The organism is Saccharothrix stipae (assembly GCF_054781895.1).
In genome coordinates, this window is sequence record NZ_BAAGTN010000006.1 from 1 (window position 1) to 114733 (window position 114733).

The 114733-nt window shown below is 71.8% G+C and carries 111 protein-coding genes and 1 rRNA gene (1 of these 112 cut by a window edge); 50 read left to right on the forward strand and 62 right to left on the reverse strand.

The features are described 5' to 3' along the window. Positions 1-138 precede the first annotated feature (138 nt). Positions 139-255, forward strand: a 5S ribosomal RNA gene (gene rrf, locus ACYVLT_RS11780). Between the two features lie 188 nt (positions 256-443). Continuing rightward, the gene (locus tag ACYVLT_RS11785; RefSeq protein ID WP_461120175.1) at positions 444-626 is read left to right on the forward strand and encodes a hypothetical protein; all 183 of its coding nucleotides are present in this window, start codon (positions 444-446) and stop codon (positions 624-626) included. 16 nt (positions 627-642) lie between these two features. Here the strand turns inward: ACYVLT_RS11785 and ACYVLT_RS11790 are convergent, their stop codons facing one another. After that, positions 643-999, reverse strand: a complete 357-nt coding sequence (locus ACYVLT_RS11790) for a nucleotide pyrophosphohydrolase (RefSeq protein ID WP_461120176.1) — start codon at positions 997-999, stop codon at positions 643-645. Beyond that, on the reverse strand, positions 996-1925 hold the full coding sequence (locus ACYVLT_RS11795) for an AraC family transcriptional regulator (RefSeq protein ID WP_461120177.1): 930 nt from the start codon (positions 1923-1925) through the stop codon (positions 996-998). The genes ACYVLT_RS11790 and ACYVLT_RS11795 overlap by 4 nt, the downstream gene beginning before the upstream one ends. 71 nt (positions 1926-1996) lie before the next feature. Between ACYVLT_RS11795 and ACYVLT_RS11800 the strand changes: the two genes are divergently transcribed. Continuing rightward, positions 1997-2797: an NAD(P)H-binding protein gene (locus tag ACYVLT_RS11800; RefSeq protein WP_461120178.1), complete on the forward strand. Its 801-nt coding sequence runs from the start codon at positions 1997-1999 to the stop codon at positions 2795-2797. Positions 2798-2808: 11 nt separating this feature from the next. On the opposite strand, the gene ACYVLT_RS11805 is transcribed toward ACYVLT_RS11800, so the two are convergent. The 3 genes from ACYVLT_RS11805 to ACYVLT_RS11815 are packed head-to-tail and all read right to left on the reverse strand — an operon-like array spanning position 2809 to position 5238. After that, positions 2809-3897, reverse strand: coding sequence for an XRE family transcriptional regulator (locus tag ACYVLT_RS11805; protein WP_461120179.1), 1089 nt, complete (start codon positions 3895-3897; stop codon positions 2809-2811). Positions 3898-3920: 23 nt separating this feature from the next. Continuing rightward, positions 3921-4565 carry a hypothetical protein gene (locus ACYVLT_RS11810; protein WP_461120180.1) on the reverse strand — a complete coding sequence of 215 codons (645 nt, stop codon included), beginning with the start codon at positions 4563-4565 and terminating at the stop codon, positions 3921-3923. A gap of 40 nt (positions 4566-4605) precedes the next feature. Continuing rightward, entirely contained in the window at positions 4606-5238 is a 633-nt protein-coding gene (locus tag ACYVLT_RS11815) for a DUF3558 domain-containing protein (protein ID WP_461120181.1), read from the reverse strand. A gap of 105 nt (positions 5239-5343) precedes the next feature. Between ACYVLT_RS11815 and ACYVLT_RS11820 the strand changes: the two genes are divergently transcribed. Together ACYVLT_RS11820 and ACYVLT_RS11825 are read left to right on the forward strand one after the other, a co-directional pair. Continuing rightward, a complete protein-coding gene (locus tag ACYVLT_RS11820) occupies positions 5344-6147 on the forward strand; it encodes an alpha/beta fold hydrolase (RefSeq protein ID WP_461120182.1) in 804 nt (267 codons plus the stop codon). Continuing rightward, entirely contained in the window at positions 6147-7346 is a 1200-nt protein-coding gene (locus ACYVLT_RS11825; RefSeq protein WP_461120372.1) for a PP2C family protein-serine/threonine phosphatase, read from the forward strand. Before ACYVLT_RS11820 ends, ACYVLT_RS11825 begins: the two co-directional genes overlap by 1 nt. 29 nt (positions 7347-7375) lie before the next feature. Here the strand turns inward: ACYVLT_RS11825 and ACYVLT_RS11830 are convergent, their stop codons facing one another. The 3 genes from ACYVLT_RS11830 to ACYVLT_RS11840 all read right to left on the reverse strand — a co-directional run bounded on the left by ACYVLT_RS11830 (position 7376) and on the right by ACYVLT_RS11840 (position 9346). Continuing rightward, positions 7376-7921, reverse strand: a complete 546-nt coding sequence (locus ACYVLT_RS11830) for a hypothetical protein (RefSeq protein ID WP_461120183.1) — start codon at positions 7919-7921, stop codon at positions 7376-7378. Between the two features lie 143 nt (positions 7922-8064). Then, entirely contained in the window at positions 8065-8430 is a 366-nt protein-coding gene (locus tag ACYVLT_RS11835; protein WP_461120184.1) for a peptidase inhibitor family I36 protein, read from the reverse strand. A 67-nt stretch (positions 8431-8497) separates the two neighbouring features. Then, the gene (locus ACYVLT_RS11840) at positions 8498-9346 is read right to left on the reverse strand and encodes a DUF72 domain-containing protein (protein WP_461120185.1); all 849 of its coding nucleotides are present in this window, start codon (positions 9344-9346) and stop codon (positions 8498-8500) included. Positions 9347-9457: 111 nt separating this feature from the next. On the opposite strand from ACYVLT_RS11840, the gene ACYVLT_RS11845 reads away from it, so the two are divergent. Then, positions 9458-10195 carry an arylamine N-acetyltransferase family protein gene (locus ACYVLT_RS11845; protein ID WP_461120186.1) on the forward strand — a complete coding sequence of 246 codons (738 nt, stop codon included), beginning with the start codon at positions 9458-9460 and terminating at the stop codon, positions 10193-10195. On the opposite strand, the gene ACYVLT_RS11850 is transcribed toward ACYVLT_RS11845, so the two are convergent. Next, positions 10188-10925, reverse strand: a complete 738-nt coding sequence (locus ACYVLT_RS11850) for a DUF72 domain-containing protein (protein WP_461120373.1) — start codon at positions 10923-10925, stop codon at positions 10188-10190. The genes ACYVLT_RS11845 and ACYVLT_RS11850 overlap by 8 nt on opposite strands. Before the next feature lie 125 nt (positions 10926-11050). Between ACYVLT_RS11850 and ACYVLT_RS11855 the strand changes: the two genes are divergently transcribed. Genes ACYVLT_RS11855 through ACYVLT_RS11870 form a run of 4 tightly spaced genes read left to right on the forward strand, consistent with a single transcriptional unit; the run spans position 11051 to position 13330 of the window. Continuing rightward, positions 11051-11509 (forward strand): YbaB/EbfC family nucleoid-associated protein, encoded by a 459-nt coding sequence (locus ACYVLT_RS11855; protein ID WP_461120187.1) that lies wholly within the window; start codon positions 11051-11053, stop codon positions 11507-11509. Positions 11510-11519: 10 nt separating this feature from the next. Beyond that, positions 11520-11822 carry a type VII secretion target gene (locus tag ACYVLT_RS11860; protein WP_461120188.1) on the forward strand — a complete coding sequence of 101 codons (303 nt, stop codon included), beginning with the start codon at positions 11520-11522 and terminating at the stop codon, positions 11820-11822. Beyond that, on the forward strand, positions 11819-13096 hold the full coding sequence (locus tag ACYVLT_RS11865; protein ID WP_461120189.1) for a hypothetical protein: 1278 nt from the start codon (positions 11819-11821) through the stop codon (positions 13094-13096). Before ACYVLT_RS11860 ends, ACYVLT_RS11865 begins: the two co-directional genes overlap by 4 nt. Positions 13097-13105: 9 nt before the next feature. After that, positions 13106-13330, forward strand: coding sequence for a hypothetical protein (locus ACYVLT_RS11870; RefSeq protein ID WP_360464625.1), 225 nt, complete (start codon positions 13106-13108; stop codon positions 13328-13330). Here the strand turns inward: ACYVLT_RS11870 and ACYVLT_RS11875 are convergent. The 11 genes from ACYVLT_RS11875 to ACYVLT_RS11925 form a co-directional block, all read right to left on the reverse strand. Continuing rightward, positions 13327-13779 (reverse strand): hypothetical protein, encoded by a 453-nt coding sequence (locus tag ACYVLT_RS11875; RefSeq protein WP_461120190.1) that lies wholly within the window; start codon positions 13777-13779, stop codon positions 13327-13329. The genes ACYVLT_RS11870 and ACYVLT_RS11875 overlap by 4 nt on opposite strands. Before the next feature lie 166 nt (positions 13780-13945). Continuing rightward, positions 13946-14371, reverse strand: coding sequence for a hypothetical protein (locus ACYVLT_RS11880; RefSeq protein ID WP_461120191.1), 426 nt, complete (start codon positions 14369-14371; stop codon positions 13946-13948). A gap of 74 nt (positions 14372-14445) precedes the next feature. After that, on the reverse strand, positions 14446-15210 hold the full coding sequence (locus ACYVLT_RS11885) for a hypothetical protein (RefSeq protein ID WP_461120192.1): 765 nt from the start codon (positions 15208-15210) through the stop codon (positions 14446-14448). Continuing rightward, on the reverse strand, positions 15207-15533 hold the full coding sequence (locus ACYVLT_RS11890) for a hypothetical protein (protein ID WP_461120193.1): 327 nt from the start codon (positions 15531-15533) through the stop codon (positions 15207-15209). The genes ACYVLT_RS11885 and ACYVLT_RS11890 overlap by 4 nt, the downstream gene beginning before the upstream one ends. After that, complete coding sequence (locus ACYVLT_RS11895; RefSeq protein WP_461120194.1) at positions 15530-16216, reverse strand: hypothetical protein; 687 nt, start codon at positions 16214-16216, stop codon at positions 15530-15532. Before ACYVLT_RS11895 ends, ACYVLT_RS11890 begins: the two co-directional genes overlap by 4 nt. A 230-nt stretch (positions 16217-16446) precedes the next feature. Continuing rightward, complete coding sequence (locus tag ACYVLT_RS11900) at positions 16447-16734, reverse strand: DUF642 domain-containing protein (RefSeq protein WP_461120195.1); 288 nt, start codon at positions 16732-16734, stop codon at positions 16447-16449. Between the two features lie 132 nt (positions 16735-16866). Further along, positions 16867-17892 (reverse strand): hypothetical protein, encoded by a 1026-nt coding sequence (locus ACYVLT_RS11905; RefSeq protein ID WP_461120196.1) that lies wholly within the window; start codon positions 17890-17892, stop codon positions 16867-16869. A 125-nt stretch (positions 17893-18017) separates the two neighbouring features. After that, on the reverse strand, positions 18018-20129 hold the full coding sequence (locus tag ACYVLT_RS11910; RefSeq protein ID WP_461120197.1) for a 3-hydroxyacyl-CoA dehydrogenase NAD-binding domain-containing protein: 2112 nt from the start codon (positions 20127-20129) through the stop codon (positions 18018-18020). Beyond that, positions 20126-21361, reverse strand: coding sequence for a thiolase family protein (locus tag ACYVLT_RS11915; RefSeq protein ID WP_461120198.1), 1236 nt, complete (start codon positions 21359-21361; stop codon positions 20126-20128). Before ACYVLT_RS11915 ends, ACYVLT_RS11910 begins: the two co-directional genes overlap by 4 nt. An 84-nt stretch (positions 21362-21445) precedes the next feature. Further along, positions 21446-21895, reverse strand: a complete 450-nt coding sequence (locus ACYVLT_RS11920) for an ABA4-like family protein (protein WP_461120199.1) — start codon at positions 21893-21895, stop codon at positions 21446-21448. Continuing rightward, the gene (locus tag ACYVLT_RS11925) at positions 21892-22788 is read right to left on the reverse strand and encodes a hypothetical protein (protein WP_461120200.1); all 897 of its coding nucleotides are present in this window, start codon (positions 22786-22788) and stop codon (positions 21892-21894) included. Before ACYVLT_RS11925 ends, ACYVLT_RS11920 begins: the two co-directional genes overlap by 4 nt. Positions 22789-22876: 88 nt before the next feature. On the opposite strand from ACYVLT_RS11925, the gene ACYVLT_RS11930 reads away from it, so the two are divergent. Then, on the forward strand, positions 22877-23521 hold the full coding sequence (locus ACYVLT_RS11930; protein WP_461120201.1) for a MerR family transcriptional regulator: 645 nt from the start codon (positions 22877-22879) through the stop codon (positions 23519-23521). A gap of 191 nt (positions 23522-23712) precedes the next feature. On the opposite strand, the gene ACYVLT_RS11935 is transcribed toward ACYVLT_RS11930, so the two are convergent. Then, positions 23713-24957 (reverse strand): HRDC domain-containing protein, encoded by a 1245-nt coding sequence (locus ACYVLT_RS11935; RefSeq protein ID WP_461120202.1) that lies wholly within the window; start codon positions 24955-24957, stop codon positions 23713-23715. A 67-nt stretch (positions 24958-25024) separates the two neighbouring features. Continuing rightward, positions 25025-25741: a response regulator gene (locus ACYVLT_RS11940; protein WP_053718177.1), complete on the reverse strand. Its 717-nt coding sequence runs from the start codon at positions 25739-25741 to the stop codon at positions 25025-25027. Between the two features lie 254 nt (positions 25742-25995). Between ACYVLT_RS11940 and ACYVLT_RS11945 the strand changes: the two genes are divergently transcribed. Further along, on the forward strand, positions 25996-27159 hold the full coding sequence (locus ACYVLT_RS11945; RefSeq protein ID WP_461120203.1) for a dipeptidase: 1164 nt from the start codon (positions 25996-25998) through the stop codon (positions 27157-27159). Positions 27160-27197: 38 nt separating this feature from the next. On the opposite strand, the gene ACYVLT_RS11950 is transcribed toward ACYVLT_RS11945, so the two are convergent. Further along, a complete protein-coding gene (locus ACYVLT_RS11950) occupies positions 27198-27734 on the reverse strand; it encodes a DUF3000 domain-containing protein (protein WP_461120204.1) in 537 nt (178 codons plus the stop codon). 97 nt (positions 27735-27831) lie between these two features. On the opposite strand from ACYVLT_RS11950, the gene hemE reads away from it, so the two are divergent. From hemE to hemQ, 3 genes are read left to right on the forward strand one after another with little or no spacing between them, the layout of a single operon-like run. Beyond that, a complete protein-coding gene (gene hemE / locus ACYVLT_RS11955) occupies positions 27832-28884 on the forward strand; it encodes a uroporphyrinogen decarboxylase (RefSeq protein WP_461120205.1) in 1053 nt (350 codons plus the stop codon). After that, positions 28881-30320, forward strand: coding sequence for a protoporphyrinogen oxidase (gene hemG / locus ACYVLT_RS11960; RefSeq protein WP_461120206.1), 1440 nt, complete (start codon positions 28881-28883; stop codon positions 30318-30320). Before hemE ends, hemG begins: the two co-directional genes overlap by 4 nt. 30 nt (positions 30321-30350) lie before the next feature. Then, positions 30351-31043, forward strand: a complete 693-nt coding sequence (gene hemQ / locus ACYVLT_RS11965; RefSeq protein WP_360456796.1) for a hydrogen peroxide-dependent heme synthase — start codon at positions 30351-30353, stop codon at positions 31041-31043. Here hemQ and ACYVLT_RS11970 read toward each other — a convergent pair. The 3 genes from ACYVLT_RS11970 to ACYVLT_RS11980 are packed head-to-tail and all read right to left on the reverse strand — an operon-like array spanning position 31027 to position 32797. Beyond that, positions 31027-31626 carry a hypothetical protein gene (locus tag ACYVLT_RS11970; protein ID WP_461120207.1) on the reverse strand — a complete coding sequence of 200 codons (600 nt, stop codon included), beginning with the start codon at positions 31624-31626 and terminating at the stop codon, positions 31027-31029. The two genes, hemQ and ACYVLT_RS11970, sit on opposite strands and share 17 nt — an antisense overlap. Beyond that, a complete protein-coding gene (locus ACYVLT_RS11975; RefSeq protein WP_461120208.1) occupies positions 31626-32450 on the reverse strand; it encodes a WXG100 family type VII secretion target in 825 nt (274 codons plus the stop codon). The genes ACYVLT_RS11970 and ACYVLT_RS11975 overlap by 1 nt, the downstream gene beginning before the upstream one ends. Continuing rightward, a complete protein-coding gene (locus ACYVLT_RS11980) occupies positions 32447-32797 on the reverse strand; it encodes a hypothetical protein (protein WP_461120209.1) in 351 nt (116 codons plus the stop codon). The genes ACYVLT_RS11975 and ACYVLT_RS11980 overlap by 4 nt, the downstream gene beginning before the upstream one ends. Positions 32798-32938: 141 nt before the next feature. Between ACYVLT_RS11980 and ACYVLT_RS11985 the strand changes: the two genes are divergently transcribed. Then, positions 32939-33550 (forward strand): YbaB/EbfC family nucleoid-associated protein, encoded by a 612-nt coding sequence (locus tag ACYVLT_RS11985; protein ID WP_461120210.1) that lies wholly within the window; start codon positions 32939-32941, stop codon positions 33548-33550. Between the two features lie 51 nt (positions 33551-33601). Here the strand turns inward: ACYVLT_RS11985 and ACYVLT_RS11990 are convergent, their stop codons facing one another. The 13 genes from ACYVLT_RS11990 to ACYVLT_RS12050 form a co-directional block, all read right to left on the reverse strand. Further along, entirely contained in the window at positions 33602-36829 is a 3228-nt protein-coding gene (locus ACYVLT_RS11990) for a S8 family serine peptidase (protein ID WP_461120211.1), read from the reverse strand. A 283-nt stretch (positions 36830-37112) separates the two neighbouring features. Further along, positions 37113-40343: a S8 family serine peptidase gene (locus tag ACYVLT_RS11995; RefSeq protein ID WP_461120212.1), complete on the reverse strand. Its 3231-nt coding sequence runs from the start codon at positions 40341-40343 to the stop codon at positions 37113-37115. A gap of 160 nt (positions 40344-40503) precedes the next feature. After that, positions 40504-43707: a S8 family serine peptidase gene (locus tag ACYVLT_RS12000; protein WP_461120213.1), complete on the reverse strand. Its 3204-nt coding sequence runs from the start codon at positions 43705-43707 to the stop codon at positions 40504-40506. Positions 43708-43965: 258 nt separating this feature from the next. Beyond that, positions 43966-47193, reverse strand: coding sequence for a S8 family serine peptidase (locus ACYVLT_RS12005; RefSeq protein WP_461120214.1), 3228 nt, complete (start codon positions 47191-47193; stop codon positions 43966-43968). A 191-nt stretch (positions 47194-47384) separates the two neighbouring features. Then, positions 47385-47849: a hypothetical protein gene (locus tag ACYVLT_RS12010; RefSeq protein ID WP_461120215.1), complete on the reverse strand. Its 465-nt coding sequence runs from the start codon at positions 47847-47849 to the stop codon at positions 47385-47387. A 53-nt stretch (positions 47850-47902) separates the two neighbouring features. Further along, positions 47903-48247 carry a hypothetical protein gene (locus ACYVLT_RS12015; RefSeq protein ID WP_461120216.1) on the reverse strand — a complete coding sequence of 115 codons (345 nt, stop codon included), beginning with the start codon at positions 48245-48247 and terminating at the stop codon, positions 47903-47905. After that, positions 48244-49041 (reverse strand): MbnB/TglH/ChrH family RiPP precursor modification enzyme, encoded by a 798-nt coding sequence (locus ACYVLT_RS12020; protein ID WP_461120217.1) that lies wholly within the window; start codon positions 49039-49041, stop codon positions 48244-48246. The genes ACYVLT_RS12015 and ACYVLT_RS12020 overlap by 4 nt, the downstream gene beginning before the upstream one ends. Positions 49042-49076: 35 nt before the next feature. Further along, positions 49077-49889, reverse strand: a complete 813-nt coding sequence (locus ACYVLT_RS12025; protein ID WP_461120218.1) for a TIGR04222 domain-containing membrane protein — start codon at positions 49887-49889, stop codon at positions 49077-49079. Then, entirely contained in the window at positions 49837-50760 is a 924-nt protein-coding gene (locus ACYVLT_RS12030) for a TIGR04222 domain-containing membrane protein (RefSeq protein ID WP_461120219.1), read from the reverse strand. The genes ACYVLT_RS12025 and ACYVLT_RS12030 overlap by 53 nt, the downstream gene beginning before the upstream one ends. 63 nt (positions 50761-50823) lie before the next feature. Beyond that, the gene (locus ACYVLT_RS12035) at positions 50824-51747 is read right to left on the reverse strand and encodes a TIGR04222 domain-containing membrane protein (protein ID WP_461120220.1); all 924 of its coding nucleotides are present in this window, start codon (positions 51745-51747) and stop codon (positions 50824-50826) included. 242 nt (positions 51748-51989) lie between these two features. Continuing rightward, on the reverse strand, positions 51990-52427 hold the full coding sequence (msrB, locus tag ACYVLT_RS12040; protein WP_461120221.1) for a peptide-methionine (R)-S-oxide reductase MsrB: 438 nt from the start codon (positions 52425-52427) through the stop codon (positions 51990-51992). A 44-nt stretch (positions 52428-52471) separates the two neighbouring features. Beyond that, positions 52472-52786 (reverse strand): hypothetical protein, encoded by a 315-nt coding sequence (locus tag ACYVLT_RS12045; protein WP_461120222.1) that lies wholly within the window; start codon positions 52784-52786, stop codon positions 52472-52474. A 39-nt stretch (positions 52787-52825) separates the two neighbouring features. Continuing rightward, positions 52826-53770: an asparaginase gene (locus ACYVLT_RS12050; protein ID WP_461120223.1), complete on the reverse strand. Its 945-nt coding sequence runs from the start codon at positions 53768-53770 to the stop codon at positions 52826-52828. A gap of 72 nt (positions 53771-53842) precedes the next feature. Here ACYVLT_RS12050 and ACYVLT_RS12055 point away from each other — a divergent pair, with 72 nt between their 5' ends. Beyond that, entirely contained in the window at positions 53843-54487 is a 645-nt protein-coding gene (locus tag ACYVLT_RS12055; protein WP_461120224.1) for a GntR family transcriptional regulator, read from the forward strand. Between the two features lies 1 nt (position 54488). On the opposite strand, the gene ACYVLT_RS12060 is transcribed toward ACYVLT_RS12055, so the two are convergent. The 3 genes from ACYVLT_RS12060 to ACYVLT_RS12070 all read right to left on the reverse strand — a co-directional run bounded on the left by ACYVLT_RS12060 (position 54489) and on the right by ACYVLT_RS12070 (position 57762). Beyond that, positions 54489-55352 (reverse strand): alpha/beta fold hydrolase, encoded by an 864-nt coding sequence (locus ACYVLT_RS12060; protein ID WP_461120225.1) that lies wholly within the window; start codon positions 55350-55352, stop codon positions 54489-54491. Between the two features lie 76 nt (positions 55353-55428). Continuing rightward, entirely contained in the window at positions 55429-56598 is a 1170-nt protein-coding gene (locus ACYVLT_RS12065) for an acyl-CoA dehydrogenase family protein (RefSeq protein WP_461120226.1), read from the reverse strand. Between the two features lie 12 nt (positions 56599-56610). Next, a complete protein-coding gene (locus ACYVLT_RS12070) occupies positions 56611-57762 on the reverse strand; it encodes an acyl-CoA dehydrogenase family protein (protein WP_461120227.1) in 1152 nt (383 codons plus the stop codon). Between the two features lie 77 nt (positions 57763-57839). On the opposite strand from ACYVLT_RS12070, the gene ACYVLT_RS12075 reads away from it, so the two are divergent. Next, positions 57840-58454: a TetR/AcrR family transcriptional regulator gene (locus ACYVLT_RS12075; protein ID WP_461120228.1), complete on the forward strand. Its 615-nt coding sequence runs from the start codon at positions 57840-57842 to the stop codon at positions 58452-58454. Between the two features lie 10 nt (positions 58455-58464). On the opposite strand, the gene ACYVLT_RS12080 is transcribed toward ACYVLT_RS12075, so the two are convergent. After that, entirely contained in the window at positions 58465-59019 is a 555-nt protein-coding gene (locus ACYVLT_RS12080) for a DUF3558 domain-containing protein (RefSeq protein WP_461120229.1), read from the reverse strand. 122 nt (positions 59020-59141) lie between these two features. Between ACYVLT_RS12080 and ligD the strand changes: the two genes are divergently transcribed. The 7 genes from ligD (at position 59142) to ACYVLT_RS12115 (ending at position 66388) form a co-directional block, all read left to right on the forward strand. Then, positions 59142-60134, forward strand: coding sequence for a non-homologous end-joining DNA ligase (gene ligD, locus ACYVLT_RS12085; RefSeq protein WP_461120230.1), 993 nt, complete (start codon positions 59142-59144; stop codon positions 60132-60134). Positions 60135-60445: 311 nt separating this feature from the next. Continuing rightward, positions 60446-60628, forward strand: coding sequence for a hypothetical protein (locus tag ACYVLT_RS12090; RefSeq protein WP_461120231.1), 183 nt, complete (start codon positions 60446-60448; stop codon positions 60626-60628). Between the two features lie 251 nt (positions 60629-60879). Further along, positions 60880-61077, forward strand: a complete 198-nt coding sequence (locus ACYVLT_RS12095) for a hypothetical protein (protein WP_461120232.1) — start codon at positions 60880-60882, stop codon at positions 61075-61077. 128 nt (positions 61078-61205) lie between these two features. After that, positions 61206-63971, forward strand: coding sequence for a glycosyl hydrolase (locus tag ACYVLT_RS12100; RefSeq protein WP_461120233.1), 2766 nt, complete (start codon positions 61206-61208; stop codon positions 63969-63971). Between the two features lie 38 nt (positions 63972-64009). Then, entirely contained in the window at positions 64010-64951 is a 942-nt protein-coding gene (locus ACYVLT_RS12105; protein ID WP_461120234.1) for a DUF1996 domain-containing protein, read from the forward strand. Between the two features lie 97 nt (positions 64952-65048). Continuing rightward, positions 65049-65654: a DUF2238 domain-containing protein gene (locus ACYVLT_RS12110; RefSeq protein ID WP_461120235.1), complete on the forward strand. Its 606-nt coding sequence runs from the start codon at positions 65049-65051 to the stop codon at positions 65652-65654. Between the two features lie 50 nt (positions 65655-65704). Beyond that, a complete protein-coding gene (locus ACYVLT_RS12115; RefSeq protein WP_461120236.1) occupies positions 65705-66388 on the forward strand; it encodes a DUF6319 family protein in 684 nt (227 codons plus the stop codon). A gap of 812 nt (positions 66389-67200) precedes the next feature. Here the strand turns inward: ACYVLT_RS12115 and ACYVLT_RS12120 are convergent. Continuing rightward, entirely contained in the window at positions 67201-68718 is a 1518-nt protein-coding gene (locus ACYVLT_RS12120; protein WP_461120237.1) for an alpha/beta fold hydrolase, read from the reverse strand. A gap of 160 nt (positions 68719-68878) precedes the next feature. Between ACYVLT_RS12120 and ACYVLT_RS12125 the strand changes: the two genes are divergently transcribed. Both ACYVLT_RS12125 and ACYVLT_RS12130 read left to right on the forward strand, forming a co-directional pair. Then, positions 68879-69766, forward strand: a complete 888-nt coding sequence (locus ACYVLT_RS12125) for an EamA family transporter (protein ID WP_461120374.1) — start codon at positions 68879-68881, stop codon at positions 69764-69766. Positions 69767-69769: 3 nt separating this feature from the next. Next, a complete protein-coding gene (locus ACYVLT_RS12130) occupies positions 69770-70207 on the forward strand; it encodes a DUF1801 domain-containing protein (protein WP_461120238.1) in 438 nt (145 codons plus the stop codon). Here ACYVLT_RS12130 and ACYVLT_RS12135 read toward each other — a convergent pair. From ACYVLT_RS12135 to ACYVLT_RS12175, 9 genes are all read right to left on the reverse strand, one after another. Then, positions 70204-70659 (reverse strand): hypothetical protein, encoded by a 456-nt coding sequence (locus ACYVLT_RS12135; RefSeq protein ID WP_461120239.1) that lies wholly within the window; start codon positions 70657-70659, stop codon positions 70204-70206. The genes ACYVLT_RS12130 and ACYVLT_RS12135 overlap by 4 nt on opposite strands. Before the next feature lie 27 nt (positions 70660-70686). Further along, positions 70687-71760, reverse strand: a complete 1074-nt coding sequence (locus tag ACYVLT_RS12140; protein ID WP_461120240.1) for an ATP-dependent DNA ligase — start codon at positions 71758-71760, stop codon at positions 70687-70689. Next, positions 71745-72323, reverse strand: coding sequence for an alkaline shock response membrane anchor protein AmaP (locus ACYVLT_RS12145; protein WP_461120241.1), 579 nt, complete (start codon positions 72321-72323; stop codon positions 71745-71747). Before ACYVLT_RS12145 ends, ACYVLT_RS12140 begins: the two co-directional genes overlap by 16 nt. Further along, positions 72320-72811, reverse strand: a complete 492-nt coding sequence (locus ACYVLT_RS12150; protein ID WP_461120242.1) for a DUF6286 domain-containing protein — start codon at positions 72809-72811, stop codon at positions 72320-72322. Before ACYVLT_RS12150 ends, ACYVLT_RS12145 begins: the two co-directional genes overlap by 4 nt. Then, positions 72812-73237 (reverse strand): Asp23/Gls24 family envelope stress response protein, encoded by a 426-nt coding sequence (locus ACYVLT_RS12155; protein ID WP_461120243.1) that lies wholly within the window; start codon positions 73235-73237, stop codon positions 72812-72814. It abuts the gene before it with no gap. Further along, positions 73234-73410 carry a hypothetical protein gene (locus ACYVLT_RS12160; RefSeq protein ID WP_360456685.1) on the reverse strand — a complete coding sequence of 59 codons (177 nt, stop codon included), beginning with the start codon at positions 73408-73410 and terminating at the stop codon, positions 73234-73236. The genes ACYVLT_RS12155 and ACYVLT_RS12160 overlap by 4 nt, the downstream gene beginning before the upstream one ends. Further along, positions 73407-73661, reverse strand: coding sequence for a hypothetical protein (locus ACYVLT_RS12165; RefSeq protein WP_461120244.1), 255 nt, complete (start codon positions 73659-73661; stop codon positions 73407-73409). Before ACYVLT_RS12165 ends, ACYVLT_RS12160 begins: the two co-directional genes overlap by 4 nt. Positions 73662-73666: 5 nt before the next feature. Continuing rightward, on the reverse strand, positions 73667-74116 hold the full coding sequence (locus ACYVLT_RS12170; RefSeq protein ID WP_461120245.1) for an Asp23/Gls24 family envelope stress response protein: 450 nt from the start codon (positions 74114-74116) through the stop codon (positions 73667-73669). 84 nt (positions 74117-74200) lie between these two features. Beyond that, on the reverse strand, positions 74201-74944 hold the full coding sequence (locus tag ACYVLT_RS12175) for a pyrimidine reductase family protein (protein WP_461120375.1): 744 nt from the start codon (positions 74942-74944) through the stop codon (positions 74201-74203). A gap of 39 nt (positions 74945-74983) precedes the next feature. Here ACYVLT_RS12175 and zapE point away from each other — a divergent pair, with 39 nt between their 5' ends. The 5 genes from zapE (at position 74984) to ACYVLT_RS12200 (ending at position 79190) form a co-directional block, all read left to right on the forward strand. After that, positions 74984-75994 (forward strand): cell division protein ZapE, encoded by a 1011-nt coding sequence (gene zapE, locus ACYVLT_RS12180; protein WP_461120246.1) that lies wholly within the window; start codon positions 74984-74986, stop codon positions 75992-75994. A 68-nt stretch (positions 75995-76062) separates the two neighbouring features. Then, on the forward strand, positions 76063-76305 hold the full coding sequence (locus ACYVLT_RS12185; protein ID WP_461120376.1) for a DUF3040 domain-containing protein: 243 nt from the start codon (positions 76063-76065) through the stop codon (positions 76303-76305). Between the two features lie 162 nt (positions 76306-76467). Next, positions 76468-78105 carry an ABC-F family ATP-binding cassette domain-containing protein gene (locus tag ACYVLT_RS12190; RefSeq protein ID WP_461120247.1) on the forward strand — a complete coding sequence of 546 codons (1638 nt, stop codon included), beginning with the start codon at positions 76468-76470 and terminating at the stop codon, positions 78103-78105. 28 nt (positions 78106-78133) lie between these two features. After that, complete coding sequence (locus ACYVLT_RS12195) at positions 78134-78982, forward strand: COX15/CtaA family protein (RefSeq protein ID WP_461120248.1); 849 nt, start codon at positions 78134-78136, stop codon at positions 78980-78982. A 61-nt stretch (positions 78983-79043) separates the two neighbouring features. Continuing rightward, entirely contained in the window at positions 79044-79190 is a 147-nt protein-coding gene (locus ACYVLT_RS12200) for a hypothetical protein (RefSeq protein ID WP_461120249.1), read from the forward strand. 28 nt (positions 79191-79218) lie between these two features. On the opposite strand, the gene ACYVLT_RS12205 is transcribed toward ACYVLT_RS12200, so the two are convergent. Further along, positions 79219-79968, reverse strand: coding sequence for a histidine phosphatase family protein (locus ACYVLT_RS12205; protein ID WP_461120250.1), 750 nt, complete (start codon positions 79966-79968; stop codon positions 79219-79221). Between the two features lie 74 nt (positions 79969-80042). On the opposite strand from ACYVLT_RS12205, the gene ACYVLT_RS12210 reads away from it, so the two are divergent. Then, complete coding sequence (locus tag ACYVLT_RS12210) at positions 80043-80678, forward strand: hypothetical protein (RefSeq protein WP_461120251.1); 636 nt, start codon at positions 80043-80045, stop codon at positions 80676-80678. Here ACYVLT_RS12210 and ACYVLT_RS12215 read toward each other — a convergent pair. Continuing rightward, on the reverse strand, positions 80644-82035 hold the full coding sequence (locus ACYVLT_RS12215) for a DUF2252 domain-containing protein (protein WP_461120252.1): 1392 nt from the start codon (positions 82033-82035) through the stop codon (positions 80644-80646). The genes ACYVLT_RS12210 and ACYVLT_RS12215 overlap by 35 nt on opposite strands. 62 nt (positions 82036-82097) lie before the next feature. After that, positions 82098-83324, reverse strand: coding sequence for an ornithine--oxo-acid transaminase (rocD, locus tag ACYVLT_RS12220; protein ID WP_461120253.1), 1227 nt, complete (start codon positions 83322-83324; stop codon positions 82098-82100). Between the two features lie 141 nt (positions 83325-83465). Here rocD and ACYVLT_RS12225 point away from each other — a divergent pair, with 141 nt between their 5' ends. The 6 genes from ACYVLT_RS12225 (at position 83466) to ACYVLT_RS12250 (ending at position 88853) form a co-directional block, all read left to right on the forward strand. Continuing rightward, entirely contained in the window at positions 83466-84335 is an 870-nt protein-coding gene (locus ACYVLT_RS12225) for a PPK2 family polyphosphate kinase (protein ID WP_461120254.1), read from the forward strand. 74 nt (positions 84336-84409) lie between these two features. Further along, the gene (locus ACYVLT_RS12230; RefSeq protein ID WP_461120255.1) at positions 84410-85489 is read left to right on the forward strand and encodes a lactonase family protein; all 1080 of its coding nucleotides are present in this window, start codon (positions 84410-84412) and stop codon (positions 85487-85489) included. A gap of 55 nt (positions 85490-85544) precedes the next feature. Next, positions 85545-86306 (forward strand): SGNH/GDSL hydrolase family protein, encoded by a 762-nt coding sequence (locus ACYVLT_RS12235; RefSeq protein WP_461120256.1) that lies wholly within the window; start codon positions 85545-85547, stop codon positions 86304-86306. Between the two features lie 87 nt (positions 86307-86393). After that, on the forward strand, positions 86394-87188 hold the full coding sequence (locus ACYVLT_RS12240) for a HipA family kinase (RefSeq protein ID WP_461120257.1): 795 nt from the start codon (positions 86394-86396) through the stop codon (positions 87186-87188). Next, positions 87172-87561 (forward strand): DUF3037 domain-containing protein, encoded by a 390-nt coding sequence (locus tag ACYVLT_RS12245; protein ID WP_461120258.1) that lies wholly within the window; start codon positions 87172-87174, stop codon positions 87559-87561. Before ACYVLT_RS12240 ends, ACYVLT_RS12245 begins: the two co-directional genes overlap by 17 nt. A 71-nt stretch (positions 87562-87632) precedes the next feature. Continuing rightward, positions 87633-88853: an LCP family protein gene (locus ACYVLT_RS12250; RefSeq protein WP_461120259.1), complete on the forward strand. Its 1221-nt coding sequence runs from the start codon at positions 87633-87635 to the stop codon at positions 88851-88853. A gap of 94 nt (positions 88854-88947) precedes the next feature. Here the strand turns inward: ACYVLT_RS12250 and ACYVLT_RS12255 are convergent, their stop codons facing one another. Beyond that, the gene (locus ACYVLT_RS12255; protein WP_461120260.1) at positions 88948-90117 is read right to left on the reverse strand and encodes an MFS transporter; all 1170 of its coding nucleotides are present in this window, start codon (positions 90115-90117) and stop codon (positions 88948-88950) included. A gap of 69 nt (positions 90118-90186) precedes the next feature. Between ACYVLT_RS12255 and ACYVLT_RS12260 the strand changes: the two genes are divergently transcribed. Next, positions 90187-90915: a TetR/AcrR family transcriptional regulator gene (locus ACYVLT_RS12260; RefSeq protein ID WP_461120261.1), complete on the forward strand. Its 729-nt coding sequence runs from the start codon at positions 90187-90189 to the stop codon at positions 90913-90915. 9 nt (positions 90916-90924) lie between these two features. Here ACYVLT_RS12260 and ACYVLT_RS12265 read toward each other — a convergent pair whose 3' ends face one another. Then, a complete protein-coding gene (locus ACYVLT_RS12265; RefSeq protein WP_461120262.1) occupies positions 90925-91068 on the reverse strand; it encodes a hypothetical protein in 144 nt (47 codons plus the stop codon). Positions 91069-91262: 194 nt separating this feature from the next. Between ACYVLT_RS12265 and ACYVLT_RS12270 the strand changes: the two genes are divergently transcribed. The 3 genes from ACYVLT_RS12270 to ACYVLT_RS12280 are packed head-to-tail and all read left to right on the forward strand — an operon-like array spanning position 91263 to position 95262. Further along, positions 91263-92030 (forward strand): 3-hydroxybutyrate dehydrogenase, encoded by a 768-nt coding sequence (locus ACYVLT_RS12270; protein WP_461120263.1) that lies wholly within the window; start codon positions 91263-91265, stop codon positions 92028-92030. A gap of 39 nt (positions 92031-92069) precedes the next feature. Then, positions 92070-93407 (forward strand): MFS transporter, encoded by a 1338-nt coding sequence (locus tag ACYVLT_RS12275; RefSeq protein WP_461120264.1) that lies wholly within the window; start codon positions 92070-92072, stop codon positions 93405-93407. Between the two features lie 4 nt (positions 93408-93411). After that, positions 93412-95262 (forward strand): helix-turn-helix domain-containing protein, encoded by a 1851-nt coding sequence (locus ACYVLT_RS12280; RefSeq protein WP_461120265.1) that lies wholly within the window; start codon positions 93412-93414, stop codon positions 95260-95262. Positions 95263-95334: 72 nt separating this feature from the next. Here ACYVLT_RS12280 and ACYVLT_RS12285 read toward each other — a convergent pair whose 3' ends face one another. Beyond that, positions 95335-96633, reverse strand: coding sequence for a tannase/feruloyl esterase family alpha/beta hydrolase (locus tag ACYVLT_RS12285; protein WP_461120266.1), 1299 nt, complete (start codon positions 96631-96633; stop codon positions 95335-95337). 405 nt (positions 96634-97038) lie between these two features. Here ACYVLT_RS12285 and ACYVLT_RS12290 point away from each other — a divergent pair, with 405 nt between their 5' ends. Continuing rightward, positions 97039-97305, forward strand: a complete 267-nt coding sequence (locus ACYVLT_RS12290) for a hypothetical protein (protein WP_461120267.1) — start codon at positions 97039-97041, stop codon at positions 97303-97305. A 48-nt stretch (positions 97306-97353) separates the two neighbouring features. Here the strand turns inward: ACYVLT_RS12290 and secA2 are convergent, their stop codons facing one another. Further along, entirely contained in the window at positions 97354-99672 is a 2319-nt protein-coding gene (gene secA2 / locus ACYVLT_RS12295) for an accessory Sec system translocase SecA2 (RefSeq protein ID WP_461120268.1), read from the reverse strand. 211 nt (positions 99673-99883) lie between these two features. On the opposite strand from secA2, the gene ACYVLT_RS12300 reads away from it, so the two are divergent. Beyond that, positions 99884-100771: a hypothetical protein gene (locus ACYVLT_RS12300; protein WP_461120269.1), complete on the forward strand. Its 888-nt coding sequence runs from the start codon at positions 99884-99886 to the stop codon at positions 100769-100771. Between the two features lie 143 nt (positions 100772-100914). Here the strand turns inward: ACYVLT_RS12300 and ACYVLT_RS12305 are convergent, their stop codons facing one another. Both ACYVLT_RS12305 and ACYVLT_RS12310 read right to left on the reverse strand, forming a co-directional pair. Continuing rightward, on the reverse strand, positions 100915-102225 hold the full coding sequence (locus ACYVLT_RS12305; RefSeq protein ID WP_461120270.1) for an MFS transporter: 1311 nt from the start codon (positions 102223-102225) through the stop codon (positions 100915-100917). Next, the gene (locus tag ACYVLT_RS12310) at positions 102222-105209 is read right to left on the reverse strand and encodes an acetyl-CoA carboxylase family protein (RefSeq protein WP_461120271.1); all 2988 of its coding nucleotides are present in this window, start codon (positions 105207-105209) and stop codon (positions 102222-102224) included. Before ACYVLT_RS12310 ends, ACYVLT_RS12305 begins: the two co-directional genes overlap by 4 nt. Positions 105210-105368: 159 nt before the next feature. Between ACYVLT_RS12310 and ACYVLT_RS12315 the strand changes: the two genes are divergently transcribed. The 5 genes from ACYVLT_RS12315 to ACYVLT_RS12335 all read left to right on the forward strand — a co-directional run. Beyond that, entirely contained in the window at positions 105369-106166 is a 798-nt protein-coding gene (locus ACYVLT_RS12315; RefSeq protein WP_360456606.1) for a sporulation protein, read from the forward strand. 152 nt (positions 106167-106318) lie between these two features. Beyond that, positions 106319-106591: a GlsB/YeaQ/YmgE family stress response membrane protein gene (locus ACYVLT_RS12320; RefSeq protein ID WP_461120272.1), complete on the forward strand. Its 273-nt coding sequence runs from the start codon at positions 106319-106321 to the stop codon at positions 106589-106591. 157 nt (positions 106592-106748) lie between these two features. Next, positions 106749-107576 carry an alpha/beta fold hydrolase gene (locus tag ACYVLT_RS12325; protein ID WP_461120273.1) on the forward strand — a complete coding sequence of 276 codons (828 nt, stop codon included), beginning with the start codon at positions 106749-106751 and terminating at the stop codon, positions 107574-107576. After that, complete coding sequence (locus ACYVLT_RS12330) at positions 107563-110676, forward strand: hypothetical protein (RefSeq protein ID WP_461120274.1); 3114 nt, start codon at positions 107563-107565, stop codon at positions 110674-110676. Before ACYVLT_RS12325 ends, ACYVLT_RS12330 begins: the two co-directional genes overlap by 14 nt. Then, positions 110666-114733, forward strand: partial view of an ATP-binding protein gene (locus ACYVLT_RS12335; protein WP_461120275.1) — the 5' portion only. The gene runs 765 nt beyond the window's last position; 4068 of the gene's 4833 nt are visible here — the first part of the coding sequence; its start codon is at positions 110666-110668; its stop codon lies off the right edge, out of view. Before ACYVLT_RS12330 ends, ACYVLT_RS12335 begins: the two co-directional genes overlap by 11 nt.

The following is a 114733-nucleotide window of genomic DNA, read 5'->3' on the forward strand; positions in this document are numbered from 1 at the left end:
TACTAATAGGCCGAGGACTTGCTACGAAAATGCTACGCATCCACTGTGCGGTTCTGAGAGAGCCGAACCGGACCATCCTGGTCCACCCGAGTAAGTGGGGTGGGGTGGGGTGCCTACGGGTTGGTAATTTCATAGTGTTTCGGTGGTCATAGCGGTTGGGGAACACCCGGTCCCATTCCGAACCCGGTAGTTAAGCCTTCCAGCGCCGATGGTACTGCACTCGTGAGGGTGTGGGAGAGTAGGACGCCGCCGAACAATTTTTCAGCCTTCAGGGGCACTCGACTGGTTCGAGTGCCCCTGAAGGCGTTTTGCGTTCAGTGCAGATTTCCACCTGACGGCGAACCGTCACTTTCCGGTGGCCTCCACCGCTATTCGGGCGACGCACCTCGCGCGACTGGGTGACGCGCCGATCGCTGCCTTTGATCGTCCATACCGTAGCCGGCATGAGCAGCGGAGAGTGGACAGGGGAGGCGCCGGTGCCGTGGCGCGCGCACAGACGAATCAACCGAAGGGGCAGGCACTCCCGTGCCCGCCTGCCGTCCTCCGAGACACCGGTGTGGGCCTCGGTCGTCCTGGGCCTGGTCGTCCTCGTCTGCCTGATCCTGCTCCTGCTGACCTACCTGTAGCGCCTGTAGCGGCGCCTCACTCGACATCCACGGGCTTGAGGTCCACCGGCTTGAGGCCATCACCGGTCGGGAAGCGCCGTTCGTTGCGCTCGATCTTGGCGAACGCCGCCTCCACGAGGTCCACGTCGAGCTTGTCGGCCAACCGCACCAGGTAGTGCACGACGTCCGCCAGCTCGTCCCGCACGTGCCAAGCCAACTCGGGGTCGTCCATGGCCCGCGCGGCCTGCTCCGGCGTGAGCCACTGGAACAGGTCGGTCAGCTCTCCGACCTCCCCGGACAACGCCATCACGAGGTTCTTCGGGGTGTGGTACTGGTCCCAGTCACGCGCGGCGGCGAAGCGGCGCAGGGCGTCCCGCAGGTCTTCCAAGTTCATGCCCGCAGAGCTACCACACGGTGGTCGCCAGGCCGACGGTGGTCGCTCGGCCGCACGCCGCGCACCCGTTTGAACGCCGTGCTGAACGTGAATCCGTCCGCGTAGCCGACGGCACGTGCCACCGACCTCACCGTCGCATCCGGCCTGCGCAGCAGGTCCGCGGCCACGTCCATGCGCCACTCGGTCAGGTAGGTCAGCGGCGGCACGCCGACCAGCGTGGTGAACCGGCGCGCCAACGCCGTCCGCGACACCCCAGCGCGCGCCGCGAGTTCCGCGACGGTCCAAGCACGCTCCGGCGAGTCGTGCATGGCGTGCAGCGCGGGGCCGACGATCTCGTCGCTCAACGCCCGGTACCACGCCGGCGTGTTCGCCTCGGATCCGTCGAACCACTCACGCAGCGTGTACGCCAGCAGCAGGTCCAGCAACCGTTCGAGGATGATGTCCTGCCCGGCCTGCTCCTTGGAGATCTCCGCGGACAGCACGTCCAACGTCGGGCAGTGCTCGTCCTCGCACGACACCACGAACGCCGCCGGCAGGGCGTTGAGGAGCCGGCGGGCCATGCGGCTCTCGACGTCGTAGGCGGCGGTGATCACCACCGTGTCGCCCTTGTCGGCGAATCCGTACGTCCGGGGGCCCACGCGCCACTGCTCGCAGTCCGCGGCGGTGATCTCCAGCTGCGGAGACGTCGACGGGTCGTCGGCCAGCACGAACCGCAGCGGTCCGCGGACCAGGCCGACGTCACCGGGGCGCATGAGGATGCTGGTGCCGTCCTCGACCAGCAGCCAGGTGTCGCCGCGCACGGCCGTGATGAGGGTGAACGGGGCCGTCGCCGGGAAAGCCAGGGACCACGGTGGTGAGGCGAACGAGCGGCACACGTCGGCGTGCTGCGCGTGCACCCCGCGCAGGAGATCGGTGAGAGGGTCCACGTAGACGATTGAACATGCATCCGGGACGGTGAGCCATGTTCCGTCCAGCACGATCTTGATTGTCTGGTGGCATGACAATCCTGGTTATCGGAGCCACCGGCAAGACCGGCCGTCGCGTCACCTCCGCCCTCGACGCCCTCGGTGTCGCCAACCGCCCCGTGTCCCGCAGCACGGACATCCGCTTCGACTGGACGGACCAGTCCACCTGGGCGCCCGCCCTCGACGGCGCCACCGCCGTCTACCTGGTGCCGCTCGCGCTCAACCTGGACGACACCGAGGTGGCGGCGTTCGTGCCGCAGGCGGTGGAGGCCGGTGTGCGGCGGATCGTGCTGCTGTCGGCGCGTGGGCTCTCGTCGGACGACGGCCGTGAGCGCGCCGTGCGGGAGTCCGGGGTGGACTGGACGGTCGTGCGGCCGACGTGGTTCTCGCAGAACTTCAGCGAGGACTACTTCCTGCCGGAGGTGTTGGCGGGCGAGGTCGTGCTGCCCGAGGGCGGTGACGGCGCGCACCCGTTCATCGACGCGCAGGACATCGCCGACGTGGCCGTGGCGGCGTTGACGCAGGACGGGCACTCGGGTGTGGAGTACGAGGTGTCGGGGCCGGAGGCGTTGACGTTCGGCGAGGCGTTGGCGCGGATCGGCGAGGTGTCGGGGCGTTCGATCCGCGTGGTGGACGTGCCCGCGGCCGACTACACCCGCAGGTTGGTGCAGGGCGGCATCGACGAGGCGTACGCGGAGGTGTTGACGATGTCGTTGACCGCGATCCGCGACGGTCACGACGCCGCGCTGTCCGACGGTGTGCCGTCCGTCCTGGGCCACGACGGGCGGCTGTTCGGCGACTACGTCAAGGCCGCGGCCGGCTCCTGGGCCTGAGACCGGGACGGTTACCTCGGGACGACGGTGAGGGTCGGTCGGGTCGGTCGGGTGGGGCGGCCGGTGTCGCCCTGACCCGGCAGAGCGGCCGGCAGGGCGGTGAGCACCAGGCCGAACACGAGCCCGTTCAGCTCTTCCACGTCCAGCAGCAGCTCACGGGCGATGCCGTGCGGCGTCGTACCCCTGGCCCGCAGGGCGCGAAAGACCTTGGTGAGCAGCTGCGACGTCTCACGCCGGTCCATGCCCGCGGTGCGACCAGCCGTCCCGGCCGAGGAGCGCCGGGCCAGCTGGGCACACACAGTCGCGTGCTGGGTCCGGGTGAGCAGGCCGAGGGCGTGCAGGCGGTGCGCCAGGGTCAGCGGCGACACGTGCCAGGTGGCGCTGTGCGCGACGACGTGTTCAGTCAGCTGGCCGTGCGGCACGGCGGCCAGCACACCGGCCCGGGGCAGCAGGAACGCGGTGGCGAACGCGGTCGCGAACGCGTGCGCGTCGACGTTCCCGGCAACGAGGTGGCCGAGCTCGCGGGCGGTGTCGAAGCGGGCCTGGTCGGGCGCCGCGGTCGGGTCCAGGAAGACGTACGGGGTGCCGTCGTGTCGGCAGGAGAACGGTCCTGCGGCGGCGCAGTCCGGCGGCAGGGAGAAGACGCGGACGCCGTGTGCTTCCAGCAGGTGGACCATGTTGGGCGCCGGGCGGTGGGGGATGCCCCAGCGGGCGCGCACCACCTCGGCCGCGGTCTCCGGGTCGGGGTGCTCCCACGTCGGCACGTCCGGCTCCGGGAAGGTGAAGGCGCGGCTCAGCCAGCCGTCGAAGCCGATGGCCAGGCGTGCGGCGCCGACGGCGGCGTCCCGTTGCCGCTGGGACACCCGCGCTCGCGGACCGTCGAACGCCACCTCGATCTCCGGCACGTCGTCGGCTTCGAGGAAGCCCGGCGGGAAGCCGAGGGCCTCGGTGAGCCTCGCGGCCGTGTCGGGCCGCGGTTGGCGGCGGCCGTGCTCGTAGTCGCCGATGCTCGCCGGGCTGGTGCCCGCCTTGCGCGCCAGTTCCACCGCGGTCAGACCGCGACGGGTCCGGGCCAGGACGAGGCGGGAGGGCGTGAGCATGATCGCGCCATTCTCGCACCCGCCTACTGGCGTGGCGTGACGGTCACGTCGACGTCCTCGGGACCGTGGTGGCCGTGCGGGTCGCGTGGTGCGGGCAGCGGGCCGAACACCAAGGGCGGCAACGTGATCCGGCGTGCCCACCGGTCCACGACCTGGCCCTGCGGCGTGGGTTCCGGCTGCGCCACCTCGCGCAGCACGACCAGCCGTTCACCTTCCTGGTGGGGGTAGGTGACCAGGAACCACAGCTTCCACTCGTGCGCGTGCAGCGAGTCGAAGAGCGTGAACTGGTCGCGGTCGTTGCCGCGCATCATGGCCGCGATGGCCGGACCCTTGGCGTAGTCGCTGCGCAGCGGGGCGCCGGGGGTGCCGGTGTGGCGGTTGCCCTGGAGGGTGCCGAGCACGACCGGTTTGGTGGGGTGCTGGACGAGGCCCGCGTTCCACTTGTCGACCCGCGTCCAGCCCTCGGCGACGAGGACCTCGCGGAGCCTGCCGACCCGGTGGATCCAGTCCAGCAGCCCGGCGCCGTTGGTCGGGCCGAGCGGAGGCGCGGAGGCCCGGGCGTCGACCCCGGCCCAGATCGCCTCGTCCAGGTGGTCCGTGCGCAGCCCGAGCTCGGCCAGCTGGGCGTGGTGCTCGGCGGTCAGCTCGGTGGCGTTCGACATCCTCATACCAGGCACGCTAACCCCGACCACCGACAATCCGGCCGCCTCACCCCACCAGGTTGCGCATGGCGGCCTCCGCCAGTCGCCGCGCGCCGTCGCACGGTTCGAGGCCGCCATCCCCGCGTTCCGCGCCGGTGAACGACGCGACGAGGTACTGCCCTTCCGCCGTGTCGACCATGACGTCGCAGGAGGCGGTGTCGGAGGAAATCGTGACCGTGATGGCCGGGAAGCCGAGGACCGGTCCGGTCTCGTTCGCCTCGGCGGTTCGCTCGCCGCTGGTCCAGGCCTCGATGCCTTCGGTGGCCACCGGGATCAGGCGGTAACCCGCACCGGTCGCGGTCCACGAGCAACCGGTGGTCTCGTACACCTTGACGGGTATCGGTTTGCCCTCGCCGTCGATCTCGAACTCGGCGAGTTGCTCGGCGGTCAGGAGCGCGCACGGATCCTCGCCGTCGAGCTTCACCTCACGCGGTCGCGTCGGCGGCGACCCGGCGGTCGACCCGGCGGTCGACCCGGCCGTAGTCCCACCCGTCGACCCGGCCGAGGTTCCCGCCGTCGACCCGGCGGCCGTCTCGGGGGTGGGCGTTCCGGGTGTCGAACCGCATGCCGTCGCCGTCATCAGCGCCAGCGCCAGTGCCGGCACCAACACCGCCGGCCCACCGGGTGGAAGTCGCCGCATGGTGTCCCTGTTCTGCCGCGGGGGCTTGCCGTAGCGGTGAGACGTCGGTGTCCGGCGCCCGGTTCCCGAGCGGTATGGGCCTGGTCGAGGTGACAGGATGAGCCGGTGGACGTGCGCAGCAGGAACAACGTGACGGTGACCGGCAACGCCGACGGCCCCGTGGTCATGCTCGCGCACGGGTTCGGTTGCGATCAGACCATGTGGCGGCTGGTCGTGCCCGCGCTGGCCGAGACGTGCCGCGTCGTGCTGTTCGACCACGTGGGCGCCGGGAATTCCGACCTCTACGCGTGGAGCGAGCGGCGTTACTCGACGCTCGACGGGTACACCCGGGACGTGCTGGACATCTGTCACGAGTTGGACCTGCGCGACGTGGTGTTCGTCGGGCACTCGGTGTCGGCGATGGTCGGGGTGCTGGCCGCGGTCGCGGAACCGGCGACGTTCGCCAAGCTGGTGCTCGTCACGCCGTCGCCGCGCTACATCGACGACGACGACTACCGGGGCGGGTTCAGCGCCGCCGACATCGACGAGCTGCTCGACTCGCTGGAGAGCAACTACCTGGGCTGGTCGGCCGTGATGGCGCCGGCCATCATGGGCAACCCCGACCGGCCGGAGCTGGGCGACGAGCTGACCAACAGCTTCTGCCGCACCGACCCGGAGGTGGCCCGGGTGTTCGCCCGCACGACGTTCCTGTCGGACAACCGGGCGGACCTGGACCGGGTGACCGTGCCGACGTTGGTGCTGGAGTGCCGGCACGACGTGATCGCGCCGCCCGAGGTCGGTGCGTTCGTGCACGCGCGGATCCCCGGCAGCACGCTCGTCACGCTCGACGCCACCGGCCACTGCCCCCAGCTCAGCGCCCCGGAGGCCACCGCGGCGGCGATCACGAGCTTCGTGGCGGACCTGCGGTGATGTGCGGGAGCGAGCCGGATCACGACCGCGAGCTGTTCTCCGCGCTGTTGGAGGACAGCGCGGAGGACCTGTACGAGAACGCGCCGTGCGGCTACCTGTCCACCATGCTGGACGGGCACATCGCGAAGGTGAACGGGACGCTGCTGCGCTGGTTGGGGTACGAGCGGGAGCAGCTGGTGGGTCGGCGGCGGTTCGCCGACCTGCTCAGCGTGGGCGGCAAGCTGTACCACGAGACCCACTTCGCGCCGTTGCTGAGGATGCAGGGCCAGGTCGGCGGGGTGGCGTTGGAGATGGTCGCGGCCGACGGCACCCGGTTGCCGGTGCTGGTGCACTCCACGGTGAAGACGGGCGGTGACGGCCAGCCGTTGCTGATCCGCACCACGGTGTTCGACGCGAGCGACCGCCGTGCGTACGAACGGGAGTTGCTGCGCGCCCGGCAGGAGGCCGAGCGGGAACGTGACGAGATCCGGCGGCTCGCCACGACCCTCCAGCGCACCCTGCTGCCGCCGGTGCTGCCCGCCGTGCCGGGCGTGGAGACGGCCACGCACTACCACCACGCCTCGCCGTTCGAGGTCGGCGGCGACTTCTACGACCTGTTCCCGCTGGCGGACGGCCGGTGGGGGTTGTTCTTGGGCGACGTGTGCGGCAAGGGCGCCAACGCGGCGGCGGTGACGTCGCTGACCCGGTACACGCTGCGTTCGGCGGCCGTCTACGACCCGGACCCGGCCACCGTGCTGACCAACCTCAACACCGTGCTCAACCAGGAGCAGGACGGTGGGCACTCGCGGTTCTGCACGGTGACGTTCGGCGTGCTCGCCGTCGAACCGGACGGCTGCACCCTCTCCCTCGCCGCCGGCGGCCACCCACCCGGCCTGCTGCTGAGGGCCGACGGCACCGCCGAGTACGTGGAGATGCCGGGCGGTCAGCTGATCGGCATCCTGCCCGACGCCCGCATCGTCACCACGACCGTCCACCTCTCGCCCGGGGACACGTTCGTGCTGTACACCGACGGCCTGACCGAAGCCCGGACCGGTCGCGACACCCGGTACAGCGAGGAAGAACTGCTGGAGTTCGCGGCCAGCCTGCCCCCGGCGTCCGCGGCCGCCGCGGTCGACGCCCTCGTCGGCCTGCTCGACCGACTGGGCAAGGGCGTCGAAGACGACACCGCCGTGCTGGCGATCGGCGTGCCGACCCGCTAGGGGTCCCAGCGGTGCACCATGCGGACCGCTCATCGCGGCCGTCCGACCGGCAGGCCGAGCAGCCGTCGGCCCGTGACCAGGGCGATGGTGGTGAGCACCAAGGGCATGGCCAGCAGGAGCATGAGCGTCCACACGGCGGGCCAGGAGGTGGTGTGGCCGTCCGAGCCGAGCGGTGCCGACGTGATCCTGAGCGACATCCCGAGCGCCAGGCCGACGAAGGCGAACATGGTCATGAAGAGCGACGACGTCCACGCCACGACGATCCCCGAGCGCAGCTCACCGACCTTCCGGAGGTCGAGGTGCTCGGTCGACACGTGGCGGCGGGCGGTGAGCAGGAAGGCACCCGCCAGGACCACCATGACCACGCTGCCGCCGACGAGCGACCAGCTGAAGACGCCGAGCGCCGGGTACACGGGAGGCAGTCGACCGCCGAACAGCGCGAGGAGCGGGATCAGCGCAACGCAGGCGGCGATCAGCAGCAGGGCGACCCTTCGGCACGTCGTGCGGATCCGGTGCGCGTGCGGTGCCGGAAGCCACAGGTACCGCGGTGGTGCGGGTGGTGGCGGGTAGCTCACGGTGCTGCCAATCCGGCCGGGACGACCTCTCGTCGTGGTGAGCCGGTTCGAGCACCGGGTCGCCCACGCTATTGCGGTGCGTAGTCAACCAGGTTCGGAAGGTAGTCGACATCCGGGTCGGCTCAAGCTCCCAGAACCGGGGCTCAGGGCTCCCAGACCTGAATGGCCCTCACGACGAAGGGGGCGTCCGGCACGTACGTGCCCTTGCCCGGGTAGGTGGTGAACTCGGCTTCGGTCGAGCACGTCACCCGCTGGTAGACCGAGGTGTCCCTGGTCAGGTTGTTGACGAACGAGCGGGCCACGAAGCCGTCGGGCAGCGGGATGCACTCGCGCGGGTTCGCGGACTCCAGGTCGAGGCGGTGGGCGTCGCCGGTGTACTTGGTGCCCGACCACACGCAGAACTCGCCGCGGTCGCAGGTCGGGTCCGGCTGCTGCGCCACCGCCGTGCCGCTGGACGCCAGGGCGCCGGCGGTGAGGGCGAGGGCTGTCACGAGGCCGCGGGTGGTCATTCGGGTCACCTCCACGCGCTCCAGAGTGCTGCGGCCGGCGTCGGCGCGGGGTCGGGTCGGTCGTCGTTCACCTGATTGTGTGGGCCGGTCCCGGTGTCGGCAGCGCGAGGCGTTCGGCGAGTCGGAGGGCGTCGTGCGGTGCGACCGCGTCGGTGTCGTTGTCGAAGTAGACGTAGACGTCGTGGTCGGTGGCCCAGCCGCGGATCTTGGCCGACCAGGCGTCGAGCTCGTCGTCGGAGTAGCTGCCGACGTACAGGGCCTGGTTGCCGTGCAGCCGCACGTAGGCGAAGTCCGCCGTGACGTCTTCGAGGTAGGGGAACCGGCCGGCGGAGTGGGACACGACCAGCGCGATGTCGTGCGCGCGGAGGAGGTCGTGGACCTCGGGGTCCAGGAACGTCGGGTGCCGGACCTCCAGCGCGTGCCGCAGGGGCCGGTCGGCGTCGGTGGTGGTCCAGGCGCGTTCGCCGGGTAGTCGGGCGTCGTGGCGTTCGGCGAGGTCGGCCGCCGCCGCGGTGGTGCGGGGGAGGAGGTCGAAGAAGGTGGCCAGGCGGTCCGGGTCGAACGGCAGGGTGGGCGGCAGCTGCCACAGCAGCGGTCCGAGCTTGGCGCCGAGTGCGAGCACGCCGGAGGCGAAGAAGTTGGCCAGCGGGGTCTCCACGTCGCGCAACTGCTTCAGGTGCGTGATGAACCGGCCGCCCTTCACCGCGAACAGGAAGCCCTCCGGCGTCTGCTCTGCCCACGTCCGGTAGCTCGACGGGCGTTGCAGCGAGTAGAACGAGCCGTTCAGCTCCACCGACCTCATGAGCCGGGAAATGTGCTCCAACTCCCGCCGCTGCACCAAGCCCCGCGGGTAGAACGCACCACGCCACGTCGGGTACACCCAACCCGACGTCCCGATCCGAACATCACCCGTCACCGCCGAGGGGTACCCGGATGATCTCCGGCGTACCACGCGAGCCGGTGGGGTTGACCTCCCGCGCACACGGGGGTTGACCTCCAGCGCGCTCGAAGGTGCAAGTTTGGTGCCATGGACGACCGGACGCTTGACGCCTACCTGGCCCGGATCGGCGCGACGCGCGCCAGCACCCTCGTTGAGCTGCACGAACGGCACGTTGGCGCGGTGCCCTTCGAGAACCTCGCCATCCACCTCGGCGAGGAGGTCGTGCTCGACGAGGACCTGCTCGTGGACAAGATCGTCAACCGGCGGCGCGGTGGGTTCTGCTACGAACTGAACGGGGCGTTCGCGGCGCTGTTGCGGGCGTTGGGGCACGACGTGCGGGTCTTGTCGGCCAAGGTGTACGTCGACGGCGTGTACGGGCCGCCGTTCGACCACATGGCGTTGCGCGTGGGCGATCTGCTCGTGGACGTCGGTTTCGGGCGGTTCAGCCTGCGGCCGTTGGACCTCGTCGGTCGGGACGACCAGCGCGACCCCGCCGGTGTGTTCCGGATGGTCGACACGCCCGAGGGCGACGTGGACGTGCTGTTCGACGGCGTCCCCCAGTACCGGCTCGAATTGCGCCCGCGCGCGCTGGAGGAGTTCCGCGCCACGTGCTGGTACCAGCAGACGTGGCCGGGGTCGCCGTTCCGGCGCCGTGCGACGTGCACACTGCCCACGGCGGACGGGCGGGTCACCATCGCCGGCCACAGGCTGATCACCACGACCGGCGACGAGAAGGTGATCGAGCGGTTGGACGACGACGCGCTGCTCGACGCCTACGCCAAGCACTTCGGCATCGTGCTGGACCGCGTGCCCCGGCTCAGCTGATCCGCTCGGCCAGGGCGAGGGCGTCGAACGGCGCGGCGCCGCGCATGGTGTTGTCGAAGTAGACGTAGACGTCCCGCCGGGCCGACCACTCGCGGACCCGGGAGGCCCAGTGGTCGAGGGCGTCGTCGGAGTACGCGCTGACGTACAGCTCCTCGTCGCCGTGCAGCCGGACGTAGACGAAGTCGGCGGTCAGCTCGTGGAGCTCGGGGAACCGTCCGGCGGACTCGGCGACGACGAGCGAGACGTTGTGCCGTGCCAACAACTCCGCCAGTTCGGGCGTGTCCCAGCTCGGGTGCCGCACTTCGAGCGCGTGCCGGACCGGCGGGCCCGGTAGCAGTTCCAGGAACGCGGCGAGTCGTTCCGGCCGCCACGGCAGCATCGGCGGCAGTTGCCACAGGATCGGCCCGAGCTTCGGTCCGAGGTCGAGGACACCGGAGTCGAAGAACGCCTCCACGTCCTTCCCGACGTCCCGTAATCGCTTGTCGTGGGTGATCTCGCGGTGCGCCTTCACGGCGAACACGAAGTCCTCGGGTGTGCGCTCGAACCACGACTTGAAGTCCGTCGGCTTGCGCAGCCCGTAGAACGAGCCGTTGATCTCGACCGTGTCGAGTCGCCGTGACAGGAACTGCAATTCCAACCGCTGTTGCAACCCGCGCGGGTAGAAGTTGCCGCGCCACTCGGCATAACGCCAGCCGGATGTACCGATTCGGATTTCACCCACGGTGACGATGTTGCCCATGTGGGTGATCGCTGAAACGTGACGACGGGTGGAGTGCACCGGATCGTCGTAGTGATCGTCGTCCACTCGGTCCAACATCGACCGGCCGGCGGTCACGGTGCGCTATAACGGTGTGCATGTCGGAGCCACGGTGGGACGGTCTGCTCAGCGGTGACCCGGGCCAGGCCGAGCGCAGCGTCGACGACTGGGTCGAGGGCATGCGGCAGCGGGCCGACAAGCTGCAGGCGCTGCGCGCCGAGGTGGAACGGATCCAGGTCACCGAGACCAGCGCGAACGGCGCCGTGGTCGTCACCGTCGACTCCAGCGGCTCACCGGTCGACATCCGGTTCACCGACCGGGCGGGCGCGGTGCGGCCGGAGGACCTGGGACCGCTGGTGATGGGCTGTCTGCGCGCCGCGCGCGCCCGCATCACCGCGCAGGTCCGAGACGCGACCGAGGCGAACATCGGCGCCGACCTGCCCGACACCCGCCGGATGCTGGTGGACAGCTATCGCGAGCGGTTCGGTGAAGCGGCGCCGCCGCCGACCCGGACCAGGCACGACGACGACTTCGGCGACGATTCGTACCTGGCTTGAGGGGGCGACCATGACCGGCTACGACGTCCTGCCGACCGAGCTGCGCGCGCACGCGGGCAAGCTCGACGCGCTGGCCGAACGGCTCGGCGAGGCCGTGCACGCGGCCCGCGCGGTGAGCATGGCCGACGGCGCGTACGGGCAGCTCTGCCAGTTCCTGCCGGCCGTGATGCGCGGTATCGAGGAGCAGGCGGGCGCCGCGCTGACCGCGGGCGCGAAGGGCATGGCGGACATCTCGACCGACGTCCGCTACACCGCCGACGAGTACGAACAGCGCGAGGACGACGCCGCCGTGACGTTCGGCGGCCTGCGATGACCGGCGGCAACCCGCTCATCGCACCGGTGCAGGACAGCACCCGCTGGTACTCCGGGATCGGCGTCGCCGAGTCCGCCGCCGACGTCAAGTCCGGCATCGAGAGCGGCAGTTGGGTCGACATCGGGCTGGGTGTCGCCGGGGTCGGCCTGGAGGCGCTGAGCTTCGTCGTCGACCCGTTGGGCTCGCTGTTCTCGGCCGGGGTGTCGTGGCTGATCGAGCACGTCAAGCCGTTGTCGGACGCGCTGGACTGGCTCGCGGGCAACGCCGACCTGGTCGCCTCGCACGCCCAGACGTGGAAGAACGTCGCCAAGGCCGTCGGCGAGGTGCGCGACGACTACACGCGTGACGTCGCCGCCGACACGGCGGGCTGGCAGGGGTCGGCCGGTGACGCCTACCGGGCCGCCGCCGCGCGCACCGCCGACGTGCTGGGCGGCGGGTCCACCGCGGCCGACGGCTTCGGCTCGGCCGTGGAGATGGCGGGTGTGGTGGTCGCCGTGGTCCGCGAGGTCGTCCGCGACCTGATCGCCGACCTCGTCGGCCGGCTCATCTCGTGGGCGTTGGAGGTGGCCTTCACGCTCGGCCTGGCCACGCCGGTGGTGGCGGCGCAAGCGGCGGCGGCGGTCGCCCGGTGGGGCGCGAAGATCGGCGACATCCTCAAGAAGCTGGTCCGCACGATCGGCAAGCTGATCCCGCTGCTGCGCAAGCTCGGCGACGTGTTCGACAAGGTCCGCAAGGTGCTGGACGACCTGAAGTCGCCCGCCCGGCAGGCCGACGAGGCGCCCAGGCCGGGGCAGACCGGCGGCGCCCGCCCGGTGGACGACGGGTCGCTGCGCGCGTACGACCGGATGGAGCGCTGGTCGGAGAACGCCTACCAGTCGATCCGCGGCTCCGACGACGTCGACGACGTCGCCGGGCACGTGGGCGGTGTCCAGCGGGCCGACGGCAGCACCGGGTTCACCCGGGCGGAGATCGAGCAGATCAAGAACCACGTCTTCGAGGACCTGCACCCGTTGGATGGCCAGAACGGCGGTACCGTGATGGCGCGGTTCGACCCGAGCCCGGACATGGCCGAGGCGTGGCTGCGGCTGAGGTCGGGCCGGGCGCTGCCGGAGGACGTGGCGCTGCTCGAACACGAACTGGCCGAAGCCCGGTACTGGCAGCAGAACCCGAACGCCTCGTACAAGGACGCGCACGCCGCGGCGAACGCGGTGTCGCGGTGGGAGACTCGGATCCCGCCGGCGTCCAACGAGGACTACAGCAAGCCCTGGAGGTAGGCCGTGGCCATGCTCGTGTACTTGCACAAGGAAGAAGAAACCGCGGCCAGCGTGCGCTACCGGTTCCACACCGACGGCGGCACGGAGCGGTTCCTGGTGCTGGACAAGGCGTCCGAGACCATCCAGCCGGACGACGGCAACCGCGACGGCGTGTTCCGCGCGGCGGCGGGCAAGCTCGCCAAGGCGTGGTTGAGCACCCACGAGGCCCCGGAACGGCTGGTGCACCAGAGCTAGAACCCGGCGCCGTCCAACGCCCCGCTCACCACCCGGTCGACCCTGACCTGCTGCGGATCACGGGCCAACGCCTCCGTGCAGGGGCACCCGGCCAGGTCGCTGCCGCACAGGTACACGCCGAGCACCCGCAAGCTGCGCGCCGTCTGCCGCAACCGCGCCGCACCGCGCAACCGCACCTGCCCGTACACCGCCTTGGCCAACTGGTACGGCACACCGGGGCCGAGGTCCACGCACGCCTGGCTGTCCAACTCCTCCGCCACGTGCGCGATGGGCCGACACCCGTACGTCCGGGCCGACCGCACGAGCCTCTGGTCCAACCGGGCCACCAGCCGCTTCGCCACCTCGTCCCGCCACACCCGGTCGGCGCGGAGGTAGGCGACCAACTCCTCCACGCGGACGGGATCGGGCCGGGGACGGCGGGCGCGCGCTCTTCGTCGTCGTGACGTCATGCCACTCAACATCCGGTGTCGCAAACCGTTGTGAGCACCCCTCACCCACCTGCGTCACGAAAGCACCCGTGAGCACTAGCGACTCCGCACCCAGAGACACCGTTGACCCCGCCCCGCGGACGGGGTCAAGCGCTTGCGTCGGCATGCTCGGCTCAGCCGCCTGGTGTCAGCGGGGTGTCGGAAAAAGGGCGCGTCCGAGGAAGAAGAGAACGCCTGCCGCTGCGGAAGGCAAGACCAACAGGAACAGGTAAGCCCACACGCCGCCGGTGAACCCGACCTGCCGACTGCCGCTCGTCACCGTCATGATCAACAGCAACCAGGCGATGACGGCGACGATCACCGCGCCCGTCCAACCACCCGCCAGCGCTCGCCTCGCCGTTCTCGCGCCGTTCACGTCGAGGTGCTCGCCCCGGACGTAGGACCGTGCCGCGAGCAGGCTCACGGAGGACAGGAGCACCGCGAACACCGAACCGCACCCCGCGATCCAGACCAACGCGTTGATGGGGTGGTAGGCCGTCGGCAACGCCCGGCCGAACCCCACGATCGCCCACACGAGCGCCAGGCAGGCGACGAGGCCCGCCGCGCCGAGCACACCGCACAGACCTCGGATCCTCCGGGCCTGGGCAGCCGGGATCCAGACGTACCGCGGAGGCGGTCCCGGGTGCGTCACGAGCCGGGTCGCCAGTCCGAGCCGTCGCCGTCGGTGACGCTCGCGTCCCCCATGTCAGCGGTGTTCGGCATGGCCCACGTCGAACCGAGGTCGTGGATCTTCTGGCGGAGCGCGGACTGCTCGGTCTCGATCGTGTTGACGTGCGACTCCAGCGCCATGACCGTCGCGGCGATGACGCCGATCGTCGCGGCCACCCCTCCGACGATCAACGTGATCGCCGCGGGGATGCCCACGAGCGTGCACGCGGCGACCACCGCGCCGACGATGGTGACGACCAGGCCGGCCAGCGCGAACCCCATCGCCATCCAGAACATGTCGATCGAGTTGGCCAGGCTGTTGAGGGACGAGCGCAGCTGTCCGGCGACGTCCTTCACCGAGTTCAGCCCGGCCGCCTGCGGCGGCACCGTCGCCTGGTAGGCGCGGGCGGCGCGACCTTCCCACTCGATCGTGGTGCGGAGCTTGTCCAGCCCGATCGTCTCCGCGATGTCGCCGAGTGCGTTGCCGACCTGCGACACCCATTGCTCGCCGACTTCCTTGAGCCGGTCCGAGTCACCGGGCTGCTCCCACAGCAGCTTGATCCGGTCCCACAGTTCCTGCAGCTTCTCGTTGAGCAGCTGCATGCCGCGGACGATGGGGTCGACGAGGTATTCGAGCGGCGAGGGGACCCAGCTCAACACGCTGTTGACCTGGTCGAAGAACTCCTTGACGTTCTCCTCGATCTCCTGCGACTTGCGGTTCGCCTCCTGTACGAGCGGGTTCATCGGCCACCGCCCTCGGTGTGGATGCTGTTCATGGCGTGCATGTTCGCTTCCTCTTCGGCCTCGTAGGTGTTCGCCGCCGAGTTGAGGGTCTCGCTGAGGCTGCGGAACGCCTCGGTCGCCTGGCGGAGCATGTCCTCCAGGGCCAGGCGAGCGTCGTTGTACGTGCGGTCCAGGCCGCGGTCGACCGCCCACAGCGACACGTCGGCGCCGGTCAGGACCAGGCCGCCGATCGTGGCGCACGGGCCGTCGAGGTTGTCGGCGGCGGTCGCCCACGCGGTCGCGTCGGACCGCATCGCTTCGAGGGCAACGCGAACATCGGTCATGGCAGCAACCCCACTCGGCGCAGCAGCGCGTTCGGATCACTCACCAGTGCGGTGAGCTCGGTGATGGCGGGGCTCTGCGGGCCCTGCGCCAGGTCGGCGGGAACGCTCTGGGCGCGCAGGTTCCGCAGCACCTCCAGGAACTCCTGCTGCATCTCCGTCACGCGTGCCGAATGCGTCCAGGCGGGATCGACCTCCAGGTTGAGGAGGTGTCCACGGTGGATCGTGCCGCGGACGTGCCCACCCCTGCTCTCCAGCGTCAGCGGACGGTCCACGACCTCGGTCATCCGCCGCGTGAACCTGCCCAGGTCGGCGCTGACGGCGTCCATCAACCGCAACGCCTGCTCGGGCGTGATGCGTTCGTCGGACTGGGATGGCGGCGCCGCCGGCCGTGGCGCGGGATCCGCCGGTCGCCCGATCTGCTGCACCAGTGCCGCCATGGTGGCGGCGTTGGCGGCTTCGGTCACCGCCGAGCCCAGGGCCCGAGGGTCGACCGACTGCCGCCACTGCGCGGCGATGGTGACCGACTGGACCTCCGCCGCGTCGTCGACCGCCACGGTGACGACACCGTCGGCGTCACGTCCTACCAGGGCGTCCTGCGGGGCTTCGGGCTCCTTGGGCGCAGGTCGGGGACGTTGGTCCTCTTCATCGCCGTCCTCGAAGCCGAACCTGTATACGCCGCTCACATGTCCCCTTGCGTTCGGTGATGAGCTGATCTCCGACCGTAGCGGACGGTGTCGGACGAGCGCAGGCGGTTGACGCCATCCGCCGGGTCTTGACTCGCGTGGAGCGTCGTTCGCGCCGGATTCACCCGTCAGCGCAAGCAGCGGAGTTGTCTCGCCAGGTAGGGGCAGCGCGGCGTTGCCGGCCCCCGGCCCCCGGCTGCCGCGCGACGGCCGGGGCAGGAGTGGACGCGTCAGAGGCAGAGCAGGGGCAGGCAGTTGTCGACGCCCACCTTGTCGATCACCGGTCCCCAGCCCGAGCCCGTGGTGCTGGCGAACGTGATCGTGGTGGTGAAGCCGGTGGCGACGAAGACGGCCTGCCGACCGACGTACCCCATGTTCGTCTTCGACTTGCCGGTGATGTCGAACGAGAAGTCCTGGAGCACGTTGCCGTCGACCAGGATCCGGCCGGTCTTGATGGTCGGTGGGGCACCGGTGTTGCCGGCCAGCCGGTAGCTGATGCGGTAGGCGAACAGCGGCACGGTCCGAGGGTGTCGGCCTCGAAGGTGACCGATCCCTCGAACCGTAGGCCGGAAAAGCACCCATGAGTCCGCACATCTGCGTAGTCCATGGGCCCCGTCGTGCCCTCGAACGTCACACCGCCCGCGCTGTGGTCAACGGCCGCGCCAGACCGGGTACATGTATCGGCGGCGCTGGTCGGGTGCGTCCTCGGTGACGAAGTGGTCGTTGGTGCTCCGGTAGACGCAGTCGATGCCGAGCCGGTGCAGGAGCGTGAGGCCGTCGGCGGCGGGACGTTCGGGGAAGAGCGCCATCAGCCGGGTGACCGGGTCCGGGCTGTCCGCCGCGTAGTCGAGCAGTTGGGCAACCGCCTCGCGCACCTTGCCATGGGTGGCCAGGCTCTTCGCCTCGATGACCGCGACCTCGGCGCCATCGCGGTAGTACAGGTCGGCCCGCTTGCCCCCCGGCGTCACGAAGCTGGTCATCTCGACGTCGGAGCGGAACGTCCGGTAGTAGGCGACCAGTCGCGCCTCGATCCGGTCGTGCGCGGTTTGCCGTTCGGCGATCCTGTGCCACACGGTGTCGACGTGCGTGCGTTCCACCGGCACGATCCGGCTGCCCAGCCCCACCAGGTCGGCGGTGGCGTTCAGCCGGGCGTCGGCCTCCGCTTCCACCGTGCTCGGGCTGATGCCGAACGCGCTGATCAAGCGAGACGACCGCGGTTCGTCGACGATGCGTTGCCCGTACACGTAGTCGCCGGTGGTGAAGCCCTCGATGCTCCAGAGGTCGGTGATCGGGTGGTCGGTCAGCCGGACGTTCAGCACGCTGTACACGTTGGTGAAGCTGGAGCTGTTGGCGTGCTGGTTCCAGAGCAGGTCGGCCAAGGCGTTGTTGCGGAACAAGTGGCCCACCTCGCCGACGGCCTTGATCTTCTTCTCGCCGACGAACAGCACGACCCCGCCTGATCGGAGCCGCTCCATGGGCTTGTCGTGCAGGGGGATCGCGCCCCAGAAGTGCGCTTCACCCGACGGGTGCAACTCCTCCAGTCTCGCCAGATCCGCATCGGCCAGCAGCGAGCGGTAGGGCTCCCGGTTGAACGGGATCGCCCCCGCGATCGTCTCGTGGAAGCGCTTCCTCGTGTCGGGGTTGCCGTAGCACGGTGCGAGCAGTGCGAGGGTCATGGATGGGTCCCACCGGTTGTCACCTGATAGTGCAGGTGTCGACCATAGGTCCCGACGTGCGCCGTGTCTGGGGAACAGCACCGCGCCCCGGCTGCCAGAGCAGCCGGGGCGCGGGGGACTTGAGGTCAGGCAGGCACGGAGGCGACGCCGGGGGCGAGGAAGCGCTTGCCCGTCACCTTCTCCGAGATGCCCGAACGGTCCAGGTACGGGGTGATGCCGCCCAGCCAGAACGGCCAGCCGGCGCCCAGCAGCATGCACAGGTCGATGTCCTGCGCCTCCGCCACCACGCCCTCGTCGAGCATGATCCGGATCTCCTCGGCCAACGCCTCCAGCGCACGCGCGAAGACCTCGTCACCGGTCAGCGGCTGGTCGCCGAACGACCACAGGGCCTGCACCTCGGGGTCGACGGAGGCCTTGCCCGTCGAATCCCACTGGTAGACCGCAGTCTTGCCGGCGGCGACGAACGCCTTCATGTTCTCCGACACGCCGAACCGGTCGGGGAACGCCCCGTGCATCGTGCCGGCCACGTGCAGCGCGACGGCGGGGCCGACGAGCTGGAGCAGCACCAGCGGCGACATCGGCAGGCCCAGCGGCTCGGTGGCCTTGTCCGCCACCTCGAACGGGGTGCCCTCGTCGATCGACTTCACGACCTCGCCCATGAACCGCGTCAGCAGCCGGTTCACCACGAACGCCGGTGCGTCCTTCACCAGCACCGACGACTTCTTCAGCTGCTTGCCCACCGCGAACGCGGTCGCGAGCGTCGCGTCGTCGGTCTGCCCGGCCCGCACGATCTCCAGCAGCGGCATGATCGCGACCGGGTTGAAGAAGTGGAAGCCGACGACCCGCTCGGGGTGCTTGAGGCCCGCCGCCATCTCGGTGATCGACAGCGACGACGTGTTGGTCGCCAGCACGGCCTCGGCCGAGACGAACTCCTCGACCTCGGCGAACACCTTCTGCTTCACGCCCAGGTCCTCGAACACGGCCTCGATGACGAAGTCCGCGTCCGAGAACGCCGCCTTGTCCAACGAACCGCTCACCAGCGCCTTGAGCCGGTTCGCCTTGTCCGCCGACACGCGCTTCTTCGCCAGCAGCTTGTCGACCTCGGCGTGCACGTACCCGACGCCCTTGTCCACGCGCGCCTGGTCGATGTCGGTGAGCACCACCGGCACCTCCAACCGCCGCGCGAACAGCAGCGCCATCTGCGAGGCCATCAGGCCCGCGCCGACGATGCCGACCTTGGTCACCTTGCGCGCCAACGACTTGTCCGGCGCGCCGGCCGGCCGCTTGGCCCGCTTCTGCACCAGGTTGAACGAGTACAGCCCGGCCCGCAGCTCGTCGCTCATCACGACGTCCGCCAGCGCCTCGGTCTCGGCCGCGTACCCGGCGTCCAAGTCGTTGGCACGGGCCAGTTCCAGGAGTTCGAGAGCCTTCAAAGCACCCGGCGCCGCGCCCTTGGTCTTGCCCTCGACGATGGCCCGCGCCCGCGCCACGGCGGCGTCCCAGCCCTCACCGCGGTCGATCTCACGGCGAGCGGGCACGACGTCGCCGCGCACCACGGAGGCCAGCCACAGCAGCGACTGCTCCAGGTAGTCCGCGGAGTCGAACAGCACGTCCGCGATGCCCAGGTCGAGCGCCTGCCTCGGGTTGAGCATCTTGTTCTGGTTCAACGCGTTCTCGAAGATCACGGTGACCGCGTCGTTCGCGCCGATCAGGTTCGGCAGCAGCTGTGTGCCACCCCAGCCCGGGAACAGGCCGAGGAACACCTCGGGCAGCGCGATGGCCGCCGCGTTGGACGCCAGCGTCCGGTAGTGGCACGACAGCGCCAGCTCCAGGCCGCCGCCCATCACCGCGCCGTTGACGAACGCGAAGGTCGGCACGGACGACTCGGTGAACTTGCGGAACACGTCGTGGCCGAGCTGACCGATCGTCACGGCCTGCGAGCGCTCGGAGGCGCCCTCGACGGCGGTGAGGTCCGCGCCGACGGCGAAGACGAACGGCTTGCCGGTGACCGCGATCGCGGCCGGGGACGCCGCCGCGGCCTCGTCGAACGCCGCGCTCAGGCTGACCAACGACTGCGGGCCGAACGTGGACGGCCGGGTGTGGTCGTGGCCGTTGTCGATGGTGATGAGGGCGACCTGGCCGGCCAACCCGGGCACGGAGACCAGCCGGGTGCGGGCGTGGGTCACGACCTCGTCGGGGAACAGGGCCTTGGCCTCGTCGGCGGTCAACGCGGTCACTTCGACTCTCCGTTCCGCAGCGTTCCATCCCATTGGGGGTTCTCCCAGATCACGGTGCCGCCCATGCCGATGCCGATGCACATGGTGGTGATGCCGTAGCGCACGTCGGGGCGCTCGGCGAACTGCCGCGACAGCTGGGTCATCAGGCGCACGCCGGAGGACGCCAGCGGGTGGCCGACGGCGATCGCGCCGCCCCACTGGTTGACTCGCGGGTCGTCGTCGGCGATGCCGAAGTGGTCGAGGAAGGCGAGCACCTGCACGGCGAACGCCTCGTTGATCTCGAACAGGCCGATGTCCTCGATGGTCAGGCCCGCGCGCTTGAGGGCCTTCTCCGTGGCCGGCACCGGGCCGATGCCCATGACGTCCGGTTCGACGCCCAGGAACGAGTAGCCCACCATGCGCATGCCGACCGGCAGGCCCAGCTCGCGGGCGGTCTCCTCGTCGGCCAGGATGCAGCCGGTCGCGCCGTCGTTCAGGCCGGCCGCGTTGCCCGCGGTGACCCGGCCGTGCGGGCGGAACGGCGTCTTCAGCTTCGCCAGGTCCTCGACCGTCGTGCCGGGGCGCGGCGGCTCGTCGGCGGTGGCCAGGCCCCAGCCGTTGTCCGCCGAACGGGTCGCGACCGGCACGAGCTCCGGGCCGATCTTGCCGTTCTTCACCGCGTCGGCGTACTTGGCCTGCGAGGCCGCCGCGTACGCGTCCGTGCGGTCCTTGGTGATGTGGGGGAACCGGTCGTGCAGGTTCTCCGCCGTCGAGCCCATGACGAGCGCGGACGGGTCCACGATCTTGTCGGACAGGAACCGCGGGTTGGGGTCGACGCCCTCGCCCATCGGGTGGCGGCCCATGTGCTCGACGCCGCCCGCGATCACCACGTCGTACGCGCCGAACGCGATGCCGCTGGCCGACGTCGTCACGGCCGTCATCGCGCCCGCGCACATGCGGTCGACGGCGTAGCCGGGCACCGACTTCGGTAGGCCCGCGAGCAGCGCCGCCGTGCGGCCGATGGTCAGACCCTGGTCGCCGATCTGCGTGGTGGCCGCGATGGCCACCTCGTCGACCCGCTCCGGGGGCAGCTCGGGGTGGCGCCGCAGCAGCTCGCGGATCACCTTGACGACCAGGTCGTCGGCACGGGTCTCCGCGAAGATTCCCTTGGGGCCGGCCTTGCCGACCGGCGTGCGCACGCCGTCGACGAAGACCACGTTTCGAACGCGTGCCGGCGCTACTGGTGCGGCCACGGCGTCTCCTCCACTTGTGGTGACGATTCGCCCGAGCGGTCGGGGCGCGACTCCTACCGATCGGTAACACAACTCTAGCCCCTGTTACTGGTCGGTAACCACCTCGGTCGCCCTGTCGGGTCGGTCACAGAACGCGCGGATCGCCAGGAACAGCCCGAACCCGAGCGGGGACAGGATGATCGTGAACACCAGCAGCGGGCCCATGAGCAGCGGGTGCAGCGCCAGGCGGCGGCCCTCCCGGTACATCCACGCGCCGATCAGCAGGTCCCACGCGATCACCTGCGCCCAGACCGCCGAGGCGCCCCAGGAGGTGGCCAGGAACTCCCGCAGCGTGTCCAGGTCCGGACTGCTCATGGTCGCCCACAACCGCGGCAGGTGCGCGGCGACCAGGACCACGTAGACGACCAGCGGCGGCACCGCGATCAACGGCGACGACACGACCCGGGCGGTCACCGGCGACTTCGGCGCGAAGACCATCAGGCCCCAGAACGGGACGGTGAGCCAGAACGTGATCTGGAACAGGAACCCGGTCATGCCGGCACCGCCTCCTTGGGGCTGTCGGTCGTGCGGAGGGTCCTCGCGATCACGGCGGCGGTCCACGTCGCCACGGCCAGCGCGCCCAGGGCGGTGAGCAGGTCCGGGCGCAGCAGCGGCTGCCCGCGTAGCGCCTGCCACGTGACCAGGGCCATCAGACCCGCGTAACCGATCGCCAGACCCCAGGCGAGCTTCGGTGTCGCGCGCCGGCGGAACAGGAGCACGGCCAGCGGGATGACCTGGAGCGCGTGGATGCCGACGAAGTGCGGGACGCGCAGGTCGCCACCGGTCGTGCTCCAGCCCGTCAACGCCATGTACGGGCCGCCGTCGGGCACGCCGACGCTGTGCGCGCCCACGATGCCGGCGGTGGCGTCCTCCTCGTTCCGCTGCCTCGTCATCAGGATGCCGAGGGCGAGGCCGACCAGGGAGAGGACCAGGCCGAGCCTGATCGCGAGGCCCGCGGGACGATCCGCGAACCGGGTGAAGACCAGCGCGACCGCGATCACCGCGTGCATGATCCAGAGCGTGAGGATGCTGTAGGTCATGACGTCCCACAGCAGGTCGTCGAACGGTGTGGCGACGTTGAAGTGGCTGCGCCTGCCGCGCACGACCTGCCCCACGACGACGACCATCTCGACGGTGCCGGCGACCGCGATGACCGTGCCGGCCCACCAGCCGACGCGGCGCAGGCGGGTGGTGAGGGTGAGCATCCAGGCGAGCGTGACGCCGTAGAGGGCGAGCGAGATGGCGAACTTGAACGGCTTGAACCAGATCGGCGACCCGACCAGAATCCGGTCGTCGACGATCAAGCCGGCCAGGGCGACCACCGTGAGGGCGGCCATGAGCAGGGAGAACAGCATCAGCGGCGGATGCCACCGGAGGAAGCGGGTCATGGACGACTCCTAGTATGGATAGCAGCACTTTCTACTATCGGATAGTTACAGTATCCATACTGAGAACCGTCTCAGGAAGGGGCCTGCCGTGCGCATCGCCGAGTTGAGCCGTCGCAGCGGTGTGCCGGTGCCGACGATCAAGTACTACCTGCGGGAAGGTCTGCTCCCGGCCGGTGAGCTGACCAGCCGTAACCAGGCCAGGTACGCCGAGGACCACGTGCACCGGCTGCGGCTCGTGCGGGCGATGGTCGAGCTCGGCGGGCTGTCGATCGCGGCCGTGCGGGAGGTGCTCGGGGCGTTGGACGACCCGGAGAAGTCACTGCACAAGGCGATGGGCACGATCTCGGCCGCGGTGGCGCCGCCGGACCTCGGCAGCGATGACGAGGCGGCGAACGAGCAGGCCAGGGCGTTCGTGGAGCGGCAGGGTTGGGTGTACCGGCCCCAGTCGTACGCGCACCAGGCGCTGGTCGGCGTGCTGGCGACGGCGCGGGAGGTGGGGCACGAGCGGTTCGCGGACATGCTCGACGGGTTCGCCGACGCCGCCCGGCCGTTGGCCGAGGCCGACCTGGCTTACGTGCTCGGCGGTGGGTCCAAGGACGAGGCGCTGGAGGGCGTGGTCGTGGGGACCGTGCTGGGTGACGCGGCGATGGCGGCCGTGCGCGCGTTGGCCCGGCGCGAGCTGTCGGGCGTGCGCCAGGCCGAGGAGACGCCCTCCCAGCCCTGCGACCCCTGAACCCGCGCGAGTCGAACCCTCAGGTCCCGCGTGTCCTACGTTCGCGTCACGCGTGTCCTACGTTCAGAACACCCGAGTTCAACGTTCAGAACAAGATCGACTGTTCTGAGCGTTGAACTCGGGGTACGCGAACGTAGGACACGCGCGTTCTGAACGTAGGACACGCGCGGGTTGGAGGTAGGACTCGCGGGTTAGGTGGGAGGGGCGGTCAGGGCGGCGGACAGGATGTCGGCGGTCAGGGTGATCTGCCAGTTGCGGGCGCCGCCCTCGCGCAGGGCCGCGGCCACGCCCGCGGGGGAGACGTCCTCCGGCGGCTGCCAGCACGTGCGCCGCACGAGGTCGGGCAGGAGCAGGTTCTCCACCGGCAGGGTGTTCGCCTCGGCCACCGCCGTCAAAGCGGTCCTGGCGGCCGCCAGGCGGGTCGCGGCGGCCGGGTCCTTGTCCGCCCACCGGTTGGCCGGCGGCGGGCCGTCGTGTTGCTGTGAGGGCTCCGGAAGCTCGGCTCGGGGCAGGGCGGCGGCGCGTTGCAGCGCCCCCAGCCACACGCCGACCATGCGTCGTTGCGCCCGACCGCGGAACACGGGCAGCGCCGACAGCGCCGCCTCGTCGGCCGGAGCGCGCACGGCGGCCTCGACCAGAGCGGAGTCCGGCAGCACGCGGCCCGGCGCGATGTCGCGTTCACGGGCCAGCGCGTCCCGCGCCTCCCACAGCGCCCGTACCGCGGCCAGCTGCCGGGGACTGCGGATCCGGTGGATCCCGGACGTGCGGCGCCACGGTTCCGCGCGCGGACGCGGCAGGGGGGCCGTGCGGGCGGCCTCGAACTCCTCGAGCGCCCACTCCAGCTTCCCCTGCCGCTTGAGCTCCTGTTCGAGCACGTCACGCAGCTCGACCAGCAGTTCGACGTCGAGTGCGGCGTAGTTCAGCCAATCGGCGGGAAGGGGGCGGCGCGACCAGTCGGCCGCACCGTGCCCCTTCTCCAACCGGTAGCCCAACAGCCGCTCGACGAGCGTGCCCAGCGCCACCCGCTCGAACCCGGCCAGCCTGCCCGCCAGCTCGGTGTCGAACAACGTGCTCGGACGCAACCCGAGTTCGGCGAGGCACGGCAGGTCTTGCGACGCCGCGTGCAACACCCACTCGGTCCCGTCCAGCGCCTCGACCAGCGGGTCGATTCGACCGCCGAGGGCGATCGGGTCGACCAGCACGGTCCCGGCGCCTTCCCGGCGCAGTTGCACCAGGTAAGCGCGTTGCGAGTAGCGGTATCCCGAGGCTCGCTCGGTGTCCACCGCAACCGGACCCGTCGCTCCGGCGAGCGCATCAGCGGCACGCCGGAGCGACGGTGCGTCGGCGACGACAGGCGGAACGCCGTCAGCGGGTTCCACCAGCGGCACCGGATCAGCACCGGTTGGTTCGGTTGGCTCGTCGGAGGGTACGTCCACGGCGGAAGACCCTACGACGAACGCACCACTCGCGGGTGTGTTCGGCCGGTTCAGTGTGCCGACCTGGCTAGCGGATCACGCCGGCACGCATGGCCAGCGCGACCATCTGAGCCCGATCCCCGGTGCCCAGCTTGCGCCCGATCCGCGACAGGTGAGACTTCACCGTCAACGCGGACAGGCTGAGCGCTTCGCCGATCTCCTTGTTGCTCTGGCCATCGGCGACCAGCTGGAGGACCTCGACCTCACGCGCGGAGAGTTCCCGCGGCGTGTTGTCGGTGCCCGGCACCCTCGTGCCCGCGGCAAGCACGGGCGCGACGCTCGGGTCCGCGTAGACGCCGCCGTCGAGGACCCTGCGCACCCCGTCGGTGACCACCATCGGCGAGGCGGACTTCAGCAGGTACGCCTGAGCGCCTGCCTGGAAGGCCGACCTGACCGCGTAGGGGTCGTCGGAGGACGCGAGGACCACGATGCGGGGCCAGCCCTGGGCACGGAGTTCCGTGACCAGGTCGATGCCGGTGCCATCCGGCAGACCCAGATCGAGGATCGCGAGGTCGCACGGTCCGGTGGCGAGTGCCCGCGCCCGAGCCTCCGCGACCGAAGCCGCCTCATGCACTGTCCCGGCTCCCATCTGGGTGAGCCGAGCCGATATCGCCTCCCTCAGCAGTGGGTGGTCGTCGACCACCAGCACTGAAAAAAGCTCCTCCCGCGGGTGCGGGACCATGTTCGCCGGCAACGTGCCGGCTGGCGTGGTACGAACGGCCTGACCTAAGCCGACGGCAGCCACGTCACTACCTCCCTGGAGTCGGTCGTGCCCCCCGACCGGCACCGGGACTTTCGTCCAATCAGCCGCGCCACTGATCGACCGAAAGTGGTGTCGTCTGGGGCAGCGTAGCCGCCCAAGCGGGTCTACGGGACGATCAATCGGGTATCTATCCCGAATGAGTTGTCACTGATGGCCCCCGTTGTCACACGATCGGCTGACAACTCGATCGGGCACGTAACGCGAGCGGTTCTCACGACGACATCAAGGAGTTGCGGGTGGCGAGCACCACAGGTCGAGGCCGGGCCGAGGAACTGCTGGCCCGGGTGCCACTGGTCGACGGGCACAACGACCTGCCGTGGGCGCTGCGCGACCTCGCCGCCTCCGGGCAAATCGGTGAAAAGTCAACGGCCGGTGACGCGACCTCGTGCGCCTCGATCGTCGACCTGACCGTCCGCCAGCCCGCGTTGCAGACCGACCTGGTCCGGGCGCGCGACGGCCGGTTGGGCATGCAGTTCTGGTCCGTCTGGGTCCCCTGCCGACTGGCGGGCGACGCAGCCGTGACCGCCGTGCTGGAGCAAGTGGAGTTGGTGCACGGGCTCGCCGCGCGCTACCCCGACCACCTCCGCATCGCGACCACGGCCGACGAGGCCGAACGGGCCTTCCGGGACGGGCGGATAGCCTCGCTGATCGGCGCGGAGGGCGGACACAGCATCAACGGCTCGTTGGGCGTGCTGCGCGCGCTGAGGCGGCTCGGCGTGCGCTACATGACGCTCACCCACAACGAGAACACCGAGTGGGCCGACTCGGCCACCGACGAGCCGGTGCACGGCGGGTTGACCGACTTCGGGCGCGACGTGGTGCGGGAGATGAACCGCGTCGGGATGCTGGTCGACCTGTCGCACGTGGCGCCATCCACCATGTGGGACGCCCTGGAGGTGTCGACGCGGCCGGTCCTGTTCAGCCACTCGTCGTGCCGCGCGGTCGCCGACCACCCGCGCAACGTGCCCGACGACGTGCTGGCGCGGCTCCGGGACAACGACGGCGTGTGCATGGTGACGTTCGTGCCGCACTTCCTGTCGCAGGCACACGTCGACTGGGACACCCGCCTCAAGGCCGCGATGGAGGCGGCGGGGGAGAACCACAACGACCTCGACGCGCGCCACCGCTTCGTCGACTCGTGGACCGACGGCGGCCCGACCCCTCGCGTGACGATGGACGACGTGGTCGCACACCTGGAGCACGCCCGCGAGGTGGCCGGCATCGACCACATCGGCCTCGGCGGCGACTACGACGGGACGCGCAGCCTGCCGGAGGGCATGGAGGACGTCTCGTGCTACCCGGACCTGGTCGGCACCCTGCTGGACCGGGGGTGGAGCGAGGACGACTGCGCCAAGCTGGTCGGCCTCAACGCGCTGCGCGTGCTGCGGGCCAACGACTGAGCCGCGGGCGTCGGCGCAGGGTCGTCAGCGCAAAATCGTCAGCGCAGGGTCGACACGCCCACCGGGGGCAGGCCCACGGCGGTGGCCATGACGTCGAAGAACGCGGTGCCGTGGGCGGCCAGCTCGGGGGTCCGGGCGGTCCAGGAGGCGCGCAGTTCCAGGTCGTCGGTGCGGGCCGGGCCCGCGATGTCGCCGAACCTCGCCGACGAGGTCTGGGTGACGGTGCCGCCCAGCGCCAGGAACTCCGCCCCGGACACCTCCAGCGCCTCCACCAGCCACGACCAGCCGACCTCGGGCAGCAGCGGGTCGGCGGCCAGTTCCGCGTCCAGCTCCACCCGCACGTACGCGACCAGCCGGAACACGCCCGACCAGGCCTCGACCCCGTCCGGGTCGTGCAGCAGCACGAGCCGTCCCGTGGACAGCTCGTCGGCGGGCCCGGTCACCTCCGCGGTCAACGCGAAGGACCAAGGCGCAAGCCGCTGCGGCGGGCGCACCTCGGTCAACTCCAGTTCGGGTCGGGTTCGCACCGACCGGAGCGTCGCCACCGCCCGCTGGAACAGTTCGGGCTCCGTCACACCACGGACTGTAGGCCCCTAAACCTCGGAACGTGAGCGCGGCACGCCGGGTCCGGAGCCGCCGCCCGAAGACGCCCGCCGCCCAGCCCATGGGACGATGGACGGCGAGATGAACGACATCACCGAAGCCCCGTTGCTCGTCGCCGCGCGCGGCGGCCGGCCGTCACGCACCCCGGTCTGGTTCATGCGCCAGGCGGGCCGTTCCCTGCCGGAGTACCGCAAGCTGCGCGAAGGCACCGCGATGCTGGACGCCTGCATGGACCCGGAGATGGTCTGCGAGATCACCTTGCAGCCGGTGCGCCGGCACGACGTGGACGGCGCGATCCTGTTCTCCGACATCGTCGTGCCGCTCAAGGCCGCGGGCGTCGACCTGGACATCGTGCCGGGCACGGGGCCGGTGGTGGCCAAGCCGATCGCGACCGAGTCCGACGTCAAGGCCATCCCCGAGCTGCACGAGGAGCAGGTGCGGCCGGTGGTCGACGCGATCGGGCTGCTCAACGCCCGGCTCGGCGACGTGCCGCTGATCGGGTTCGCGGGCGCGCCGTTCACCCTGGCCTCGTACCTGGTCGAGGGCGGCCCGAGCAAGCACCACGAGCGCACCAAGGCGCTCATGCACGGCGACCCGCACCTGTGGCACGCGCTGCTGGACCGGCTCGCGGGCATCACCGCCGAGTTCCTGCGGGTGCAGGTCGCCGCGGGCGTCAAGGCGGTCCAGCTGTTCGACTCGTGGGCGGGCGCGCTGTCCGAGCGCGACTACCGCGAGTTCGTCCTGCCGCACTCGACCAGGGTGCTGAGCAGCGTCAGCGGCGTACCGCGCATCCACTTCGGCGTGGGCACGGGCGAGCTGCTGCCCGCGATGCGCGAGGCGGGCGCGGACGTGGTGGGCGTCGACTGGCGCACGCCGCTGGACGTGGCCGTGCGGCGGCTCGAACAAGCGGCTCCGCACCTGCCGAAACCGGTGGTCCAGGGCAACCTCGACCCGGCGCTGCTGTTCGCGGGCCTGCCCGCGCTGGAACGCGAGGTCGAGCGGATCAAGCGCGAGGGCCGGGCCGCCGCCGGGCACATCTTCAACCTCGGTCACGGCGTGCTGCCCGACACCGATCCGGACGTCATCACCCGGGCCGTCGAGCTGGTGCACCGGGTCGGATGAGCACGCGGCGAGTGGCGGTGGTCGGCGGCGGGATCTCCGGCCTCGCCGCCGCGCACCGGCTGCGCCGCCTGCTCGGACCGCACGCCGAGATCACCGTGGTCGAGCAGTCCGGCGTGCTCGGCGGCAAGCTGCGCACCGCCGAGGTCGGCGGGCGCGCCTACGACGTGGGCGCGGAGGCGTTCCTGCACCGCCGCCCCGAGGCCACCGGGCTGATCGCCGAACTGGGCCTGGCCGACCGGCTGGTCCACCCGACGAAGGCCGCGGCGAGCATCCACGCCGCCGGCGACACCCGACCCATCCCCGCGCACACCCTCATGGGCGTCCCTGCATCGGTCGACGCCGTGCGTCAGGTGTTGTCGCACGAGGGCCTGCGCCGGGTCGCCGCCGAACCGACCCTGCCGCCGATCCGGCTGGACGGCGCGGACGTGTCCGTGGGCGCCCTGCTGCGCGAGCGGTTCGGCCCCGAGGTGGGCGACCGGCTGGTCGGGCCGCTGCTCGGCGGCGTCTACGCGGGCCGCACCGACGTGCTCGGCCTGCGCGCGACCATGCCGCAACTGGCCACCGCGCTGGACTCCGGAGCAGGCTCGCTGCTGGCCGCCGCCGCGACCACCATGCCCGCGCCACCCCGACCGGGGGTCCCTCGACCGCCGGTCTTCGGCACGCTGCGCGACGGCCTGTCGACGTTGGTGGCACGGCTGGCCGAGGCGGCCGCGGCCGAGGTCAGGCTCGGCCTGCCGGTGCGTGCCCTGATCCGCCGCGAGCACGGTTGGCGGCTGGAGATCGGCTCCGCCGCCCAGCCGCGGCACCTGGACGTGGACGGCGTGGTGCTCGCCGTGCCCGCGCCCGCCGCGCGCAGGCTGCTGGCCGACGTCGCGCCCGCCGCGTCCCGCCGCTACGCCGAGGTCGAGCTCGCGTCGATGGCGGTGGTGGCGCTGGCCCTGCCTCCCGGCACCGAGCTGCCCGAACGGTCCGGCGTGCTGCTGGCCGAGGGCGAGCGCGCCGCCGACGGCGGGCCGTTCACCGCCAAGGCGTTCACCTTCTCCAGCCGCAAGTGGGCGCACCTGGCCGGCGAGCCGGTGCTCGTGCGCGGCAGCGTCGGCAGGCACGGCGAGGCGCACCTGTTGCAGCGCGACGACGACGAGCTGGTCGCGGCGGTCCGGCACGACCTGCGCCGGCTGACCGGCGTCACGGCCGAGCCCATCGACACCGCGGTCACCCGCTGGGGCGGCGGCCTGCCGCAGTACGGCGTCGGCCACCTGGACGTCGTGCGCGGCATCGAGGACGCGGTCGCCGAGGTGCCCGGCCTGGCGGTGGCGGGCGCGACGCTGCACGGCGTCGGCATCCCCGCGTGCATCGCGACGGCGGACGCCGCGGCCGCCCGGGTCGCCGCCCACGTGCTCGGCCGGGGAGGTTCGACACGGCGTCCGCCGGGCTAGTCGGGCGAGCGCAGTGAGAGAATCGGAGCCATGGCCCGCCTGAACTACAACGAACTCAACGACACCATCCGCTACACCATGTGGTCGGTCTTCCGGGTGGAACCCGGTCGCCTGCCCGACGACCGCGGTCCGGCCGCGTCCGAGGCCCAGGAGTACCTGGACGGCCTGGAGGCCAAGGGCGTCGTGGTGCGCGGCGTGTACGACGTCGCGGGCCTGCGCGCGGACGCCGACTACATGATCTGGTGGCACGCCGAGGAGATCGAGCAGGTCCAGCAGGCCTACACCGGGTTCCGCCGCACCGCCGTGGGCCGCGTGTCCACCCCGGTGTGGAGCCAGGTCGCGCTGCACCGGCCCGCGGAGTTCAACCGCAGCCACATCCCGGCGTTCCTGGCGGGCGAGGAAGCCCGGAAGTTCGTGTGCGTGTACCCGTTCGTGCGGTCCTACGAGTGGTACCTGCTGCCGGAGGAGGACCGCCGCCGCATGCTCGCCGACCACGGCAAGGAAGCGCGGGACTACCCGGACGTGCGGGCGAACACGGTCGCGTCGTTCGCGCTGGGCGACTACGAGTGGATGCTCGCCTTCGAGGCCGACGAGCTGCACCGCATCGTGGACCTGATGCGCCACCTGCGCGGCACCGAGGCCCGCCGCCACGTGCGCGAGGAGATCCCGTTCTACACCGGCACCCGGGTCCCGGCCGCCGAGCTGGTCACGAACCTGCCGTGAGGGCGGCGACGACCCGCTTGGCGTGATGGCTGCCGACGTGCGCGCCGAACGTGCCGAGCACGATCCACGAGCCGTCTCGGAAGACCAGGCCGAACCGTCCCCGCGCGAGCAGCCGGGGACGGCGCTCGGCGGCCACCACGAGGTTGCGCGGCATCGACCACGTCACGGCCATCCGGTCGTCGCGGTTGACCAGGGCGACGAGCCGCCGCGGCGTCACGGCGAGGAAGCTGTGCCCGGTGAGGACCGCTTCGAGCTGCCTGGCCGGCGAGCCGGCCGGGCCGAAGCAGGTGCGCCCGCCGATCCAGCTCTCCGGGAAGTCGGCGGGCAGGTCCACCGACGGCGACGCGAACGCCACCCCGCCGACGCCCGCCAGCGCCTTGCCGACCCAGCCCTTCGGCTCCGGCACGGCCCGGGCGACCCGGTCGACGGCACGTCCCGCGGGCGTGGTCCAGAAGTCGGGCTCGGCGCCGCCGCGCGCGCCGTAGGCCACGGCGGCGGACGTGAGCGCGAGCAGCGCCTCACCGGGGTCCAACGCGCGCCGCGCGTCGTCACCCCACGACTTCAGGTCGTCGACCAGCGGCATCAGTCGTCGTCGGTGGCGTAGTTGTAGACGTCCTTGCCCATGTTGAACAGGCCGCCCGCCGGTCCGCCCGGCACCGATTCGCCCAGCACCTGGCCCAGCGGGATGCGCACCGGCGCGGTGTAGATCGACTTCGCCACGCCGAGCGCGATGCCTTCCTTGCTGAACGTGCCCGCGGCCTTCTTCAGCGCCTTGATCGCCTTCAGGCCCTGCTTGTAGGCCTTGGCCGCCTCGGCGAGCTTGCGCAGCATGTTCGACAGCTTCATCAGCAGGTCGGCGAGCTTCTTGACGATCTTGAAGACCTTGCCCAGGGTGGCGGCGGCCTTGGCGGCGGCCGCGGCGGCGCCGGCGGCCAGCGACGCGCCGAAGCTGATCACCGACGCGGCCAGGCTCACCAGCAGGTCGGTCACCAGCATCATGATCAGGTCGATGACGAGGTCGATGATCAGGTTCGCCGAGTCGACGCAGCCCTTGGCGGCCTCCACCAGCATCCCGGACGTGTCCTGCACGTTCTGGGCGAGCTGCTCGACCTGCTCCTCGATCTCGGTCAACCGGCCGTTGAACTTGTCCGCGGCCGGGCCCTGCCACACCCCGGAGACGGTCTGCCGGGCGCTCGCCTCGTCCGACACGATCGAGCGAATGTCGGTGGCGGCCTTCTCCCACGCGTCGGCCGCGCGGATCAGGTCGTCCGGGTCGCCCGCGACCCAGTCGATGGCCTCCAGGAACGGCGTCAGCAACGGCCGGATGATGCCCTGGATCGGGCCGGGGCAGCCGTTCAGGAAAGTCTCGATCTTGTTGTTGACCTCGACGGTCGTGCTGGGACTCATCCGCCCACCTTCGGAATCGTCAGCCCTTCGAGGCCCTGGACGATATCGGTGAGGAGTTCTCCGATTCCGGTGTCCACGCCCTCGTAGTCCTCGGCCGTGTCGCGCACCGATTCGGCGATGTCCCGCATCGCCTCGGCGCATTCCTTCAGATCGTTCATGGTCGAGGTCACGCGTTCCTCGTAGGACGCGTGGATGTCGCCGCTGGACGGCATCTTGCCGAACGCCTCACGGCCGACCTTCGCGGCCTCCAGTTCGGCCATGACCTGGTCGAACCGGTCGCCGCGGCGGACCGACGACCCCGCGAACTCCAGGATGCCGTCGAGCCTGACGTCGAACTTCGCCGTCATCGCGCCACCTCCCAATACCGATCACTCCGACGGTCGCGAACCCCCCGCGGTTCCGCCGGATCGCGAATTGCGCCGACGTTCGGTGCACTAGCCTGCGGCGGACACCTGCGGCAGACAGTAGTACAGCGGATCGAGGGCGCGATGCGAGAAGATCTCGAACAGAAGCTGGCGCGGATCACCCAACTCGCCGAGCAGAAGCAGCAGCAGGCCGACGAACTCCAGGGCCGGCTGGCGGGGTTGCGGGTGACCAGGAAGTCCGGTGACGGGTTGCTGACCGCGACCGTGACGGCGACCGGTCAGCTGGTCGACCTGCGCATCGAGGACCGGGCGCTGCGCAACGGCCGTGAGCTGGCGGCGAACCTGCTCACCCTGGTCTTCCAGGCCTCGGCCGCCGCGTCCGAGCAGGTGCGGGAGCTCGCGGCGCCGCTGCTGGAGGACAGCTCGATCGACCCGAGCTCGCTGAGCCCGGGTCCGACGCCGCCCGTGCTGCCGGGCGGGCCGGTGATGCCGGGCGCGCCGGGTGGCCAGCCCGCGCCGCCGCAGCACCAGCAGCCGCAGCAGTACGAGCAGCCGCCGCAGACGTTCCAGCAGCCGGTGCGGAACTACCCGCCCCAGCCGCCCCAGTCCCCACCGCCGCAGCCCCCTCAGCCGGGCCGGCCCCAGCCGCCACCGCCTCCGCCGCCCGCGCGCCGTCCGCCCGTGGACGACGACCCGGAGGAGGGCGGCTCCATCTTCCGCAAGGACTCGTGGTGACGCGGGAGGAGGGGCGCCCGGGTGCGGACGCCCCTCCTCCGTCGACTGTCGTTACTTGGTGAGCCGGTAGGCCCGGATCACGGTGTGCTCGAACGTGTTGCCCTTGCTGTCGGAGCCCTTGGCGCGCAGCGAGGCGTAGCCGGCTTGGTCGGCGTTGCGGACGTATGCGGCGTTGCCGATGATCGGGGCCTTCGACCAGGTCTTGCCGTCGTCGAACGAGACGTCGACCTCGACCTTGCGGACGCGGCCGTTGTCCGCGCCCTGCTGCTGTTCGACGGTGAGCGGGATGCGCAGCAGTCGGCCTGCGGGCGTGCCGCCGTCGGCGTCGAGGCGCGGCGTGAACCGCACCACCGAGACCGGCAGCTTGCGGATCTCGCCGTCCGGCGCGGTGTCCGAGCGGAACGTCCACGAGCCGGTGGCCCGGGTCGTCAGGTCGGAGATGCCCGGCGCGCGGACGAAGTCGATCTCGGCCTTGTACCCGGCGTCACCCGCGGGCACGGTGAACACGCCGCCCGGTTCCGTGAGCTCGCCGATCTTCTGCCCGTTGCGGTACAACGCGGTGCGCCCGGACTCGTAGGCCGAGCCGCCCAGGTTGTTCGAGGAGTCGTTGAGCAGCGGCACCTCCACGATGATCTGGTTGCCGAACCGGGCCAGGTACTCGAACCGGGACGCGGGCACGCCGGGGCCGAACACCGGGAAGTTGAACCGCTCGGTGCCGCGCCCGCCGGGGCGGTAGGCGCGGTCGGGCGAGGAGTAGTTCGCGACGATGTCGAAGTCGCCGCGGACCTGGATGAGCCGCCAGCCCCACTTGATGTCGGCGGTGTTGACGTAGTCGACCGACGCGCCGCCCGCCTTCACCGGGAACAGCACCGCCCAGCCGCCGGAGCCGTTGGGGCCGATGGCGTTGCCGCCGTAGGCGAACTCGTCGGTGGCCGGGCCGGGGCCGAACGCCGTCCGCACCTCGGCCAGCTCGCGCTTCGCGGGCGCGCGGACGAAGCCGGTGGGCGCCTTGCCGTGCTCGATCCACGCGAACCGGAAGTTCACCGGCGTGTCGCCGACCGGCGTGCCCTGGTACTGGGCGCCGATCGTGACTTCGAGCTCGTCGTCGGGCAGCGCCGGGCCGACGTGGCCGAGCGTCACGTTGTCGGTGAACCCTTCGAGGAACGCCACCCCGAACCCGACGGACCTGCCCTCGACGACGCGGTCGAAGCCGACGTCGCCGATCGCCGCCACCGCGCCGGGATCGGGCGCGGTGATGTCGACCGGCTTGGCGGTGCGGGCGTCGAACGTGAGCGCGGCGTTCCCGGTGACCGTCAGCGTGGGCCGCGGCAGCACGGCGATCCGGCCCTCGGCCTCGTCGCCGCTCACCACGCTCGCGTAGACCATGTACTCGCCCTTGGGCAGGCGGGTGGTCACGGTGTTGTCGGTGTCCTCCAGGAACGTGAACGTGTCGTTGTCCACGCCCATCACGACGCCCGTGTAGAACGTGGGCGCCCCGCCCTGGTCGTCGAGGAACGTGGCGGTGATGTCGTAGCTCTCGACCTCGCGGTCCACGCTCACCGGGGTGCGCAGGACGTCACCGGCCACCACGGCGCCGGAGAACGCGCCGTCCGCCGTGCCGACCTTGGTGTCGGCGGTGACGGTCACCTTCGCCTCGCCGCCCGCCGGCACGGTGAGGGTGGCCGGGGTGACGGTGAACATGCCCGCGGGCGCGGGCTTGCCGTCGGGGCCCTTGGCGTCGACCGACACCGGGAACGTGACCGGCTCGGCCCCGCTGTTGCGGTAGGTCAGTTCCTTGGTGACCGGGGTGTCGTCGGTGTGCGGCCACAGCTGGCGGCCCATGGCCAGGCTGGCGGGCTCGGACGTGACCGAGGTGGTGATGGCCTCGCCCAGGTCGACGCGACCCGCACCCTGGTCGAACGCGGTGAGCGCCGGGTTGCTCTTGGCCGACGCCATGAGCGCGGCCTTGATCTGCGCGCCCGTCCAGTCGGGGTGTTGCTGGGCGATCAAGGCGGCCGCGCCCGCGACGTGCGGGGTGGCCATGGACGTCCCGGACAGGGCCACGTGGTGCTCGCCCACGGGCGTGCCGATGCTGCCGGTGGCGGCCTTCGCGGCGACGATGTCCACGCCGGGCGCGGTCACGTCGGGCTTGACCGCGCTGTCGCCGACGCGCGGGCCGCGGCTGGAGAAGTACGCGATGCTGTCGTCGCGCTCGACCGCGCCGACGGTCAGCGCGGCGTCCGCGCTGCCGGGCGAGCCGATCGTGCCGGGGCGGCCGGAGTTGCCCGCCGCGATCACGAACAGCGTGCCGCTCTGCGCGGACAGCGTGTTCACCGCCTCTTCCAGCGGGTCGAGCTCGGGCCGGTCGTTGCCGCCGAGGCTCAGGTTGACCACGTCGGCGCCCTGGTCGACGGCCCACTGCATGCCGCCGAGGATCCAGGACTCCGCGCAGCCGTAGAGGACGCACACCTTGCCGTCGAGGATCTGCGCGTCCGGCGCGACGCCCTTGTACTTGGCGCCGTTGCTGGCGACGGTCGCGGCGACGTGCGTGCCGTGGCCGTCGACGTCGGTGGCGTCGGGGTCGTCGGTGAAGTTCTGCTCGGCGACCTCCTTGCCCGCCAGGTCGGCGTGCGCGCCGTCGACGCCGCCGTCGAGGACGGCGACCTTCACGCCCTTGCCGGTGTACCCGGCCTGCCAGGCGGTGGGCGCGCCGATCTGCGCGGTGGAGCGGTCCAGCGACGGTTGGCGCAGGCCGTCCAGCCAGACCTTCTCCACGCCCGGGTCGGCCACCAAGGCCTGGAACGCCGTGCCCGCCTCGGACTTGGCGGTCCGCGCGGCCACCGCGCCGACGGTCGGCAGCTCACGGGTGACGTGCGTGCCGGCGGCCCGCACCCGGGCCTCGCCCCGCTGCTTGACGATCAGCGGCACGGTGTCGCGCTTGGCGTCGTCGTAACCGGCCTCGACCAGCCCGGTCACGTCGAACAGGCGCAGGTCGAGCTTGTCCTCGGCGACCGCGCCGAGCGCGTCGCGCGGGACGACGTGCAGGTTGCCGTCCCGGTGGAACGTGTGGAAGCCGACCCGTTCGCGGCCGGGACCGGCCTGGAACGAGCCGAACGTGGCGCCGTTGAGCACGACCCGGTCACCCGTGATCAGGGTGACGGTCGCGCCGCGGCCGGCGTGCCCACCGGCCCGGCCCTGCTGGTCCGGCGCCGCGCCGGCAACCCCCGTTGCCGTGCCTGCCGCTAGTCCGGTCGCCAGGACGGCGGCTGCCCACCGCACCCCGCGCCTTCGTGATCTGGACGTCAACACAGATACCTCCCGAATCTGGTTGTCGCGCGGAAAAGCGCGCAGTCGGAAGGCGCCGCTGACCCCCGGTGGCGGCGAAGAACCGGAACAGTGAAGCCCCCCAACGACATCGACGCTATCCACCCGTCAGGGTGAGGTCAGCGTCTCTTAGTGGGGAATTGACCACCCGAACAGGCCAGTGCGTGATTACTCACCGTTGTATTGCGGGAGAGGGGGCATACGTTCGAGCTAATGCCCCCTCTCCTCAGGTGACCGGTCAGTCGATCTTGCCTGCGCCGATCTTGTAGGCGCGGATCACGGCGTGTTCGAACGTGTTGCCCAAGCTGTCGGAGCCCTTGGCGCGCAGTGAGGCGTAGCCGGCTTGGTCGGCGTTGCGGACGTATGCGGCGTTGCCGATGATCGGGGCCTTCGACCAGGTCTTGCCGTCGTCGAACGAGACGTCGACCTCGACCTTGCGGACGCGGCCGTTGTCCGCGCCCTGCTGTTGGTCCACGGTGAGCGGGATGCGCAGCAGTCGACCGGCGGGCGTGCCGCCCTCGGCGTCCAGACGCGGCGTGAACCGCACCACCGACAGCGGCAGCCTGCGGGGCTGCTCACCGGACACGGTGTCGGAGCGGAACGTCCACGAGCCGGTGACCCGGGACGTCAGCTCGGAGACGCCGGGCGCGCGGACGTAGTCCACCTCGACCCGGTACCCGGCCTCACCCGCGGGCACGGTGAACACGCCGCCCGGTTGTGCGACCTCGCCGATCTTGCGCCCGTCCCGGTGGAGCGCGGTGCGCGAGGACTCGGCCGCGGCACCGCCCAGGTGGTTCTCGGCATCGTTGAGCAGCGGCACCTGCACCAGGAGCTGGTCGCCGAGCCGGGCCAGGTAGTCGTACCGCGACGCGGGCAGGCCGGGGCCGAACACCGGGAAGCCGAACCGCTCGTGGTGCGTGCGGCCGTTGCGGTAAGCGCTGTCCTCGATCGAGTAGTCGGCCACGGACCTGCCCGCGGCGTCGTGCTGCGAGGCCAACCAGTGCCAGCTGAAGTCGTCCCCGGTGAGGTAGTCGACCGCGTCGCCGCCCTCCGGCACGTCGAACAGCGCGCCCAGCGGGCTGGAGCCGTCGGGCGCGGTGGGTCCGGCGCCGTGGCTGTACCGGTGGCCCGCCGGTGCGGGGCCGAACTTCGTCCGCACCTCGGCGAGCTGACCCTTGGTGGGCGCGCGGACGAAGCCGGTGGGCACGCGACCGCGTTCGAGCCACGCGAACCGGTAATGGACCGCGGTCGTGCCGACGGGCGTGCCGATCGTCTGGGTCGCGACGATGACGCTGAGTTGGTCGTCGGGCAGCGCCGGGCCGAGGCCGCCGATCGTGACGCCGTCGGTGAACCCGCCGATGAACAGCGAGCCCGCCCCGGCCCGCGCGTCCCGGTAGGTGCGGGTGACCCGCACCTCGGCCAGCACCGGCGTCGGGTCCGGGTCGGGCGTGGTGACCTTGAGCGGCTTGGTGGCGCGGGCGTCGAACGGCAGCGCCGTCGAGCCGGTCACGCGGAGACCGGGCTGCGAGAGGATGGCGACCCGGCCGTCCTGCGGGTCGCCGGTGGTGACCTCGCCGTAGGCGATGTACTCGCCCTTGGGCAGGCGGGTGGTGACGGTGTTGTCCGCGTCGGTCAGGAACGTGAACGTGTCGTTGTCCAGGCCGATCACGATCCCGCTGTACCGCGTGGGCGCTTGGCCGTTCGCGTCGAGGAACGTGGCGGTGACGTCGTAGCTCTCGACCTCGCGGTCGACGCTCACCGGCGTGCGCAGCACGTCGCCGGCGACCACGGTGCCGGCGAACATGCCGTCGACCGCGCCGACCTTCGTGTCGGCGGTGACGGTCACCTTCGCCTCGCCGCCCGCCGGCACGGTGACGGTCGCGGGGGTGGCGGTGAACATGCCCGCAGCCGCGGGGTTGCCGTCCGGGCCCTTGGCGTCGACCGACACGTCGAACGTCACCGCGTCCGTGCCGCTGTTGCGGTAGGTGATGTCCTTGCTGGTCGGGGTGTCGTCGTCGTGCGGCCACTGGTGCAGTCCGAGTGCGAGTGACGGCGGGTCGGCGGTGATGGTGGTGGTGATGGCCTTGGTGAGGTCGACGCGGCCGGTGCCCTGGTCGAACGCGGTCAGCGCGGGGTTGTGCTTGGCCGATGCCATGAGCGCGGCCTTGATCTGGGCGCCCGTCCAGTCGGGGTGTTGTTGGGCGATCAAGGCGGCCGCGCCCGCGACGTGCGGGGTGGCCATGGAGGTGCCGGACACCGCGACGTGGCCGTCACCGACCGGCATGCCGATCTGGCCGTGGGCGGCCTTCGCGGCGACGATCTCCACGCCCGGTGCGGTGACGTCGGGCTTGACGGCCCCGTCGCCCAGGCGTGGGCCGCGGCTGGAGAAGGGGGCGATGCTGTCGTCCCGGTCGACCGCGCCCACGGTGAGCGCGGCGTCCGCGCTGCCCGGCGAGCCGACACTGGCGGATCGGCCGGAGTTGCCGGCGGCGATCACGAACAGCGTGCCGCTCTGGGCGGACAGCGTGTTCACGGCCTCTTCGAGCGGGTCGAGACCCGGCGTGTCGGTGCCGCCGAGGCTGACGTTGACCACGTCGGCGCCCTGGTCGACGGCCCACTGCATGCCGGTGAGGATCCAGGACTCCGAGCAGTTGAAGGAGCAGACCTTGCCGTCGAGGATCCGCGCGTCGGGTGCGACCCCCTTGTACTTGGTGCCGTTGCTCGCGATGGTCGCGGCGACGTGCGTGCCGTGACCGATTTGGTCGGTGGCATCGGGGTCGTCGGTGAAGTTGTGCTCCGCGACCTCCTGGCCGACGAGGTCGGGGTGGGCCTGGTCGACGCCGCTGTCCAGCACGGCGACCTTGACGCCCGTGCCCGTGTACCCGGCCTGCCACGCGGTGGGCGCCCCGACCTGGGCGACCGAGCGGTCCAGGGTCGGCTTGCGGACGCCGTCCAGCCAGACCTTCTCCACGCCCGGGTCGGCCAGCAGCGCGTGGAACGTCGCGGCGGCATCGGACTTCGGGGCCTGCGCGGCCACGGCGCCGACGGCGGGTAACTCGCGGGTGACCCGAACGCCGGCGTGCTGCCCGCCACCGGTGATGATCAGCGGCACGGTGTCGCGCCCGGCGTCGTCGTAGCCCGCCTCCACCAGCGCGGTCACGTCGAACAGGCGCAGGTCCAGCTTGCCGTTCGCCAAGGCCTGGGCGGCGTCGCGCGGCACGACGTGCAACCGGCCGTCGCGGTGGAACGTGTGGAAGCCGATCCGGTCGCGGCCGGGACCGGCCTCGACCGACACGACCGCCGTGCCGTCGAGCACGACCCGGTCACCCGTGATCAGGGTGAGGGTCGATCCGACGGCGTGGTGGCGCGCCGGGTCCGGCGTAGCGCCGGCCACCCCCGTGGCCGTGGTGGCGACGAGCCCGGCCGCGACCAGGGCGGCCGAGGCGGTTCGTCGTGCTCTCGCGGTCAACGCAGATACCTCCCGAATCCGGTTGTGCGCGGTGGAGAAGCGCGGTCGGAAGGCACCGCCGACTCGCGGCCGCGGCGGTGTGCCGGAATTGTCGAAGCCCCCCAACGACTTCGAAGCTATCCGAAAGGGGGCGTTCGCGGGTGCGAACGCCCCCTCGCGGCTAGCGGATCTTGTACGCGCGGATCACGGTCTGCTCGAACGTGTTGCCGTTGCGGTCGGAACCCTTGACGCGCAACGAGGCGTGCCCGGCGGCGCCGGGGTTGCGCACGAACGCGGTGCGCCCCACCAACGGCGTCGTCGACCACGTCTTGCCGTCGTCGAAGGACACCTCGACCCGGATCCGGTCGACCCGGCCGTTGGCCGCGCCCTCCTGCTGCTCGACCACGAGCGGCACCCGCAGCAGCCGGCCCGCGGGCGCGGCGCCGTTCGCGTCGAGCGCCGGGGCGAACCGGACCACGGTCAACGGCAGCGGCGCCACCCGGTCACCCGGCACGGTGTCCGAGCGGAACGTCCACGCGCCGCTGAGAGCGGTGGAGAATTCCGAGACGCCCGGCGCCCGCACGGCCTCGGTCTCGACGCGGAAGTCCGCCGCACCCGGCGGCACGGCGAACCGGCCACCACCCGGCGAGGCCTCCTCACCGACCACGGTTCCGTTGCGCAGCAACGTGGTCCGGGCCGACGAGGTGATCGACCGGCCGAAGTTGCCGTCCCGGTCGCCGAACAGGGGCACGAAGAAGTCGACCAGGTCACCGGTCCTGCTCAGGTACGGGTACTCGCTCGCGGGCAGCCCCGGGCCGAACACCGGGCGGTTGAACCGCTCCCGGTACGTGCGTCCCGGCTCGTGCGCGCGCATCGGCGTGTCGAGCTGGGCCTCGATCGCGTCACCCTGGAACTGCCCGAGCGACCACGCCCACCGCACGTCGGGCGCGGCGGTGCTGTAGTCGAGCGACCGACCCGGCGCGGTGACCGCGGTGTCCAGGGCGAAACCGCCCAGGCCCCCGCCGGACGGGAAGGCCAGCATCGGGTAGCCGGCGAAGACGTACCGCTTGCCGTCAGGGCCGGGGGCGAACTCCGACCGCACCTCGGCGAGCTCGCGCTTGGCGGGCGCGCGGACGAAGCCGGTGGGCACCTTGCCGTGTGCCGCCCACGCCAACCGGTAGGTCACCGGGGTCGTGCCGACCGGTGTGCCGGCGGCGTGCGCGTTCACCATCATGGAGAAGTCCTCGGCGGGCAGCTCGGGGCCGAGGTGGCCGATGGAGACGTTGCCGAAGCCGCCCGCGTACAGCCCGCCGATGCCGGCCACGAGCGCGCCGTTGTGGCTGCGGCCGAGCAGCAGGTCGCCGATCGGGCGTTCCGCCTTCGGGTCGGGGAAGGTGATGGAGATCGGTTTCGCCTTCCGGGCGTCCGCGACGACCGGGGCGTTGTCACGGTCGACGCGCAGGCTCGGCATCGGCAGCACGGCGCTCTTCGTCCCGTCGGTCAGCACCTCGGTCACGACGATGTACTCGCCGACGGGCAGCCGGGCGGTGGCCTTGCCGACGTCACCGCTGAGGAACACGGCCCGGCCGTTGTCCAGACCGATGGCGAGCGCGAAGTAGTCGACCGCGGGCCGGCCCGCCGCGTCGACGAACTCGAACGTGACGTCGTAGCTCTCGACCTCGCGGTTCAGGCCCACCGGCACGCGCAGCCGCACGTCGCCGCCGGACGCGACGACCGTGCCGCTGTACGCGCCGTCCGCGGTCGCGGCCGCGGGATCGGCCGTGACGGTGGCCTTGGCCTCACCACCCGCGGGCACGGTGACCGCGGCGGGGCTGACGGTGAACACGCCGGCCGGCACGGGCGTGCCTCCCGGACCCTTGGCCTCGACCGTGAGGTCGAGCGTGACCGGCTGGGTTCCGGTGTTGCGGACGGCGAACTCCTTGCTGGTCGGGGTGTCGTCGTCGTGCGGCCACTGGTGCAGTCCGAGTGCGAGTGACGGCGGGTCGGCGGTGACCGTGGTGGTGATGGCCTTGGTCAGGTCGACGCGGCCGGTGCCCTGGTCGAACGCGGTCAGCGCGGGGTTGTGCTTGGCCGACGCCATGAGCGCGGCCTTGATCTGCGCGCCCGTCCAGTCGGGGTGTTGCTGGGCGATCAAGGCGGCCGCGCCCGCGACGTGCGGGGTGGCCATGGACGTCCCGGACAGCGCCACGTACTTGTCGCCCACCGGGGTGCCGATCCGGCCGGTGCCGGACTTCGCGGCGACGATGTCCACGCCGGGCGCGGTGATGTCCGGCCTGGGTGCGCCGTCGCCGACGCGCGGGCCGCGGCTGGAGAAGTCCGCGATGTCGTCGTTCCGCTCGACCGCGCCGACGGCGAGCGCCGCGTTCGCGCTGGCGGGCGAGCTCAGCGTCTCGGGCGCGCCGGAGTTGCCCGCCGCGACCACGAACAGCGTGCCGGTCCGCGCCGACAACGTCTCGACGGCCTGCTCCAGCGGGTCGACGTCCGGGGTGTCCGTGCCGCCCAGGCTCATGTTGATCACGTCCGCGCCCTGGTCGGCGGCCCACTGCATGCCGTCGACGATCCAGGACTCGGCGCAGTCCAACGAGCAGACCTTGCCGTCGAGGATCTGCGCGTCGGGCGCGACACCGCGGTACTTCTCGCCCGCGCTGGCGACCGTGGCGGCGACGTGCGTGCCGTGGCCGACCAGGTCGCTGTTGTCGGGGTCCTCGGTGAAGTTGCGCTCGATGACCTCCCGGCCCGCCAGGTCGGGGTGCGTCTGGTCGACGCCGCTGTCCAGCACGGCGACCTTCACGCCCTTGCCGGTGTACCCGGCCTGCCACGCCGCGGGCGCGCCGACCTGCGCCACGGACCGGTCGAGGCTCGGCTTGCGGATGCCGTCCAGCCAGATCTTCTCGACGCCCGGGTCGGCCACCAGGGCCTGGTAGGTGCCCGCCGTCTCGGACTTCGCGGTCCGCGCGGCCACCGAGCCGATGGCGGGCAGCGCCCGGGTGATTTGGACGCCACCGGTCCGCGGCTGGTCACCGGTGATGATCAGCGGCACCGTGTCGCGCTTCGCGTCGTCGTAGCCCGCGTCCACGAGCCCGGTGACGTCGAACAAGCGCGGGTCCAGCTTGCCGTCGGCGAGCGGGCGGGCCGCGTCGCGCGGGATGACGTGCAGCCGACCGTCGCGCACGAACCGGTAGAACGTGATGCCGTCGCGGTCGCGACCCGGCGTGACCGAGACGAGCCGGTCGCCGGCGACGACGACCCGGTCACCGGTGACCAGGGTGACGGTGTGCCGCTCGGCGTCGGCGCGACCCGGTGGTGCCGGTGCGGGTGCCGCGGTCGCCGTCGCGGTGCCGGCGACCAGCCCGACCGCGAGCAACGCGGTCCCCCAAGCGACACCGCGCCTTCGTGATCTCGGATTCAACGCAGATACCTCCCGAATCTGGTTGAGCGGGAGGCGAAACGAAATGCGGTGTGCACCGAATGGTGAATATCGCCCCCCGACACCTCGACGCTAACCAGTCGGGGGAGTGGATTCAGCGGCCCAACGTGGTGCATGCGGTCGGCCGGGCAGCCCAACCGGCGTTGCTCGCCGAAAGGGGCGCCCGCCGGTCGCGGACGCCCCCTCCCGATCGGGTCAGGCGATCTTGTAGGCGCGGATCACGGTGTGCTCCAAGGCGTTGCCGCTGCTGTCGGTCGCCCGCACCCGCAGCGACCCGTACCCGGCCGCGTTCGGGTTGGCGATGGCGGCCACGCCCGCGGCCACCGGCACCGCGGTCCACGACGTGCCGTCGTTGAACGACACCTCGACGTCGACCCGGTCGACCCGCCCGTTGGCCGCGCCCTCCTGCTGCTGCACGGTCAACGGCACCCGCAGGGACCGGCCCCTCGGCGCGGCGCCGCCGGCGTCCAGCTCCGGCGTGAACCGCACCACCGACAACGGCAGCGGCACGTACTGGTCGCCGGCCGCGGTGTCGGAGCGGAACGTCCACGCGGCGCTCACCCTGGTGGCGAACTCCGACGTGCCGGTCGCCCGCACCGCGTCGGTCTCCACCCGGTAGGCCGACGCGCCCGCGGGCACCTCGAACAGCCCGTTGGCCGCGTACGTCGTCTCGCCGACCTTCACCCCGTCGCGCAGCAACGTGGTCCGGGCCGACGAGACCGCCGCGTTGCCGCCGTTGCCCGCCCGGTCGGTGAACAGCGGCAGCGCGAAGCTGATCTCGTCGCCGCTGCGCGCCAGGTACGGCGAGCGCGACTCGGGCAGCGCGGGGGAGAAGACCGGGTCGTTGAACCGCTCCTCGTGCGACCCGCCCCGTTGGTACGTGCGCTCCGGCGAGATCAAGGTGGCCTCGACCGCGCCGTCCGCGCCGAACTGGAGGAAGCCCCAGGACCACGCCAGATCCGTGGTGACCCGGTCGATCGCCTCACCCGGCGAGGCCACGTCCGGCAGCCACGCCCAGCCACCGACACCGCCCGCCGTGATCGGGTTGCCGCCGTGGCCGAACTCGCGACCCGCCGGACCGGGGCCGAACGTCGTGCGCACCTCGGCCAGGTCGGCCGCGGCCGGCGCGCGCACGAACCCGACCGGCATCCGGCCCTGCTGCGACCAGGCGAACCGGTAGGTCACCGGCTTGTCGCCGTCCGGCGTGCCGCGCAACTGCGCGCCGAGCAACGCGGTCACCTCGTTCGCGGCCAGTTCGGGGCCGACGTGCGCGATGGACACGTCCGGGCCGAAGCCGCCGAGGAACGCGGTGCTCACGCTGGCCTGCCGGTCACCGTGGTGGCGGACCATCGTCACGTCGCCCAGCGCCTCCTCGGCCGCCGGGTCCGGCGCGGTGATCCGCACCGGCTTGGCCGTGCGTGCGTCGAGCACCACCGCGGTGTCCGCGGTGACGCTCAGGCTCGGCCGCGGCAGCAGCGCGAGTCGCGTGTCGTCGGTCTCCACGTCGGAGTTGGTGAAGTACTCGCCCTTGGGCAACCGCAGGGTGAACGAGCCGTCGGCGTCGTAGGGGAAGGCGAACGTGTCGTTGCTCAGCCCGATGATCGACGTGTAGTAGTCGGCCGCGGGCGCGCCCGAGTCGTCCAGGAAGCTGAACGCCACGTCGTAGCTCTCCACCTCCCGGTTGACGCTGAGCGCGGTGCGCAGCGGCGTCGAACCGCCGGTGGCCACCACCGAGCCGACGTACAGGCCGTCCAGCTCGCCGAGCCGGGTGTCGGCGGTGACGGTGGCCGTCGCCTCGCCGCCCGCCGGGACGGTCACCTTCGCCGGGGACGCGCCGACCAGGCCGGCCGGCCCCGCACCGCCGTCGGGCCCCTTGACCTCGGTGGTCAGCGTCAGCGTGACCGGCGCCGAACCGCTGTTGCGGTACGTGACGGCCTTCGTGACCGGGGTGTCGTCGGTGTGCGGCCACCGCTGCAAGCCCAGGGCCAGGCCGGCCGGCTCGGCGGTGACCGCGGTGGTGATCGCCCCGGCCAGGTCCACCCGGCCCGAGCCCTGGTCGAACGCGGTCAGCGCCGGGTTGCTCCTCGCCGACGCCACCAACGCCGCCTTGATCTGCGCGCCGGACCAGTCCGGGTGCTGCTGCGCGAGCACGGCCGCCGCGCCCGCCACGTGCGGGGTGGCCATCGACGTGCCCGACATCGCCACGTAGCCGTCGCCGACCGGCGTGCCGATCGTGCCGCTGCTCGACCTCGCGGCCACGATGTCCACGCCCGGTGCGGTGATGTCCGGCTTCACCGCGCCGTCGCCGACGCGCGGCCCGCGGCTGGAGAACGGCGCGATGCCGTCCTGCCGGTCCACCGCGCCCACGGTCAGCGCCGCGTCGGCGCTGCCGGGCGAGCTGATCGTCTCGGGGCGGGAGTTGTTGCCCGCCGCGACCACGAACAGCACGCCGGTCCGCGCGGACAGCGTGTTCACCGCTTCCTCCAGCGGGTCGAGCTCGGTCGTGTCACCGCCGCCCAGGCTGATGTTCACGATGTCCGCGCCCTGCTCGGCGGCCCACTGCATGCCCGCCACGATCGCCGACTCCTGGCAGCCCGAGACGACGCACACCTTGCCGTCCAACAGGTCCGCGTCCGGCGCGACGCCCTTGTACCGCGCGCCGGAACTCGCGATCGTCGCGGCGACGTGCGTGCCGTGGCCGACGCCGTCGGTGGCGTCCGGGTCGTCGGTGAAGTTGCGCTCCGCGACCTCGTGACCCGCCAGGTCCGGGTGGTCCTGGTCCACGCCGGTGTCCAGCACGGCCACCTTCACGCCCTTGCCGGTGTGCCCGGCCCGCCACGCGGTCGGCGCGCCGATCTGCGCGGTGGAGCGGTCCAGGCTCGGTTGGCGCAACCCGTCCAACCACACCTTGCGCACGCTCGCCCTCGACACGAGCGTGCGCCAGGTGTCCGCTGCCTCGGACTTGACCACCCGCGCGGCGTACGAGCCGACCGCGGGCAGCGGGTGACCGACGCGCAGACCGGCCGCGGCCGGCTCCTGCTCCCCGGTCACGATCAGCGGCAGGGTGTCGCGCCGCCGATCGTCGTAGCCGGCCTCGACCAGTCCCGTGACGTCGAACAGCCTCGAGTCGAGCTTGCCCTGCGAGACGGCCTGCGCCGCGTCGCGCGGCACGACGTGCAGGTGCCCGTCGCGCCGGTAGCTGTGGAACACCGTGCGTTCCCGTCCCGGTGCGGCGACCAGGGCGCTCACCTCGTCGCCGAGGAGCACGACCTTGTCGCCGGTGATCAGGGTGACCTCGTGGTGCTCGCCGCCGGTGGCGGGCGGGACGTCCTGCGCCCCCGACACACCCGGTCCGCTCGCCGTGAGGCCGGCCGCGACGAGCACGGCCCCCCAGGTCGCGCCACGCCAGCGTTTGCGCTTCAACTCTCGAACCTCCCGGTGAGGTGCCGCGCACGGCGGGACGCGGCCGAAAGGGCTACTTACCCGCGGTGACGGCGGAAGTACCGGGAGCGACGTCGCCCATGGACCTCACCGACGCTAAAGGCTGCGAGGAGGGCGGACAGCCGCTGATTGGTCGGTATGTTCTTGACCAATTCAGCCGAGTAAGCGGTTACCTACCGTTCGGTGACTGAGCCGTCGGCACCAACTGAGATACCTGCCTGTGGTCCACCCGCTGGGCAGTGCGGACCGTTGGGATAGGCCATTTCGGGGGTCAGCGTGATTTCCCGGTCCACCAGGGGAGAACCGGATTGGTCCAGCAGTCGCAGGGTCGCCGTGACCGGTTTCGCGGGCAGCTGGGGGAGGTCGGCGAACCCGTGCTTGCCTCCCGTCGGCTCGGAGCGCGTGCTGCACGAGTCTTCGGGCGACGTGCCGGTGCAGGTCGTCTCGCCGGGCCGGCTCGACGGGTACAGCTCCAACGCGGGGGTTGCACAGGAGCCGTCCCAGCAAACCTCGATCGACCCGGAAACCACGTCGGGGTGCTCGACGTTCACGGTGACGCCGACGGGCGTGCCGATCAGCGTGCACCCCATCTCGGCGCCCGCGTCGACCAATCCGCACGCGGTGGCCAGGAACAACACGCCCAGGGGCCATGTCCGTCTCCACATGCCCCTGGGACGGAACGCGTGGGTGGTCAGGTTGCTCGTTGCCACCAACGCTTCTTCCTCGGCGGCGCCAGCTCGCCCCGGGCCGCGGCCCACTCGGCGAACCGGGCGGCGTCCTCGCGGAAGCGCGTGCCGACCTCCTTGGGGTGTGCCCCGGCGTAGGCGTCGAACAAGGGGCGGAACCGCTCGCCCAGCTCGGCGGCCACGTCGGGCCGGAGCATCTCCACGATCCCGCGGCGCTTGCTCAGCAGCGCGCGCTTCTCGACGCGCACCCGTTCCGCGTCGAACCCCTCGGGCACGGCGCCGTCGGCCAGCAGCGCGCGCAGCAGTTCGGCCTGGGCGGCGGCCAACCGCTCGCGCTGGGGCCGGGTCACCCCAGCACCGCCCGGATCGCGGCCAGTTCGGCGGCCAGTTCGGCGTTGGCGGGGTAGTCGTCGTCGCGTTCGAGCAGGACGCCGGGCGGGTCGACGCGGGCGCGCAACTGGGCGAGGACGTCCAGCACCTCCGGGAGCACGGCGTGGGCGTGTGTGTCGTGGTAGACGCCTTGGTGCTCCTCACCGCCCGCGACGTGCACGTAGGCGAGGCGTTCGAGCGGGATCTCGTCGAGGAAGCGGGCCACGTCGGTGCCGAGGTTGCGGGCGTTGGCGTAGAGGTTGGCGACGTCGATGAGGAGGTGGCAGTCGGTGCGGTCGACCAGTTCGGCGAGGAACTGGCCCTCGGTGAGCTCGCCGTCCGGCCATTCCAGGAGGGCGGCGACGTTCTCCAGGGCGAGCGGCACGGGCAGGTCCTGCTGGGCCGCTTTGACGTTGGCGACCAGGACGTCCAGCGCGTCACGGGTGCGGGGCAGGGGCATGAGGTGCCCGGAGTCCAGGCCGCCCGCGCGGACGAAGCAGACGTGGTCGCTGACCAGCGGTGCGTCGAGCGCCTCGGCCAGCGCACCCAGGTGCGCGACCCGTTGCGCGTCCACGGGTTCCGCGCCACCGAGCGAGAGGGACACCGCGTGCGGCAGCACGGGGACACCCCGTTCACGCAGGAGGCGGACCGACTCGGGCAGGTGCCCGACGTGCAGGTTCTCCGCGACGACCTCGACGAAGTCGACGCCGGGCAGGCGTTCGACGGTGAGGTCGATCTCCGGCCGCCACCCGATGCCGACACCGAGCTTCTCCACGAGCCACCTGCCTTTCGTCGCCCACGGCCGGGCGATCAGTCGCCACCGCCACCGCCGCCACAACTGCTACCACCACTGCACGACGAGCCACCGCTGTCGGAACTGCCGCTGCTGCTGCTGCAACTGCTGCTGGAGCAACTGCCGCACCCACCGCCGCCCGCCGCGCTGTCCCCGCTGTTGCGCCTTCGCCGCCGGAGCGTCGCCACCGCGGCCTGCTCGATGCCCAACACCTGCCACACGTGGACGTTGCGCACGACCCGGCCCAGCAACCCGTTGTACGCGACCAGCGCGAGCCGGTTCGGCGACACGGCGACCCTCGCCAGCCGCTTCACCACGCGCCGTCCCGCACCGGTCAGCGGACGGCCCATCCGCTTGAGCACCACCGACCCCACCAGCGCGACCACGATCGCGAGGAAGGGCAACTCGAACCGCAGGTCCAGCACGATCGACGCGATCACCGCGCCCACCGCCGCGGCGATCAGCAGGTGACGCGTCCGCCGTGCCACCTTCCGCCGCAGGGGCGGCGTGACCAGGCCCCGGTCGACCAGGTGCTGCCACAGCGACTGCGCCTCGGCGCTGTTCGCGGTCGCGCTGATCACGTCACCCAGCGGCAGCGGCAACCGGCGCAGCAAGTGCGCTTGCAGCGGGCTCCAGCCGTGACCCGGCCCTCCCACTCTGCTGACCAGGCCCTCGCGCGAGATCCGCACCGCGCCGGCCTCGACCAGCGACACCACCGCGACCTCGGCCGCCCGGCCCGGACCGCCGGCCAGGAAGGCCTGCTCCTCCAGCCCGGGCTCAGGCGTCGAACCCGCCGAACCCGCCGAAGTCGGCGTCCACTGAGTCGCCACCGTCATCACCCTCCAACCACTGCGCGGCCAACCACCCACCCGCGAACCACCCGCCCGCCACCAGCCACCCGTTGCGGCGCTGCCAGCGTTGCGGTTCGACCACCACGGCACGCCTGCGCCGCGGTAGCGGTGCCTGGGACGTTTCCGCAGGTGCGATCGGTTCCGCCCGCTCGCCGTCGAACACCGCCGTCTCCGCCCGTGCCGACCCCCTGCGCGGCACGGGCGGGACGGACGGGGCGGCGGTGCGGACCAAGCCGTACCGCGCGGTCACCTCGGCCGGGTCGACCGGGGCGAGGCCCGCCGTGGCCTCCTCGTACGCCCGCGCGCCCCTCCTGGTCAGGACGGGCGGCGGACCCAACAGCAGCAGGACCGCGAGCGCGCCGGTGACCGACAGCGCGGTCGCCGTCACCCACCCGCCCGGACCCGTGAACACCGCGACCACCGCGAGCGCCGCCAGCGGCACGACCGCCAGCAACGCCCGCACCAGCCGCCGTCGCGGCGACACCAGCAGACCACCCGCGACCAGGCGTTGCCCGATCTGCCGAGCCGGTCCGCTGGTGGCCGCGCCGACCACCAGCTCGTCCAGGTCACACGGCCGCGTGAGCCGGGCGAGCACGACCGCCTGCAACGGGGTCGCCGGCTGCTCCTCGCCGGGCACCGCCGCGGCCACCGGACCGGACACCCTCGCCCGGTTCTCGGCCACCAACCCCGCCAACGCCACCTCGACCGCCCGCACCGGGCCACCGCCGAGGTAACCGATCTCCTCGAACGACAGCGGCCGATCGGGCACGGCGCCGGCGACCCGCTTCACCCGCAGGCCCACCACCACCGCCGCGACCAACGCCGGGCCGTACCACCACAGGAACGTCATGGCCGCCACCCTAGGAGCCGTCGGGCCGAACCCGGCCCCTGTCACGGAAGCGTAAGGAGCCCGTCAGCCCCCGCCGCCGCCGCCGCAACCCCCGCCGCCGCCACCGCCACAGCTGCTGCCACTGCTGCCGGAGCAACTGCTGCCCCCGCTGCCGCACCCGACGCTGCCCGTCGTGCCGTACGCGGTGGCCGCGTAGGTCCCGCTCGCCCCGGTCCGGGAACGAGCGCGTGGACGCACCGCGGCGCGCAACGTGATGTTCGGGTGGCTGTTGAAACCGTCGAGGGCGACCATCACGACGGCGTCCGCCGCGCTGGTCACCGTCACTCCCCACCGCGAGGTGGACCGGCTCGCGCGAACCTTCGCCACCGCGTCCTTCCCCTTCGCGGTGGGCGTCACCTGAGCCGCCTGCACCAGCCCCCAGATCAGGATGCCGGTCAGCAGGAGCTGCAACGTCAGCCACCCCACGGGCGCGCTGATCAGCAGGCCGTTGACCCAGCGCACGACACCGACGGCGAACAGCGCCGCCATCGGCAGCACACCCGTCCGCAACCGCCGCTTCACCACGTCCCGCTCGACCAGGTAGCCCTGTGCGGCCAACCGACGACCGACCTCGTGCGTCACGTCGAGCTCCGACACCGCCGTGATCAGCAGCGTCAGGGTCCGGTAGCGGTAGCGCTTCGCGTCCGCGAGCACCGCCCGGTCGACCGGGTGGTCGGCGACGGGTGTGCCGACGACGCGCACGGCGCCGTTGCGGGCGGGCACCAGGGCGCCCGAGTCGATGAGACCGGCGACGGACGTCTCGACCACCCGTCGAGGCCCGCCGGTCAGGTAAGCGATGTCCAGCAACCCGAGCGCACCCGCGGGGGCGCCGTCCCGCGTCCCCCGCAGGCGCACTCGGACGAAGATCGAGAAGGCCACCGACACGGCCAGCGCGATCCAGTACAGCTCAAGGAATTCAGGGCCTGAAAGCCCCCACGGTCGCTCCACGGTCCACCCCCTGTGGGCCTCGGTGGAACCAGGTCCACCAGCTAGGAGGCAATCGTGTGCGCCAGGCCACACCCCAGCAAGAGTGCTTTAGCAAGCCTTGAGGTTGCGACCGGGTGCCGTGCGCGCGTTCCTCAGGAGGAGGACGCGCCGTCCACGCCGCCGGAGCCTTCGCCGTCAGTGCCCTTGAAGATGCGCATGAGTCCTCCAGGTGTGGATGCGGTCGTCAATTCGGCGTAACGCCTTCAGTCTGCTCGACCCGGGGTGTCCTCGACCAGACGCAAGCTCACCGAGTTGATGCAGTAGCGCTGGTCCGTCGGGGTGTCGTAGCCCTCACCCTCGAAGACGTGCCCGAGGTGGCTGTGGCACGCGGCGCACAGCACCTCGGTGCGGACCATGCCGAGGGTGCGGTCCTCGCGGAGGATCACCGCGTCACCGGCCAGCGGTGAGAAGAACGACGGCCAGCCGCAGTGCGAGTCGAACTTCGTCGCGCTGCGGAACAGCTCGGCGCCGCACGCGCGGCACTCGTAGACGCCCTCGGTCTTCGTGTCGGTGTACTCGCCGACCCACGCGGGCTCGGTGCCCGCGCCGCGCAGCACCGCGTACTCCGCTGGGGTCAGCATCTCCCGCCACTCCGACTCGGAGTGGACCACCTTCGGGGTGGCGCCGACGACAGGTTCCATACCTCCACGTTAGTCGAATCGGTGGAGGCGGGACCGGCGGCGGATCAGTCGAAGAACACCCAGACGAGGGTGCCGAGGTAGTACCAGACGCTGATGAGCACGCCCAGCAGGATGAGGCTCACCACGGCGACCGCGGTGAGCCGGCGCAGGCCGCCCGCGCGGTTGGCCGAGTCCGCGAACTGGCCGACGCCCGCGACCGTGCCCTCGATGGTGAAGCTCGGCGGCTGCTGCTGCATCCGGCCGAGGTGCTCGGCGAATGCCCTGGTCTCGGGGTCGTCGGGGTCGAGGCCGATCAGCTCGTCGTCGATGCTGCCCTGCGGGCGCTCGTCCGGTGCGTCTGCGGCTCTGGCGCTGGCCATGGAGTCCAGCGTATCGGGCGTTTCAATCCGCCGGGCGGTTCAGCTCACCAGGGCGGGTGACGGCCGGACCGCGCCGACCGGCCGGCCGTGGCCGAGCACGGGGTACGTGGCCAACTCGTCCGGCGCGACCACGCCGAGCCGGCGCAACGCGGCCACCACGACCACGGCCCTGGCGCGGCTGGAGCCGTCGGCGATCTTGCACGCCACGGCCTCGCCGGTCGGCAGGCCGATCGCGTAGACGCCTTCCGCGCCGTCCTTGGCCACCGCGCCGGGGATCGCCCGCATCAGCTTGGTGACGTCGCGGTTCGTGCCGCCGACCCACTCCGGGTGCCGGCTCATCGCCCGGGCGATCCGCCGCCGCGGGCCGTCCTCCGCGCCGGCCAGCGAGCTGAACGCCCTGGCCAGGCCCGTCAGGCTGATGCCGAACAACGGCGCGCCGCAGCCGTCCACGCCCTCGGCGCCGATGCGCTCGCCGGCCAGCTCCTCCAGGGTGTCGCGGATGGCGCGCTGGAGGGGGTGGGCCGGGTCGAGGTAGTCGTGGGTCGACCAGCCGTTGACGACGCAGGTCGCGAGCATGGCGGCGTGCTTGCCCGAGCAGTTCATGTACTTCGCGGCCTTGGGCCTGCCCGCCCGCAGGTGCGCCTTGAGGGCGTCCTCGCCGATCGGCAGGTCCGGGGTGCATTGCAGGGCCGTCTCGTCGAGGCCGTGCGCGTGGAGGATGCGCTGGACGCCGTCGATGTGGAAGTCCTCGCCGGAGTGGCTGGCGCAGGCCAGGGCGAGCAGCTCGCCGTCCAGGTCGAGGCCGTGGCGGAGCATGGCCAGCGCCTGGACCGGCTTGTTGGACGAACGCGGGTACGTGGTGTCGTGCGGCCGGCCGACGGCGAGCACCTCCCGGCCCGTGCGGTCGAGGGCGATCACCGAGCCGTGGTGCACGGATTCCAGGAACTCGCCACGCCAGACCTCGGCGACCAGTTCGTGCGCCATGCGTCCTCCAGCCGTGCTCTGCCAACTGTCGACAGTTAACATCGTGGCATCGCCACGCGCTAGGAGACGTTCGTGACACCGCCGCTGCACTTGAGCTTGGCCGGTCAGGCCGTGGACGTGCTCCGCGAACTGGTGCTGACGGGCGAGATCGCGCCCGGCACGCGGGTGAACGAGGTGGAGCTGGCCCAGCGGCTGGGCATCTCGCGCGGACCGCTGCGCGAGGCGATCCGGCACCTGGCGTCGGAAGGGCTGCTGGTGCTCGCGCCGCACCGGGGCGCGTCCGTGCCGACCGCCGACGCCGCCGACGTGCACGCCCTGTTCGAATTGCGCACGGCGCTGGAGTGCGCGGCGACCGAGCTGGCCGCGTCCCGGCGGAGCGACGCGGACGTGGTGCGGCTGCGCGCGGTGTGCGAGGAGTCGCGGCGGGCGTACTCGGCGGGCGAGCGCTTCCCGTACCGGCTGGACCTCGCGTTCCACCAGGCGTTGCTGGACGCGGCGCGCAGCCCGCGGATCGCCGAGCAGGTGCGGCTGGTGCAACAGCGGGTGGTGCTGCTGCGCAGCGGGCTGCGGGACGACCCGCCGCACCAGCACGCGTCGCTGGACGACCACGACGCCCTGGTCGCGGCCGTCGCCGCGGGCGACCCGTCCCGCGCGTCGGACGTGATGCGCAAGCACCTGGCCCGGGTCTGCGCCCAGATGCTCACCAGCCTCGGCTGAGTCAGTACGCGGCGAGGTGGTCGAGCAGGTGCAGCGTGGTCTGCTCCGCCGCCTCCTCCGGCACGAAGTGGCCGACGTCCGGCATCACCTCGAACCAGTACGGACCGGTGGTCCACTGCGCTGTGCTCTGCGCGGTGTCCGGCGACACGACCTTGTCGTCCTCGCCCCACAGGTAGCGGGTGGGCACCGACACCGGGCGGTAGGTGTCGGTGAACTCGTTCGCCCGGTACCAGTTCAACGCCGCGGTCAACGCGCCCGGCTCGGTCAGCTTCCGCACGTACTGCGCCACCCGCTCCGGCGGGATCACGGCCGGCCAGCCGTCGCGCAACCGGGCGCCGTTGTCGGCCAGCAGCGCGCGTTCGGCGACGCCCGGCTCGCGCAGGTGGTCCAGGTGCGACCACCTGCGCCGCTGGTCGGGGTCGGTGCGCAAGGCCTGGGCCAGGGCGCCGGGGTGCGGCGCCGACACGGCGGTCAGCGTGCGCACCCGCAGCGGGTACCTCGACGCCGCGATCCACGCCGCGATCGCGCCCCAGTCGTGCCCGACCAGGTCGAACCTCGTCCACCCCAGCGCGTCGGCGATGTCGACCACGTCCTGCACCACGTGGTCCAGCCCGTACGCGTCCACCTGCCGCGGGCGCACACCCGGCGAGTAGCCGCGCAGGTCCGGCGCGACCGCCCGGTACCCGTGCGCCGCCAGCGCCCGCAGCTGGTGGCGCCACTCGATCCCGCACTCCGGCACCCCGTGCAGGAGCAGCACCTTGCGACCGGTCGTGGGACCGGTCGCGATGGCGTCGAACGTGCCGGCGGGGGTCGTGATGCGCTGACGCGTCAGATCGGATTCGAAGAGCACGGGTCGTGATCGCATGCACTCATCGTGCTGGCGTGATCGCGGTCAGTCCCTGGTGTGCGCTGCCCGAAGGCTGGTGGGGTCAGCCCTACCCTCAGCCGAGTGTCCCCGTCACCTTCGCGTGACCCTTGAGCAGGTTGCGGGCGATCGTGCGGCGCTGGATCTCGTCGGTGCCCTCGTAGATCCGCAGCAGCCGCAGTTCGCGGTACCAGCGCTCGATGGGCAGCTCGCGCGTGTAGCCCATGCCGCCGTGGATCTGCAGGACCCGGTCGACGATCTCGTTGGCCTTGATGCCGCCGTAGAGCTTCGCCATGCTCTGCGCCTGCCGCGAGTCGGCGCCCTGGTCGACCAGCCACGCCGCGTGCAGCACGAGCCAGCGCAGCGCTTCGATCTCCATCGCCGAGTCCGCGATCATCCACTGGATGGCCTGGTACTCGGCGATCGGCTGACCGAACGTGACCCGGGTCTTGGCCTGCTCGATGGCCATCTCCACCAGCCGCTCGCACGAGCCCAGCGCCCGTGCGGGCAGCAGGTAGCGGCCCTGGCCGATCCACTGCATGGCCAGGGTGAAGCCGCGACCGACCTCGCCGAGCACGTTCTCCTCGGGCACGCGGACGTTGTCGAACACCAGCGCGGCCGGACCCCACTGGCCCATGGTCGGGATCGGCTCGGACTTCCAGCCCATGTCCCGGTCGACCAGGAAGCACGTGACGCCGCCGTCCGCGCCCTTGTCCTTGTCCGTCACCGCGAACACCATCACGAAGTCCGCTTCGTTGCCCTGCGTGATGAACGTCTTCTCGCCGTTGATCACCCACTCGCCGCCCTCCTTGCGGGCGGACGTGCGGATGGCCTTGGCGTCGGAACCCGCACCGGGCTCGGTGATCGCGAAGCACGACACGCGCTCACCGGAGATCGTGGGCAGCAGGTAGCGCTGCTTCTGCTCCTCGTTGCCGTGGAACAGGATGTTGTCCGCGTAGCCGCCGAACCGGAACGGCACGAACGTGCGCCCGAGCTCGGCCTCCAGCAGCGCCGTCATCAGCGCGCCGAGGCCCATGCCGCCGTACTCCTGCGGCGTGAGCACGCCGAAGAAGCCCGCCGCCTTGGCCTTGTCCTGGAGTTCCGTCAGCTCGTCACGGGTCAGGCCGGGCTGCCCCAGGCGTTCGCGGCGCAGCACCTCCGGCTCCAGCGGCGCCACCTCCTTGCGCACGAAGGTCCGCACCCAGTCGCGGATCTCCTTCTGCTCCTCGTCAAGCGTGAAGTCCATGCCGTCCTCCCTCTACGCGAACGCGTTGACGCCGGTCAGCGCCCGGCCGATGAGCAATTTCTGGATCTGGCTGGTGCCCTCGTAGAGGGTCGTCACGCGGGTGTCCCGCAAGTACTTGCCGACCGGGTACTCGTCGACGTAGCCGTACCCGCCGAAGACCTGGATGGCGTTGTTGGCCGCGCGCACGGCGGCCTCGCTGGCGTACAGCTTCGCCATGGACGCCTCCGTGCCGAACGGCTCGCCGCGGTCGGCGAGGTCCGCGCACCGCCACGTGAGCAGGCGGGCCGCGTCGGTCTCCACGGCCATGTCGGCCAGCAGTTCCTGCACGAGCTGGAAACCGGCGATGGGCTTGCCGAACTGCTCGCGCTGCTTGGCGTACGCGACGCCGGCCTCCAGCGCGCCGCGGGCCGCGCCGACGCACCCGGCGGCGACGGACATCCGGCCCCGGTCGAGCGCGGCCATGGCCAGCCTGAAGCCCGTGCCCTCGTCGCCGAGGCGGGCGGCGTCGGGCACCCTGACCCGCTCCAGGGCGAGTTCGGCGGTGGCCTGGCCGCGCATGCCCAGCTTGCCGCGGATCTCGGTGGCGGTGAAGCCGGGCGAGTCGGTCGGCACCAGGAACGCGGTGATGCCCTTCGGGCCGGGACCACCCGTCCGGGCGAAGATCAACGCCACGTCGGCCCACGTCCCGTTGGTGATGAACACCTTGCGGCCGGTGATCAGCCAGTCGTCGCCGTCGCGGACCGCCCTGGTGGCCAGCGACGCGGCGTCGGAGCCGGTGCCCGGCTCGGTCAGGCCGAAGCAGCCCAGCTCGCGACCGGCGCACAGGCCCGGCAACCACCGCTGCCTCTGCTGCTCGGTGCCGTGCTTGGCGATGGTCTTGCCGACCAGGCCGAGGGAGACGGAGATGATGCCGCGCACGGCCGAGTCGCCCCGGGCGATCTCCTCCAGCACCAGGCAGTAGGCCAGGTTGTCGCCGCCCGAGCCGCCGAGCTCCTCGTCGATGCCCAGGCCGAGGAAGCCGACGTCGCCCAGGGCGGGCACGAGGTCGCGGTCGATGGCCTCGTCCCGGTCCCAGCGCGCCGCGTGGGGCACGATGCGCTCCTCGGTGAACCGGTGTGCCAGCTCCTTGAGCTGCCGGTGTTCGTCGGAGATGCGCAGATCCACCGGGGTGACCTCCTAACCGAACGGTGTTAGGTTATCTAACCTAGGCGTGGAATCCACCACAGGCAAGGGGAGCGGACATGCCGAGGAGCCCGATCCTGAGTGCCTCGCGCATCCGGACCGCCGCACTGCACATCATCGACCGGGACGGCCTGGACGGCTTGTCAATGCGCAAACTGGCCGCTGAGCTGGGCGTTCAGGCGGCATCGCTGTACGGGCACGTGAGCACGAAGGACGACCTGCTGCACGAGGTCGCGGCGCAGATCCTCGAACAGGTCGACGTCTCCGGGTTCGAGGGCGGCGACTGGCGGCACGGCCTGCTCAGCTGTGCCCGTTCGTACCGGGCGGCCCTGGCCGCGCACCCCAACATCGTGCCGTTCCTGGCCTACGGGCCGGCGCACCGCGAGGCGTCGCTGCGCCGGTTGGACGTGGTGCACGGCGGCTTGGTCGCGGCGGGCTGGTCGCGCCGCGAGGCCACGATGATCGCCGCGTCGTTGCTGTACCTGGTGTTCGGCGCGGCGCTGAGCTCGTTCTCCAGCGGGTTCTCCGAGGACCAGACGTTCTACCGGGACCGGTACCCGAACCTGGACAAGGCCCACCTGCTGCCGTCCGTGGCGCGCGAGCTCGACCACGACAGCTTCGAGCTGGCGCTGGAGGCGTTCGTGACCGGGCTGGCGGCGCGGGTGCGCAGGTGAGCCCCTCGGGTCAGCCGATCCGGGGTGCGATCAGCTCGGCGATCCGCGTGGCGCGCTCGCACGCCGCCGGCGTGTCGTCGGACGAGCGGTCCAGCGCCGCTCGGACCACGACCGCGGACGAGTCGGTGACGCCGATCGCGACCAGGCACATGTAGGGAGTGTTGGACGGTGCCTCCTGCCGCACCGCGTCGTATTCGCCGATCTTGGTCTCGAAGCTCCTCTTCGGGTTCATGTTGCGGTCCTTGAGGCCGCTGTCCTGGGAGCTGATCTCGATCAGGCCGTCGCCCGGGACCGTCCACGTGCAGAGCTCCGCCTCGCCGACCGCGCCGGGTTCACCGGGGTAGGTGAAGCCGATGTTCTTCGCGTCGCTCTCCGTGAGCAGGGTGCACGGGTCGAGCTCGGCCGACGCCTTCTTTTCCGTCGTCTCCGTCTGGCTCGTCTGGTTCGTCTGGTTCGTCTGCGACGCGGGGGTCGTGATCGGCGCGGGCTGGTCACCCGAGCACGCGGTGGTCGACGCGAGGAGCAGCAGGGCCAGCGCGGCGCCGGCGACCGACGTGCGGCTCATGGTTCGGCCTCGTTCCGTTCGTGGCGGCCGTTCGGGTGGTCGGTGACTGTAGCCGCGGGCGGCCGGTCGTCACCGGTGTTTCGGCCACGCTTGGGCCTGCCGGGCGCGTTAGGCTCACCCGCGTGGCCCAGGCTGTGGAACTGACCGTCGGCGAGCGCGTGGTGCGGGTGTCCAACCCGGGCAAGGTCTACTTCCCCGAGCGCGGCATCACCAAGATCCAGGTGGTCGAGTACTACCTGGCCGTCGCCGAGCCGCTGCTGCGCGTGCTGCGGGACCGGCCGACCACGTTGAAGCGGTACGTCGACGGGGTGACCGGGGAGGCGTTCTACCAGAAGCGGCTGCCCAAGGGCGCGCCCGAGTGGGTCGAGACGGCGCGCATCAAGTTCCCGTCCGGGCGGCCCGCGGACGAGGTGTGCCCCACGGAGCCCGCGGTGCTGGCGTGGGCGGCGAACCTGGGCACGTTCGACTTCCACCCGTGGCCCGTGCGGCGGTCGGACACCGATCGGCCGGACGAGCTGCGCGTCGACCTCGACCCGCAGCCGGGCACGGACTTCCGGGACGCGGTCGAGGTGGCGATGGTGCTGCGGGAGGTGCTGGACGAGCTGGGGCTCACCGGGTACCCCAAGACCTCCGGCGGCCGCGGCATCCACGTGGCCGTGCGGATCCGGCCGGAGTGGGACTTCGTGGACGTGCGGCACGCCGTGATCGCACTGGCCCGCGAGGTGGAGCGCCGCGCACCGGACCGGGCGACCACGTCGTGGTGGAAGGAGGAGCGCGGGGAACGCGTGTTCCTGGACTTCAACCAAGCCGCCCGGGACCGCACCATCGCCTCCGCCTGGTCCGTCCGGGGAACCCCGCGCGCCACCGTCTCGACCCCGGTCACCTGGGACCACCTGTCCACTGTGGACCCTGACGACTTCGACGTGCTCACCGTGCCGAAGTACCTGGCCGACAACGGCGACCCGCACGCGTCCCTGGACGACCAGGCGTTCGGCATCGAAACCCTGCTGGACTGGTACGAGTCCGACGACCGGGGCGAGATGCCATACCCACCGGACTACCCGAAGATGCCCGGCGAACCACCGCGCGTCCAGCCGTCGCGCAAGCGGAACTAGTCGCCGTTGCCCCACCGGCTCAGCCGGTCGAGCAGTACCAGGGCACACGGCAGCCGCGCACGACCACGCCCCGCAGGCGGTTTCCGACACGGCGATGACGGACGAACGCCGAGTTCCGATCACCCGTCGGAGTGGTGTCGGTCGGTGTGTGGCAGGCCCAGGGGGCGAACGCGAGGGTGTGGTGTCATCGCAAACCTGCAGTTCCCGCTCCCCGACGGCGGTGTCCTCACCACCTCCTGGTGGGGCCGGCGGTCCCCGCGTTCCCGGACGGGGTATCGCGTGGCCCGGGGCGCCGGAGCATGGTGGGGCGCATGAAATCCCGACGCCTCGAAGTGCTGTTGCCCGCCGATGTGTCCGCCCACGACTACGCGGCCGTCTCCCATGCCATCTGGGCGGTGCTCAACGCCGCCGGGTTGGACGAGGACGGTGCGCTGCGGGCCGACAAGGAGCTCAACGAAGACGACGCTGACCTGTGGCCCCAGGACGACCGATGAGCGCTCGCCGAACCATCGCTCGGCCAACACCGGGGCACGGCGTCAGGTCGTCGTATTCCGGCGGGACCGCGCTGGAAGATGCCCCTCGTCCCGGTCGGGGTGAGGTCCGCGCGGACGCCGGACGAGCCGACCGGCCACCGCACCGGCGGTCGAGCCTTGCGCCGACCGGCTGTTTCCCAGAGCGGTTCAGCCGCGATCCGACTGGTCCTCTCGTACCATGGGTGTAACGCCGGAGAGAGGGAGGCAAGCCGATGACGCAGGCGTACGTGGTGCGGTTCGTCGGTGGTCCGCTCGACGGCCGGGTCGACTCGCACGCCAAGCCGCCCGAGGCCCCGAAGCAGACCGTCACCCACGTCCACCTGCACGGCGGCCCCAAGATCGTGCACCACTACGACCTCCAGTACGCGGTCGAGTACGGGTGCGAGTACCGGCTCCGCGTCGAGGAGTAGGCGCCTGCCCGCCGGTTCTTGACAGGGTCAGAACCGGCCGGCCGTAGACACGCGCGTCACCAGCGGTTTACCGTTTGGACTGCGTGAGAGCGCTCTCACAGAGTTGTGAGTCCCTGCTGGAGGTCCCTGTGCGTTCAATCCGCCCCCACCTGGTGGCCCTGGTGGTCGCCGTGGCCGCGGCTGCCGCGATCCCCCTCGCCCTACCCGCGACGGCCGACGCCGTGACGGTCGGCGCGGGCAGCTACGCCACCACCCGACCGGCGGGTGCGGTCGGCCCGTCCGACGCCAACGGCGCACCCCTGACGCCGAAGGTCACCGCCCGGATGGCCGGTCGCCCGGTCCCGACCAACGACTGGTGGTCCTCCCTGGCCTTCCAGCGCTACCCGGGCAACCCGTACTCCGAGAACATGTACGCCCACCCGCTGACCTTCCACGCGGCGGCGCAAGGGCTGGGCGTCGGCTACCCGACCAGCCCGAACATCACCCCCGACGGCCGGTTCTACGAGTTCATGCACACCGACGACCTGTTCGTCGGCGTGAGCGGCCTCAACGCGCCGCGCACCCAGGTCGACGGCTGGTCCGACTGGACCGTCACTCCACTGTGGACCGACGGGACGCGCACCCTGCGCACCACCATCGGCCACGGTTCGCCGTACGTGTACGCGGAGGCCACCGGCGGCGCGGCCAGGGTCGGCTTCAACGGCGCCACCACGATCTGGAGCAACACCGGCACCACGCTCGGCGTCACGGTCAACGGCCGCGACTACGCCCTGTTCTCGCCGAGCACGTGGAACGTCGTCGGCACCGCCGAGGCCACCTCCAACGCCGCGTTCTTCTCCGTGGCCGCGCTGCCCGGCCGCGACGCGCTGTCGCTGTTCCAGCGCTACGCGTTCTCGTTCGTCACCGACACCAAGGTCAACTGGACCTACAACTCGGCGAACGCCCAGCTCACGGCCACCTACACGGCCACGACGACCGCACGCCAGGGCACCCAGACCGGCACCCTGCAAGCCCTCTACCGGCACCAGTGGCTCAACTCCACCGACACCGTCACCGCCTACCGCTACACCTCGCCACGCGGTGAGATGCGGTTGCGCGAGGGCTCGTCGTTCACCACCCGCAGCACGTTCAACGGCGTCCTGCCGGCGCTCCCCCTGTCCTCGGCAGCCGACCGCAACCGCTTGCGCGGCGAGATCGACCAGGAGCTCAACGCCGCCGACCCGTGGAAGGGCGCCGGCGACACCTACTGGACCGGCAAGGCGCTGTGGCGCCTGGCGGCACTGGCCCGCGTGGCCAACCAGATCGGCTACACCGAGGGCCGCGACCGGCTGCTGGGCATGGTCCGCGACCGGCTCACCGACTGGCTCACCGCGACGCCCGGCGAGGCGGGCAACCACTTCGCCTACGACGCCACCTGGGGCACGTTGATCGGGTACAAGGCGTCCTACGGCACCGACGCCGAGCTGAACGACCACCACTTCCACTACGGCTACTACGTGCTGGCCGCGGCGGTCCTGGCGCAGCACGACCCGGCGTGGGCGTCCGACTCCCGGTACGGCGGCATGGTCAAGCTGCTGGTCAAGGACGCCAACAACTACGACCGCGGCGAGTCGCGCTTCCCGTTCCTGCGCAACTTCGACGCCTACGCGGGTCACGGCTGGGCGTCCGGCCACGCCGGGTTCGCGCACGGCAACAACGAGGAGTCCTCGTCCGAGGGCATGATGTTCGCCACCGCCGCGGTGCTGTTCGGCCAGGCCACCGGCGACACGGCGATGCGCGACGCGGGCATCTACCTGCACACCACGCAGGAGAGCACCATCGGCCAGTACTGGTTCGACAAGGACGACACGGTGTTCCCGGCCGCGTTCCGGCACGGCACCGTCGGCATGGTGTGGGGTGCGGGCGCCAGCTACAGCACGTGGTGGACGGCCAACCCGGAGGAGATCCACGGCATCAACATGCTGCCGATCACCGGCGGCTCGCTCTACCACGCCGACTACCAGGCCGACATCCTGCAGAACGTCAACGAGCTGCGGGCCAACAACGGCGGCACCGAGGTCGAGTGGAAGGACGTGATCACCCAGTTCCTGGCGCTCGCCGACCCGGCGCAGGCGCTGGCCAACTACGGCTCCGGCCTCGTCCCCGAGGACGGCGACTCGCGGGCCCACGCCCACCACTGGATCACGTCGCTGAACACGTACGGGACGCCCGACACGTCCGTCACCGCGAACGTGCCGACGCACGCCGTGCTCAGCAAGAACGGCGCGCGGACGTACGTGGCCTACAACCCGGGCACGACGACGGCCACGGTGACGTTCTCCGACGGGCAGACCCTGTCCGTGCCGGCGTCGTCCACCGCGTGGCGCGGCCCGGCGGGCAGCGGCGTCGACTCCGGTTCCGGCGGCGTGAACCCGACGTCGACCACCACCACCTCCACTACTACTACGACCACCACCACGACCACGACGGCTCCGCCGGTCAGCCGTGACGCCTTCGGAACCGTCCAGGCGGAGTCCTACGACCAGCACAACGGCGTGTTCAAGGAGACGACCACCGACACCGGTGGCGGCCAGAACATCGCGGGCATCGCCAACGGCGACTGGGCGCTGTTCCGCGGCGTCGACTTCGGCACCCGCACCGGGCGGCAGTTCCTCGCCCGGGTCGCCAGTGGCGCGGCCGGCGGCGTGAGCGGCCTGGTCGAGGTCCGCGTCGGCAGCCCGACGGCGGCCCCGCTGGGCAGCTTCGCCGTCGCCAACACCGGCGGCTGGCAGAGCTGGCGCACCGTGCCCGCGAACATCACCGGCCTGACCGGCAAGCACGACGTCTACCTGACCTTCACCAGCGGCCAACCGGCCGACTTCGTCAACGTCAACTGGATCACGTTCGGCTCCTAGACCTGCCGCCGCATCCCGCTCCACTCGGAGGAGATCGGATGAACGCGAGAATGAGAGGTGTCATCGGCACCGCGTCCGTCGCGCTGGCACTGGCCCTGATCGGGTCGGTGGTCGCTTACCAGCCGGCGGGCGCGGGGCCCGTCAACCACGGAAACCACGCCGGCCACCCGGCCGCACCGGACGCGGACCAGGCCGCGGCCATCGAGGGTCAAGCCGGCATCCAGGCCGCGTCGGAGTTCCGCGCCAACTGCCGCGCGAGCCACCGGTCCGGCAACGACCCGATCATCTACCCCAACCAGACCGGCGCGTCGCACGTGCACGAGTTCTTCGGCAACCGGTCGACCAACGCGTCGTCCACGTACACGTCGCTCAAGGCGGCGGGCACCACGTGCGACCCGGTGGTCGACCTGTCGGCCTACTGGGTGCCCACCCTGTACAAGAACGGGCAGCCGGTCGCGCCGGAGAGCGTCACCGTGTACTACCAGGGCATCCACGACATGCAACGCGCCGTCGCGTACCCGCCGAACATGAGGTACGTCGTCGGCAACGCCCGGGCGACGAGCCCCGACCAGAACCCGTCCGCGCGGTGGTCGTGCACCACGCAGTCGCCGTCCAGCCGGGACTTCATGAACTGCCCCGCGGGCACCAAACTGGAGACCTACCTGGACTTCCCGACCTGCTGGAACGGCCGGGACCTGGACAGCGCCAACCACAAGGACCACATCGTGTTCTGGAACGGGTCGTGCCCGTCCACGCACAACGTGGTCCTGCCGAGGCTGGAGTTCCTGATCACCTACCCGGTCAACGGCGGCGGGCTGTCGCTGGGCGGCACGGTGAACGGGGCCAACGTGACCAACGCGCCGGGGTACACCTTCCACGGTGACTTCATCAACGCGTGGGACCAGCCGGAACTGGAGCGGAGGGTGCGCAACTGCGTCAACGCGGGGCGCATCTGCGGCACCAACGGCAACCCGATCTAGTCACGGGTCACCGCACGGGCGGCGGCGGGGGTCCTCGCCGCCGTCCGTGTCCCGATTGGACTTCTGGGCGGGGGCGGCGGCCGGCAGGATCTGCGGGATGGAGCCCAGGGACCGCCTGCCGGTCACCCTCGCGGTACTCGTCGTGGTGGCGGTCGCGGTGTCGGCCATCCGGCCCAAGAGCTACGTCACCTGGCTGCTGGAGGTCGCGCCGATCCTCGTCGCGCTGCCGCTGCTGGCCTGGACCCGCCGCCGGTTCCCGCTGACGAGCCTCGCGTACTGGCTGATCTTCGGCCACGCGCTGGTGCTCGCGCTCGGTGCCCACTACACCTACGCCGAGGTGCCGCTGGGCGAGCTGCCGTGGACCGACCGCAACCACTACGACCGGTTCGCCCACTTCGTGCAGGGTTTCGTGCCCGCCGTGCTGGTGCGGGAGATCCTGTTGCGCCGGACGCCGCTGCGGCCGGGGCGGTGGACGTTCTTCCTCGTGTCCGCCACCTGCCTGGCGATCAGCGCGGGCTACGAGTTCGTGGAGTGGGCGGGCGCGTTGATCGGCGGCGAGTCGGCGACGGACTTCCTTGGCACGCAAGGGGATGTGTGGGACACGCATTGGGACATGCTCCTTGCGCTGGTGGGGTCGGTGGTCGCACAGTGGGTGCTCGCGCGTGCGCACGACCGGCAGCTCGCGGGATTGTCGGTGGGGTAGGGCAAGCTGCACACGACGGATCTTGTGCAAGTCGTGGAGGTAGGTAGGCGATGGCGAAGGCGAAGCAGAGCTCGTTGTCCCCGCAGGACATCGACCACCTGCGCGCGGAGTTGGCCGCGGGCCGCCCGCCCGCGGTCTGGTTCACCTCCGCCGCGGTCGGGGTCGAGGCGGGGCGGTCGGCGAAGGTGATGGCGTTCACCGAGCCGGCCGAGGGTGATTTCATCCAGGTGCGGCCGACGGGGGAGCGGGACGACCTGTCGTTCTCGCCGGCCGAGCTGACCGTGGAGAAGCCGGCTCCGCGCAAGCGCGCGCCTGCGGCCCCGGCCGCCGCGAAGGCCGCCGAACCGCAGGCGCCCGCGCCGGTCGAGCACATCTACACGCCCGCTCCCGCGCCGCCGAAGCCGAAGCCCGCCCCCGCGCCCGCCGCCCCCGCGCCGGAACGCCGGCCCGCCGCGCGAAAGCAGGTGAAGCCGGCCGAGGTGACCGTGACGCTCACGTCGACGGCGGACGGCGAGTGGACGGCCGACGTGCAGTGGGGTTCGAAGCGCACGTTGAAGGCCGCGCCGGTGGCCGCGTCGGCGGTGTCGCAGGCGGCGAAGCTGCTGCCGGCGGAGGTCGACGAGGCGGTGGAGAGCGTGCTCAGCGCGGCCCGCGAACGCCACTTGGCGCGGGTCGAGCAGCTGCGGGCGGAGCTGGCGGAGGCGCAGCGGGCGTTGGACGAGCTGAGCGGCTGACCCGGCGAGAACACGTATTGCAACGTATTGATGATTGGCGTTCCGCGATCGGGTGAGGGTACTTCCCCTGGCCGGCGGTAGGGCGGACGGTGAGGTCGAAATACCTTCGGTCGCACGAAGTCCCTCGACGCCGCGGAGGCACAAGATGGTGGTTGAGAACACGACAGCTGAGCAAGTCCAGCTCGGCAGCTGCGGGTGCTGCAACGGTTGCACCGGCCCGGGCTGCGGGTGTTGCTCCAGCTGCTAGATCCGCGACTGCTGCACCCACCACAACCCGACTACCCGACCCCGGCCGCCCCAGCGCGCCGGGGTTGGGACCTGACCGGCCATCCCGGAAGTGGGCGGGCAGGCCACGGCACGACCGCCGCGCGGCTCGCAGCCCGCGGCCCGAACCACCTTCCCGCCCGCTGAACCACCTTCCCACCGGCCGGGGCTCGCGGCTCGTCGGGCTCTGGTGGCGGGCACTGGCCGGCAGGGCTTGCGGCTCGTCGGGAACTGGCAGTGGGCACTGGCCGGCATGCAGGGCTTGCGGGCTCTGCCGTGGGTGTCGGGCTCAGCCGGGTGTCGGGCTCAGCTGGGTGTCGTCCGCCGCCGGGTGTCAGGCGCCGGTGGGTGTCGGGCTCTGCCGGGGCTCGCGGATTCCGCCGACCCGAGCGCCGTCGACCCGAGTGCGTTCGACCCGAGTGCCGCGGCGGGGCTTGTGGCGGACCGGGGGTGGTTTCGGCGCTCCGCTGGTTTTCAACCGAGGTGCGGTAACAGTGTTTCCGTACATTTTCGGGCAATGATCACCCGATCGTGTTCAGCTCCCGTCCTCACGGCGGGCACACCGTACCGCTCGACGGCACCTTCGCGCTCACCAAGAACTCCTCGGCCGCCTTGGTCGCGCACGCCGACTGGCCGAGGGCCCCGTGCCCACCGCCCTGCCAGCCGACCACGACCCCGGCCGGCAGCGCCTGAGCGGCCCGCTCGCTGCCCTCGCGCGGCGTCACCGGATCGGCGGCCGTGGTCAGCACCAGCACCGGCGGCGCGCCGACCAGCCTCGGCACCTTCACCGCCTGCGGCACCGGGAAGGGGCCGCAGGCCAGCAGCTTGCGGGCGAAGTAGGCGCCGAACAACGGCTGCTTGGTCCGCCAGTCCGCGGCCATCCCGGCGACCCGCTCGGGCGGGATGCGGGTCGTGGTGTCGTTGCACGTGGTGACGATGCCGGCGTCCAGCCGCGGCGCGTCGTCGTCCTGGCCGAGCACGAGCGGCTCGATGAGGGCACTCAGCTTCGTCCCGTCGCCGCCCTCCGCCGCCACGATCGCGTCGGCCAGCGCCGACCACCGCGGCCGGTCCGCCAACCCCGCCAGCACCGCCTCCGTGGCCGTGCCCGGCGTGAGGTCGAAGTCGCCGCCGCGCAACGGCTTGTCCCGCAACGAGTTCAGCAACGCCTTGAACCGGTCCGTCGCGTCGGCACCCAGCGGGCAGCCGCGGATCACGCAGTCCTTCTGGAACGCCGAGAACGCCTCCTCCGCCGCCACCGCCCGCGTCTGCAGCACCGCCGACACGTCCAGCGTGGGGTCCGGCGCGCCGTCGAACACCACCCGCCCGATGCGGTCCGGGTACCGGCTCGCGTACAGCGACAGCACCCTCGACCCCTCGCCGAACCCGATGGCGTTCAGGTGCCGCACGCCCAACTCCTCGCGCAGCTGCTCCAAGTCCGCCGACGCACGCCAGGAGTCCACCGCGGGCAGCCGGTTCTCCATGTCGAGCACGCACTCGTGGCTGGCCTTCGTGTAGGCCTCCGCCAACTTCTCGTGCGACTCCGCGCCCGGATCGGCCTCCACGATGCCCTCGCGCACCTCCTCCGGCACGCACTGCACGGGGTCCGACTCGCCGGTGCCCCGCCGGTCCACGCCGATCAGCGTGAACGTGCTCAGCACCGACGCGGGCAGGCTCGCCGCCAGCCGCGCCGCCTTCAGGGTGCCCGGTTCGCCACCGGCCTCGCCGACCACCACCAGCGGGCTGCCGCCCGTGCCGACGCGCAGCAGCGACATGCCCAGGTTGCCCCGACCGGGACGGCTCGGCGTGTCCAGCCGCACGGTGACCTGCGCGCACTCGTAGTCCCACGCGCCCGCCGGCGCCGAGGCGCCCATCCGCGCCCGCGCCGAGTCGGTGCACGACGTCCAGGACAGGCCGGGTGTCTCGTAGGTCTCCAGTGGCGGGACTTCGAGGGGACCGGAGGGGACGGACACCGACGACGGCTCCTCACCGTCACCGTGCACGGCGATCACCGGACGGGTCGACGGACCCGCGCTGCACGCGGTCAGCGCGCTCAGAGCCACCAGCATCCAAGTGGCGTGACGCCGACGCGGCACGGCGGTCCCCTCGCTCTCTCCCACGGCGTTGGTCTCCCGATGGGCTTGGTGCAGAGCCTCACACAGTCCAGGTGAGACTTCGGTGAGCGGGCTGGGGCAGGATGTCGGGGTGGTCACGGTGCACGTCGAAGGCATCCCCGAGCGCAGGTTGCGCCGCTCGGGGCCGTTCACGCTCGCCGCCAAGGCGTTCGGTGCGATCCCACCGCCGGCCCTGGTGCTGTTGGGCGTGGTCAGCGTGCAGGTCGGCGCGGCCGTGGCGAAACAGCTGTTCACCCTGGCGGGCGCGGCGGGCACGGTCACGTTGCGGCTCGTGCTGGCCGCCGCGATCCTGCTGCTGGTGTGGCGTCCGTCGCTGCGGCTGGACCGGCGGACCTACGCGGTGATCGTCGGCTACGGCCTGGTGCTCGGCGCGATGAACCTGAGCTTCTACCAGGCGATCAAGCACATCCCGCTGGGCGCGGCGGTGACCATCGAGTTCCTGGGTCCGCTGGCGGTGGCCGTGATCGGGTCGCGGCGCTGGCTGGACGGGGTGTGGGCGCTGCTCGCGGCGGCCGGTGTACTGCTGCTGACCAGGGCCGACGGTGGTCTGGCGCTGCCCGGCGTGCTGTTCGCGGCGGCCGCGGGCGCGTGCTGGGCCGGGTACATCCTGCTGACCGCGGCGCTGGGCAGCCGCACGTCCGACGGCAAGGGCCTGGCGTTGGCGATGGTGGTCGGCGCGGCGGTGGCGCTGCCGTTCGGCGTGGCCGAGGCGGGCACGATGCTGCTCGACCCGGTGGTGCTCATCGCGGGCGCGGCGGTGGCGCTGCTGTCGTCGGTGATCCCGTACTCGCTGGAGCTGGAGGCGCTGCGCAAGATACCGCCGCGCGTGTTCGGCATCCTGATGAGCCTGGAGCCCGCGGTCGCGGCGCTGGCCGGGTTGATCGTGCTGCACGAGGCGCTGCACCCGGCGCAGTGGGTCGCGGTGTTCTGCGTGGTGCTGGCGTCGGTCGGGGCGACCCGGACCGCGAGACCGGAGGTGTGAACGATGGCGCGGAGCAAGGCGTCGACGGTCGAGGAGTACCTGGCGGAGCTGCCCGAGGACCGGCGCGCGACGGTGTCGGCGGTGCGGGACGTGATCGTGGCCAACCTGCCGGACGGGTACGTCGAGGGCATGGCGTGGGGGATGATCACCTACTCGGTGCCGCTGGAGGTGTCCGGGAAGACCTACAACGGGCAGCCGCTCGGGTACGTGTCGCTCGCGTCCCAGAAGAACTACCTCTCGCTGTACCTGATGGGCGTGTACGGGGAGCGCGAGCAGGAGTTCCGGGCCGAGTTCGAGGCGACCGGGCGCACGCTGGACATGGGCAAGAGCTGCCTGCGGTTCAAGCGGACCGATGACCTGCCGCTCGACGTGATCGGACGTGAAGTCGCACGTCAGAGCGTGGACGAGTTCGTGGCGAAGGCGCGTGCCGCGCGGGCCTAGGCCTTGGCCGTCGGTTCGGGCGCCGGCTCCTCGACGCTGAGCCGCCCGTCGACCAGCTCGCCGCCGCGCTGCTCGAAGATCGTCGCGTAGGTCGCCGAGTACCTGCGGTAGACGTCGAGCACCTCGCCGTCGGCCGCCGCGGCCACGTCCGCCCGGTACTCGTCGCGCAGCCGCCGCATGGTGTTCACGTCGCCGCGCCGCTTCAGGCTGTGCAGGTAGGGCTTGAACGTCACGTTCAGCCCGCCGACCACGGCCGCGATGAGCAGCAGCACCTTGCCCAGCGGCGTCTCCGACGAGGCGAAACCCACCGCCAGCACGGCCGGCACCAGGATCAGCACGACGGTGTAGGACAGGCCGGTCGTGCGGTGCACGACCCGCCACAGCGACAGCCGCCGGCAGTCGTGCCGCATGCGGTCGTCGAGTTCCCGGATGAGCGCGTCCACATCAGCCACGGGTCGTCACGGTACCCACCCGAGCGGTCACGCGGGGCGAACTTCGCCTCGCAGCACCGATTCCACGTCGTAGCGCGCGGGCTGGTCGAGCTGGTCGTAGCGGCACGACCCGGGCTCGCGGTCGGGCCGCCAGCGCCGGAACTGGCCGTTGTGGCGCAGCCTGGCGGGAGCGGCGCCCTCGGTCTGCGAGTACGCGATCTCCAGCACGCGTTCGGGCCGCAACGGCACCCAGTCGGCGTGCTTGCCGCGCCACCGGTTGATCTCGCCGGGCAACCGGCGGCCGTCCGGCTCCACCAGCCACGGGTGGTCGTCGGTGGTGATCAGGTCCTTGAACTCCTCGGCCAGCGCGCGCCGTTCGGCCGCCTTGAACGAGCCGACCACGCCGACGTGGTGCAGGATGCCGGCGTCGTCGTGCAGGCCGAGCAGCAGCGAGCCGACGGCCGTGCCCGGCTCGGTGTCCTTGTGCCAGCGCAGCCCGGCCACCACGCAGTCGGCGGTGCGGGCGTGCTTGACCTTGATCATGGTGCGCTTGCCCGGCGTGTACTCGCCCGCGGCGGGCTTGCCGATGACACCGTCCAGCCCCGCGCCCTCGAACAGCTCGAACCACTGCGCAGCCAGGTCGCCGTCGGTGGTCGCGGGCGTGAGGTAGAGGCCGTCGCCGGGCGTGATCAGGCCTGCCAACGTCGACCGCCGCTCGGTGCACGGCCGCTCCAGCAGCAGGTCGTCGCCCACGGCCAGCACGTCGAACGCCACGAAGCTCGCCGGTGTCTGCTCGGCCAGCAACCGCACGCGGCTCTCCGCCGGGTGGATGCGCTCGGACAACGCGTCGAAGTCCAGCTTGTCGTCCTTGGCCACGACGAGTTCGCCGTCGACCACGATCCGCGGCGGCAGGGTGCGCCGCAGCGCGGCCTCCGCCTCCGGGAAGTACCGGTTGAGCGGCTTGCCGCTGCGCGACTGGAGGAACACCTCGTCGCCGTCGCGGAACACCAGGCAGCGGTAGCCGTCCCACTTCGGCTCGAACACCAGGTCCGCGCCGGTCGGGATCTTGTCCACCGAGTTGGCCAGCATCGGCTGCACGGGAGGGGTCAACGGGAGCGCCACCAGGCCATCCTGCCTGGTGAGGCGCGCCGGCGCACGCGTTGCCGCGCCCTCTTGGCCAGATCGAGCCGCACCGCGGCCGGCAGCGCCTCGACACCCAGTGCGGCCCGCGCCCGTGCCAGCACCCGCCCGTCCAGCTCCCGCCACACCCGCGGGACGTCCGCGCCGTGCCGCAGGGTCAGCCGCAGCCGCAGCGCGGGCGTGCCGACCACGGACACCTTCGCGCCGTGCACGCCGTGGAGCCGCTCGGCGTCGGCCCGCACCGCCGCCGCCAGCGCCTTGGCGGTGACCACCACGTCGTCGTCCAGCCGCAGGTCGGGGCGCCGTTGCGGCCGCACCGCCCGCCACGCCCACCACAGCCCGAGGACGACGGCCAGCAGGCCCAGCACGAGCAGCCCGACCCGGACGGGCAGCAGGTGCCGGCGCGCCCAGTCGAGCACCACCGGGTCCAGCACCGGCCGGTCGACGCCCAGCCGGTGCAGCGCCACCGCGCCGCCCCCGACCAGCAGGGCGACCACGCCGAGGGCGAACGCCATCACGCGTTCGGTGCGGTTCGAGTGGTTCACGGGCGGTCCTTCGGCGCGATGACGACGACCGACACCTTCGGCCGGGTGGGCATCGGCAGGTCGTCCACCGCCGCCTGCGCGACCTTGCGGAGTGACGCCTCGTCCAGCGGGCGGCCGGTCGCCCGGACCCGCACCTCGCGCCGCGACGCGGTGACCGACGCGGCCACCACCCCGTCCTCCGCCCGCACCCGGTGCCCGACCACGCGGGCCAGCGACGTCGGCGTGATCACCACGCGGACACCGTCGGCCGGGTCGTCCAACGGCACCTGCGACACCCCCGCCCGTGACGCCACGACCAGCAGGAGCAGTCCGCCGGCCGCCAGGCACGCGCCGATCACGAGCACCGGCCGGTCCACCCAGGACCAGTCCGGCGGGGTCGGCCGGCCGCGCCCGGACCAGTGGCGGGCGACCGCGACGACCAGCAGCACGCCGGCGGCGGCCAACGCCGAGCCGAGCAACGGCGACAACACCCGCAGCAGCAGCCGCATCTACCCGACCCGCGGCAGGGACTCGGCCCGCAGCGCGGACACCGTCACGGCCACCGACCGGACCCGGAACCCGGTGATCCGCTCGACCTCTTCGGTAACGCGCCGCCGCACGTCCGCCGCGACCGGCCGGATGGGCGCGGGGTAGTGCAACGCCAACCTCACCGCGAGTTCCAGGCCACCGCCCGCCTCACCGACCCGGACCGCCGCGCTCGGCTCCGCGCCGGGCACGAGGCGGACCGCGTGCGCGGCGACCTTGCGCACCACGGCGGGGTGGATCTCCAGGGAACCTCGCGCCTCGGCGGCCCCGATCGGGTCGGTGGCTGCCGTGCCCCTCGCGGTCGGGTAGTCCGGGTCGGGCGGTGTCGTCGTGTCGGCCGAAGCGGTCGGGTAGGTCGTGGCGGGGTTTGGGGTGTTCGGTGTGGTCACTTGTCGCGACCCCGGCCGAGCAGGTCGCCCAGGTCCAGCTCCCCGTCGACGACGCGGCCGACGACGAGCCCGATCACCCCGACCGCCAGCGTCACCAGGAACGCGGTGAACCCGCTGGTCGCGGCCAGTCCCAGGACCAGGCCCGCGAGCAGGCCGGTCTGCGTCGCGCTCATCGGCCCTCCCACTCGATGTCGGCCACGACGACGTCCACCGGCGCCGGGCCGGCCACCCGCGCCACCAGTGCCCGCAGCTCCGGCACCACCTCGCCGATCGGCCGACCGGGCCGCAGCACCACCGCCACCTCCACCCGGTCCCCGACCCGCACCCCGTCCACGCGCCGCCCCGGCAGGTAGGAGGCGAACGCGCGGTCGAGTCGCGCCACGTCCGGGTGGGCGAGCAGCACCGCCTCGACGTCCTCCGCCACGTGCGTCACTCGACCCGGGACCCGGTCGTCGGCGCGGCCTCCTCGTCGTCCTCCGGCAGGTGGATGTCGTTGACCGCGATGTTGACCTCGATGACCTCCAGCCCGGTCATCCGCTCGACCTGGCCGATCACGTTGCGCCGCACGGCCCGGGCCAGGTCGGCGATGCTCGCGCCGTACTCGACCACGATGTCCAGGTCGACCGCGGCCTGCTTCTCGCCCACCTCGACGGCGACGCCGGCGGTGTTCGCGGTGCCCGCTCCCGGGATCCGCTCGCGCAGCGCGCCGAACGCCCGCGACACGCCGCCGCCGACGGCGTGCACGCCGGAGATCTCCCGTGCCGCGACGCCCGCGACCTTCTGCACGACCGTCGACGCGATCGTGGTCCGGCCCGGCTCGGTGTCCTCGGCCGAACGCGCGGCGCCGGTGTCCGGCTTGACGGCGGTGCTCTGAGCCACGGCGTGCCCTCCGAGTTCGGTGCGTGTCCGTTCGGACGCGCACCGTATGCCGGTCACGCCGTGGACGGGCTTAACACCACCGGATCAGGCGTCACTCTTGCGGTACCGAAGCAGGAGCGCGCTGTCGTGGTGCAGCACCGACTCCAACTCCATCGACCGGGGCGTCGGCGGCAGCGGCCCCACCGCGATCCGCCCGGCGTCACCGCCCGCGAGCAGCGGGGAGAACGTCACGCACAGCGCGTCCACCAGGTCCGCGTCGATCAACGCGCCGAACACCCTCGGTCCGCCCTCGCAGTCGACCCGGCGCAGCCCCCGCTCCTCCAACGCCTCCAGCGCGAGGGCCATGGCCACGGTCTCCTCACCGGCGACCACCACGTCGGCGCCCGCCGCCGCGAGCGCGTCACGCCGCTCCCGGGGCGCGGCCCGCGTGGTGAGGATGATCGGCGGCACGGCCGTGCTGGTCAGCAGCGTGGACGTCGGCTCGATCGAGCACCGCCCGCTGATCACGGCGATCGGCGGCACGGGCGCGAGCCCCAGCCTGGCCCGGCGGGACGCGCGCACCTCGCCCGCCTTGACCCCGTGGTAGCCCTCGACCAGGGCCGTGCCCGCGCCGACCAGCACCACGTCGCACAGGTCCCGGCCGAGCATGAACACCTTGCGGTCGGCCTCGTTGCCCAGGCCCTCGGACCGTCCGGCCACCGACACCGCACCGTCCAAGCTGGACACGAAGTTCACCTGCACCCAGGGCCGGTCCAGCCCGGCGGGGTAGTCGTAGAGCCGTTCCAACTCGTCGTCGGTGATCTCGCCGTCACGTGGTGGCCACAACATCCGCACCGCCACATCCCAGCACGCCGTTACGATCCGGGCATGTCCGCCCCGCCGCGCCTGTCCGACCGCACCCCGCACGTCGCCGCGGACGAGTTGGTCGACGCGATGGTCCCGCCGCCCCGCTTCGACGCGGTGCGCTTCGACACCTACCTGCCCAACCCGGACGAGCCGAGCCAGGCCGCGGCGGTGCGGGCGTGCCGGGAGTTCGCCGAACGGGTGTCCGAGGGCGGCACGCGCGGCGTGCTCGGCCGGCTGTTCAAGCGGTCGAACGCCGACGACGCCAAGCCCGGCCTCTACCTCGACGGCGGGTTCGGCGTCGGCAAGACCCACCTGCTGGCCTCCGTGTGGCACGCCGTGCCCGGCCCGAAGGCCTACGGCACGTTCGTGGAGCTGACGAACCTGGTCGGCGCCCTCGGCTTCGGCGAGACGGTGCGCCGCCTGTCGACGCACAAGCTGCTCGCGATCGACGAGTTCGAGCTGGACGACCCGGGTGACACGATGCTGGTCACCCGCCTGGTCAAGGAGCTCACGGCGGCGGGCGTGTCGGTCGCGGCGACGTCGAACACGCTGCCGGACAAGCTGGGCGAGGGCCGGTTCGCCGCCGCGGACTTCCTGCGCGAGATCCAGTCGATGTCGGCGAAGTTCACCGTGGTCCGGGTCGACGGCCCCGACTACCGGCACCGGGGCCTGCCGGACGCGCCGCCGCCCCTGGCCGACGAGGACCTGGTGGCCAAGTCGCGGAGCACGCCGGGCGGCACGCTGGACGACTTCGGCGACCTGTGCGCCGCCCTGGCCCGGATCCACCCGTCGAGCTACGGCCGGCTCGTGGACGGGGTCACCGCGGTGCACCTGCGCCACGTCCGGCCCGCGCCCGATCAGGCGGTCGCGCTGCGGCTCGTGGCGCTCGGCGACCGGCTCTACGACCGGGACATCCCGGTGGCGGTGTCGGGCGAGCCGCTCTCGGAGCTGTTCACCGCCGAAATGCTGCGTGGCGGCTACCGCAAGAAGTACCTGCGGGCGGTATCGCGGCTCGTCGCGCTGTCCCGCTGATCTTGCCTGCTCAGACCCCCGTTCGGGCGCGTTTTTGGGGGTTTGGCGCCGGGTATCCCTCGCCCGTGATGAGCGAAGCGGAACGCCGCACCCTCAGTGAGATCGAGACGAGACTCGCGGACGAGGAGCCGGGCCTGGCCTCGGCTCTCGTCGCCGGGAAGCCCCGGCACCCGGCGCTCAGCTACGCCCTCGTGGCCACGTTCGCGGGCCTGGGCGTGCTGCTGCTGTTCCTCGGGGCGTTCGGCCCCGCCCTGGCGTCGCTGGGGTTCAGCGCGGTGCTCCTGCTGATGCGCGGCTACACCTGGCGTTGAGCCGAGGCCACGGCGTCACCCCGAGCCGTGCGGCTGCCGACCCCTGCGCTCCGTAACCCCAGCCCTTCGTGACCCCTGCGCTCCCTAACCCCAGCCCTTCGTGACCCCTGCGGCGACACCGCGCCTTCATCACAGCCCAATTCGCTGGCCATCAGCCCTGGCATGGCCGACCATGCGCGGGTGGGATTCCTCGACGCCAACGGCCTCGCCTTCCGCCTGCCCGACGGACGCGAGTTGTTCCGCGACGTGTCGTTCAAGGTCGGCACGAACAGCGTGGTCGCCCTGGTCGGCGCGAACGGCGTCGGCAAGACGACCCTGCTGCGGATCCTGTCGAACGAGCTGACGCCCACCGCGGGCAGCGTCCGCGTGCAGGGCGGCCTCGGCGTGATGCCGCAGTTCGTCGGCTCGGTCCGGGACGAGCGCACCGTGCGCGACCTGCTGCTGGCCGCGTCGCCCGCGCCGCTGCGGGACGCCGCCGAGGCGCTCGACGCGGTCGAGTTGCAGCTCATGGAGAACGACGACGAGCCGACCCAGATGCGCTACGCCGACGCGATCACCGCGTGGGGCGAGGTCGGCGGCTACGACGCCGAGGTGCTGTGGGACACGGTGACGGTCGCCGCGCTGGGCGTGCCGTTCGACCGGGCCAGGTTCCGCGAGGTCCGCACGCTGTCCGGCGGCGAGCAGAAGCGCCTGGTCCTCGAAGCGCTGTTGCGCGGCCCGGAGCAGGTGCTGCTGCTGGACGAGCCGGACAACTACCTCGACGTGCCGGGCAAGCGGTGGCTGGAGGAACGGCTCCGCGAGACCGGGAAGGCCGTGCTGCTGGTCAGCCACGACCGGGAACTGCTCCACGTCGCCGCGACGCACGTGGTCACGGTGGAGGCGCACTCGGCGTGGACGCACGTCGGCTCCTTCGGCACCTGGCACGCCGCCCGCACGTCCCGGATCGAGCGCCTCGCCGAGCTGCACCGCCGCTGGAACGAGGAGCACGACCACCTCAAGGACCTCGTCCGCACGCTCCAGATCCAGGCCCGGATCAGCGAGGTGATGGCGGCGAAGTACCGGGTCATGCGGGCCAAGCTGGAGCGGTTCGAGGAGGCGGGTCCGCCGCCGGAGCTGCCGACCGACGAGCGGGTGGCGCCCCGCCTGCGCGGTGGCCGCACCGGCGTGCGCGCGATCACGTGCGAGAACCTCGAACTGACCGGCCTGATGAAGCCGTTCGACGTGGAGGTCTTCTTCGAGGACCGGGTCGCGGTGCTCGGCTCCAACGGCTCGGGCAAGAGCCACTTCCTCCGGCTGCTCGGCGGCGGCGACGTCGCGCACACCGGCGTGTGCCGCCTCGGTGCGCGCGTGGTGCCGGGCCTGTTCGCGCAGACCCACCAGCACCCGGAGTGGATCGGCCGCACGCTGGTCGACATCCTCTGGCACGGCGAGGACGGCCGCGCGGGACGTGACCGCGGCGCGGCGATGGCGGTGCTGAGCCGCTACGGCTTGGGCAAGCAGGGCGACCAGCGGTTCGAGACGTTGTCCGGTGGTCAGCAGGCCCGGTTCCAGGTGCTGCTGCTGGAGCTGTCCGGTGCGACGTTGCTGCTACTGGACGAGCCGACCGACAACCTGGACCTGAACTCGGCGGAGGCGTTGCAGGACGCGCTGGAGGGGTTCACCGGCACGGTCGTCGCGGTCACGCACGACCGGTGGTTCGCCCGCGGTTTCGACCGCTTCCTGCTGTTCCGCTCCGACGGCGAGGTGGTCGAGGTGGACGAGCCGGTGTGGGACGAGGCGCGGGTCAAGCGCGTGCGTTAGGGGCTCTAGGCTCCTGGACGTGAATGCTGTGCGGCTTCCCGTTCGGCGACCCGCGCACGCGGCGGCCGTGGCGGCGCTCGTGGCCAACGTGCTGATCGTGCTCACCGGCGCGCTGGTGCGGCTGACCGGCTCCGGGCTGGGCTGCCCGACGTGGCCCACCTGCACCGACGAGTCGTTCGTGACCACGCCGGAGATGGGCGTGCACGGCGTGGTCGAGTTCGGCAACCGGGTGCTCGGCATCGTCGTCGGCTTGATCACCCTGGCCCTCGTGGTCGCGGTGGCCCGCCAACGCGCCCGCCCGCCGAAGACGCTGCCGCTGGCCGTCGGTGTCCTGGTCGGCGTCGGGTTGCAGGGCCTGATCGGCGGGCTGAGCGTGCGCCGGGCGCTCGCGCCCGAGGTCGTCGCCGTCCACTTCCTGGTCAGCATGGTGCTGGTCGCCGCGCTCGTGGTGCTGGTCGACCTGCTCGGCCGGCCCGACGCCGTGCTCCGCGCACCGGCGAACCTCCGGCTCCGGATCGGCGTGGCGGCGATGCCCGTGGCGCTCACCGGCGTCCTGGTGCTGGGCACCCTGGTGACCGGCAGCGGCCCGCACGCGGGTGACGAGAACGCGCGCCGGTTCGGCTTCGACCCCGCCGAGGTGGCGGCGTTCCACGTGCTGTTCGTCGTGGTGCTGCTGGGGCTCCAGCTCGGTGCGGCGATCGTGCTGCGCACCCCGGCCGCGTTCGCCGCGTTGGCGCTGTCGTTCGCCCAGGGCGTGCTCGGCTCGGTGCAGGAGGCGTTGGCGCTGCCGGTGCCGCTGGTGGCCGCGCACGTGGTCACCGCCGCGCTGATCGTCGCGGCCACCACCCACCTGGTCGTGCGGACGTTCCGGGTCTAGGTCGGTCACGTGGCCGCACCGAGGCCTTCGCGGACCAGGTCCGGTGCGGCACACTTGACGCGTGGACACCGGCCTGGTGGTGGCGCTCGTCGCCACCGTGATCGTGATCGTCAGTGGTGTCGTCCTGGCCGTGCGGACCCGGCACGACCCGGGCCACCCCGACGACGGGCAGGCACCGAACTCGTCCGACGGCGGTGGTGGCGGCTGAGCCGACGGGCTCGCCCGTCGACGGGCGGCTAGCGGGTGCTCGGCTCGGGTGCGCGGGCGGCGGAGTCCCGGGTCGCCGTGGCCGGGGCACCCTGTTCGACCAGGTGGCTCGTCTCGAACTCGCGTTCCAGCACCCACAGCCCGTCCTCGCGCCGCCACGACGTCAGCGAGGCGTTGGGCACCACGCGGTTGCGCGCGAACGCCGCCAGGTCCGGCTCCGGCAGGCACTCCAGCAGGTAGCGCAGCAGGAACGCCTGCAACTCGTGCCCGAACAGCAGCACCCGCCGCCCGTCCAGGTCGCGCAGCAGCGACCGCAGCCGCAACGCCACGTCCGCCCACGACTCGCCGCCCGGCGGCCGGTAGTAGAACTTGCCGAGCCGCCGCTCGCGCGCCCGTTCCTCCGGGTACCGCTGCGCCACGCCGTGACTGGTCAGCAGGTCGAGCACGCCCAGCTCGCGGTCGCGCAGCCGTTCGTCGACCCGGGTGCGCGGGTGCCCGTTCACGGTGAGTCGCGCGGTGTCGATGGCCCGCCGGTACGGCGAGCAGACCACCAGGTCCGGCCACTGCTCGCGCGGCACCGAGGCGAACCACCGCCCCAGCGCCCGGCCCTGCCGCTCGCCCGCGGCCGACAGCCGCACGTCCGCGTCGCGCTCGGCGATGTCGATCACCTCGTGGCCGGCCGACTCCGCGGCCTCCCGCGCCACGTTGCCGGTGCTCTCGCCGTGCCTGATCAGCCCGATCCAGTCCACCGCAACGGAGTCCACCCCAACGGAGTTCACCTGAGCCAACTTAGCCCTCCGGCCGCGCGCCGGCACTCCCTGGTGTTCACCCGCGAGCGGTAGAACTTCGGGTTGTGGACGACGTGGACGCGTACTGCGAGCGACTGGCACCCGGTCTGTGGGCCGAACCGCTCAACGCGGTGAGCAACGCGGCGTTCCTCGTCGCCGCGGCCGTGCTGTGGTGGCGCTACCGGCCGCGGACCCGCGATCTGCGTGCGCTGCCGGTGCTGCTCGCGCTGGTGGGGTTGGGCAGCCTGAGCTTCCACACCGTCGCCGACACGCTCACCAACTGGTTCGACATCGGGTTCATCGCGGCCTACGTGATCTGGTACTTGATCGTGTTCGCGCACCACTACCTCGGCGCCCGCTGGGCGCTCGCCTGGCTCGCCGCGCCCGCGTTCGTCGTCCTCGCGGTGGTGACCGCGCCGCTGGGCGCCCTCGTCCCGGGCGGCTCGGGCATCTACCTCGCGCCGTTCCTGTGCCTGCTGGCCGTCACGGCGATCGCGGCGGCCCGCCGGATGCCGTGGCACGACCTGGCGTCGGCCGCCGGCGTGTTCGTGGTGTCGGTGACGCTGCGGACGCTCGACCAGCCCCTGTGCGGCGCGTGGCCGAGCGGCACGCACTACTCCTGGCACGTGCTCAACGCGGTGGTGCTGTTCCTGGTGGCGCGTCAGGTCATTCGCGTTCAGCGGGCAGCCGGCCGGACTTGACCGCCGCGGCCAGCGCCTCGTGGTCGGCGCACGTCCGGTCGGCGTAGTCCAACGCGTACCGGGCGACCGCCTCGTCCAGCTCCTCGCCACCCGCGCAGTACCCGGCCAGCAGGCGCGGGTCGACCGACCGGCTGTGCGCGCGGGCCAGCAGCGCGCCCGCCAGCCTGCCGTAGTCGTCCAGGTCGTCCCGCTTCAACGTGGTCGCGTCGATCTCGCCCTTGCGGTTGCGGAACTGCCGCACGATGTAGTCGCGCCCCTCGATGGTGGTCCAGCCGAGCAGGATGTCGGTCTCCGCCTGCACGAGCCGCGCGCCGTGCACGATCCGCTTGCCCTCGTGCTTGACCGGCTGGCCGGCGTTCTTGGCGGACGCGCCGAGGAACGGCGCCAGCGCCGACGGTCGCGCCTCCTTGGCCTGCAACACCAGCGCCTCGTCACCGTTGCCGTGCAACAGGACCAGGTAGTTGCGCCAGCCCACGCTGCCGGTGCCGACCACGCGGAACGCCACGTCCGACACGCTGTAGCGCATGATCAGCTCGTACCGGGACTCGCGCAGCGTGTCCACGTAGGACGGCAGGGCGTCGACCACGGACCGCGCCGCCTGGTCGGAGATCCGGGACAGCACGGGCGGGTCCGGCACGAACCGGATGTGCTCGCCCTCGCGCCGGGTCCACTTCGCCGCCACCCGCGCGCTGGTGTTCTTGCGCGCCTTGGACGCCGCCTTGGTGAAGTCGTCCAGCAGGTCGTCGGCCTTCGTCTTGGACAACGCCGACTCGTCGCCCAGCGCGTTCCACGACTCCATGAACGGGATCTCGGCCAGGTGCCGTGCCGCACCGCGGTAGGCGCGCACCGCGTCGGACGCGGCGTCACGGCAGCCCTTCTCCGACACGCCGCCCTCCCGACCCGCCAGCACCAGCGACGTCGCCAACCGCTTCAGGTCCCACTCCCACGGGCCGGGCAGCGTCTCGTCGAAGTCGTTGATGTCCATCACGATCCGGCCTTCGGGCGTGCCGTAGAGGCCGAAGTTGGCCGCGTGCGCGTCACCGCACAGCTGGGCGTCGAGCCCGCTGCGCGCGCCCACGGCCAGGTCGCCCGCCATCAGCCCGGCGCTGCCCCGGAAGAACGCGAACGGCGAGACGAGCATCCGGCCGATCCGCAGCGGCACCAGGTCCGGCAGGCGGCCCTCGTTCGAGGCCTCCACGAACTCGACCACGGACGGCCGGTCCGGCGCGAGCCGCAGCTCGCGGTGCGCCTGGTGGCTCACCGCCGCCCGCAGCTCGCGGCCGCGCGCCAGGACCTCCTCCGGGTCGACCCACTGTCCCAGCGCGACGGCCGCCTCGGCCCGCTTGCGTTCACCCATGGGGGTAAGGATGCGTCACGGACCCGCTGGATACGTCTCGCTCGACACGTCTGTGACCTGCGTTAACGCTGAGTGCTCAACACCTCGCCGATAGCGTCGACGCCCCGGTCCAACTCCTCGCGCGAGATGACGAGCGGGGGAGCGACGCGCAGGGTGGTGTCCTGCGTCTCCTTGCACAGCACGCCCAGCCCGGCCAGCGCCTCCGACGCCGCCCGCCCGCGCGGTCCGCCGGGCGCGATCTCCACGCCGGCCCACAGCCCGCGCCCGCGCACCTCCGCGACACCACGCCCGACCAACTCGCCCAGCCGCGCGTGCAGGTGGGCGCCCAGCTCGCGGGACCGCTGCTGGAACTCCCCGGTCGCCAGCAGCCGCACCACCGCCCGGCCGACCGCGCACGCCAGCGGGTTGCCGCCGAACGTCGACCCGTGCTCACCGGGCCGCAGCACGCCGAGCACGGCACGGCTGCCGACCACCGCCGACACCGGCATGATGCCCCCGCCCAGCGCCTTGCCCAGCGTGTACAGGTCGGCCCGCACGCCCTCGTGGTCCAACGCGAGCAGGTCGCCGGTGCGGCCGAGGCCGGACTGGATCTCGTCCGCGATCAGCAGCACGTTGTGCTCGTCGCACAACGCCCGCGCGCCCGCCAGGTACCCCGCGGGCGGCACGACCACGCCCGCCTCGCCCTGGATCGGCTCCAGCAGCACCGCCGCCGTCCGCTCGGTGATCGCGTCGCGCAGCGCGTCCAGCGACCCGTACTCGACGACCACGAACCCCGGCGTGAACGGCCCGAAGTCGCCGCGCGCGGTGTCGTCGGTGGAGAAGGAGACGATCGTGGTGGTGCGGCCGTGGAAGTTCGACCCGGCGACCACGATCTCGGCGGTGCCGTCCGGCACGCCCTTCACCCGGTACGCCCACTTGCGCGCGACCTTGATCGCCGACTCGACGGCCTCCGCGCCGGAGTTCATCGCGAGCACCATCTCGGTGCCGGTCAGCTCGGCCAGCTCCCGGCAGAACGGGCCGAACTGGTCGTGGTGGAACGCGCGGCTGGTCAGCGTGACCCGACCGAGCTGCTCGACCGCCGCGGCGACGAGGTCCGGGTGGCGGTGGCCGAAGTTCAGCGACGAGTAGCCGGACAGGAAGTCCAGGTAGCGGCGTCCTTCGACGTCGGTCACCCACGAGCCCTCGCCGTGCGAGATCACGACCGGCAGCGGGTGGTAGTTGTGCGTGCTCCACTCGTCGTCGAGCGAGATGAAGTCAGAGGAGCTCAGAGCTGCGGCCATGGCGGTCATGTCTCCACACTAAGGGGCCTGTGCCAGCGATTTCATCCGTCAGGCGTTGCGCGTCCGTCATGTTCGTTGCGCAATCTACTGTTTTCCCGGCGATCCGTTGCGCAATGGGCAGGGTCATGATCGGCGGGATACCCTGCGACGATGGCCGACAAGTCCGCGCAGGTCCAGTCGATATCCGACGCCTTCCGGGTGCGGCCGGAGGACTTCGACCTGGCCGGGGTCGATCCGGCCGCGACGCCGGTCGGCCCGAGGTCGAAGACCGAGGCCGCCGCGGACATGGCCGTGATCGGCCGGGAGCTCGACCGGCTCCAGGAGGCGCTGTACGCGGAGGGCACGGGCGGTGGCGACCGGAGGGTGCTGCTGGTGCTCCAGGGCATGGACACCTCCGGCAAGGGCGGCACGATCCGGCACGTCGCCGGTTTGGTCAACCCGCAGGGCCTGCGCATCGCCTCGTTCAAGAAGCCGACCCGGACCGAGTTGCGGCACGACTTCCTGTGGCGCATCCGCCGCCAGGTGCCGCAGCCGGGTTACATCGGCGTCTTCGACCGCTCGCACTACGAGGACGTGCTGATCGCCCGGGTGGACAACCTGGTGCCGTCGACCGAGTGGCGGCGCCGGTACCGGCAGATCAACGCGTTCGAGGCGGAGCTGGCCGACCAGGGCGTGCGGATGGTCAAGTGCTTCCTGCACATCTCGCCGGAACGCCAGCGGGAACGGCTCATCGCCCGGCTGGAGGACCCGCTCAAGCTCTGGAAGTACAACCCGGCCGACCTGGACGCGCGGTCGAAGTTCTCCCGCTACCAGCTGGCCTACTCCGACGCGCTGGTCAAGTGCTCGACGCCGGTCGCGCCGTGGTTCGCCGTGCCGTCGGACCGCAAGTGGTACCGCAACTGGGTGGTGGCCCGGCTGCTGCTCGAAGCGCTGCGGGACCTCGCCCCCGGCTACCCGGAACCCTCGTACGATCCGGCCGTCGAGTTGGCTCGGCTCCGGGAAGCCGACCCGTTGCGCTAGCCGCACCTTCGGGTCGGTCTGGTCGTCGACGGGCGGCGGTACCCGGCGTCGTTGGCGTGGGAGCGGGGATCTTGATGACCGAGGGTGTCGCCCGAGCGGACGAGTCCGGTGCGGAGGGGCGGGCGGAGGTCCGCGCGTACCTGGGCACCTACACCTCCTGGCCGGGCGGTGGCACGGGCCTCGGGCTCGGCGCCTACGACCCGGCGACGGGGAGGCTGCGCGTCACCGGCGTGGTGCCGGACGTGCCGAACCCGTCGTTCGTGATCGACGCGGGGCGGTGGGTGTACGTGGTCAACGAGCAGTCCGAGGGCGAGGTGACCGCGCTGGCGGTCGGCCCGGACGGCGTGCCGGAGGTGATCGGCAGTCAACCGACCGGCGGCGCCGACCCGTGCCACCTGGTGCTGCACCGCGGTTTCCTGCTGTCGGCCAACTACGGCTCCGGCAGCGTGGCGGTGCACCCGGTGCTGCCCGGTGGTGGGCTGGGCGAACGCACCGACCTGGTCGTGCACTCCGGCGCCGGACCCGACCCGGACCGGCAGGACGGGCCGCACGCGCACCAGGTGCTGCCCGACCCGACCGGCGAGTTCGTGCTGGCGGTCGACCTCGGCACCGACTCGGTCTACAGCTACCGGCTCAGCGACCAGGGCGAGCTGACCTCGGCGGGCACGGCTCGCCTGCACGCCGGCGCGGGGCCGCGGCACCTGGCGTTCCACCCGTCGGGCCGGTACGCCTACATCGCGAACGAGCTCGACTCCACGGTCGTGGTGGCCGACTACGACCGCGGCGTGCTGCGGCCGGGCCCGAAGCTGAGCACGCTGCCCGCCGGCGCGCCGACCACGCCGCGCAACTACCCGGCCGAGGTCCTGGTGTCGGCGGACGGCCGGTTCGCCTACCTGTCCAACCGGGGCCACGACAGCGTCTCGGTGTTCGCGGTGGAACGCGGCGGCGCGGCGTTGCGGCTGGTCGAGGCCGTCCCGGTCGGCGGCGGGTTCCCCCGGCACCTCGCGCTCGACGCGTCCGGCCGGTTCCTGCTCGCGGCCAACCAGAACTCCGACAACATCACCACGTTCGAGGTGGACCGGTCCACCGGCAGGCTGCGGCCGTCGAGCACGACCACCGCGCCGATCCCCGTCTGCGTCGCACTGACGAGGTAACTCCTGACGGGTTAACTTCGGCCGGCGGGACTGTCCACAGTGGTAGGCCGAGTGCATGAAGCTGATCGCGCTCGTGATGCTGATGGCCATGACCCCCGCCCCGGCCGCGCCGGAGCTCGTCGCGTTGGGTGACTCCTACGCGGCGGGCCTCGGCGCGGGCGACGAGGCGTCCGACGACTGCCGGCAGAGCCCGCACGCGTACCCACGGCTGTGGGGACAGCGCAACGGCGCGTCCGTGGTGCTGGCCGCGTGCGCCGGTGCGCGGACACCCGAGGTGGCCGGGCAGGCGGAGCGGATCACGCCCACGACCACGCTGGTCACCATCACCGCCGGCGGCAACGACGCGGGGTTCAGCGACGTCATGACCACCTGCACGCTGGGCACCGACGCCGAGTGCGCGCAGCGGGCCGGTACCGCCGAGCGGTTCATCCGCGACGAGCTGCCCGGCCGGCTCGACGCGCTGTACGACGCCGTGCGCGACCGGACCTCTGCGAAGGTCGTCGTGCTGGGCTACCCGCGGCTGTTCTCGTTCGAGACCTGGTGCCTGATGACCGGCGACAAGCGTCGAGCCGTGAACCGGGCCGCCGACGTGCTGGCCGAGGTGATCGCCAACCGCGCCGAGGACGCCGGCTTCACCTTCGCCGACGTCCGCCAACCCTTCGACAACCACGGCGTGTGCTCCACCAAGCCCTGGATGAACGGCCTGGTCCTCGCCCCCGTCGACCGCTCCTACCACCCCAACCGCGACGGCCAAACCTCCGGCTACCTCCCCGCCCTCACGGCCGCGACCTCACACCACCACGCCACCCGTTCCTAATCCCACTCGACCACCACGCGAGGGCGCGAACGACCGACTTCCAGGCGACCGAGCCGCCGCCTGCGAAGCAGCGGCAAAATAGACACAGTGAACTCCTCGAATGGGTTGCGCCAGGTCGCGGCCACTCGTTACGTCACGCCCTTCCGGGAGGGCGGGTCCCTGCCGGGCCTGGTCGAAGCCGACGACCTCGGCATGTACGTGCTCAAGTTCCGCGGCGCGGGGCAGGGCGTGAAGGCGTTGGTCGCCGAGGTCGTGGTCGGCGAGCTGGCCCGCCGCCTCGGCTTCCGGGTGCCCGAGATCGTGCTGGTCGAGCTGGACCCGGAGCTGGGCCGGTCGGAGCCGGACCAGGAGGTGCAGGAGCTGCTGAAGGCCAGCGGCGGGCTGAACCTGGGGCTGGACTACCTGCCCGGCTCGTTCGACTACAACCCGGTGGTGCGCGAGCCGGGCGCGGACCTGGCCACCCGGCTGCTGTGGTTGGACGCGCTCACGCTCAACGTCGACCGCAGCTGGCGCAACCCGAACACGCTGCTGTGGCACCGCGAGCTCTGGCTGATCGACCACGGCGCCTCGCTGTACTTCCACCACTCTTGGCGGCCGGAGCGGTTCCCCGCGGCGAGCTACCGGTTCGACGCGGGCGACCACCTGATGCTGCCGTTCGCGGGCGACCTGGCCGCGGTGGACGCCGAGCTGTCCGCCCTGGTCACGCCCGAGCTGGTGCGCGAGGTGCTGGCGCTGGTGCCGGACCAGTGGCTCGCGCAGGATGAGTCGTTCACCACACCGGCCGCCGTGCGCGAGGCGTACGAGTCGTTCTTCACCGCCCGCCTGACCGCGCCCCGGTCGTGGGTCGACGCACTGGAGGCCGCTCGTGCCGCACGTGTTTGAGTACGCGCTGCTGCGCGCCGTGCCGAGGCAGGAACGCGGCGAGTTCGTCAACGTCGGGGTGCTGGTCTACTGCAAGGCGCTGGAGTTCCTGGGCGCCCGCGTGCACGTGGACGAGCGGCGGGTGCTGGCGCTGGACCCGTTCCTGGACGTGGAGGTGTTGCGGGCGCACCTGGAGCACCTCGGGCTGTCGTGCGACGGCGTGCCGACGGCGGGCCCGGTGTCGCGCACGTCGGCCGGGCAGCGGTTCCGCTGGCTGACCGCGCCGCGCAGCACGATCATCCAGACCTCGCCCGCGCACACCGGTCTCACCGACGACCCGGACGCCGAGCTGGACCGCCTGTTGGCCGCACTCGTGCTGGCGCCGGACCACTAGGGTGGCAACCTCTTGCCGCGCACCGCGTCCTTAGGTGCGAGCAGTGACCGACACACGGACGGGGTCGCTTGATGAGCGCCGGATACCAGCAGGGCGGGTATCAGCAGGGCGGATACCCACAGGGCGGGCAGCCCCGACAGGGCCGGGCGCAGCAGGGCCAGGCGCAGCAGGGGTGGGCACAGCAGGACCGCGCACAGCAGTCCCGGGCCCGGCAGGGCGGGGCGCCGCAGGGCGGGCAGCCACGGCCGCGCGGGCCGCAGCAGGCCGGCTACGCCCGGGGCGGGTACGGGCAGCAGGCCGGCTACCAGCAGCCGGCCGGCCGCCGTCCGACCCCCAAGCGCCGCAAGCCGAGGGTCGGGCGGATCATCGGGGTCGTCCTGGTGCTGCTGCTGGCGCTGGGCGTCGGCCTGTGGTTCTACGTCGACGGGTCGTTGCGCCGGATCGACGCGCTGGCCGACTACGAGGGCCGGCCGGCCGACACACCGGGCACCAACTGGCTGCTCGTCGGGTCGGACGCGCGCGACGACCTGACCGAGGAGCAGAAGCAGGACTTGTCCACCGGTGACGCGGGCGGTCGGCGCACGGACACCATCATGCTGCTGCACATCCCGGAGGGTTCCGGGAAGGCCACTCTGGTGAGCGTCCCTCGTGACTCCTATGTGGACATCCCGGGCAACGGCAAGAACAAGATCAACGCCGCGTTCGCGTTCGGCGGTCCGCCGTTGCTGGTGCAGACCGTCGAAGGCGCGACGGGCATCCACGTCGACCACTACATGGAGATCGGCTTCGGCGGGTTCGCCGGGATCGTCGACGCGGTCGGCGGCGTGGACATGTGCATCGACCAGCCGATGCAGGACCCGTTGGCGGGCTTGGACCTCCAGCCGGGCTGCCAGGAGCTGGACGGCGCGCAGGCGCTGGGCTTCGTCCGCTCGCGGGCGTTCGCCACGGCCGACCTGCAACGGGTGGAGAACCAGCGCAAGTTCCTCGCCGCGTTGACCGACAAGGCGACGAGCTTCGGCACGCTGGCCAACCCGTTCCGCGCGTTCCCGCTGCTGTTCGCGGGCACCGACTCGATCTCGGTGAACTCCGACGACCACCTGCACCACCTCGCCGGCATGGCGTTCGCCATGGGCGGGGGAGTGGACACGGTCACCGTGCCGGTGGGCGGCACGCCGACCGTGCCGGGCGCGGGTTCGGTCGTGCAGTGGGACCGGGAGAACGCGCTGCGCCTGTTCGGCGCGCTGGAGAAGGACGAGCCGGTCCCGGCCGACCTGCTCCCGCAGCCGAAGTAACGCGGCACAGGCGGGCCGCCGGGCACACGCACCCGGTGGTCGCTCCACGGATCGGGCCGCCGGGCACACGCACCCGGCGGCCCGTCCGCTTTTCCTAGGCCCTGGTGACCGGGATGTCGGGAACGCCGAGCCGCCGCACCGCCCGCGGCACGACGACCGCGCCCGCGACGATCATCCCGGCCGCGACCACGCACGCCACCCACCAGTGCGCCCCGTCGTACAGCACGCCCGCCACCAGGCTGCCGATCATCGCCCCGACCAGGCACGCCGCCTCGTACACGCCCATGCCCCGGCCGACCCGACCGTCGGACGCCTCGGCGATCACGGCCTGCTGCACCGGCAGCACCGCCGCCCACGCCAACCCGCTGAGCACCCACAGCCCCGCGATCACGTACGGGTTGGGCGCCCACGCCAGGCTGAGCGCGAACCCGCCGCTGGCCAGGGACGCGACCACCAGCACCCGGCGCCTGCCGAACCGCAGCACGTACCGGTGCAGGTGTTCGGCGGCGGCGCTCATCGCGATCGCGCCGGGCAGGAACACGAACGCCACCTGCTGCGGCGCCAGGTCGAACCCGCGTTGCAGGTGCAGGAGCAGCAGCAACCCGACGGCCGCCTCGGCCGCCATGGTCATCACCACCGCGAACAGCATCGGCCGCAACCGCTTGCCCACCGCGCCGAGCCCGGCCGCGTCCGCACCCTGGCCGCCGCGTTCCCGCCGACGCGGCGCGAGGAACAGGAACACCGCGGCCGCGACGCACGCCGCCGCACACGCCCAGAACAGCCCCGCGTACCCGACGGCCCCCACCGCCGACATCCCGGCCACGAACGCCACCCACGAGCCCGTCTCCTGCGCGGAGAGCAGGCGGGGGAACACCGCCGAGTCCTCGGCCAGCCGTTCGCTGACGATGGCGCGCACGGCGACCCACAGCAGCGCGCCGCCCGCGCCGCCCACCGCCGCCGCGCCGTAGGCGAGCGGTGCGCTCTGCGCCAGCGCGTACCCCGCGCACGACAGCGCGTAGAGCAGCGCGCCGATGGCCGCGGTGTGACGTCGTTCCCACCGGTCCGCCAGCACGCCCGCCAACGGCCGCACGAGCACCGACAACGCCATCTCCACCGCCATCAGCACGCCCACCTCGGTCGCGCTCAACCCGATGGCCGCGCCCGCCCACAGCGGCAGCACGAAGTCGATCAGCTCGGTCGGCCCGTTGGCCAGCGTCGCCGCCGCCAACGTCCGCCGTTCCCTCAGCACCCCCGGTGCCCCCACGTCCGCCACGTCGTCCCCCAAACTCCGAACACCGTTCGTACAACTCCGAACGGTATACTGAGTTTCACCATGAACGCAAAGGACGAGTCGCAGCGGCGAGTGCTGGAGCTGCTCTGGAAGGACGCCCGGAGGCCCGCCCGGGGTCCGCAGCGGGGTCTGTCGATGGAGCGGATCGTGGCCGCCGCGATCCAGGTCGCCGAGACCGAGGGGCTGGCCGCGCTGTCCATGCGCCGGGTGGCCGTGGAGCTCGGCGTCGGCACGGCCTCGCTCTACACCTACCTGCCGGGCAAGGCGGAGCTGGAAGCCCTCATGGCGGAGGCGGTCGGGGCCGACGACCCGTTGCCGAACGACTGGCCGGGCGACTGGCGGGCCAAGCTGGAGGCGTGGGCGCGCCACGACCACGACGGTTACCGCAAGCACCCCTGGGTGCTGCAACTGGTCGCCACCGCGGCCGCGCCCGGGCCGAACCTGCTGCGGTGGATGGACTCGGCGCTGCGGGTGCTGGAGGGCACCGGCCTGACCGAGGCGGAGAAGATGGCGGTGGTCGAGTCGGTCGACGCCTACGTGCGCGGTCAGGCCAGGCTGGGCCTCGACGCCCGGGAGCCCAGCCCCGACGAGGTGCGCGAGCGCGACGCCGTGCTCGGCGAACTGGTCGACTTCGCGCCGTACCCGGCGCTGGTCACGGCCCTGCAGGCGGGCGTGTCGCCGTACACGGGGGACAAGTTCGAGTTCGGGCTCCGGCTGCTGCTCGACGGCGTCGAGGCCCTCATCGCCGCGCGAAGGGCCTCGACGCCGTGAGGTCGGGGGTCAGCCCTCGGCCGGCTTGTCCTCGGCGGTCGGCTCGACGGCCGTCGGCACGTCGGCGGTCGCAACGGCGTCGGCTGCCTCGCTGGCGAGGATGATGCCCTCGAACTGGCGCAGCAGATCGTCGTAGATCGGCGTGAGTGACACTTCGTAACCCCCAGAGCTTCGTCGTCCCCCGAATGGGCCAAAGCAGACTACCTACGGCCGCACCGTCACTTCACCCGGTATTGGCTAATCCGATCATTCCCTGGCTAACTGTCGGCTAAACACATGCCTCGCCCACACGTTGTGGGCTTGCGTCACATGTGCCGTGAACCGCAGGTCACCTAGCGTTCCAGGGCATGACGAGTGTCCCCGGTCACAGCGATGACCTGTCCGGTCGCACCGCCCTGGTCACCGGCGCCGGCAGCGGCATCGGGCGCGCCTGCGCGGTCGCCCTCGCCCGTGCCGGGGCGAAGGTGCACCTCGTCGACCGCGACCGCGACTCGGTCACCGACGCGGCCCGCGAGACCGGCGGCACCGAGCACGTGGTCGACCTCGCCGCCGACGACCCCGCCCGCGACCTGCCGGCCGAGGTCGACATCCTGGTCAACAACGCGGGCCTGCAGCACGTGGCGCCGGTCCACGAGTTCCCGCCGGACCGGTTCGCGCTGTTGCAGCGGGTCATGGTGACCGCGCCGTTCCTGCTCGCCCGGCACGTCCTGCCGCACATGTACCAGCGCGGCTGGGGCCGGGTGGTGAACGTCTCCAGCGTGCACGGCACCAGGGCCAGCGCGTTCAAGTCCGCCTACGTCACCGCCAAGCACGGCCTGGAAGGGCTGAGCAAGGTGATCGCGCTGGAGGGCGCGCCGCACGGCGTGACCAGCAACTGCGTGCGCCCCGGCTACGTGCGCACCCCGCTGGTGGAGAACCAGGTGGCCGACCAGGCCAGGGCGCACGGCATCGAGCCCGAGCAGGTGCTCGCCGACGTGATGCTCGCCCGGCACGCCATCAAGCAGCTCATCGAACCGACCGAGGTGGCCGCCGTCGTGCTGTGGCTGTGCGGCGCGCACTCCGGCCACGTCACCGGCTCGTCGTTCACGATCGACGGCGGCTGGACCGCCCAGTGACCCCCTCGTTCCCCCACCCCCAACGAAGTGGTGACCGACATGACCAACGCCGCCCCTCCGCAGCCGAAGAAGTCCTTCGCCAAGGTCGTCATAGCCAGCCTGATCGGAACCACGATCGAGTGGTACGACTTCTTCCTCTACGGCTCCGCCGCCGCTCTGGTGTTCAACAAGCTGTTCTTCCCGACGGCGGACCCCCTCAACGGCACCCTGCTCGCGTTCACCACGTACGCGATCGGCTTCCTGGCCCGCCCGCTGGGCGGCCTGGTGTTCGGCCACTTCGGTGACAAGATCGGCCGCAAGAAGCTGCTCGTGCTCAGCCTCGTGCTGATGGGCGGCGCCACGTTCGCCATGGGCCTGCTGCCCACCTACGCCGCGATCGGCGTGGCCGCGCCGCTGCTGCTGACGCTGCTGCGGCTGATCCAGGGCTTCGCGCTGGGCGGCGAGTGGGGCGGCGCGGTGCTCATCGTGTCCGAGCACGGCAGCGCGGAACGGCGCGGTTTCTGGGCGTCCTGGCCGCAGGCGGGCGTGCCGATGGGCAACCTGCTGGCCACCGCCGTGCTCGCGGTGCTGGCCGCCGTGCAGAGCGACGAGGCGTTCCTGTCGTGGGGTTGGCGGGTGCCGTTCCTGCTGTCCGGCGTGCTCGTCCTCATCGGACTGTGGATCCGGCTCAGCGTCTCCGAGTCGCCGATCTTCCTCGAAGCCCAGAAGAAGGTCGAGGCGGGCAAGATCAAGGAGAAGCCCCCGATCGTGGCCGTCGTGCGCGACCACTGGCGCGAGGTGCTGATCGCGATGGGCGCGCGCATGGCGGAGAACGTGTCCTACTACGTGATCACGGCGTTCATCCTGGTCTACATCACCTCCGAACTCGGGATGCCGCGCTCGGCGGGGCTGAACGCGGTGCTGATCGCCTCCTTCGCGCACCTGGTCACGATCCCGTTGTGGGGCGCGCTGTCGGACCGGATCGGCCGCCGCACCACCTACCTGATCGGCACGGTCGGCATCGGGTTGTGGATGTTCGTGTTCTTCGCGCTGCTGGACACGAAGTCCTTCTTCCCGATGACGCTCGCGGTCACCGTCGGCCTCGTGCTGCACGGCGCGATGTACGGCCCGCAGGCCGCGTTCTTCTCCGAGCTGTTCGGCACGAAGGTGCGCTACTCGGGCGCGTCCATCGGCTACCAGCTGGCGTCGATCGGGGCGGGCGCCGTGGCGCCGCTCATCGCGACCGCGCTGCTCGCCGCCTACGACAGCTCGTTCCCGATCGTGCTGTACGTGCTCGGGATGTGCGTGCTCACCGTGATCGCCGTCGTGGTGGCCAAGGAGACGAAGGGCAGCTCCCTGGACCGGACCGACGTCGAGATCCCCTCGGTGCGAGCATGAGGGCATGAGCGAGGCGGACGCGGTGGAGCACCTGTTGGAGCTGCTCGACCTGCTCGCGACCGACGCGGGCAGCGAGCGGCTGGCGGCGGTGCTCCCCGCGGCCCGCGCGGCGGGGGTGCCGGACCAGGAGCTGGACCGCGTCGCCCGTGCCACCGAGTGGGCGTTGCGGATCCGCCGCACGCTGACCGCGCACCGCCGCCGCGAGGCCGAGCTGGAGGCGCTGTTCGACACCGCCAACGACTTGGCCGGGGTGCGCGACCCGGACGCGGTGCTGCGGTCCATCGTGCGCCGCGCCCGGCTGCTGCTCGGCGCGGACATCGCGTACCTGAGCATGAACGACTCCGGTGAGCGCGGCACGTACATGAGGGTCACCGACGGCTCGATCTCCGCGTTGTTCCAACAGGTCCGGCTCGGCATGGGCGAGGGCCTGGGCGGGTTGGTGGCGCAGACCGCGCGGCCGTACGTGACCGCCGACTACTTCGACGACGACCGGTTCAACCACACCGGCCCGATCGACGCCGCGGTGCGCGACGAGGGCCTGGTCGCGATCCTGGGCGTGCCGCTCAAGCTCGACCGCCGGGTCATCGGCGTGCTCTACGCGGCCAACCGCTCGCCGCGCCAGTTCCCGCCCGACGAGGTGGCGCTGCTGTCGTCGCTGGCCGACCACGCCGCGATCGCGTTGGACACCGCGCACCTGCTGGAGGAGACCCGCGCGGCGGGCGAGACGATCCGCGCGCACAACGAGGCCATGCGCCGCGCCGAGGACGCCCACGACCGGCTCACCGACCTGGTGCTGCGCGGCGCGGACGTGCCCGAGGTGGCCGCCGCGGTGGCCAAGGTGCTCGACGGCGGGATCGTGGTGCACGACAGCGAGGGCGTCGAGCTGGCCCGGATCGGCACCACGCGTGCGCTCGCACCCCGTGCGGCGGTCAACGCCTCCCGCGCCAGCGGCCGGGCCATCCCGCAGGACGGCACGTGGGTGTGCGCCGTGCTGGCCGGCCGCGAGCTGCTGGGCAGCATCACGCTCACCGACCGCCCGGACCTCGGCGACGCCGACCGCAGGCTGTTCGAGCGCGCGAGTGTGGTGACCGCCCTGCTGCTGCTCCTGCGCCGCACGGTGGCCGAGGCGGAGAACAAGGTGCGCGGCGAGCTGATCACCGACCTGCTCACGGCCGCGGTGGACGCGGCGGCGTTGCGCGCCCGGGCCCGGCGGGTGGGCGTGGAGCTGGCCGCCGACCACGTCGTGCTGGTCGCGGACGGGCCGCGGGACCGGCTCCTCGCCGCCGCCGCGCACCACGCGTCGTCGTGCCGCGGTCTGGCGGGCGCGCACGGCGAGCACGTGGTGCTCGTGCTGCCCGGCGCGGACCCGGCGTGCGCGGCGGAGGACGCGGCGCGGGTGCTCGGCAAGGCGGTGGGCCTGCCGGTGACCGTGGGTTCGGGCGGCCCGGCGCACCGCCCGGAGGAGGTCGCCGCCGCGCACGCCGAGGCGGTGCGGTGCCTGAAGGCGTTGCTCCAACTGGGCCGCAGGGGCACCGGCGGCACGCTGGCCGACCTGGGTTTCGTCGGCGTGCTGCTGGGCGATCGGGCGGACGTGGCCGGGTACGTGCGCTCCACCCTCGGCCCGCTGCTGGACTACGACTCCAGCCGTGGCACCGAACTGGTCCGGACGGTGACGGCGTACTTCGCGTGCGGGGCCAACCTCAGCCGGGCCAAGGAGGAGCTGCACGTGCACGTGAACACGGTGGTGCAACGCCTGGACCGGGTGGCGAGCCTGCTGGGCGAGGACTGGCAGTCACCGGACCGGGTGCTCGAAGTCCAGCTCGCCCTGAAGCTGATGAAGGTGCTGGGCGACTGACGGTGCCCGTCGGGTGAGCCGGTCCCGCCGCTCGGCCGCCTCCGGGCGCGCCGAGCGGCGGGACGCTTCGGGTCACGACAGGGCGCACTCCGTCGCGTTCACCGTCGCCGGACGCGCGACGGTGGTCGACGCGGGCGGGCGGGTGCCCGACAGCCACCCCTCCAGCGCGGTGAACGCCGAGCGGTGGCACGGCGTCAGCGGCCGCAGGCGGTCCGGGAAGGCGTCGAACAGGGAGTCCACGTGCGTGCCGTCCTCGATCCGGTAGTAGCGGAACAGCGCGCCGCGACCGGCTTGACGCACCATGTCCGCGTACACGTCCGAGTCACGCGTGATGGGCAGCAGCACGTCCAGCGTGCCGTGCAGGGTGAGCAGCGGCTTGCCGATCCGGCCGGTGAGCGCGATCCGCTCGACCGCCCGCTGCGCCTGCGGCCGTGAGGCGTAGTCGTAGTCCGCGTCGCACAGCGGTGTGCCGGGCGCGCAGAACGGCGTGCCCGCTTCCACGTCACCGTCCCACGCCGGGTCCAGCTCCTCCCGGTAGATCCGCTGGGTCAGGTCCCAGTAGTACTGGTGGTGGAACGGCCACAGGAATTCCGACTCGGCCGGGAAACCCGCGGCCACCAACGCGGCCCGGTCACCGCTCGGGTACCCGGTCAGCGCGGGCGGTAGGAACGTCAGCAGGTTCGGGCCCTTCGCGGTCCACAGCGTGCCCTCCCAGTCGACGCCCCCGTCGTACAGCTCGGGGTGGTTCTCCAGCTGCCACCGCACCAGGTAGCCGCCGTTGGAGATGCCGGTGGCCAGGGTCCGCGACGGCGGCCGGCAGTACCGCTGCGCCACCACGGCCCTCGCCGCCCGGGTCAGCTGGGTGACCCGGTGGTTCCACTCGGCGATCGCGTCACCGGGCCGCTTGCCGTCCCGGTGGAAGGTCACGCCCGTGTTGCCCTTGTCGGTCGACGCGAACGCGTACCCGCGGGCCAGCACGAAGTCGCTGATCGCGCGGTCGTTGGCGTACTGCTCGCGCACGCCGGGGGAGCCGGTGACGACGAGGCCGCCGTTCCAGCGCTGCGGCAGCCGGATCACGAACTGCGAGTCGTGCGCCCAGCCGTGGTTGGTGTTGCCGGTGGAGGAGTCGGGGAAGTAGCCGTCCACCTGCGTGCCGGCCACGGGCGTCGGCGCGGGCAGGCCCGCGGGGGTGAGCCCGGCCCAGTCGGCGGGATCGGTGCGGCCGCCTGCGGTCGACAGGTCGGCGAGGTGGGTCAGTTCCTGGCGCTCGGCACCGGGAACGCGCAGGGGCCCGCATCCGTGGGCGGACGCGGGGACGGCCTGCGCCGTCGTCGCGAGGAGCGCTGCGATCAGCGGAACGGCGATGTTCACCCCAGGCACGGTAAGACGGCTCGCCGTGCGGCGTAATGGCGTCGGTCGCCATGGCCGGTGGGGCGGATGTGGTGCGCGCAGCCATCGTCGACACACCGATGAGTGACCCATGAACCGGGGGCCTGCTCGACAGGGCGTGACCGACAGGCGTCACCGAGGTTTTCACAAGCTCGGGTGACGCTGCGGGTTGCATGACTTCACCATGATGGTGCTGCACGACCGCTCGAACGGCCGTGTGCAGCACGTCCCCGCGTGCGCGGCGTGGTCTCTCGCCCGGCGGTGGAGGCCTTGAGTCGCACGATGGGTGCGTTTCGACCGCCCTGGCAGGGGTAGCTGAGTTGACCCAGCGAAGTTCGCACTGCCAGGTGATTTACGTTCACCCGGCGTGAGGTGTCTGCTTCCGGGGTGACTGAGCAACGGCGCTCTACGCGCACAGACCGGGAGTGGGACCTGTTCCGGCGCATCCAGAACCTGGCCCACCGGGCCGAACGCACCGCGTTCGACCACTCGAACCTCGTCGGCCCGCCACCGTCCCAGCAGCACCTGGACATCCTGGCGGAGCTCCGGGCGCTCACCGAGCAGGCGGTGGCGCAGCGGACGCCGAGACGGGCCAGGCTGCCCCGACAGGCGAAGCCGGTCGAGGACGAGAAGATCTCCTCACCTGCCCGGTGAACGCCCGCGCGGGCTGGGCCTGACTCCCAGCCCGCGCACGGGCAGCCGCTAGCGGCGCCGGACCAGCTTGACCAGCCCCTTGAAGGTCTCCTCCAGGCCGGAGGAGAACGGGTTGTCGTTGACCAGGTAGGTCCAGGTGGTGTTCGGGCGCTGCACGCCCGCCTCGGCCAGGTGCGCGCCGTCGGCGTCGATCTCCACCTTGGCGAAGGTCTCCTCCGCCTCGTCCCACGCGTCCGGGATGATCTTGTGGTAGGCCGGGATGGCCTCCCGGTGGAACTCGTCCAGCGGGTTCTGCCGCGCCAGCGCCCGCAGGTGGATGCCCTCCCGCAGGTCGGTCAGGAACGTCAGGTGGTCGCTCCACCGCTGGTCGAGGTGGTGCAGCGCGATCAGCCGGGCTGCGGCGACCTTGACCTCCTCGTCCAGCTCCTTGATCTCGTGCGCCTTGTCCGGCTTGCGCTCGGACAGCTCCTGCCACGCCAGGTCGGTGCGCAGCAGCTTGTCCCGGTACTCCAGCAGCAGCTGGCGCTGGTGCTCGATCAGCTTGTTGTACCGCCAGGTGTTGCGGTGGATCTCCAGGTGCACGCCCTCGGCCACGCGCTGCGCGTGCTCCACGGTGTGCAGCGTGCCCGCGTCGGTGATCCGGCCGTCGTCGTCCACCTCGGCCGGCTCGTCGTGGTCGGGCACGTACTGCGTGACCAGGTCGTCCTGCAAGGAGGAGAAGAACACCGAGCCGCCGGGGTCGCCCTGCCGGCCCGCGCGACCGCGCAGCTGGTCGTCCAGCCGGCTGCTGGAGTGGCGCCCGGTGCCGATCACGTAGAGGCCGCCGAGCTCGGCGATGCGCTCCCGGTCGGTCGACTCGTGCCCGCCGAGCCGGATGTCCGTGCCGCGGCCCGCCATCTGGGTGGAGACGGTGACCCGCTCGAACGACCCGGCGTCGGCGATGATCGAGGCTTCCTCGGCGTCGTTCTTCGCGTTGAGCACCACGCACGTCAAGCCCGCCTCGGCGAGCTTGCGGGACAGGCGCTCGGACTCGGCCACGTCGAGCGTGCCGACCAGGATCGGGCGGCCCGTCTCGTGGACCTCCTTGATCTCGGCGACGATCGCGGCTTCCTTCTGCTCCAGCGTGGTGTAGAGCCGGGACGCCTCGTCCTCCCGGATCGTCTCCACGTTCGGCGGGATGACCAGCACTTCCAGCTGGTAGAAGTCGCGCAGCTGCTCGGCGACGGCGACCGCGGTGCCGGTCATGCCGCACACCGCGGGGTAGCGGCTGAGCAGCGCCTGGACGGTGATCGAGTCCAGCACCTCGCCCGCGTCGGTGGTCGCCACGTTCTCCTTGGCCTCGACCGCCGCCTGCAGGCCGTCGGGCCAGCGCTGGAGCTTCGCGATCCGGCCGCGGGTGTCGTTGATCAGGTGCACCTTGCCGTCGCGGACGATGTAGTCCACGTCGCGGTGCAGCAGGACCTGCGCGTGCAGGGCCACGTTGACCTTGCTCAGCGTGGTGGACACGTGCTCGTCGGAGTACAGGTCGATGCCGCCGAGCGACCGCTCGACCAGCTCGCTGCCCGCGCCGGTCAGGTAGACGTTGCGCTCTTCGTCGTCGATCTCGAAGTGCAGGTCGCGGCGCAGCCGCTTGACCAGGTCGGCCAGCGCCGGGTCGACCGCCGGACCGGCCGTGGAGCCCGCCAGCACCAGCGGCACGCGGGCCTCGTCCACCAGCACCGAGTCCGCCTCGTCGACCAGGGCGACGCGCGGCTTGGGCACGATGAGGTCGCCCTCGTCGGTGGCCAGCCGGTCGCGCAGCACGTCGAAGCCGATCTCGGAGACCGAGGCGTACATGACCTCCGCCTGGTAGGCGGCGCGGCGTTCCTCGGGCTTGGAGCTCTGGTTGATCCAGCCGACGCGCACGCCCATGAGCTCGTAGAGCGGGCCCATCCACTCGGCGTCGCGCTGGGCCAGGTAGTCGTTGACCGAGACCACGTGCACCTGGTCGCCGCGCAGCGCGAAGCCGGCCGCGGCGATGGCGCCGGAGAGCGTCTTGCCCTCACCGGTGGCCATCTCGACCACGTGGCCCTCCAGGAGGCCGAGAGCGCCGAGGATCTGCACGTCGAACGGGCGCAGGCCGAGCGCGCGGTCGGCGGCCTCGCGGCCGAGCGCGCACACCTCCACCAGCTCGGGGCGGCCGAAGTCGGCCTTGTCGCGCAGTGCGGCCGCCGCGGCGGTCAGTTCCTCGTCGCTGAGCTTCCCCACGCGTTCGGCCTGCTCGTTGACCTCTTCGAGCAGCTTCCGGTAGGGCGTGAGGTCGGCGGAGCCGGGCTTCTGCGCGAACCGACGCAGCCGCTGCTTGAACCGTCCCAGGAGAGTGGTCACGGCACGGCAACGTACGGCAAGTCCACAACGTTCCGCACGTCACCCGTTTGACAGTTCACTCCGGAGGTGCGCCGACCCCGCTGGCGATCCGCCTCGTCCGCTGCGCCAGGAGGACCAATCCAGGGTTTTCCCGTCGAAGTGCGCTTCACCGGCGACTACGTGCCGTTACCATTCGATGCTCGAACGTAGCCGGGTCTTCCCAGGAGGCGGGATGCTCGCTCGGTTCATCGCATGGTTGGACGAACTCCTCGCGGACGAGGGCAGTCCCGCGATCGTGAAGGCCGTGCTGGGTATCCTGTCCTTCGCCGCGCTCCTCAGCGCGTTGCTGGGCAATGCTGCGGTCAAGGCCGGAGCCCTGGTCGCGGCGCTGCTGGTGTTGCTCGCTGGCGTCCTGGTGTTGTTGGCCGACCGCAGGGCGACTCTGCGGCGCCTTGAAGTCCACCGGCGGCTCGTCTCGCATTACACCAAGCTCGCGTCCGACAGTGGCCCGCCGGAGTACCGGATACTCGACTGGGACGACTTCCACACCGTCGAGCCCAACGGCGACACCCGCAAACGGCTCACGATGCGAGCGCAGGTGCTTGTTGATGGCCTGTGGGCGGTGCGCTTGGTGCACGGCTGCGGATGGCCCCAACCCGCCAAGTACCGGCGCAGGGTCGCGGTCGTGGCGCGCAAGCTGCTGGCGGACGACGTTCCCGGCCCGAAGATGACGACCACGTCGGTGTGGGACGCCGAGGGGAAGTTCGTGTTGATCGTCCACTTCCGCGCGGCGGTGCCGCGAGGGAGTTCGTTCGGTGTTGTGGTCGAGTGCCACTGGCCGGGAATGTGCGTGCCGCTCATGCGCGACCGCAGTCCGGACGACTTCACGTTCAGTTTCCGCACCCCGGTCGTCCGTGCGCGGTACCGAGTCGCGCTCCCTCCGGGGTTCGACGCGTACTTCGAGGCGCTGGGCTTCAGCGAGGGCGACGACGGCTTCGAAGTCGTTCGAGCCGTGGACGGGAGCGGCCGGCCGGTATACGGCATCGAGTCGACAGCTGTTCCGCTCCACAAGAGGGTTGGCATGCGCATCGAGCTGAAGCCGAGGGGTGCGGTCGCTTGAACGCACCCCTCGGGTTCAGCAGTCGTTGCCGCTCTCACTCCCGCGTCGTCGAATGATGCTCGAACTCCCTTCGGATCGTGCACCGGTCACACGATCCGAAAGTAGTCGTGGTCAGATGGAATAGAATCGACCGTTCGTTTCAATCACAGTTGGTGGGTCTCCCGCAGGGCGAGCACCGACGCCAGCGTCACCACGCCCATGACCAGCAGGAACGCCGACACCGACAGCGAGGTGCCGGTGGTCGCCAGCAACGCCGTCATGATGACCGGGGTGCCGCCGCTGACCAGGATCGACGCCAACTGGTACGCCAGCGACGCGCCCGAGTACCGCACCTGCGGCTCGAACAGCTCCGCCAGGTAGGCCGCCACCGGCCCGTAGACCAGGCTCGACCCGACACCCGACACGGCCAGCGCGACGAAGATCAGCCCCAGCGACGCGGTGTCGATCAGCCAGAAGTACGGGAACGCCCACACGATCATCGCGACCGCGCCCGCCACGATCAGCGGACGCCTGCCGTGCCGGTCCGACCACCGCCCGGCCAGCAGGATCACCGGCACGCTGACCAGCGACGACAGCAGCGTCACCACCAGCACGGAGTTGCGCGCCAACCCCAGCTCACGGGTCGCGTAGTCGAGCACGCCCGCGATGCTCACGTAGAAGACCGCGTTGGAGGCGAACATCAGCCCGGCACCCAGCAGCACCGGCCTGCGGTGCGTCCGCAGCACCTCCCGCAACGGCGCGGCCGGCACGGCGGGACCCTCCGCGCGACGCTGCTTGATCTCCCGGAACACCGGGCTGTCCTCCACCTTCAGCTGGATGAACAGCACCACGGGGAACAGCAGCGCGCTCGCCAGGAACGGCACCCGCCACCCCCACGAGGCGAACTCGGCGGCCGGCACCACCGCGCCCACGACCAGGAACGCCACGTTGCCCAGGATCACCCCCAGCGGCACGCCCGCCTGACCGAACGTCCCGGCGAACCCACGCCGCTGAGGCCCCGCGGTCTCGGTCAGCAGCAGCACGACGCCGCCCCACTGCCCGCCCACCGCGATGCCCTGGAGGAAGCGCAGCAGCACCAGCAGCACCGGCGCCAGCACGCCCAGCGTCGCGCTGGTCGGCAGCAGGCCGATCAGGAACGTCGCCGCGGCCATCAGCGCCAGGCAGGTCACCAGCGCGGGCTTGCGGCCGAACTTGTCGCCGACGTGCCCGAACACCAGCCCGCCGACGGGTCGGGCGACGAACCCGGCCCAGAACGTGCTGAACGACAGCAGCAGCCCGACCAGTGGCGACGCCTCGGGGAAGAACAACTTCGGGAACACCAGCGCCGCGGCGGTCGCGTAGATGAAGAAGTCGTACCACTCAAGGCTGGAGCCGACGAGGCCGGCGGCCATGAGCTTGCGCAGCGTGCGCCGCTCTGGGGGAGCGGTCGTGACCATGTGCTTGTTCCCTTTCACCAGGTGTCCACGAACGGGCGTTTCTTGCCGGTCCGGCCGGCGCCGGGCGCGCCGTCCGGAGCGGTCAGCAGGGTGGTGATCCAGCGCCGGGTGTCCGCCGGGTCGATCACGTCGTCGATCTCGTAGGCCGACGCGACGTTGAGGGCCTTGCCGTGCTCGTAGGCGGCGGAGACCATCGCCTCGAACATCTCCTTGCGCTGCCCGGGGTCGTCGACGGCGTCCAGCTCGCGCCGGTACCCGAGCCGCACCGCGCCTTCCAGCCCCATCGGGCCGAACTCGCCGCTGGGCCACGAGACCGCGAACAGCGGCACCTTCAGGCTGCCCGCCGCCATCGCCTGCGCGCCCAGCCCGTACGCCTTGCGCAGCGCGACGAACCCGAACGGCACGTCGAGGTTCGCGCCGGTCACGAGCATCCGGGTCAGGTGCCGCACGGTCGCGGTGCGCTCGGCGTCCGGCCCGACCATGAACCCCGGCGTGTCGCACAGCGACACCACCGGCAGGTCGAACGCGTCGCACAGCTGGAGGAACCGCGCGGCCTTGTCCGCCGAGTCGGCGTCGATCGCGCCACCGAGGTGGCCGGGGTCGTTCGCGATCAGGCCGAGCGGCCTGCCCTCGACCCGGACCAGCGCGGTGACGATGCCCCGGCCGAACCCCGGGCGCAGCTCCAGCACCGAACCGGTGTCCGCGAGGGTCTCCACCACCGACCGCACGTCGTAGGCGCGGACCCGGTTCTCCGGCACGAGGTGGCGCAGCAGCCGCTGGTCGCCGCACTCCCACGTGTCGGTGCGCGTCCCATCGGCCGGGCCCTGGAAGTACGACAGGTACTTCTTGGCCACCGCGACGGCCTCGGCCTCGTCGGACACGAGCACGTCGATCACGCCGTTGGGCACCTGCACGTCGACCGGCCCGATCTCCTCCGGCCGGAACACGCCGAGCCCGCCGCCCTCGATCATCGCCGGGCCGCCCATGCCGATGGTCGCGTCCCGGGTCGCGATGACCACGTCGCACGTGCCCAGCAGCACGGCGTTGCCGGCGAAGCAGCGGCCGGAGGCGATGCCCACCAGCGGCACGAGCCCGGAGAGCTTGGCGAACAGGTGGAACGCCAGGCAGTCCAGCCCGCTGACGCCGCCGTGGTCGGTGTCGCCCGGCCGGCCGCCGCCGCCCTCGGCGAACAGCACCACCGGCAGCCGCCGCTGCTCGGCCAGGGCGAACATCCGGTCCTTCTTGGCGTGGTTGCGCAGGCCCTGCGTGCCCGCCATGACCGTGTAGTCGTAGGACATCGCGACGACCTGCCGGCCGTTCACCCGGCCGACGCCCGCGACCAGCCCGTCCGCCGGCGTGCGCTCGACCAGCTCGTCCAACGACCGGCGGCGGCGTTGCGCGGCGATGGTCAGCCCGCCGTACTCCACGAACTCGTCGCACAGGTCGGCGATGTTCTCCCGGACCGTGCGCCGACCGGCCGCGTGCCGCTTCGCCTCCGCCCCGGGGCGGGAGAAGTCCTGCCGCGCCAGCGTTTCGGCGAGGTCCGGGCGCACGTCGTCCAGGTCGACCTCGACGGCCTTCTCCTCGACCGCGACGTCCACGTTCTCGGCGAGCAGCGCGCCCTCCGCGACCGTGTCGCCGACCTCGACCAGCACGCGCGCGTCGCCGATCGGCACGACGTGCTGCATCTTCATCGCTTCCACGACGACGGTGCCGGACTCGATGGCCACGACCGTTCCCTGCACCGGAGCGCGCGCTCCGGTGTCCTCACGCGGCAGTGAGTCCACCAGACCCGTGTGCGCCTTCAGGACGTCCGGGTGGTCCAAGAGTCCGCGCAGGAAGCCGATGTTCGTCCTGGCACCGTCCACAGTGAACTCGTCCAGCGCACGGCGGGCGCGGCGCAGCGCGGTGTCCAGGTCGTCGGCGTGCACCACGACCTTGGCCAGCAGCGGGTCGAAGCCGAGGCCCGCCCGGTAACCGACCGACGCGTGCGTGTCGACCCGCACGCCCGGTCCGGTCGGCGGGACGAACGCCGACAACCGTCCCGTCGAGGTGAGGCTCACTCGCAGTTGCAGCGCGCTGCCGCGTGGCGTGTGCGTCAGGTCCGGCTCGACCTCGGCCGCCAGCAGCAGTTGGGCGCGCACCAGGTCCAGCCCGGTGACCTGCTCGGTGACGGTGTGCTCGACCTGGAGCCGCGGGTTGGCCTCCAGGAACGCGAACCGGCCGTCCGGCGCGACCAGGAACTCCACCGTGCCCAGGCCGGTGTACCGGACGGCCCGCGCGATCGTGGCCGCCGCCTCGTGCAGCGCGGACCGCAGGTCGGGGGACAGGTCGGGCGCGGGCGCGACCTCGACCAGCTTCTGGTGCCGGACCTGCAACGAGCAGTCCCGGTCGCCGAGCACCGTGGTGCCGACCAGCTGCACCTCGACGTGCCTGGCCGGTTCGAGCAGCTCCTCCACGAACACGGTGTCGTCGCCGAACGCGGCCAGCGCCTCCGCCCGGCACCGCTGCACCGCGGCGGCCAGGTCGGCGAGCCGCCGCACCACCCGCACGCCCTTGCCGCCGCCACCGGCCACGGCCTTGACCACCACCGCGCCGTGCGCGCGGAAGAAGTCCTCGAACCCGTCCCCGGCGCCCGCGAGCACCGGCACGCCCACCTCGGCGGCCAGGGCGCGGGCCCGGCTCTTGTCGCCGAGCAGTTCCAGCACCTCCGGCGGTGGTCCGACGAAGGTCAACCCGGCCTCGGCGCAGCGGCGGGCGAACGTGGCGTTCTCCGCCAGGAACCCGTAGCCGGGGTGCACCAGGTCGCACCCGTCCGCGGCCGCGAGCACGGCGTCCACGTCCAGGTAGGAGCCTTGCAACCGGACCGCGCGGTCGGCGAACCGGCCGTGCGCGTCGTCGGAGTCGGTGACCAGGGCGACGGTCCGCCAGCCGAGGTCGGCGGCGGCGCGCAGCACCCGGACGGCGATCTCCCCGCGGTTGGCGACGAGCAGCGTGGGCACGTGAACCTCCTGAGCGACCGCTTAGTATGTGACCGCGGTCGCATAGTGGCACCCGGGCTTAGCGTTCGTCCAGAGGGAACCGATGGACACGTCGAGGCGTCCTTGGGACAAACCCGGTTCAAAGGGCGTGACCGGAGAAGCAGGCCAGGAGGCACCACCGTGGTTTTCAAGAGGATGTTGCGCGCGTTCGGGGTCGGCGGTCCGTCGGTGGACACCGTGCTGACCAACCCGAACACCCGGCCGGGCGAGCTGATCACCGGCGAGGTGCGCATCGCGGGCGGCGAGCACGCCGCCGACATCGACGAGGTCAAGCTCTCGCTGGTCACCCGGGTCGAGGTGGAGAGCGGTGACAACGAGCACAACCGCAACGTCGAGTTCGCGCGGGTCGTGGTCGGTCAGCGGATCACCGTCGCGCCGGGGCAGAACCTGGTGCTGCCGTTCCAGTTCCCGGTGCCGCTGGAGACGCCGCTGACCGTCGTGCACGGCCAGCACCTGCACGGCATGACGATGGGCCTGCGCACGGAGCTGGAGGTGCGCGGCGCGGTCGACCCCGGCGACCTCGACCCGGTGGCCGTGCACCCGATCCGCTCCCAGGAGCACGTCCTCAACGCGTTCGGCGCGATCGGGTTCCGCTTCCAGCGGGCCGACAACGAGTCGGGGCGCATCCACGGCGTGCCGCAGCAGCTGCCGTTCTACCAGGAGATCGAGTTCCTGCCGCCGGCGCAGTTCCTGGCCAAGGTCAGCCAGCTGGAGCTGACCTTCGTGACCGACCCGCACCGGCTGTACGTGGTGCTGGAGGCGGACCGCCGCGGCGGGATGTTCCGGGCCGGCGGCGACTCGTTCGGCCACTTCGCCATGTCCCACGATGAGGTGATCCGCACGGACTGGGCGGCGCTGCTGCACCAGTGGATGGATCAGGTCGCGGGCAGGCGATCTTCCCGCGGTTTCGGCCACTAGGGAGCCGCCGCGGCGGTCGCCACGGAGGGGTAATCGAGGGCAAACCGAGTCGTTGCTGGAGCTGCGGGCGGCGTGATCGGTGCGATGATGATGCGCGAGGCCCTCGACGGATCGGGGACTTCTTCGAAGGCGACTAACCCGCAGGAGGCATCGTGGGCATCGGCGGTGTGATCAGCGCTCTGATCGTGGGTCTCATCATCGGTTTGCTGGGCAAGCTCGTGGCGCCGGGCAAGCAGGCCATCCCCATCTGGCTGACGCTCATCGTCGGCATCGTGGCGGCGTTCCTGGGCACGTTCGTCGCCCGGGCTCTCGGCGTGGAGGACACGCCCGGCATCGACTGGATCGAGATCATCGTGCAGGTGATCATCGCCGCCATCGGCGTCAGTCTCGTCGCGGGTTTCTACGGCAAGAAATCCGTGCGCTAGGTCCGACCCGACGAGCAGGGCCTGCCGGACGTTCCGGCAGGCCCTGCTCGCTGTCCAGGAGTTTCAGCGTTAGACCATCCGGGTGGGGCGAGGTAACGGAGGGTGTTCAGTCTCCGAAGGTGTCCATAATTGAGGTGACACCTGATCGGAGTTCGTAGTGACAGATGTGGTCGGCGTGCACGGCGTGGGTTGGCAGTTCGAGAGCCGGGCGAAGATGATCGACCTCTGGCGCAGCCACATCGCGGCCGGGCTGCACAACGAGCGCAGCCCCAAGCACGACGTGTTCACCTTCGAGGCGGCCTACTACGGCCACCTCTACACCGCGGTCACCGGGCGGAAGGGCACCTCGTCCGACTCGAAGGACCTCGACAAGTTCGAGACGTCGTTCCTGCTCGAACTGGCCGGTGATCCGCTGGCCGATCCGGTCGATCCGGCGGACGGCAGGAAGGCGTACCTGCCCGGCGGGGTGCAGTGGGCGCTGCGGGTGGTGGAGTCGACGGACTACTTCGCCGGGCTCGGCCACCTCGCGATCCGCCGGTTCGTCAAGCAGGTCGGCCGCTACTTCGCCGATGTCGAGCTGCACCTGGGTGCCCGTGCCGAGGTCCTGAACGCGCTCAAGACCGGCCCGTCGGTGGTGGTCGCGCACTCGCTGGGCAGCGTGATCGCCTACGACGTGCTGCGGGACGAGCCGGGCATCGAGGTCGACACGCTGGTCACGGTCGGTTCACCGCTGGGGTTGCGCGCCGTGCGCGAGCGGCTCGGCACCTCGGCCGACGCCGAGGCCAACCGGCTGCCGAACGTGCGGCGGTGGGTCAACGTCGCGGCCACCGAGGACGCCGTGGCGATGGTCAAGGAGCTCAAGCCGTTCTACGGCGCGGACGTCGTGGACAAGCAGGTCCACAACTCCCGGATGAAGGCCCACCTGGCGGTGCGCTACCTCGCCGCGGTCCACACCAGTCAGGCGATCGCGGATGCCATCGCCTGACCGCGTCTTCTTCCTGGCCGGGGTCGGCACCTACAACGACAGCAAGCACAACCTCCCGCTGGTGCCCCAAGAACTACGGGAGATGCGGGAGCTGCTGACGTTCCTCGGCTTCCAGGACGGTGCGCCGCACCTGGCCGACCAGCCCGACATCGACCCGCACGACCTCAAGGACGCCCTGTACGAGTGGGTCCGCCAGCGGGTGGCGGAGCAGGAGCAGGTCGGCGGCGAGCTCCGGGAGCCGCCGTTGGTGTTCATCTACGTCACCGGCCACGGCTACCAGCCGGAGGAGTCGCCGACCGAGTGGTTCCTCACCGGTCGCGAGTACGACCCGGACACGCACAGCGGATTGTTGCGGTCGGGCGACCTGATCCGGCCGTTCCTCAAGAAAGCGGGGATCGTCGGCGAAGTCATGCTGGTGCTCGACTCGTGCATGGGCGAAGGGGGTGCCGTCGATGCGATGGACCAGGTCCACAACGAGTGGGAGAGCGTCGCGGGGAGCCTGCGGCTGTGGATCGTGTCGTCGTCGTACGGCAGCCAGCTCGCCGGTCAGATGAGCTTCGTGCGGGCGTTCCGCCAGGCGGTCTCGACCGGGGGCCGCAACCGGGAGAACCTGCCGGTGAAGGAGCTGTGCGGCCGGATCAACCAGTCGTTACCGGACGAGCAGCGGGCCACCGCGCTGTCCACGTCCAGGGCGAGCGCCGGGCAGGTGCTGCCCAACCCGTCCCACATGCCGCAGCAGCCGCCGGACTGGCTGACCGGCGAGTGGCACGGGTGGAGCGCGGTAGCGCGCGGTGTGCCCTCCGCGGACCTTCCCGGGTGGTTCTTCACCGGGCGCGGTGACGTCCTGGTCGACCTGGTCGCGGTGCTCGACCCCGAGGAGGTCCGCCCGGCGCCGCACCTCGTGGTCGGTGGGATGGGCTCGGGCAAGTCGGCCCTGCTGGGCAGGCTGGTGCTGGCCGGGATGCCGGGCAGCGCGATGCCGCCCATCGCCCGCCACGGCCACCTGCCCCCGCCCGGCGCCGTGCGGGCCGCGTTGCGGATCCAGGAGACGTGGTCGGTCGAGGACATCGCGACCCGCCTGGCGGAACAGCTCGACGTCGAGGCGGGCACCCCCGCCCAGCTGGTCGACGCGCTCGCCGGGCGTCGCGGGCCGATCGGGATCGTGCTGGACGACATCGACCGCTGCGAGCAGCCCGACGTGCTGGCCACAGCGCTCATCGCGCCACTCGTCGCGACCGGCGTGGTCCGGTTGATCATGAGCGCCCGCCGGCCGGTCGAGCCGGCCCGGGTCCGAGTGGTCGACCTCGACCTCAAGCACCCGGCCGGCGCCCAGGAGTTGGCGGACTACCTGGTGTTCAGGGCCACGAGGACGGTGAACGCCCCCCTCGCCAACCACGAGGACGTGGTGCGGAGCTTGGCCCGTTGGGCCGCGCCGATGTGCGCCTCGAACTTCCGCATCGCCGTGTTGATCGCCAACGACCTGCTCAGCGTGCAGACCCACCGGCGGTGGTTGAGCGAATCGAGGGCGGAGTGGCAGGAGCGGGTCGGCGAGCTGGTCTTCGGCCTGTTCCGGCAGGTGGTGCAGGACGCCGTCCCGGAGGTCTCGGCCCTCTTCCCGCCGCTGCGGCTGTACGGCGGCGAATGGTTGCCCGAGCCGGTGTGGATCGACCTGGCCGCCGTGTCGGGCGTGTACCGGCACACGCCGGCGGAAATCGAAGCGGTGGCGGCGGCCGCCGGGTCGCTGCTGGACCGCAAGGTCGTCGACGACAGGAGGTTGTGGCGCCTGCGAGTGCCGCCGCCCTCGCTGAAGGGGTCGGTGAAGGACGTGACGGACCTGCTGCTCGCCGTCGTGCCCGCGGAGGGCGGGCGGAGGCAGTGGTCGGCGGTGCACTCGGACCTGGTGCGCGTGCTGGTGCAGCGGGCGTCGTTGGATACCGACACCCTGGGGACGGTGCTGGCCGACCAGGAACTGCTCGTCAACGCCCGTCCGGCGCCGATCGCGGGCGACCCGGGCAGGGAGAGCGCCGCGAGGCAGCGTGTCGACAAGCAGAGCGAGGAAACGAAGGCCCTGCTGGAGGTCTGGCACTCGCTGCACGCCAACGCCATGACCGCCGAGGCCAAGCGCGTGCTGCTGGCCCTGCTGGTCGGGTGGCGCGAGCTGAAGGTCAAGCGGGTGGAGGTGGGCAGGCCGCTCGCCCGGGTCGACTGGGCGATCAGGACCGATGTGGACCCGGAGCCGAAGCTCGGCGCGATCGTCCACCTCGCGGTGCGCCACCGCACCGCGGTCACCGGCCACGACGACGGCTCCGCCACGCTGTGGTCGTTGTCCCCGCACGGGGGCGCGGTGCGGGTCGCGGTGAACGAGGGCGAGCACCTGGTGAGCGCGCTCGCGGTGGCCCCGGCGGAGGAACCGCTGGCCGTGGTGGCACGGCGCGGCGGGCGGGTCACCGTCCTCGCCGCCGACGGGTACGAGCTGCCGCCGGTCAAGGAGGGTGCCATCGAGTCGATGGCCTTCGCCGACGCGACCACCGTCGCGTTCACCCACCGGGCGAGCCTGTCGTACCTCGACGTCGACTCCGGGGAGAAGCGGCGGGCCTGGGCTCCCGTGACGTTGAAATTGGACCGCGTCACGGTCGGCACGCCCGATCGGCCCGCGCTGGTGATCGGCACCCGCAGCGGGGACGTGCTCGTGCGCGACCACGCCCGCCAGACGGTGACCGGTGTGTTGCACCGGGGTGACGAGGGGATCACCCAGCTGGCCACCTCGCCCGGTGGCGACACCGTGGCGGTGGTGGGCGCGGGCGGCTCGCTGACCGTGCACCGGCTGTCCACGCACGAGCAGGTGGCCCGGCTGGCGATCGGCCACCCGGCCCGGATCGCGGTCAGCGACCGCTGGCTGCTCGTCGCGGAGGGTGGCAGGCGGCCGAGCCTGGTCGTGCACGACTTGAGCGACAAGGCGGCACGGGTGATGGAGCTCGCGCTGCCCACCGAACTGACCGGGGTCGGGTTCCTGGACGACGGCACGGCGCTGCTCGCCGCGTCCGAGGGCCTGGCCCACCTCACCCTCGACCGCGCCCCCGGAGGTGCCGATGAAGGCTGACGAGCGCGGTGTCGAGCGGAACACGCTGGTGATGACGCTGGCGGCGGTGCGCCGGGCGATCGCCGCGAACGACGACGACCTGCTGGTGGCCTCGACCTCCCGGCTGGTGGGCTGGGTGGCCGAGCACTCCGTCGAGGGTCTGCTCCCGCCGGGCTGGCTGGCGGAGCTGCCGGACGGCCGGAGGCTGGGCGATGGCCTGCTCGACGTCGCGACGACGCCGGAGAGCCCGATCGACCAGACCTCGTTATCGGTGGTCGGACAAGCCTCCGAGCTGGTGGAGCAACTGTTCACGCAGTGGAGCGCCGACCGCTCGACCACCGGGACGTGCCTACCGGTGGGCGTCACCGAGTCGGCTTCGGGGCAGCTGCTGTCCTTGGGCGTGGACCTCGCGGTCACCGGCGAGCCGAAGGCCACCGCGCCCGGGTTCGGGGCGAAGACGGCCGCAGCGGTCGAGGCGGCCCGGGCCGCGGTGGCCGACCTGCAGGAGCTGCTCGGGCACAGCGCGGAGGTCGGCGTGCGGCTGACCCTGACGGGCGACCCGTTCGGCGCGGACCTGGACGACGAGCGGCTCGCGCTCCCCGTCGCGCTGGGCGCGTTGGCGGATCTCCTGCCGTGGAGCGGGTCCCGCGTCGAGCCGGTCGCCGCCGGCGCGCTGGTCGACGACGCGTTCGCGCCGCTGCCGGACGAGGAGGTGAAGCGCCATCGCGAGGTGGCGACCGACCTCGGGCGGGACCTGCTCGTGCCGACGGCGGGCGGCTGGCAGCTGTGGCACGCCGGGCAGGACGAACCTGCGGTGTTCCCGACCGGGGATCGCAGCCTGGAGGCAGCGGCGGGCGTGCTGTGGGGGCAGCAGTGGGCCGACTGGGCCGCCAAGCGCCGCGTCAAGGTGCTCGAACGCCTGCGCTTCACCCTGGTGGACCTCGACGCGGAAGACCTCAACCAGGCCGTCCCGGATACCAGGATCGAGCAGGTCGACCACATCGAGTCGATCTTCAAGACCCGGCCGAACGCCACCGTCATGCTCGGCGGCCCCACCAGCACCGGCAAGTCCACCATCATCCGGATGGTGGCGAAATCGTTGCGCGCCAAGGGCTGGAAGGTCGTCGCGGTGTCGCCGACCAGCGGCAGGCTGCCCGACGAGGACCTCGTCCTGCAGGTCGCGCGGACCGCTTTGCTCGGCGGCGACGCGGAGCGCCGAATGCTGGTGCTGGAGAACATCATCCCGGTGGGCGACACGCAGGACGCCGACGTGGACAACCTGTTGCGCGACGTGAGCCGACGCCTGACCATCGGGGTGGTCGCGGCGCTGCAGTACGAGAACCGCGCGGCGACCTGGCGGACCGACGAGACCTCGGTGACGCACGCGGTCGTGGGGCAACCCCGCACGTTGAAGTTCGCCCAGCAGCTGATCGACCAGAACAAGGAGCTCCTGGGTGGCGCCCGACCGCACCTCGCCGACCTCGTCCGCAAGTACCACCGCGACCTGCGCAGGCTGACCAACGCCATGCGCACCGCGGCGCAGGCCGGTCCGGGCCGCCCGGCGGTAAACGACCTCGACACCACGATCGGGGACCTCGGCAAGAACGAGCGCGATGCGCTGCGCAAGCTCGCCGCGGTGTCCCTGTTGAACAACGAGGTGCCGCCCGACAACCTGTGGCCGCTGGACAAGCGGGAGGACGTGCTGAGCGCTGTGGGCGCGGTGCGCTCCACCCGGCGCAAGGGGTGGCGGTTGGCGAGCCCCGACCTGTGCCGGGACATCCTCGCCTACGACCTGGACCGGCGTGGCGGCCGCGATCGGCCCGACGACGACGCGATCCGCGCCGTGGTCGTCGACGAGGTGAGCCTGGAACTCGAACACGTGATGCGGCAGCAGCCCCACCACGTCGTCACGTTCCTCAGGTGCTGCCGCCACGCTGACGAGACGGCGTGCCGCAAGCTGATGGAGGAGAACAGGTTCAAGGAGAACTTCGGCACGTGGCTGGAGCAGGTGTCGGTGTCGGCGATGGCCGAGTTGGTGCTGGTCGGCGACCGGATGCTGCCGAGCACCCTGTACCACAAGCTGGCGGTGAAGCTGGCCAACCGGTGCGGTGAGCTGCCCGGGACCAGCGTCGGCGACATGCAGCTCGTGCTCCGCGCGCTGTGGCGCGTCCGCACGGACGTGGAGGCGGAGCTGAGCGACAGCCTCGAAGGCCTGATCACGGAGCTGGGCCGGTTGTTCGACTCCGTGGAGGAGCGGCGCGGGCGGGGCGCGCACCGGCTGCTGGACGCGTTGCTGCGGTTCGACTACCCGGGGTTCGACAGCCTGGTGGCCGAGCGCGGGCTGGCCGTGCTGCAAGGTCTCAACCCGAACGTCGTCCAGGACTACGGCACCGCGCTCCGGGTCGACCGGTTGGTGAAGAGAGCGGGTCGGCGGGCGGAGATCACCGTGGACTTCACCGCCGAGGAGCCGTCCGTGCGCAAGCTCCTCGACCACCGCGTGCCCGCCCGCCGCGGCCTGCCGCTCATCCTGGCCTGGCTGACGCTCAAGCTCGGGCTGGAGCCCATCCAGGACTGGGACGCCTGGCTGCGCGAGCACAGCCAGGACATCGCGAGCTCGCTGCATCACACCGACGTGCAGGAGTTGCGCTACGCCATCGCCGACCTACACGCGGCGGAACCCGCGTTCTGCATCAGGCTGCTCAACTCCGTGCAACACCTCAGCGCCGGCCTGTGCACGCTCATCAGCAAGAACGCGCTGGCGATGGAGGCGGCGCTGCTGCTCCAGACGCTCACCAACCGCCACGCCAAGCTGGCGTTCGACGTGCTCTACCAGGGCGGCGCCAACCGGAACGGGTACGGCAGCGCCACGCCGCGCACGACGCTGGCGCGGGAACTGGCGGCCGTGATCGAGGAGACCGGGGACAACAAGGGCGCGGGGATGCTGCTGGCCGCCGCGTACCAGCTCGACGACTGGAAGGGCAACCCCGCCACGGGCTTCGCGCACGAGCTGGCCGAGCAGCTCGGCGAGCAGTGGTTCCTCCACCAGGTCGAGCACGACGTGCGGCCGTCGGTGATCAGCCACCTGATCAAGGGCATGTGGCAGGCGCGCACCACGTTCGCCGAGCGCGTGCTCGACGCCGCGGTCAAGTCGGTGGCCAACTCCATCCGCACCACCCTCCGGCCGTGGGGACCGCAGCTGGCCTTGATCATCGCCGAGGACCCGGAGGTGGCCCACGAATTCCTCGACAGCCTGCGGGCCGAGGTGCCCGACACCCGGATCGTGGAGGGGATGTTCAAGGCGGGCTCGACCGACGCCAGGACCTTCTTCCACCGCTTGGGGCGGATCCTGTACCCCACGGCGGCGCAGGACTACCTCAGGAAGTACCGCGAGGACGGGGTGACGCTGCGCGGCTCGATCAACTCGGCGCTCAACCACGTCCTGGAGGTCAGCCGGACCGTGGCGGCGGCCGTCTCGGACGAGACTTCCAGCGCCGTGTTCAAGTCGGCGCGGGACGCCGGCGGCAAGAGCAAGTTCATCGCCCAGGTGAAGGCGGTCATGACGCCCAGCGAGCTGGCCGAGTCGATCCGGCTGATGATGCGGCTCGACCCGGATTTCACGGCCGGCGTGGTCGACATGCTCGCCTTGAAGACCGGGTCCTACCGCGGCGGGGGCGAGCGCAACGTGCTCACCGACCGGATGCGGTACGGGCTGAGCGAGGACTACCTCGGCGTGGCCAACCTCATGGAAGCCGCCGAGCAGGCGAGCGAGGGCATGGGCAAGTGGTTGCTGGCCTCCGCGCTGCGCGAGCAGCGCACCTGGCGGTGGTTCACCAACGAGGTCCAGAACCTGCAGAACCCCACCCAGCAGTGGACCGTGGCCCGGCACCTGCACGCGGTCGGCCTGAGGTACGGCACGCCGCAGACCGCCTGGATGGAGAAGGCATTCGACCTCCGGCTGAAGTCGATGCCCTCGTTGCGCGGACCGCGGTTCGTGACCGAGGTGCTGCGGATGCTGCGCTTGTGGGACGAGGACTGGGCACGGCGGGCCGCCGAACGCGTCGACACCGAGCGGATCGCC

Coding starts and splice junctions, on each gene's coding strand:
- ACYVLT_RS12130 (WP_461120238.1), top strand. CDS start 69,770: ATGGCGCGGAGCAAGGCGTCGACGGTCGAGGAGTACCTGGCGGAGCTG.
- ACYVLT_RS12160 (WP_360456685.1), bottom strand. CDS start 73,410: ATGAGCGCGACGCAGACCGGCCTGCTCGCGGGCCTGGTCCTGGGACTG.
- ACYVLT_RS12110 (WP_461120235.1), top strand. CDS start 65,049: ATGGAGCCCAGGGACCGCCTGCCGGTCACCCTCGCGGTACTCGTCGTG.
- ACYVLT_RS12260 (WP_461120261.1), top strand. CDS start 90,187: ATGAACGCAAAGGACGAGTCGCAGCGGCGAGTGCTGGAGCTGCTCTGG.
- ACYVLT_RS11985 (WP_461120210.1), top strand. CDS start 32,939: ATGCGAGAAGATCTCGAACAGAAGCTGGCGCGGATCACCCAACTCGCC.
- ACYVLT_RS12225 (WP_461120254.1), top strand. CDS start 83,466: ATGGCCGACAAGTCCGCGCAGGTCCAGTCGATATCCGACGCCTTCCGG.
- ACYVLT_RS12060 (WP_461120225.1), bottom strand. CDS start 55,352: ATGCGATCACGACCCGTGCTCTTCGAATCCGATCTGACGCGTCAGCGC.
- hemG (WP_461120206.1), top strand. CDS start 28,881: ATGAGCACGCGGCGAGTGGCGGTGGTCGGCGGCGGGATCTCCGGCCTC.
- ACYVLT_RS11790 (WP_461120176.1), bottom strand. CDS start 999: ATGAACTTGGAAGACCTGCGGGACGCCCTGCGCCGCTTCGCCGCCGCG.
- zapE (WP_461120246.1), top strand. CDS start 74,984: ATGTCCGCCCCGCCGCGCCTGTCCGACCGCACCCCGCACGTCGCCGCG.
- rocD (WP_461120253.1), bottom strand. CDS start 83,324: ATGACCGCCATGGCCGCAGCTCTGAGCTCCTCTGACTTCATCTCGCTC.
- ACYVLT_RS12230 (WP_461120255.1), top strand. CDS start 84,410: ATGACCGAGGGTGTCGCCCGAGCGGACGAGTCCGGTGCGGAGGGGCGG.
- ACYVLT_RS11875 (WP_461120190.1), bottom strand. CDS start 13,779: ATGACGTCACGACGACGAAGAGCGCGCGCCCGCCGTCCCCGGCCCGAT.
- ACYVLT_RS12075 (WP_461120228.1), top strand. CDS start 57,840: ATGCCGAGGAGCCCGATCCTGAGTGCCTCGCGCATCCGGACCGCCGCA.
- msrB (WP_461120221.1), bottom strand. CDS start 52,427: ATGGAACCTGTCGTCGGCGCCACCCCGAAGGTGGTCCACTCCGAGTCG.
- ACYVLT_RS12080 (WP_461120229.1), bottom strand. CDS start 59,019: ATGAGCCGCACGTCGGTCGCCGGCGCCGCGCTGGCCCTGCTGCTCCTC.
- ACYVLT_RS11905 (WP_461120196.1), bottom strand. CDS start 17,892: ATGACCCTCGCACTGCTCGCACCGTGCTACGGCAACCCCGACACGAGG.
- ACYVLT_RS11890 (WP_461120193.1), bottom strand. CDS start 15,533: ATGACCGATGTTCGCGTTGCCCTCGAAGCGATGCGGTCCGACGCGACC.
- ACYVLT_RS11970 (WP_461120207.1), bottom strand. CDS start 31,626: ATGCCGCTGGTCGACGACCTGAAGTCGTGGGGTGACGACGCGCGGCGC.
- ACYVLT_RS12215 (WP_461120252.1), bottom strand. CDS start 82,035: ATGGGTGAACGCAAGCGGGCCGAGGCGGCCGTCGCGCTGGGACAGTGG.
- ACYVLT_RS11800 (WP_461120178.1), top strand. CDS start 1,997: ATGACAATCCTGGTTATCGGAGCCACCGGCAAGACCGGCCGTCGCGTC.
- ACYVLT_RS11845 (WP_461120186.1), top strand. CDS start 9,458: ATGGACGACCGGACGCTTGACGCCTACCTGGCCCGGATCGGCGCGACG.
- ACYVLT_RS11885 (WP_461120192.1), bottom strand. CDS start 15,210: ATGAACCCGCTCGTACAGGAGGCGAACCGCAAGTCGCAGGAGATCGAG.
- ACYVLT_RS11860 (WP_461120188.1), top strand. CDS start 11,520: ATGACCGGCTACGACGTCCTGCCGACCGAGCTGCGCGCGCACGCGGGC.
- ACYVLT_RS11975 (WP_461120208.1), bottom strand. CDS start 32,450: ATGAGTCCCAGCACGACCGTCGAGGTCAACAACAAGATCGAGACTTTC.
- ACYVLT_RS12090 (WP_461120231.1), top strand. CDS start 60,446: ATGAAATCCCGACGCCTCGAAGTGCTGTTGCCCGCCGATGTGTCCGCC.
- ACYVLT_RS12300 (WP_461120269.1), top strand. CDS start 99,884: ATGCTCGCTCGGTTCATCGCATGGTTGGACGAACTCCTCGCGGACGAG.
- ACYVLT_RS12250 (WP_461120259.1), top strand. CDS start 87,633: ATGAGCGCCGGATACCAGCAGGGCGGGTATCAGCAGGGCGGATACCCA.
- ACYVLT_RS11825 (WP_461120372.1), top strand. CDS start 6,147: ATGTGCGGGAGCGAGCCGGATCACGACCGCGAGCTGTTCTCCGCGCTG.
- ACYVLT_RS12120 (WP_461120237.1), bottom strand. CDS start 68,718: ATGCTGGTGGCTCTGAGCGCGCTGACCGCGTGCAGCGCGGGTCCGTCG.
- ACYVLT_RS11815 (WP_461120181.1), bottom strand. CDS start 5,238: ATGCGGCGACTTCCACCCGGTGGGCCGGCGGTGTTGGTGCCGGCACTG.
- ACYVLT_RS12280 (WP_461120265.1), top strand. CDS start 93,412: ATGAGCGAGGCGGACGCGGTGGAGCACCTGTTGGAGCTGCTCGACCTG.
- ACYVLT_RS11870 (WP_360464625.1), top strand. CDS start 13,106: ATGCTCGTGTACTTGCACAAGGAAGAAGAAACCGCGGCCAGCGTGCGC.
- ACYVLT_RS12270 (WP_461120263.1), top strand. CDS start 91,263: ATGACGAGTGTCCCCGGTCACAGCGATGACCTGTCCGGTCGCACCGCC.
- ACYVLT_RS12030 (WP_461120219.1), bottom strand. CDS start 50,760: ATGACGTTCCTGTGGTGGTACGGCCCGGCGTTGGTCGCGGCGGTGGTG.
- ACYVLT_RS11865 (WP_461120189.1), top strand. CDS start 11,819: ATGACCGGCGGCAACCCGCTCATCGCACCGGTGCAGGACAGCACCCGC.
- ACYVLT_RS12065 (WP_461120226.1), bottom strand. CDS start 56,598: ATGGACTTCACGCTTGACGAGGAGCAGAAGGAGATCCGCGACTGGGTG.
- ACYVLT_RS12150 (WP_461120242.1), bottom strand. CDS start 72,811: ATGCGGCTGCTGCTGCGGGTGTTGTCGCCGTTGCTCGGCTCGGCGTTG.
- ACYVLT_RS11980 (WP_461120209.1), bottom strand. CDS start 32,797: ATGACGGCGAAGTTCGACGTCAGGCTCGACGGCATCCTGGAGTTCGCG.
- ACYVLT_RS12185 (WP_461120376.1), top strand. CDS start 76,063: ATGAGCGAAGCGGAACGCCGCACCCTCAGTGAGATCGAGACGAGACTC.
- ACYVLT_RS12105 (WP_461120234.1), top strand. CDS start 64,010: ATGAACGCGAGAATGAGAGGTGTCATCGGCACCGCGTCCGTCGCGCTG.
- ACYVLT_RS12275 (WP_461120264.1), top strand. CDS start 92,070: ATGACCAACGCCGCCCCTCCGCAGCCGAAGAAGTCCTTCGCCAAGGTC.
- ACYVLT_RS12190 (WP_461120247.1), top strand. CDS start 76,468: ATGGCCGACCATGCGCGGGTGGGATTCCTCGACGCCAACGGCCTCGCC.
- ACYVLT_RS12050 (WP_461120223.1), bottom strand. CDS start 53,770: ATGGCGCACGAACTGGTCGCCGAGGTCTGGCGTGGCGAGTTCCTGGAA.
- ACYVLT_RS11810 (WP_461120180.1), bottom strand. CDS start 4,565: ATGAGGATGTCGAACGCCACCGAGCTGACCGCCGAGCACCACGCCCAG.
- ACYVLT_RS12175 (WP_461120375.1), bottom strand. CDS start 74,944: ATGTTGTGGCCACCACGTGACGGCGAGATCACCGACGACGAGTTGGAA.
- hemQ (WP_360456796.1), top strand. CDS start 30,351: ATGGCCCGCCTGAACTACAACGAACTCAACGACACCATCCGCTACACC.
- ACYVLT_RS12095 (WP_461120232.1), top strand. CDS start 60,880: ATGACGCAGGCGTACGTGGTGCGGTTCGTCGGTGGTCCGCTCGACGGC.
- ACYVLT_RS12045 (WP_461120222.1), bottom strand. CDS start 52,786: ATGGCCAGCGCCAGAGCCGCAGACGCACCGGACGAGCGCCCGCAGGGC.
- hemE (WP_461120205.1), top strand. CDS start 27,832: ATGGACGGCGAGATGAACGACATCACCGAAGCCCCGTTGCTCGTCGCC.
- ACYVLT_RS11920 (WP_461120199.1), bottom strand. CDS start 21,895: ATGACCGGGTTCCTGTTCCAGATCACGTTCTGGCTCACCGTCCCGTTC.
- ACYVLT_RS11805 (WP_461120179.1), bottom strand. CDS start 3,897: ATGCTCACGCCCTCCCGCCTCGTCCTGGCCCGGACCCGTCGCGGTCTG.
- ACYVLT_RS11855 (WP_461120187.1), top strand. CDS start 11,051: ATGTCGGAGCCACGGTGGGACGGTCTGCTCAGCGGTGACCCGGGCCAG.
- ACYVLT_RS11835 (WP_461120184.1), bottom strand. CDS start 8,430: ATGACCACCCGCGGCCTCGTGACAGCCCTCGCCCTCACCGCCGGCGCC.
- ACYVLT_RS11785 (WP_461120175.1), top strand. CDS start 444: ATGAGCAGCGGAGAGTGGACAGGGGAGGCGCCGGTGCCGTGGCGCGCG.
- ACYVLT_RS12235 (WP_461120256.1), top strand. CDS start 85,545: ATGAAGCTGATCGCGCTCGTGATGCTGATGGCCATGACCCCCGCCCCG.
- ACYVLT_RS12330 (WP_461120274.1), top strand. CDS start 107,563: ATGCCATCGCCTGACCGCGTCTTCTTCCTGGCCGGGGTCGGCACCTAC.
- ACYVLT_RS12115 (WP_461120236.1), top strand. CDS start 65,705: ATGGCGAAGGCGAAGCAGAGCTCGTTGTCCCCGCAGGACATCGACCAC.
- ACYVLT_RS11925 (WP_461120200.1), bottom strand. CDS start 22,788: ATGACCCGCTTCCTCCGGTGGCATCCGCCGCTGATGCTGTTCTCCCTG.